The following is a 113,780-nucleotide window of genomic DNA, read 5'->3' as shown; positions in this document are numbered from 1 at the left end:
TGGCGCCAGAAGCCAGGTACGCGGCCGGATCGGGCAGGGCGTCCCCCAGCGGCGCGGACACGGGGACCACGGCGTACTCACGCCAGCCCTGGAAGTGCGCGACCAGGTCGCCCGGCCGCAGACCGCCGTCATCCGTGCCCTCGACGAAGGGGGCCGTGACGACCTCGCCGACGGCCGGGCCGAACAGCGCGTCCCCGGGACGAAGCGGGGGGAAGGGCGTGCCCGGCACGCCTCCGGCGATCAGCGTGCGCAGCGAAGGGAAGACCTGGAACCAGCGGTTGCGCACCAGGACCTCACCGGCCCCCGGCACGGGCAGCGGGACCTCGGCCACGGTCAGGTGCTCGGGGCCGGGAAGGCCGGACGACGGAACCTCGGCGAGCCGGATCTCCCGTGCGGCGCGGGGCAGGGTTCGGGGCATGGGGAACTCCTACGGTGTCGGAGGGGAACCGCTCGTGCGGCACAGCCGCACGGCCCCGCGACGCTAACCCCTGACCCGCGCGTCAAAGGCAAGACCTGTGAGCCGTTCGCGACGGCGCGGACGGCTCACCTGCGGTCGTGCGGTCAGGCGGGCGCCGGGACGCCCGCGGGCCAGGCCACGCCCATCTTCCGCTCGAACGCCCGCATCAGCTGCTCGGAGCAGTCCTGCTGGGCCGCCACCGTGCCCGCGCCCTTGCGGCACTCGTTGTACGCGGTGAGTTCGTCGGAGAAGTAGAGCTGGAATCCCGTGGTCACGATGCCCAGGACGAACGCGAGCGACGAGAGCACGACGGCTCCGGTCGCCATCCCGATCCCGCGTCGTTCGCGGTTGAGCAGGCGCAGGTCACGGATCGCGATAACGATCGCGAACAGTGACAGCGCCAGCCCGGCCGCCGGCAGCATCAGTGTGAAGACGAGCGCCATGATGGCGAGCACGAGGGCCCTGCGCCCTCCGGTTGCAGGGGTCGGCCCCTGTAGGGGTGTTGTCACGGTCTCCTCGCCTCGCGTTCCGCATAACCCGTCGTAAGTCGTGATGGCCGGCGCCCGATACGCTTTAGCTGCGTCGAGGGACGGCCCTCCACGCTCGACCACTCTCTAAGGAACCATCTCCCGGCAATCACCTGCAAAACGAAGGCAGCTCACGAAGGAGTTCCGCTCTGTCCGTCCGGCTCGTCGTCCTCGTCTCGGGTTCGGGGACCAACCTGCAAGCGCTGCTGGACGCGGCGGCAGACGACGCGTTCGGCGCGGCCGTCGTGGCCGTCGGGGCCGACCGCACCGGCATCGAGGGCCTGGCCCGGGCCGAGCGCGCCGGCGTCCCCACGTTCGTCGAGCGGGTGGGCGACCACCCCACCCGGGAGGAGTGGGACGAGAGGCTGGCCGGGCGCATCGCCGAGCACAAGCCCGACCTGGTGGTCTCCGCCGGGTTCATGAAGATCCTCGGCTCTCGCGTGCTGGGCGCGTTCCCCGTCGTCAACACCCATCCGGCGCTGCTGCCCGCCTTCCCAGGCGCGCACGCCGTGCGCGACGCCCTCGCGTACGGCGTCCGCGTCACCGGTTGCACGGTCCACCTCGTCGACGCCGGCGTGGACACGGGCCCGGTGATCGCCCAGGAGGCGGTGCCCGTACGGGAGGGGGACGACGAGGAGTCGCTGCACGAGCGCATCAAGACGGTCGAGCGACGCCTCCTCGTCGAGACGGTGGGCCGCATGGCCCGCGAGGGCTGGACCCTGACCGGGCGGACCGTGCGCCTGGGAACGGGACGAGTCGCAGGACAGGCCGCAGAAGGCCCGACACCAGGAAGGATCACGAAGTGACCCGCATCGCCATCCGCCGTGCGCTGATCACCGTTTACGACAAGACGGGTCTCGAAGACCTGGCGCGGGGGCTCGAGGCCGCGGGCGTGGAGATCGTGTCGACCGGCGGCACCGCCGCCGCGATCGCCTCCTACGGCGTGCCGGTCACGAAGGTGGAGTCGCTCACCGGATTCCCCGAGTGCCTGGACGGACGGGTCAAGACCCTCCACCCGCGGGTCCACGCCGGGCTGCTCGCCGACGGCGCCAACCCCTCCCACGTCAAGCAGCTGGAGGAGCTGGAGATCGAGCCGTTCCAGCTCGCGGTGGTGAACCTGTATCCGTTCGCCGCCACGGTCGCCTCCGGCGCCTCCGACGCCGAGTGCGTCGAGCAGATCGACATCGGCGGGCCCGCGATGATCCGCGCCGCGGCCAAGAACCACGGCACCGTGGCCGTGGTCGTCGACCCTGCGGCGTACGGCGAGGTGCTCGCCGCGGTCGCCGAGGGCGGCTTCACGCTCACCGAGCGCAGGAGGCTGGCCGCCACGGCGTACGCGCACACCGCCGCCTACGACGTCGCGGTCGCGTCCTGGTTCGCCAACGTGTACGCGCCCGAGGGCGAATGGCCGTCCTTCATGGGCGCGGCGTGGAAGCGCAAGACCGCCCTGCGGTACGGCGAGAACCCGCACCAGGGAGCGGCCCTCTACACCGGCGGCAAGGACGGCCTGGCCAACGCCGAGCAGTTCCACGGCAAGGAGATGTCCTACAACAACTACGTGGACGCCGACGCCGCCTGGCGGGCCGCCTGGGACTTCGCCGAGCCGTGCGTGGCCGTCATCAAGCACGCCAACCCCTGCGGGATCGCGGTGGGCGCCGACGTGGTCGAGGCGCACCGCAAGGCGCACGACTGCGACCCGGTCTCCGCCTACGGCGGAGTGATCGCGGTCAACCGCGAGGTGACCCGAGAGCTGGCCGAGCAGATCGCGCCGATCTTCACGGAGGTGGTGGTCGCGCCGTCGTTCGCGGCGGACGCGCTCGAGGTGCTCAGGGAGAAGAAGAACATCCGCCTGCTCGCCTGCCCGCAGGGGCCGTCGAACGCCGCGGAGTTCCGCCGCATCGACGGCGGCCTGCTCGTGCAGACGGTGGACCGGGTGGACGCGCCGGGCGACGACCCGTCCACGTGGGAGCTCAAGGCCGGAGAGGCGGCCTCGCCCGAGGTGCTGGCCGATCTGGCCTTCGCCTGGCGGGCCTGCCGCTCGGTGAAGTCCAACGCGATCCTGCTCGCCTCCGGCGGCGCGACCGTCGGCGTCGGCATGGGCCAGGTCAACCGGGTGGACTCGGCCCGGCTGGCGGTCTCCCGGGCCGGCGAGCGCGCGGCCGGGTCGGTCGGCGCCTCCGACGCGTACTTCCCGTTCCCTGACGGCCTCCAGGTGCTGGCGGAGGCCGGGGTGAAGGCGATCGTCGAGCCGGGCGGCTCGATCCGCGACGAGCTGGTCATCGAGGCGGCGAAGGAAGCGGGCATCACGCTCTACTTCACCGGCACCCGGCACTTCTTCCACTGATCGCGAAGGCCGACGTACCGCCACGGAGAGGCGGCCGTTGGGATGGATGGGGTGAAAAAGGCACGATCACCCCGATGGGGCGGTTAGCCTGAAGCGCCCACCCCATCCTCCCCACGGAGTCCCTCCATGCCCCTTGATACGATCATGAGCTCCTTCGCGACGATGAACGGCGTGTGGAACAGCCCCATCGCGCTGCTGCCCGTCGCCGCGCTGGCCGCCTACTTCGGTTGGCGGATCGTGGAGTTCATCCCCTTCACCCGCCGGATCATCGAGCGGCGCGAGGGGGGACAGTAAAGCATCCGGAAGGATCACCCGGAAGGACAGGGAGAGCCATGACCGCGCGGCTTCTGGACGGCAAGGCGACCGCCGCCAAGATCAAGAGTGAGCTGGCGGAGCGGGTGAAGGCCCTGGCCGCCCGGGGGGTCACCCCCGGCCTGGGCACGATCCTCGTCGGCGACGATCCGGGCAGCCAGATCTACGTCGCGGGCAAGCACCGCGACTGCGCGGAGGTCGGCATCACCTCCATCCGCAAGGACCTTCCGGAGAGCGCCAGCCAGGCGGACGTGGAGGCCGCGGTCGACGAGCTGAACGCCGACCCGGCCTGCACGGGCTACATCGTCCAGCTGCCGCTGCCGCGCCACCTGGACACCCAGGCGCTCATCGAGCGCATGGACCCGGCCAAGGACGCCGACGGCCTCCACCCGGTCAACCTGGGCAGGCTCGTCCACATGGTCGACGCCCCGCTGCCGTGCACCCCGCGCGGCATCGTGGTCCTCCTCCAGGAGTACGGCGTGCCGCTCAAGGGCGCCGAGGTCGTCGTGGTCGGCCGGGGCATCACCGTGGGCCGGCCGCTGGGCCTGCTGCTCACCCGCCGCGCGGAGAACGCCACCGTCACGCTCTGCCACACCGGCACCCAGGACCTGGCGTCCCACGTGCGCCGGGCGGACATCGTGGTCGCCGCCGCCGGGGTGCCCCACCTCGTGACCGCCGACATGGTCAAGCCCGGCGCGGCCGTGCTCGACGTGGGCGTCTCCAGGGTCGACGGGAAGCTCACCGGTGACGTGGCCCCCGACGTACGCGAGGTCGCGGGCTTCGTCGCCCCCAACCCCGGCGGAGTGGGGCCGATGACCCGGGCCATGCTGCTGGCCAACGTCGTCGAGGCCGCCGAGCGGGGCTGATCCACCGCCCGGCAGGATCCTCCCGGCGCCCCTCCGCGCGCCGGGACGCCTCACCCGCGTGTCCCCGGTCGATCACGGGACGTACAGATACCAGCGCGCGACGCTCTCACGTCCGACCCGCCGGGCTACGGCGCCTGCCTCTTCGCGGCCTTGTGGGCGAGCGAGTGACGGCCGGGGCGAGGCCGCCGGGGCGATCCATGGGCGAGGCGCTTGGTCTCCTGCTCGCTCGTGGACCGGGACGGCGTCTGCGCGGGCGCGTGCAGTTGCTGGGCGAGCCAGGGCAGGGCCTGGGGAAGCTCCCTGTTCCAGGTGGCGAAGTTGTGGCCCCCGCTCGGCAGGATCAGCGAGGACGCCCGCATGGGCGCCTTCACGGCCGCGATGAAGTCCGTCGTCGCCCGGTAGTCGGACTCGCCCTGACGGCTGCTCGCCACCAGGACGGACACCGGCGGGGCCGGCAGGTTGGACAGCCGCCACATCAGGTCGTTCTCGTCCCGGAGCCGCCGGTTCCCGCCGAACAGGTCGCCCGTGGTCACGTCCACCGGGGCGTGGAAATACCCGGACAGGGACACCGCGGCCGAGAACGCCTCGGGGTGCCGCATGGTCAGCTTGAGCGCGCAGTAGCCTCCGGTCGATTCGCCGAGAACGCCCCAGCCGGCGGCTCCGGTGCCGACCCGGAACGCCGCGGCCACCGCCCGCGGCACGTCCGAGGTGAAGTACGTCTCGACCTGCGGTCCACCCGGCACGTCCACGCACTCGGTGTCCCGGGGCGGCGCGACCGTCGGGCGCATCAGCACCAGGACGGTCGGGCCGATCTCGTGGGTGAGGATCGAGGTCGCCGTGAGCGTGGGCATGTCGAGCCGGGTGACCAGGTTCTCCGCGTCGCCCGGATAGCCGGTCAGCCCGAGGATCACAGGGAAGCGCCGGCCGGCGTACTTCGTGTCGAAATACTGCGGCGGCAGGTACACGTACGCCGACGAGCTCAGTCCGGTCCTCGCCCCGGCGATCGTCACCTCCTCCAGACGCCCCGCGGGCAGGCCGGCCTTCGGCCTGGTGACCTCCACCGGCCTGCTGCCGAGCACCCGGACGAGGCCCGCCCCGCCGGCCGCCGCACCCGCCGAGCCTGCCGTGATCGCCGGCGCGTCGGCCGCGTTCGTCCCCAGCAGGTCGCCCCACGAGCCGAAGAACCCGAAGTACGCGTTGACCACGACGGCGATCGCGAGCAGCAGCAGGGTCTGGTCCGCGACGAGCACGCCCACCCGCGCGGCGACGGAGCGCCAGGACGGCCCGCTCAGCCGGGGCCACATCCAGACCGTCGCGACCAGCCCGCCGACGGCGAGCGCGACGAACAGGACCTGCACGTGCGCCGTTGTGAGCTCCAAATCCGGCCTCTCCTAAAGTCCCCCGTGGTGCCGGTTCATGTAAAGGTACTCGCGAGGCGTAAGGGAGCGGTTAAGGATCGCGATCCTTGCTCCCGGAGCGGATATCACCACTTAAGGTCTCGTCCCGTGAGCCGTCGGACACACATTTCCCGGAACGGGATAGCGCGTCCATGGGTGCCCGCAGCGGCAGCGTACGCCGCGCTGTTCATCGGCATCCTGGACATCGTCAAAGGCGTGTTCCCGCGCCTGCGCGGAAGCAGGATCAGCGAGATCGCGAGCGTCCTGCCGGGCAGTGTCACCACGCTCGCCGAGACGGCGTCGTTGCTGGTCGGCATTTTGCTGATCATGCTTGCCCACGCTCTCAGGCGGCGTAAGGCACGGGCCTGGCGCGCGGTCGTGGTGCTGCTGCCGGTGGGCACCGTGCTCGAGGGGCTGCACCGGCACCCGGTCGCCGCGTCGGTGTCGCTGCTCCTGTGCGTGGTGCTGCTGGTCAACAGACGGGAGTTCTACGCCCTGTCCGACCCGCGCTCGCGCTGGCGGGCGCTGTGGAACCTGCTGGTGCTCGGCGCGTTCGACGTCGTGATCGGGTGGATCCTCGTCGCCACGCGCCACCGGACGGTCGCCGGCCACCCCGGAGTCGGCGACCAGCTGCGGCACGTCGTGCTCGGCCTGGTCGGCCTGGAGGGGCCGGTCGTGTTCACGTCCGAGCGCACCGGCGACCTGGTCTACTTCTCGCTCGCCGGGCTCGGCGCGCTCACCGCCGTCACCACGATCTACCTGGCCCTCCGGCCGGAACGGCCGGTCGCGGCGCTCACCGGGGACGACGAGCGGCGTCTGCGGGCCCTGCTCGACCGGTACGGCCGGCAGGACTCGCTCGGATACTTCGCGCTCCGCCGGGACAAGAGCGTGATCTTCTCGCCCAGCGGCAAGGCCGCCGTGGCCTACCGCGTCGTCGCCGGGGTGATGCTGGCCAGCGGCGACCCGATCGGCGACCCGGAGGCGTGGCCCGGCGCGATCAGGCGGTTCCTGGAGGAGGCCAGGCGGCACGCATGGGTCCCTGCCGTGATCGGATGCGGCGAGACCGGCGGCGGGGTGTGGACCAGAGAGGGCGGCCTCGACGCGCTGGAGATCGGGGACGAGGCCGTCGTGGAGGTGTCCGGTTTCACGCTGGAAGGCCGGGCCATGCGCAACGTGCGCCAGATGGTCAAGCGGGTGGAGCGGCTCGGCTACACCTGCCGGGTGCGGCGGGCGGGCGATCTGAGCGAGGCGGAGCGCGAGCGCATCCGCAACGCGGCCGACTTCTGGAGAGGCACCGAGACCGAGCGGGGCTTCTCGATGGCGCTCGGCCGGTTCGGCGACCCCGCCGACGCCGGCTGCCTGGTGGTCACCGCCCACCGGGCCACGCCCGAGGGCGAGGAGTCGCCGGGCGGGGACATCCGGGCCGTCCTGCATTTCGTGCCCTGGGGAGCCGACGGCATCTCCCTCGACCTCATGCGGCGCGACCGCGAGGCCGACCCTGGGCTCAACGAACTGCTGATCGTACGGGCCCTGCAGGCCGCGCCGGACTTCGGCGTGACCAGAGTGTCGCTGAACTTCGCGATGTTCCGCTCCGCGCTGGCGCGGGGGGAGCGGCTGGGGGCGGGGCCGGTGCTGCGCGCGTGGTGCGGCATCCTCGTCTTCCTGTCCCGCTGGTTCCAGATCGAGTCGTTGTACCGCTTCAACGCCAAGTTCAGGCCGCTGTGGGAGCCGAGGTTCCTGGTCTACCCGACCGCCCGCGATCTGCCGCGCATCGGCGTCTCCGCGCTCCAGGCGGAGGCGTTCCTCACGCTGCCGGGCCCGTCGGACTGGGGCAGGCTACTGCGCCGGCGTCTCAGGAAGCCGGTAGAGGTGTTCGGGCCGGCCGGTGGTTCCGTACCTGAGCCCGACGGTCAGCCGTCCGTCGGCGGCGAGGTCGGACAGGTAACGCTGCGCGGTGGCCCGGGACAGCCCGAGCCGGGCGGCGAGGTCCGCTGAGGTCACCGGCCCCCCGGCGGCGCGCAGGGCGTCGATGACGAGCTGCGCGGTGTGGCTCGACCGGCCCTTCCTGACCGCGGCGTCGACCCGGTCGCCCTCGTGCAGCATGCGGACCGCGCGGTCGATCTCGGCCTGGCTCAGCGACGCGGCGCCGCCCAGCCGCCGGTGGAACCGCTCGTACGCGCGGAGCCGCTCGGCGAGGTCACCCTCGGTGAAGGGCTTCACCAGGTAGTTGACCACCCCACGGCCGAGCGCCTCGCGGACGACCCCCGCCTCGGCGGCGGCGGTCAGCATGATCACATGCCCGCCGAGGTCCGGGACGATCGAGGTTCCGGGCGCGTCCGGAAGATACTGGTCGAGCAGCACGAGGTGGGGTCGCAACCGCCCGGCGAGCGCGACGGCCTCGGCGGCGGTGTGGGCGATGCCCGCCACCTCGAACCCCGGCACCCGGCCGACATAGCGCGCGTGGAGGTTGGCGACGCGGAAGTCGTCGTCGACGACGAGAACCCGGATCACGGCACCCCCACGGACCCGGCGGACCGGGCTCCGGACAGGTGAGGCGCGGGCTCGACAGCGCCGGGGATCCGCGCGACGAAGACCGCCCCGCAGTCGGCGCCGGAGGGCCGGGTCAGGGCGAGGTCGCCGCCGTGCCTGCGGGCGACGCGCCGTGCGAGCGCGAGTCCGACACCGTGCGGGCGGGCGTCGTCGGCGCTGGTGGTGAAGTCCTGGTCGAACAGCCAGTCGCAGGCCTGTGGCGGGACGCCGTCACCGCTGTCGACGACGACGAGGTGCAGGATGCCGGCTTCGGCCAGCAGTGACACCTCGACCCAGGCGGGCCTGCGGGCGCCGGAGCGCGCCGCGCTGATCGCGTTGTCCACCAGGTTGCCCAGGACCGTGACCATGTCGAGCGGGCAGGTGAGCGGACCGGGCAGGAACGAGTCCTGGCTGAGCCGCAGGTCGACCGCGCACTCGGAGGCCACCGCCGTCTTCGCGGCCAGCAGCCCGCGGACGTACGGGTCGCGCAGCCGCCCGCCGTCGCCGTACTCCGTCGCGAGGGGATCGTCGGCGAGTTCGCGGAGGTAGGCCGCGGCCTCGTCACGATGTCCCAGGCTGAGCAGGCCGGACAGCGTGTGCAGCCGGTTGGTGTACTCGTGGGCCTGCGCGCGCAGCGCGTCCGACAGCGCGCGCACCACGTCGAGTTCGCGGGTCATCTCGTCCAGGTCGGTGCGGTCCCGCAGCGTGACCACGTGGCCGAGGTCATGCTGCCCGCGCCGCACCAGCCCGGCCGTGGCGACCAGCATCCTGTCCTCGGTGGCGAGGAGCACCCCGCGGACCGTGCGGCGCTCGGCCAGGAGCGTGCGTACGCCGGCCGGCAGGCCCGCGTCGCCGACCGCGGTGCCCGAATCCGGCATGCCGCCGAGGAGCCGCGCGGCGGCGTCGTTGCAGATCGTGATCCGCCCGGCCGCGTCCACCGCCAGCACGCCCTCGTCGATGCCGTGCAGTACGGCTTCGCGCTCCCGGAGCAGGTCGGCGAGATCGGAGGGCTCCAGCCCCAGCGTCTGCCGCTTGAGGCGGCGCGCGAGGCCGGCTGAGGCGGCCAGGCCGAGCAGCAGCGCGAGACCGGTGAACCCGGCCGCGCCCCGCAGCAGGTCGCCGACCCTCCTGGACACCTCGCCGGCCGCGATCCCCACGCTGACCTGGCCGGCCACCCGCCCGGCGCCGTCCAGCACGGGCACCTTGCCGCGCGCCGACAGGCCGAGCGTGCCGCGCTCGAAGGTGACGACGTCCCGGCCGGCGAGCGCCTCCGGCTCGGTGCTCACCCGGTGCCCGATCCTCGCGGGGTCCGGGTGGGAGTACCTGATGCCCTGGTCGTCGGCCACCACCACGAACAGCACTCCGGTACGGCGGCGTACCTCTTCGGCCCGCCGCTGCACCTGCGGGCCGGGGGAGTGGGCGGCCACCGCGCGTATCACGATGTCGTCGGCGGCGACGGCGCGCGCCACGGCGAGCGCGCGCTGCTCGTACTGGCGCTCGAGTTCCGCGTGCAGCAGGTACGCCACCAGCGCGAAGCCGAGACCGATGATCAGCAGGAGGACCGCGACCTGCACGAGCAGCGCTTGGGTCGCGAAACGGGGGTGCGGACGCGGCCTAGGAGGGTCGGCCCAGGGCATGCCCAGCACGATACCCGCCAGGTCTCGTGACACAAGGGTGAGCAGAAAGCGCAGAACGCGAAGTATGCGCATTACCCGAACAAGTGGCACAAGCCTGGTCGGCCTCTTCACCCCGGCCTACGGTCCCGGAGAGCCTTCGCACAACGGTTTTCCTGAAGGAGTGAACTCGTGGCCGAATCACCACCCGCGATCGAGTTGCGGGGTGTGACGAAACGTTTCCGTTCCCGCGACGGCGCGGCCCACACCGCGACCCGCGACATGTCCTTCACCGTACGCCAAGGGGAGTTCGTCAGCGTGGTCGGGCCGACGGGATGCGGCAAGTCCACCAGCCTGTCGGTGATCTCGGGGCTGGCCCCGGCTGGCGAGGGCGAGGTCCTGGTCCACGGCCGCCCGGTGACCGGCATACCCGACCGGCTCGGGTACATGTTCCAGCAGGACGCCGTGCTCCCGTGGCGTACGGTCCTCGACAACGTCGCCGCGGGCCCGCGGTACCGGGGCGCGCCCAAGCGGGCCGCGCGTGAGCAGGCCGCGGACTGGGTCGCGCGGGTCGGGCTCGCGGGCTTCGAGCGGTACTACCCGCACCAGCTCTCCGGGGGCATGCGCAAGCGGGTCGCGCTCGCCCAGACGCTGATCAACGAGCCGTCGATCCTGCTGATGGACGAGCCGTTCGGCGCGCTCGACGTGCAGACCCGGGAGCACATGCAGGACCTGCTGCTCGAACTGTGGTCCGGCACCCGCGCGGCGGTCGTCTTCGTCACCCACGACCTGACCGAGGCCATCGCCCTCGCCGACACCGTGGTGGTCATGACGGCGGCGCCCGCGACGGTCAAGGACGTCGTCCGCGTCGACCTCGCCCGGCCGCGCCGGGTGGAGGAGATCCGGCTGGAGGATGCCTTCCTCGACGTCTACCGGCGGGTCTGGGACTCGCTGCGCGAAGAGGTCGAGATCACCCGGGCGAGAGGAGCCCGCCGTGCAGCCTGAGGCCGTGGCCGCCGCCCCGCCCCCGGTAGAGGACGCGCAGGCGTCGGCCCCCGCCCGCCGCCGCCGGTTCCCGGCACCGAAGATCACGGTCACCCGGGTCCTGCTCGTGGTGCTGTGGCTGGGCAGCTGGGAGGTCGCCACCGCCGGCTGGCTCGACCCGTTCTACTACTCCCGGCCCAGCGCGATCTGGGGCCGGCTCGTCGACTGGTTCACCAAGGGAACGGCGTTCGGTTCGATCTGGGAGCAGATCGGGGTCACGCTGGAGGAGGCCGTCCTCGGATTCGCGGCCGGATCGCTCGCCGGGATCGTGCTGGGCGTGCTCCTCGGCCGGGGCCGGTTCATCGCCGAGGTGTGCGCCCCGTTCATCAAGGCCGCGAACGCGATCCCGCGCATCGTCCTCGCCTCGCTGTTCGTGATCTGGTTCGGCCTGGGCATGTCGTCCAAGGTCGCCACGGCCGTCGTGCTGGTGTTCTTCGCGGTGTTCTTCAACGCCTTCCAGGGCGCCCGCGAGGTGGACAGGACGCTGGTCGACAACGCCCGCATCCTCGGCGCGAACCCCCGGCAGATCCTCACCTCGATCGTGCTCCCGAGCGCCACGTCGTGGATCCTCGCAAGCCTGCACGTCGCCTTCGGCTTCGCGCTGATCGGGGCGATCGTCGGCGAGTACACCGGCGCGGACAAGGGCCTCGGCCTGCTGATCAACCACGCCCAGGGCACGTTCGACGCCGCGGGCATCTACGCCGGGATGATCATCATCACGGTCGTCGCCCTGCTCGCCGAGTGGCTGCTCACCCTCCTCGAACGCCGGCTGCTCGCCTGGCGCCCCCCGTCGTCCTCCGCCGCCGCCGACGCGCAGATCTGATCGGAGCCCCCCCATGAACGCGTTGCCCCGCCTCGTCACCGTCACCGCCACCGGCCTCGCCCTGGCGCTCTGTCTCACCGGCTGCCGCGACTCGCGCGCCGGCGCGCAGCCGGGCGGAACGCCGACCGTGAAGATCATGGTCGGCGGCATCGACAAGGTCATCTATCTGCCCGCCAAGCTCACCGAGCAGCTCGGATACTTCAAGGCCGAGGGACTCGACGTCCAACTGCTGTCCGAACCGTCCGGCGCCCAGGCCGAGAACGTGCTCGTGGCGGGCGATGTGCAGGGCGTCGTCGGGTTCTACGACCACACCATCGACCTGCAGACCAAGGGCAAGTGCATCCAGAGCGTGGTCCAGTTCGCCGATGTGCCCGGCGAGGTCGAACTGGTGGCCGCGGGCAAGGCCGGTGAGATCACCTCGCCCGCCGACTTCAAGGGCAGGCGCCTGGGCATCACCAGCCCGGGCTCCTCGACGGACTTCCTGACCCAGGCCCTGGCCGTACGGAACGGGGTGCGGGTCGAGGACTTCACCCGGGTGAAGGCCGGGGCCGGCCCCACCTTCATCTCCGCCCTGGACAACGGCGGCATAGACGGCGGCATGACCACCGACCCCACGGCGGCCCGGCTGACCACCACGGGCAAGGCCAAGGTGATCGTCGACATGCGGACGGAGGAGGGGACGAAAGCCGCGTTGGGCGGCCTCTACCCGGCCAGCTCGCTCTACATGGACTGTGCCTGGGCCAAGGCGAACAAGCCCGTCGTACGGAAGCTGGCCGGCGCCTTCGTCAAGACGCTGCGGTTCATCAACGACCACTCGGCCGAGGAGATCGCGGCGAAGATGCCCGCCGAGTACGCCGGGGACGACGCGAAGCTGTACGTCAAGGCCATCGGCGACACCAAGACCATCTTCACGAAGGACGGGGTCATGCCCGCCGACGGCGCCAGGAACGTGCTGGAGGTGCTCGGCTCCTTCTCGCCCAACGTCAAGGGCAGGAAGGACACGATCGACCTCGGCGCCACCTACACCACGGAGTTCGTCAGCGGCGGGTGAACCCGGGCCTCCGCGGCCTACGCGCAGACGCCGGGGAGGTCGCAGAGCTTGGCGGCCATCGTCCGGGCGTCCTTGATCAGCGGGCGGAACTGGGAGAGCGGAAGGCTCTTGGTCACCAGGCCGGTCCTGACGTAGACCGCCACCGCGCTCCCCTTGCGGACGATGACGGTGCGGGAGCGGTTCTCGAAGAAGAAGCCGCCGACCCGGAGGGCCTCGTCGCCGACGTCGGTGCTCTTCCACGTGTACGAGTGACGGTTCGGGCCGCGACCTCCCGTGCCGCACTCGGCCAGGTCGGCGCGCACGGACTTCATCGCCGCCTTCGCGGCCTGCTCCGACGGGTAGAGCACGACCTGCTCGCTCCGGTAGACGGTCTCCGCCACATAGGTGAACGTGCGGCTCGCGCTGCGGCCGTCGCGTGCGGTTTTGTGGCCGCACGGGTTCACCTCAAGGGGCTTCTTCAGGCTGTCGGTGAGCTTCAGGTGCTCCCACGGCCTGCGCGGGCCGTCCACCTTGGCCTCGTCCAGCAGGAAGCCCTTGGGCAGCGTGGCCGGGGCCGGCGCCTGGCCCGCGCCCGTCACCGTAGCCGTCACGCGCGCCACCGGTGCCGCGACCGCGTGACTCGCGCCCATGCCCGTAGCCGTCACCGTCGCCGCGGCGGCCGCCGCCACGGACGTCAGAACCCTGCGCATCGCACGCTCCCTTGCCGATCGGTTGTCATCCCGTTCGACGGGGCCTTCGCGGATTTTGTTCGGCACGTTGCGCGGCTCGCTCCGGCCATGGGCCGTTCGGAACGCTCCACTGGCCGCCGGGGGCGGGACGGCTTCCGCCCCCCGGCGGCCGGTGTGCCGCTGGTTCAGGACGCTCGGCGGCCCGCGCCGGCGCGAGGCTGCGGTTCCGGCTCGGCCGGTCCGGTCGCCCGCTGCGGCGGCACGACCGGCGTGGGCCGCACCAGGCCGAGGGCGACGACCTCGTTGGCGAGCCGGGTGCGCCGGTTGGTGCCCTCCGGGATGCGGAACTTTTGGTAAAGCCGCAGCAGATGTTGCTTGACCGCCGCCTCGGTCACCACGAGGTCGTCGGCGATCTCCCGGGCCGTCGCGGGCGCCACGAACGCCTCGTCGGACAGCGCGGGACGGCACAGCGAGGTGAGGACGTCGACCTCCCGGCGGGTGAGCTCCGGCGCCGCGGCGCGGCGCAGCTCGACCTCGGGGGCGAGGTCCTCCCTCGGGATCCCGCCGACCCGGGCCCGGGCGGCTCCGAAGGAGACGACGTCGCCGTCGTCCAGCACCCTTCTGGCGATCGGCCTGCCGTTCACCCGTGTGCCGTTGCGGGACAGGCCCAGGTCCACGACGTACAGGTAGGGCCCGCGACGGACGAATTCGGCGTGCAGCCGTGACACGCTCGGATCCGTCAGCCGGATGTCCACGCCTCGGCCGCGGCCGATCGTGGTGACGTCGGGGCGCAGCGGCACCACCTCGCCGCTGTCCTCGATCCGTATGAACGGCCCCTCCACGGCAGTTCCTCCCCAGGTAGCCCGCCGTTACTTTCCCTATAGCTGCGGCTTACCCACCCGTGGCGAGGGGGAATCGCCTTTGCCATGAGCAGAATCAATCCTGAAACTGGTCTGGACCTTTGAGGGGCGCTTTACCTGCTCACGGGTAGACTTCGGGCGGAGATAAGCGGAGGAAACACTTATGGCGGACAAGCCCACCAAAGGCCTCGCCGATGTCGTCGCCGCGTCCACAGCGCTCAGCGACATCGACGGCAAGGCCGGCCGTCTCTTCTACCGGGGATACGACATCCACGACCTGGCCGGCCACGCCACCTTCGAAGAGGTGGCCCACCTGCTCCAGCGCGGCACGCTGCCGACCCGCCGGCAGCTCGCGGACTACGGCGCGGAGCTGGCCGAAGGCCGCACCCTGGGCGCGCTCGTCGAGAGCAACATCTCCGAGGTCGCGGGGAAGCAGGGGCCCATGGAGGCGCTGCGCACCCTGGTCTCGCTGGCCGGGGCCGACGACCCGGACAAGGACTCCAACGCCGCCGACGCCAACCGCCGCAAGGCCGCCAGGCTCACGGCGCAGCAGCCGGTCCTCGTCGCCCGCTACCACGCGGCCAGGACGGGGGCGGACATCCCGGCGCCCGATCCCGAGCTGAGCACCGCCGCGAACTTCCTGCTGCAGATCACCGGCCGCCGTCCCGAGCGGCGCGAGGTCGAGATCTTCGACACCTGCCTGGTGCTGCACGCCGACCACACGATGAACGCGTCCACGTTCGCCGCCCGCGTGTGCGCCGCGACGCTGTCCGACATGCATTCGGCGATCGTCGCCGCCGTCGGCACGCTCAAGGGCCCCCTCCACGGCGGGGCGAACGAGCAGGTCATGCGTACGCTGGAAGCGCTGGACCCACGCGGCGTCGCGCAGGCCGTACGGGACAAGCTGGCGGCGGGCGAGAAGATCATGGGATTCGGGCACCGCGTCTACAAGACCGAGGACCCCCGTGCGACGCACCTGCGGCGGATGTCGCAGGAGCTGGCCGAGGCCTCGGGCGACGACACCTACTACCGGATGTCGCGGGAGATGGAGGAGGTCGTCTTCGCGGACAAGCACCTGTACCCGAACGTCGACTTCTACGCGGCGACCGTCTACCACTACCTCGGCATCCCGACGGACCTGTTCACGCCCGTGTTCTCGGTCAGCCGGATGTCCGGATGGACCGCCCACGTGATCGAGCAGCACGCCGACAACCGGCTGATCCGGCCGGACAGCGAGTACATCGGCGAGCGCGACCAGAAGTGGGTGCCCATCGACGAGCGGTGAGAGTGAGGAACGCGCCGAGGACCGCAGTGGCAGGCATGGGAGAGACGTGAGAACGAGCGAGAGCACGGCCTGGGGGCCGTACCTGCTGGTGGTGGCGGGTGCGGCCGCCGGGCTGTGCGTGATCGGCCTGGGTGTGCCGGTGCCCGCGGGCGGTGCGATCATGGGATGTGGCTTTCTCGCCGGATCCCTGGTCCGGGTGACGGTCTCCGAACGGCGGGCGGGCGCGCTCGCGGTGCGCAGCAAACGGATGGACGCGCTCACGCTGGCGGCGTTCGGCGCGGCGCTCGTCATCGGCTCGCTGCTCATGCTGCTCCAGCTGCACGACTCGTAGGGACACGACCTCGTCGCGGACTTACCACAGCCGTCCGATAGCCTCAACGGCCAGTGAGCCTCAAAAAGGACGTGCTGGCCAGTTAATTCAGAAGGGGAACCCCACGCATGCCCAAGATCAAGGTAGCGGGCCCGGTCGTCGAGCTCGACGGCGACGAGATGACCCGGATCATCTGGCAGTTCATCAAGGACCAGCTGATCCTTCCCTACCTCGACGTCGACCTGAAGTACTACGACCTCGGCATTGAGCACCGCGACGCCACCGACGACCAGGTCACGATCGACGCCGCCAACGCCATCAAGCAGTACGGCGTGGGCGTGAAGTGCGCGACGATCACGCCGGACGAGGCCCGCGTCGAGGAGTTCGGCCTGAAGAAGATGTGGAAGTCCCCGAACGGGACGATCCGCAACATCCTCGGCGGTGTCATCTTCCGCGAGCCGATCATCATGTCGAACGTCCCGCGGCTCGTGCCCGGCTGGACCAAGCCGATCGTCGTCGGCCGTCACGCCTTCGGCGACCAGTACCGCGCCACCGACCTGAAGATTCCCGGCGAGGGCACGCTGACGCTGACGTTCACGCCGAAGGACGGCAGCGAGCCGATCGAGCTCAACGTCTTCGACTTCCCCGGCTCCGGCGTCGCCCTGGCGATGTACAACCTGGACGAGTCGATCCGCGACTTCGCCCGTGCCTCCATGCGGTACGGCCTCAACCGCGGCTACCCGGTCTACCTGTCCACGAAGAACACGATCCTCAAGGCGTACGACGGGCGGTTCAAGGACATCTTCGCCGAGGTCTACGAGACCGAGTTCAAGGCCGACTTCGAGGCCGCCGGGATCACCTACGAGCACCGCCTGATCGACGACATGGTGGCCGCCTCCCTGAAGTGGGAGGGCGGGTACGTCTGGGCCTGCAAGAACTACGACGGCGACGTCCAGTCGGACACGGTGGCGCAGGGCTTCGGCTCGCTCGGCCTCATGACCAGCGTGCTCATGACCCCCGACGGCCGCACCGTCGAGGCCGAGGCGGCGCACGGCACGGTCACCCGCCACTACCGTCAGCACCAGCAGGGCAAGCCGACCTCCACCAACCCGATCGCCTCGATCTTCGCGTGGACCCGCGGCCTGCAGCACCGCGGCAAGCTCGACAACCAGCCCGAGGTCATCGACTTCGCCGAGAAGCTGGAGCAGGTCTGCGTCGAGACCGTCGAGGGCGGCCAGATGACCAAGGACCTCGCGCTCCTGGTCGGCGGCGACGCCGAGTGGCTGACCACGCAGGACTTCCTCGCGGCGCTCGACGAGAACCTGAAGAAGAAGATGGCGCTGTAACGAAAGCTGTCACGAGAACGGGCCTCTGCCTGCGGTTCCACCGTCAGGCAGAGGCCCGTTCGCCACTCTGGGCCGTCTGCGGGCCGTCAGGCATCCCGGGCGGCCCCGAACACGGCCGCGACGGCTCTCCGGCTCGAATTCTCATCCGCCCTGTCTCGACCGCGCCGACGACGTCGAGTGGCGGCTGACCACGTCCGTCACCGGGCGAGAACGTCACGGATCGCCTGTACCACTGCCTCGGGGCGGCGGAACGGCAGCGTGACGTGCCCCGCGTCCTCCACGATGCGGTTCTCACCGCACGGCACGGAGGCGGCGAACTCGTTGTAGAGGCGCGTTTTGCCGCCGTTTTCCGCCTGGAGCAGTTCCTCGGAAGTGCCCGCCGACACCGCCCGCTTGAACGGGTCGACGGCCACCGCGGTCAGGATGATCATCGGTACGTCGGGCAGCGGGCCCGCGGCGCGGATTTCGTCGTGAACGGCTTGGATGTTCGCGGCCTCCCGGATGCCGGTGAGCAGCCATTCACGGCTCACGTGGCTGTAGACGAGCGGGTCGCGCAGGCCGGCAGGCCATTCGGCCATCTCCTTTTCGAACAGGACACGGTAGAACTCCAGGATCTCTCTGGGCAACTCGTCGGGAAGGGCGTCGGCGGGGTCCCATGCGTCCCATCGTTCGACCAGTTCGCGCGGCATATAGGCGCGGTAGTCCTCGTGGGCCGGTTCCATCAGGACAAGCCCGGCGACCTCGTCGGGGAAGCGGATCGCGTAGTGGCGGGCGTACAGGCCGCCCAGCGAGTGCCCGGCCAGCACGTAGGGGCCGGGAATCCCGGCGATGTGCAGGAGGGCGCGGAGTTCGTCGGTGGCCTCGGTGGACGAGCGGGGCAGGTCGATGCCGCCGCTCCACCCGGTCCCGGCCCGGTCGTATAAGACGCTCGTGGTGAAGGCGGCGGCGCGTCGCTGGGCGTCCCAGTAGTCCATGCCGACCGCACCGGCTCCGGGGAGGAACACGACGGCGGGGCCGCCACGCCCTTCTCGATGCAGCAGCAGCTTGCGGCCGTTCACGTCGTAGTACTCGCCCAGGGGTGGCTTCATGGCCGGTGTCCCTCCTGCGATTCCAATTTTGGGAATGGTACCAAGGGTGGGATCGTAGCGATATGGACACGCTGACCCTCCTTCTGCACCCGGTGCGCCTGCGGATCATGCACGCCATGTCGGGCGGTCGCGCTCGTACGGTCGGTGACCTGTGCGCAGATCTGGCCGATGTGCCGAGGACCACCGTGTACCGGCATGTCGGGCTGCTGGCCGAGGCGGGCGTGCTCGAAGTGGTCGGCGAGCAACGGGTGCACGGCGCGGTCGAGCGCACCTACCGGCTACAGCGAGCCCGGACGTTGATCGACCGTGACATGGCCGCGTCGATGTCACTGGAGGACCATCGCGCGGCGTTCACGACGGGCCTGGGGGTGTTGCTCAGCGAGTTCAACGCCTACCTCGACCGGGAGGGAGCGGACCCGTTCGCCGATTCGGTGGGGTACACCCAGTCCACGTACTGGCTGACGCCCGACGAGCTCGCGGACCTGATCAAGCAGGTGAAGGCCGTGATGACGGCCCGCCGGGGCAACGGGCCGGCGGTAGGCCGGCGGCCATACTTGCTGAGCCCGATCCTGTTCCCCACCGGCGGCACCATCGCGGAAGGCGACGCATGAGGCCCTGACGCCCATGTGCCCGTGAACCGCGGGACGCCGACGCCGGCCAGCCGGAGCGCCGGCGGGTGACGAGCAGAGCCGATGTCCTGAGGGCGAGGTGGCTCGGACTGCCGGGCGATCATGCCCAGTGCCGTCCCGACGTTTCCGGGCGGCCCCTTCAGTGACTTCGAGGTAGGGACCGCTCGCTGCTTTGTCACGGTTTCCTGACGTCACGGCGCGGTATCGAGCCGCGGAACCGTCGCACCGGGGCCGTAAAGTTCTGCTGGCCGGTACTTTGCCGAATCGTGGGGAACGGAATGCCGCAGATCGCGCCGTTGCAACCGGGGGATCCGACCAGGCTCGGTCCCTTCGTGCTGTCCGGCCGTCTCGGTGAGGGCGGGCAGGGCGTGGTCTACTTCGGCCAGGACCAGGCCGGCGAGCGGGCCGCGGTTAAGCTGCTGCACGTCAAGTTCTCCGGCGACGCGACCGCCAGGTCCCGCTTCGCGCGGGAGCTGCGCGCCGCCCAGCGCGTGGCGAGCTTCTGCACCGCCCGCGTCCTGGCGGCCGACCTGGAGGGCGACACACCGTACATCGCGAGCGAGTTCATCGACGGGCGGTCGCTGCGCGATGCCGTCGAGGAGAACGGGCCGCTGACCGGCTCGGGCCTGGAGCGGCTGGCGGTCGGCACGGCCACCGCGCTCACCGCGATCCACCAGGCGGGCATCGTCCACCGCGACTTCAAGCCCGACAACGTGCTGCTGGCCGTGGACGGCCCCCGGGTGGTGGACTTCGGCATCGCCCGCATCCTCGACTCGACCGCCACGATCACCAGCCGGGCGATCGGCACGCCCGCCTACATGGCGCCCGAGCAGATCTCCGGCGGCAGCGTCGGGCCCCCGGCCGACGTGTTCTCCTGGGCCTCCACGATCGCGTACGCCGCGACCGGCGACGTCGTGTTCGGCGGCAAATCGATCGCGGTCGTGCTCAATCGCATCCTCAACCACGACATCGACACCGGGATGCTGCCCGAGCCGCTCGGCGGAGTGGTCCGGGCGTGCCTGCGCAAGTCGCCGGACGAGCGGCCGACGGCCGACCAGATCCTGCTGCGCCTGCTGGGCCGCGCGGTGTCGGGCGACGCGTCGGCGGTCGTGCTGTCCGAGGGGGCCGCGCACGCGGCCGACCCGGACGCCACGCGCCTCGCGCGCACGGGTCCGGGCCGCGCCCTGGCCACGGGCGCGGGCCCCCGACCGGCGGGCGGCGTGCGGACCGGGGACGGCGCGGGGCCCGGAACCGGCGCGCTGAGCGGCACCGGCGGCCGCGCCGGGAACGACGTGCCGACCGGGGCGTCCCGATCGGCCCTGTCGTCCTCCGGCCCCACCGACCCCAGGTTCGGTGGCACCCCCCGCGAGGGTGCGGGCCCCGGCGCTCACGGGGCCGTACGGTCCGATGCGGGGGAATCCGACGCGACGGGGCCCGTGCCCCGGATCGGGTCGGCCGGGATCCAGCCGGACGCGACCGGCCGGGCGCGGCGCCGCCGGAGGGGCCTCGTCGGCGTGCTCGCGGCCGTGCTCGCCGTCGTGGCCGCCGGGGGCGCCGTCATCGCGGCCAAGACCGGCTTCGCGTTCGGCGGCGCGCCCGAGGACGGCGGCACCGGAGACGCCGTGGTCACGCCGCGGCCGAGCCCGACGTACGCCTCCGTCTACGAGAAGGCGCGGCGGACCGGGCGGCTGACGATCGGCGTGCGGTGGGACGTGCCCGGGGTCGGCCTGGAGCAGGCCAGCGGGTTCAGCGGGTTCGACGTGGACGTCGCGACGGCCATCGCCAGGAGCCTCAAGGTTCCCGCGAACGGGATCACCTTCCGCAGGGTCGGCGTCAACGACCGGGTGCGCGCGCTGACCGACCACGCTGTGGACATGGTCGTCGCGACCTACTCCTACGACGACAACCGCGGCGACGCCGTCACCTTCGCCGGGCCGTACTACACGGCCCACGCCGACCTGCTGGTGCTCGCCGGTTCGCGGATCAAGAAGCTGGAGGACCTGGCCGGGCGCCGGATGTGCGCGCCCGCCGGCAGCACCACCGCCCGGCTCGTCGCCGACAAGGTGAACGTCGAGCAGGTCCGGGCGGGCAACTACGCCGAGTGCATGGATCTGCTGACCTACGGCAAAGTCGACGCCGTCCCGGGGGACGACCTCATCATCGCCGGCTTCGCCGACCGCGTGGCGAGCCTGAAGCTGTCGGTGCTCGGCCTGCGGCTGACCGACCAGCGCTACGCCGTCGGCCTGCCCAGGAAGGACGTGCGCACCTGCCGGGTCGTGGAGGACGCGATCAGCCGCATGTACGGCGACGGCACGATGCGTGACCTGCTGCGCAAGCACTTCGGCAACGTCGCCTTCGATCCCGAACGGGACGCGCCGCCCAAGCTCGCCTGCCGGTAGGCCCGGCTGCTCGTCCCCGGGCCGGCGGTCAGGCCTGGCGTTCGAGCTGGGCCATGGCGTCGTTCGCCCACTCCAGCGTGGTGCGGGTCTGCCGGATGCCGAGGTCCAGGGCGAGGTCGCCGAACTTGACCCCGGACGCCCCCTCCGGGACGGGGAGGGCGTGTTTGGCCGCCCACATCGCCTCCAGCTCGGCCAGCTTCTGTTCCACGTACGCCTTCAGCCGCTCCAGCACGTCCAGCGCTTCGCCGGGGTCGAGCAGCGGGAGCAGGAACGCCTGCAGCGCGACCTCGCTGCGCGCGGGACCCGTGGGGTCGTGTCCGATCAGCCAGGCGCGCAGCTCCGCGCGGCCCTCCGACGTGATCGAGTAGATCTTGCGCCCCCGTGCGCCCTCCGCCTCCACCGTGACCAGCCCGTCGGCGGTCATCTTCGCCAGCTCGGGATAGATCTGGCTGTGCCCCGCCTGCCACACGTGGGCCACCGACCTCTCGAACCCTTTCGCCAGGTCGTAGCCGCTCGCCGAGCCGTAGGCCGTCAGCAGACCGAGAAGAGCGATGCGCAGGGACATGCCCCTCACTATACCTCCGGATTGACATGTCAAAGCTTACATGTCACCTTCGACATATGCGATCCAGAAACGGACTCCTCCTGTTCGCCGTGCTCGGCGGCATGTTCCTGGCGATGCTCGACCAGACGATCGTCGGCACCGCGCTGCCGAGGATCACCACCGAGCTGGGCGGCACCGGCCTCTACACCTGGGTGGTGACCGCCTACCTCCTCACCTCGACCGTCACGGTCCCGCTCTACGGCCGGCTCTCCGACGCGTACGGGCGAAAGCCGCTCCTGCTGGTCGGGGTGGTCCTGTTCCTGCTCGGCTCGATCCTTTCCGGGGCGGCGCAGAGCATGGGGCAGCTCATCGCCTTCCGCGGCGTGCAGGGGCTCGGCGCGGGCGCGCTGCTGCCGCTGTCGCTGGCGCTGGTGATCGACCTGTTCCCGCCGGAGCGCAGCGGGCGGGTGCAGGGCGCCCTCGGCGGCGTCATGGCGCTGAGCTACATCGCCGGGCCGTTCCTCGGCGGCCTGTTCACCGACCACGCGAGCTGGCGCTGGGCCTTCTACGTGAACGTCCCGATCGGCGCCGTCCTCGTGGCCATCATCGTGTGGCGGCTGCCGCACCGGCCGGGGCACGGCGGGGCGCGGCCCGACTATCTCGGCATCGCCGTGTTCAGCGCCGCGATCAGCGCCCTGCTCGTCGGACTGACCGAGAAGGGGATCGACGGCCACACCTGGACGAGCGGGCCGGTGATCGGGCCGATCGGCGCGGCGCTCGCGCTGCTCGTGGTGTTCGTCCTCGTCGAGCGGCGGGCCGCGGAGCCGATCGTGCCGCTCCACCTGTTCGCGAACGGCACGTACTCGCTGGTCAACGTCGCGTCGTTCTTCACGGCGTTCTGCATGTACGCCGGGGTGGTCTTCCTGCCGCGCTACTTCCAGGAGGCGCACGGCCTGAGCGCCACCTCCTCGGGGCTGCACATCTACCCGCTGATGCTGGCGATGGTCGTGGGCAGCGCGGTCACCGGCGCCCTCATCTCGCGCACGCGCCGCTACAAGCCGTGGCTGGTGATCGCGCCGGTCTTCCTCGTCGCGGGCACGGCGCTGTGCGCGAACCTCGAGGTCGGCACCTCGACCCCGCTGCTCGTCACCTGGATGGCGCTGATCGGGCTCGGCATGGGGCCCATGCTGTCCGGCCTCACCGTGGCGATCCAGACGTCCGTCCCGCCCCGCTACATCGGCACGGCCAGCGCGAACCTGACGTTCTTCCGGCAGATCGGCGGCTCGGTCGCGCTGGCTGTCGCGGGCACGGCGTACGCGTCGGTGGTGACGCGGGAGGCGCCCGTGCACGGTTTGCCCGCGGCCCATGCCGCCGCGACCGCGACCGTCATCCCCTGGCTGGGGGTCGTGGGCGCGGTCGTCGCCCTCCTCGCGCTCGCCCTGCTGCCCCGGGGAGGTGTGCGGCTCGACAGGCCCGCACCGCATCAGGACCTCGTCGCCGCGTGAGACGGGTGTGAGACGGCACTTCAGCGGCGCTCCGAGCGGCGTGTCGGACGGTGCGCGGGGCCCGTCCGACACGGTTGAATTGATCTCAAGCGTTCGGGGGAGCGGCAGTGGGTCGTAGGGTCGTCACGGGTTTGGTCTGTGTGTTCGTCGCCGGAGCGCCGCAACCGGCGCTCGCCTTCTCCGGGGAGGCGCCACCCCGGCCGGCGCCGGTGAAGGAGCCGTTGCGAAATCCGTGGGGCACGGCCGATCTCGCGGTCGGCATCACCGCCTCGCCGAAGGTGGCGCAGCCGGGGCAGCCGCTGACCTACCACGTCACCGTGCACAACAAGGGCCCGGGCGACGCCGTGCTGCCGACGCTGCGGGTCGCGCTGCCGAAGGACTTCCAGATCGTCAACGTGGGCGTGGCGGAGTGCGAGCCCGGCCGGGCGCGCAACCGGGTCGTCTGCCACTCGTCCGACGACGTCCTGCCCGGCGGCTCGGGCGACATGACGATCACGGGGGTGATCGCGCCGGGAGCGCACGGCCCGCTGCGGGCGCGGGCCGACCTGTCCTCCGAGGTGCTCGACCAGGACGAGGCCGACAACACGGCCGAGGCGGTGACCAGGGTCGACGAAGGGGCCGACCTGGCGATGCGGTTCCGCTCCTCGACCAGGTTCATCCGCCCGGGCCACTGGTTCTCCGTCCGGGCGGAGGTGCGCAACCGGGGGCCGCGCGTCGTGCGGGACGCCTACGTGTTCTTCCAGCCGCGCGAGGCCCGGCTGCTGTCCGCCAGGGGCGGGCGCTGCCGGGGGAACCGCCAGTTCGTGGGGTGCTCGCTGCCGCCGATCAGGTCGGGGTCGCGCGGGCTGCTCGAACTCGTGTTCCGGGTGCCGTCCCGGGCCTCGCACGCCGTGGCCACGATGGCCACCGTCTACTCGCGCCGCTACGGCGACCGCCGCCCGGCCAACAACAAGGCGAGCGTACGGGTGGCCCTGCGCCGCGCCTGACCCGGCGGCGCGCCGTCAGCCGGGCCGGGCCGCCGGTTCGCAATCGCGGATGGGTTCAGGCGGGCTTCGTGGAGGCGGTCCAGGCGTCGGCGACCATGTCCCGCAGCGTCTCGTGAGCCGGCTTCCAGCCCAGCTCGCGCCGGATCTTCTCCGACGACGCCACCAGCACGGCCGGATCGCCGGGACGGCGCGGCGCCACAGTGGTCGGAATGGGGTGCCCGGTCACCTCGCGGCAGACGTCCACGACCTCCTTGACCGAGAAGCCCGTGCCGCTGCCGAGGTTGTAGATCCGGTGCTCGCCGGGCGTGCAGGCGTCCAGGGCGAGCAGGTGCGCGCGGGCGAGGTCGGCGACGTGGACGTAGTCGCGGACGCAGGTTCCGTCCGGAGTGGGGTAGTCGGTGCCGAAGACGCTGACCGACTCGCGCTCGCCCAGAGCCACCTTCAGGACGTTGGGGATCAGATGGGTCTCGACCGTGTGCCGCTCGCGGAACTCGCCGTACGCCCCGGCCACGTTGAAGTAGCGCAGGCTGACCGCGCCGAGGCCGTACAGCCCGGCGAAGGCGGTGAGCGCGGTGTCCACGGCGAGCTTGGACGCGCCGTAGGGGTTGCCCGGGCGGGTCGGGTCGGTCTCCAGGATGGGAGTGCGTTCCGGCTCACCGTAGGTGGCGGCGGTGGAGGAGAACACGATCCGGTTCACCCCGGCCTGCCGCATGGCGTCGAGCAGCGCGAGCGTGCCGCCGAGATTGTGCGACCAGTACAGCCCCGGCTTCTCGACCGACTCGCCCACCAGAGACTTGGCCGCGAAGTGGAGCACGGCGTCGCACCCTTCGGACAGCACGCCGCCCGCCTCGGTGATCGACGCCTGCACGAACGCGGCTCCGGGCGGCACGGCGTCGGCGTGCCCGGTCGACAGGTCGTCGAGCACCGTGACCTCGTGCCCCTCCTCCAGGAGTTGCGCCGCCACGACGCTGCCGATGTACCCGGCTCCACCAGTAACCAGCAGCTTCACTGTTTGCTCCTGTTCAAAAGTGTTGGATTATGTACGTCCAGGGGCTAGCTTACGCGCTTCCCATGAGGAGCGGGTTAAATGCCACCAGTACCGCAATCTCAGCAAGTGACAGGAGATTGCGACGACCGGCCTGGCCTGCCTGACACCCGAACGGACTGATGACGTGAGCAACGTCGCGGTGACCATCGCCTTGGTCCTGATATTCATCCTGATCGGCGGATTCTTCGCCGCGGCCGAGATGGCGATGGTCTCGCTGCGGGAGAGCCAGATCCGCCGCCTGAGCCGCGACGAGGGACGCCGCGGCGCGCGGGTGCAGAAGCTCGCCCGCGACCCCAACCGCTTCCTGTCGGCCATCCAGGTCGGGGTGACCGTGGCGACCGTGCTGTCGGCCGCGCTCGGCGCCGACGCGCTGGGCCCGCGGTTCGCCCCGGTCCTGGAGCAGTGGGGCCTGCGGCCGAGCGTGGCCGCGACCGTCGCGTTCGTGGCCGTCACGCTGGCCATCTCGTACGTGACCCTGGTGCTCGGCGAACTGGCACCCAAGCGGCTCGGCCGGCAGCGGGCGGAGAACCTGTCGCTCGTGACCGCCCCGCTGCTCGACCGGATCGCGACGCTGTCGAGGCCGGTGATCTGGCTGCTGTCCAAGTCGACCAACGGCGTCGTACGGCTGCTCGGCGGCAACCCGTCCGCCGACAGGGCGGCCATGACCACCGAGGAACTGCGCGACATGGTGGTGGGCCACACGGACCTCACCCAGGACGAGCGCGATGTGATCGCCGAGGTGTTCGCGGCGGGCAAGCGGCAGCTCAGGGAGGTCATGCTGCCCCGCACGGAGGTCGAGTTCATGGCGGCGGACACCCCGCTCGCCGAGGCCGCCGTGCTCGCCGCGGCCATGCCGCACTCCCGGTTCCCCGTCTACCGCGACACCTACGACGACGTCATCGGGTTCGTCCACGTGCGGGACCTGCTCGACCCGGTACGCACCGGGCGGCTGGAGCCGATCAGCGAGGTCGTGCCGATCCGCCCGGTCAAGCTCGTGCCGGCGAGCAAGCGGGTCCTGGCCACGCTCGCGGAGATGCGCGACGAGGGCCACCACCTCGCCATCGTGGTGGACGAGTACGGCGGCACCGACGGCATCGTGACACTGGAGGACCTGGTCGAGGAGCTCGTGGGCGACATCCGCGACGAGTACGACGAGAGCGGCGACGCCGTACGCGTGATCGCCGGAGACGTGGAGGTCGAGGGACTGGTCAACCTGGACGAGTTCCACACCCAGACGGGCGTGCGGCTGCCCAGCGGGCCTTACGAGACCCTGGGCGGATACGTCATGGCATCCCTCGGCCACCTGCCCCAGCGTGGCGAGGTCGCCGAGGCGCCGGGCGTGAAGCTGACGGTGACGGAGATGGACGGCCGCCGCGTCTCCCGCGTCCGCGTCACCCGCACTCCCCCCGAAGACGCGGCGCCCGCGGCGGCCGGCTGAGCGGCGGGCGTGTGCGGCGGCCGGCTGAGCGGCGGGCGTGTGCGGGGCCGGTCGAGTGCCTTCCCAGCCGGCGCCCAGGAGAGGCGTCCCCGGTGAGGACGGGGCCCGCGCCCTGGCCGCGTCTGTCGCGGGCAGCCCGCGACTGCTGACAGAATTGCCGTATGGCTCTTGCTCGCGTCCTGTCCGGTATCCAGCCCACCGCCGACTCGTTCCACCTGGGCAACTATCTCGGCGCGATCCGTCAGTACGTGGCACTGCAGGACACTCATGAGGCCTTCTTCTTCATCGCCGACCTGCACGCGCTGACCGTCGCGCCCAAGCCCGAGGAGCTGCGCCGGCGCACCAGGATCGCCGCCGCCCAGCTGTTCGGCGCGGGGCTCGATCCGGAGCGCGCCGCGGTCTTCGCGCAGAGCCATGTGCGCGAGCACAGCGAGCTCGCCTGGTATCTGATCTGCCAGACCGGTATGGGCGAGGCCGGGCGGATGACCCAGTTCAAGGACAAGTCCGCGCGGTACGGCGAGAGCTCGGCCAGCGTGGGCCTGTTCACCTACCCGATCCTCCAGGCGGCCGACATCCTGATCTACCAGGCCGACCAGGTGCCGGTGGGAGTGGACCAGAAGCAGCACCTGGAGCTCAGCCGCGACCTCGCGCAGCGCTTCAACAGCCGCTACGGCCAGACGTTCAAGGTGCCGAGCCCGTACATCCTCAAGGAGGTCGAGAAGATCACCGACCTCCAGGACCCGACCGCCAAGATGTCCAAGTCGTCGTCGAGCCCGCAGGGCATCCTCGACGTGCTGGAAGAGCCGAACGTCCTGCGCAAGAAGATCATGCGCGCGGTGACCGACACCGGCAGCGACGTCGTCGCCGACGAGGAGAACAAGCCGGGCGTCACCAACCTGCTGCGGATCCTGTCGGCGCTGACCGGCACGCCGATCCCCGAACTGGAGACGCGGTTCGCCGGGCAGGGGTACGGCACCTTCAAGAAGGAGGTCGCCGAGGCCGTCATCGAGACGTTCTCCCCGATCCGGGAGCGTACGGAGAAGCTGCTGGCCGACGAGGCCGAGCTCGACCGGATGCTGGTCGCGGGCGCCGCACGGGCCCGCAAGGTGGCCCGCGAGACGATGGAGCAGGTCCGCGAGCGCCTCGGCCTGCTGCCCGCGCCGCACTCCGAGTGAACCGCGTCTGAGACCGCGGCCCCCGCCCCGGGCCGCGGTCGCCGCACGCATCGAGACGCCTTCTCCGGGTACACAATGCCGATGGGGATGGCGATGGTCGACCAGGTCACGCGGCGCGTCGACGAAGTCAGGGCGTGGGGCCGGATGTGGGTCGAGCGTGACCGGATCCGCTTTCCCTGGTTCGACCACCTCATCAGGACCGTCCAGCGCTACCAGGTGCAGTCGGGGGACCGGCTGGCGGGCGCCTTCACCTACTTCGCGTTCCTGTCGTTCTTTCCGCTGATCGCGCTGGCGTTCGCGCTGTTCGGGTACGTCGTCACGATCCGTCCGGACGCGCTCGCCACGCTCACCGAGGCGATCAACAGCCAGCTTCCCGGGCTCGCCGGGCAGCTCCACATCGACCAGCTCGCCGGGGCCCGGGCCCGGGCAGGGCTGATCGGCCTGCTCGGCCTGCTGTACGCCGGGCTGGGCGCGATGGACGCCCTGCGTGGGGCCCTGCGCACCGTCTGGATGACCTGCGAGCCGCCGCTCAACTACTTCGTCGGCAAGCTCCGCGACCTCGTCGCGCTCGTGCTGATGGGCCTCGCCATGCTGGTCTCGGTGATCGCGAGCGGGTTCGCCACCGGGGCCACGAGCACGGTCGCCGGATGGCTCGGCCTGGGCTCCTCGCCGCTGGCCGGCGTCGGGGTCTGGCTCGCCGGGATCTCCGCGAGCCTCGTCGCCGACCTGCTGCTCTTCCTGGTCATCCTCGGCTGGCTGGCCAAGCCGTCGCAGCCGTTCCTCGTCGTGCTCAAGGGCGCGCTGCTGGGCGCGGTCGGCTTCGGCGTGCTGAAGCAGCTCGCGGCGCTGATCCTGTCCTTCACCCTGCGCAACCCGGTGTACGGCACGTTCGCTGTGGTCGTGGGGCTGCTGCTGTGGATCAACCTGTCGGCCCGGGTGATCCTCTACGCCGCCGCGTGGACGGCGACGGCCACGCTGGGCCCGCCGCCCGAGCCCACCCCGCTTCCGTCGCCCGCGATCACGCCCACGACCGGCCCCGCCTGACCGCGCGCCTTCAACGCGGGCGCAACCCGTTGAGCGCGGTCTCCACGACGGTGTCGGCATACTCGGGGGTGAGCGGGCCGCTGCGCTGGAGCCACCGGTTGAGCAGCGGTCCCCACAGCATCTCGATCGCGACATTCAGGTCCAGGTCGCCGGACAGCTGCCCGGCCCGCTGCGCGCTGCGCAGCCGCTGCTTCTTCAGCTCCTTCATCGGTCCGTCGAGCCGTTCCGCGTAGGCCGCGGCGAGCGCGGGGTCGTGCAGGATCTCCGTGTTGAGCGCGCGCATCGGCTCGTCGTACCGCGGGTCGTTCAGCTCGGCGACCGTGGCGCGCAGGACCGCCTTGAGGTCGGCGTCCAGGTCGCCGGTGTCGGGCAGAGCGGGCGAGTCGCCCGTTCCCTCGGAGAGCATGAGGAACGCGTCGAAGAGCACCGCCCCCTTGGAGGGCCACCAGCGGTAGATGGTCTGCTTGCCGACCCCGGCCCGGGCGGCGATCCCTTCGATGCTCAGCTTCGCGTAGCCGACCTCGCCGACGAGTTCGAACGCCGCGATGAGGATGGCCCGGCGTGAGGCCTCGCTGCGGCGCCTGGTGCCGGGAGCCGTCCCGTGCTGTGCCGTCATGCCGCAGAACCTACCAAAGACGAGACGAGACGATCCGTCTTGACAGGGTTCGGCTCTGGACGCCACGATTGCCTTCACGAGACGAGACGTCTCGTTTAGTAAGTCGAGCTGATTGGAGCCGCAGTGCGTACGACGACCGCCGATTCGGGACGGGTCTGGTTCATCACCGGTGCGGGGCGGGGTCTCGGCCGGGCGTTCACCCAGGCGGCGCTCGACAACGGCGACCGGGTGGTCGCCGCGACCAGGACCGTCGCGCCACTGGAGGGCCTGGCCGCCGAACACGAGGACAGGCTGCTCGTGCTCTCCCTGGACGTCACCGACCGTGCGGCGGTCTTCGCCGCGGTCGCCCGGGCGACCGAGCGCTTCGGCCGGCTCGACGTCGTGGTGAACAACGCGGGGATCATGTCCATGGGGATGATCGAGGAGTTCACCGAGGCCGAGGCCCGCGCCCAGATGGAGACCAACTTCTTCGGCGCGCTGTGGGTCAGCCAGGCCGTCCTGCCCTGCCTGCGCGCTCAGGGATCCGGGCACATCGTGCAGATCTCCAGCGTCGGAGCGCTCGGCGGCTTCCCCACCACGGGGCTGTACAGCGCGAGCAAGTTCGCCCTGGAGGGCATGAGCGAGGCCCTGGCGATGGAGGCGGCGCGGTTCGGGGTCACACTCACCATCGTCGAGCCCGGCGGCTACTGGACCGATCTGTACAGCAGCATGACCGCGACCACGCCGATGCCCGACTACGCACCCCTGCGGGCGGAACTGGAGAAGCAGTGGGCGGAGGGGTCGGTGGACAGCGACCCCCGGCTCGCCGCCGAGGCCGTGCTGAAGGTCGTCGGCGGCGACGAGCCGCCGCTGCGGCTGCTGCTGGGCGGTACGGCCTACGACCTGGCCTTCGACGTCTCACGCCGGCGGATGGAGACCTGGGCCCGCTGGGAGGATGTCAGCCGCGCCGCCGAGCACGCCATCCCCGCCCCGCCTGCTCGCTAGCCGTCGGCGTCGCCGGGTCTCTTCCGGCGTCGGCGCAGGCCGTACGCGCCGAGGGCGAGGACCACGAGGGCGCCGCCGCCGATCAGCAGGGGGGTGGTCGCGCCCGCACCCTTCGAGGCGGAGTCCTCTCCCCGCGCCTTGGCCGCACCCGCGTCGGCCGCGCCCGGCGTCGTGGAGGGCCGTACGGCCAGAGGGGAGGAGGAGGGCTTGGGGTCGGGCGCCGGCGTGACCAACTGGCCCACAGGGGCCGCCTTGCCCCTCGCGGCGAAGCCCCAGTCGAGCAGCTTGGAGACCTCCTCCCAGAAACCTCCGGGGTGATGCATGATCACGACGAGGATCGTGTGGCCGTCACGCCGGGCCGCGCCCACGAAGCTGCCCAGGGCCTTGGACGTCCAGCCGTTCTTGACGCCGAGCATGCCCTTGTAGCTTCCCAGGAGCCGGTTGTGGTTGGCCATCTCGTAGTAGGCGGGCGCGGGGGACTCACTGGCCTCGGAGCCGTCGCGGTGCTTCTTCTTCTTTTTCTTCTTCAGGTAGTCCTTGGGCGCGGGGAACTTGGCGACCTTCGTGCTGATGTATTCGCGGAAGTCCGGGATCGCCAGCCCGGCCCGCGCGATCAGGGCGAGATCGTAGGCCGAGCTGCGCTGGCCCGGGGCGTCCAGGCCGTTCGGCGTCTTGGCCACCGTGTCGTACGCCTGGAGCTTGCGCGCCTCCGCGTTCATGTCGGCGAGCGTCTTCTTCAGGCCGCCGTTCGCCTCGGCGAGCGCGACCGCGGCGTCGTTGGCGGACACCATGAGGAGCGCCCGCATGAGGTCGTCGATCGTGTAGATCGGCTCGGGGACGATGCCGACGGCGCTGCCCTCCACGTTGCACGCCTCGTCGCTCGGCTTGACCTTGCGGTTCTTGTCGAGCTTGGGGATCAGCGTCACGGCCGTCAGCGTCTTGAGCGTGCTCGCGGGCAGGTAGTGCCCATGCGGGTCCTTGGCCGCGAGCACCGCGCCGGTGTCGGCGTCGGCCACGACGTACGCGCTGGCCTCGGTCTTGGGCGGGGGTTCGATGCCGGCGGGCCGGATGATCCCGTGGCCGGCCAGCCGGTCTCCGCCCACTGTCCCGTTCCCCGTGCCGGTCTCCCGCGGCGTCAGGGCCGGCACGGCCCGCGCGCCCGCGGCGGGAGGGGCGCCCAGCAGCGCCGTCGTCAGCACTCCCGCCGTCGTCACGGTCGCGGCGAGAGCCCGCAGGTTCGTCCCCATAGATCGCTCAGCCTAGCCTTGACTGCCTTCGCATGAAGCGACATATGCCCCATATGCCACAAGGCCACGCAGGTGGCCGCCCGATACTGTCAGCATGACGAGACGCGTATCGATCTTTCTTGTGGCACTCGCCGCTTTCATGATCTTCGAATGGATCAACCTCGGCTTCAACCTCGCCGACGGGCACGAGACGTCCTTCTACGTCGTCCACGGCGTACTCATCGCGGTGAACATCCTCCTGGCACTGGCGCTCGGGGCGGTCGGCGTGCGGGGATGGATGAAGGGTAGGGCGTGAGCCTGGAACGACCTTGTCCGCTGTGACCTGAGGGTCCACAGGGACCGAACGTGATGGAGGCAAGCTTTGGCGATCGACTTCAATCCCTCGCGTGGCGCGACCCTCGGCGTGGAGTGGGAGCTTCAGCTCGTCGACCGGCATACGCGTCATCTCCGCCAGGACGCCAAGGAGGTGCTCGCCGCGGTTCCCGACCTCAGTGAGGGGCAGCGGCCCAAGGCCATGCACGAGCTCATGCAGTCGCAGGTCGAGATCGTCACCGACGTCTGCCACACGGTGGCCGAGGCGGTGCAGGACCTGAAGAAGAGCATCGGCCGGCTGACCGAGGCCGTCGAACCGCGCGGCATCGGGCTCGCCTGCACGGGGACCCACGCGATCAGCGACTGGCGCGACGCGGTGTACGCGCCGAGCCAGCGCTACGTGGAGCTGGTCGAGGACCTGCAGTGGCTCGCCTGGCGGATCCAGACGTTCGGCGTGCACGTCCACGTGGGCGTCAAGGAGCGGGACAAGGTCATTCCGATCGTCAACGCCCTCGCGGCGTACCTGCCGCACTTCCTCGCGCTCACCTCCTCCAGCCCCTATTGGGGCGGGCAGGACACCGGGCTGGCGTCGAGCCGGGCCATCGTCTTCGGCTCGCTGCCCACGGCCGGACCGCCGCACCTGCTGGCCGACTGGGCCGAGTTCGAGGAGTACATGGACACGCTGCTGCGGGCGGGCACGATCCGCAGCATCAAGGAGGTGTGGTGGGACATCCGGCCGCATCCCGACTTCGGCACGATCGAGGTCCGGATGTTCGACGGCATCCCGACGCCGCGCGAGGTGGGCATGGTGGCCGCGCTGTCCCAGTGCCTCGTGCAGCAGTTCGACCAGCAGATCGACCGGGGGTACAAGCTGCCCCATCCGGCGGCCTGGGTGGTGCGCGACAACAAGTGGCGCGCCACGCGCTATGGCCTCGACGCGGACGTCATCACCGACGACCATGGCTCCACGGCGCCGATGCGCGACGTATTGTATGAACTTCAGCGTGAACTCGAACCCGTCGCCGAGCGGCTCGGCTGTGCCGACGAACTGGCGGTCGTGACCGAGGTGCTGGAGCAGGGGAGCTCATCCGAGCGCCAGCGGGCGATCCTCGCCGACGGAGGGACCCTCCAGGACGTGGTCGACGCCACGGTCATCGAGCTCGCCGAGGACAGGTTCGTCACCTCGAACCCCAACCGTGAGATCGGACAATCGGGCGCCTGACGGGGTAGGCCTGATATGTCCGGCAACAGTGCCTAAGTTCTGACAACGTGCGGAGGCCGGTGTAAATACTGGGCAATCCGCCGTATCGGAGGGTCGCGGCATGGAAGGATTGTGAATGAAGGGTCGGTGGAGGCGAGACGCGCCCGCTCGACCCTTTTGGACTTTTTCGTGACTTTTCATGATCATATGGACGATCCGGCGATCCGTGGCGGGACGGCTCACCGGAGAAGGGAAGACCCGTGGCCACCTCATCGAAGCTCGCAACGCCGGACGCGGCCGTGCCGGGAAGCAACGACCTGGCCGGACAGCTGGCGGAATTCCTTCGCGGGCACAACGATGAGCTGATCGAGTTCCGGCGCGACGTACACGCACACCCGGAGATCGCCTTCAGCGAGCATCGCACGACCGAGAAGATCGCTGAGCGGCTGACGGACGCCGGGCTGACCCCGCACCCGCTGTCGCGCGGCACCGGCCTGTGGGTGGACCTCGGCCGGGACGAGGGCCCCACGGTCGCCCTGCGTGCCGACATCGACGCGCTGCCGATGGAGGACGAGAAGGACGTCCCCTACCGCTCCACGAACCCGAACGCGTGCCACGCCTGCGGCCACGACGTGCACACGGCGATCGTCATCGGCGCGGGGCTGTTCCTGGCGTCGCAGGCCGACGCGGGAGCGCTCCCCGGCCGGGTGCGGCTGATCTTCCAGCCCGCCGAGGAGGTCGCGGGCGGCGCGCTCGAGGTCATGCGCGACGGCGGCCTCAACGAGGTCGACCGCATCTTCGCGGTGCACTGCGATCCGCGCCTTGACGTCGGTCACGTCGGCCTGCGGACCGGCCCGATCACCGGGTCCTGCGACAGCCTGCGCATCCGCGTCGCGGGCCCGGGCGGGCACACCGCCCGGCCGCACCTGACCGTCGACCTCGTCTACGCGCTCAGCAAGATCGTCACCGAGCTGCCGGCCGCGCTGTCGCGCCGCGTGGACCCGCGCTCCAGCCTCAGCCTCGTGTGGGGCCAGATCGCCGCGGGCTCCGTGGCCAACGCGATCCCGGACGTCGGGGTCGCCCAGGGCACGGTCAGGTCGCTCGACGAGGATGCCTGGCACCAGGCTCCCGACCTGGTCAAGGCACTGCTCGACTCGGTGGCCGGCGCGTACGGCGTGGACGCCGAGATCGACTACCGGCGCGGCACGCCGCCCACGGTGAACGAGGCCACCAGCATCCAGATGCTGCACGACGCGGTCACCCAGATCATCGGCGAGGGGGCGGCCGTGCCCACGCCGCAGAGCCTCGGCGGCGAGGACTTCTCCTGGTACCTCGAGTCGGTGCCCGGCGCACTCGCCCGGCTGGGCACCCGGCCGGCGGGGGCCGTCGACGAGGTCGACATCCACCGGCCGCAGTTCGACGTGGACGAGCGGGCGATCGGGATCGGCGTCAAGGTCCTCGCCGCCACCGCGCTGACCGCGCTGTGGGGCGGCGCCCGCTGAACCGCGTTCACCGAACCGGCCGAGCCAGCTGAGCCGTACGCCGCCGTGCCCGACGTCTCCCCCCTGCGTCCCGAGGATCCCCACCGTCTCGGGAACTACCGCCTCGACGGCCGCCTTGGCGTGGGCGGCCAGGGGGTCGTGTTCCGCGGCGCCGGCGCTTCGGGCGGGCCGGTGGCCGTGAAGCTCCTGCACGCGCGGGTCGACGACGCCTCCGCCCGGCGCGCCTTCGCCCGTGAGATCGAGGCGGTGCGCCGGGTCGCACCCTTCTGCACCGCCCAGGTCCTCGACGCCGACCTCGACGGCGACCGGCCGTACATCGTGAGCGAGTACGTCGACGGCCCGTCGTTGCGCGAGCACGTGACGGCGGCGGGTCCGCGGACGGGCGGCGACCTCGACCGGGTCGCCGTGGGGACGGCCACCGCGCTCGCCGCGATCCATCGGGCAGGGGTCGTCCACCGCGACTTCAAGCCGGGCAACGTGCTCCTCGGCTCGGACGGGCTGCGGGTCGTCGACTTCGGCATCTCCCGGCTCGCCGACGCCACCGCGACGACCGGGAACCCGGTCGGCACCCCGGCGTACATCGCGCCGGAGCAGCTCGAAGGACGACCGGCCGGGCCGGCGGCGGACGTGTTCTGCTGGGCGCTCACGCTCGTCTACGCGGCGAGCGGGCGGCACGCCTACACCGGAGACACGTACGCGGCCGTCATGGCCCGCATCCTGTACGGCACGCCGGACCTCGGGCCGCTCACCGGTCTGCTGAAAGACCTCGTCGTGGCGTGCCTGGCCGCGGAGCCGGCCGATCGGCCGGACGCTGGCCAGGTGCTGAGCGCCCTGCTCGACCGATCCCCGGGACGGCCGGGTCCGGCGGCGCAGGGTCTGCCCGCGCGGGACCTGACCGCACAGGGTCCGACCACACTGGATCCCAGCGCTTCCGGATCCGCAGCGGGGCCACGGCGTGAGCCGGAGGACACGCTGCCCGGGGCGTGGACCGACGCCGACCGGGCCGACGCCGAGCCGACCGAACCAGAGCGCCGTCGCGGGCGAGCGCGCGTGGTCGCGCTGGTCGCCTCGCTCGCCGTCCTCGTCGCGGTGGGCGTCGCGTGGGTGCTGACGGCCCGCGAGCCCGGGCGCCTGGACGGGACGTGGACGGGTGTCGCCCGCTATCCCTCGGCCGGCCGTGTCTTCCCGGTCGAAATCCGCCTGGCGGCCCCGGCGCGGATGAGGTGGGGTGCCGACCTGCACTGCTCCGGCCGTCTCACCCCCGCGAGCGGGCCGGGTGATGTGCTCGTGCTGGCCCTCGACCAGGTGAAGGGCGACGCCTGTTATCCCGGCAGCGTCTCGATCACATGGCGGGGCGAGAGCGCGGCCGACTTCGAGGTGACACGCGCGGGGGAACAGGACGCCCGATACTCGGGATCCCTCACCCGCACGAATTAACTCAAATGGGATAAATCTGTCAGAGCCCTTTGTGTGGTGCGTTCTCCCGCGCGCACAGCGGGTATCGCGGACGGTGGGACCACCATTCCGGGTTGGAGGTCCGATTGCGGCCGTTCCAAGCGGCGATGGCGGGCGCCGTCGCCGTCGCCGTGACCGCCGCCGCGGGATGCGGCGGCGGGGTGGAGACGGCGTCCTCGCAAACCGGCTCGCTGCGGGTCGGGCTCGTGTACGACATCGGCGGACGGGGCGACAAGTCGTACAACGACGCCGCGGCCGCCGGAGTCGACGAGGCCAAGCGCAACCTGACCGGCCTGCGGGTGCGGGAGGTCGAGGCCGCGCCGGGCGAGCCCGTCGTCCGGAAGGTGGAGCGGGTGTGGGCGCTCGCCGAGGCCGGCTACGACCCGATCATCGCCGTCGGCTACTCGTACGCGCCGGCGCTGGCGCGGATCGCCCCGAAGTTCCCCAGAACACGGTTCGCGATCGTGGACGAGCCGACGGTGTCCGGTCCCAACATCACGAACCTGTTGTTCGCCTCGGAGCAGGGCTCGTTCCTGATCGGCGCGGCGGCGGCGATGAAGTCCCGCACCGGCGACGTCGGCCTCGTCGGGGGCAATCGGTCGCCGCTGGTCAAGAAGTTCGAGGTCGGCTACGTCCAGGGCGTGAAGCACGTGAACCCGCGGGCACGGATCAGGATCGCCTACCTCGCGGGCCCGCACGACCTGAGCGGCTTCGAGCGGCCGGACAAGGCGCAGAAAGCCGCGCGGTGCATGTACCGGGCCGGTGCCGACGTGGTCTACCAGGTGGCCGGGGCCTCGGGGGCCGGGGTGTTCCGCGCGGCGAAGAAGGCCGGGGCGTGGGCCATCGGCGTCGACTACGACCAGGCCAAGAGTGCCGACCCGGCCGTGCGCCACGTGATCCTGACCTCGATGATCAAAAGGATCGACGTCGCGGTCTACGACTACCTCGCCAACGTCGCCGACCACACCGTCACCAGCGGCCGGGTCGTGTACGACCTGAAGCTCGGCGGCGTCGACTACAGCCTCACCGGCGGCCACATCACCGACATCCAGCCGCGCCTGGAGCAGCTCAAGCAGGAGATCATCCACGGCAGGGTCAAGGTTTCCCCAGGCTGACACCCTGGTCACGGTGTGGACTGGGCTCAATAACGGACATGTTGCGGACTGGTGTGCGGGTTTGGTCTATGCAGGTCAAACAACTATCTTCCGTGCAGGGTTGCCGTGCGTTCCTGCGTGCGTGCGACGAGAGTCAGACGGGCGGGGAACGGAAGGGGAGTCACGACCTTGCTCCACAATCGAGTTAGCAGACTGGCCGCCGCCACCGCGGGCGGCGCCTTGCTCATGGCCGCCGCAGCGTGTGGGGGTAGCGACGACACCGCCACGACCGGAGCTTCGGCCGGCGCGTCCTCCGCGCCCGCCGCCGCGCAGGTCAAGGTCGGCCTGGCGTACGACATCGGTGGCCGCGGCGACGGTTCCTTCAACGACGCGGCCGCGGCCGGCCTGGACAAGGCCGAGTCGGAGCTCAAGGTCCAGAAGAAGGAGCTGGAGGCCACCCAGGGCGAGACCGACGCCCAGAAGGAGGAGCGGCTGCGCCTGCTCGCCTCCGGGGGTTACAACCCGGTCATCGCGGTGGGCTTCGCCTACTCCGGCTCCGTGGCGAAGGTCGCCAAGGAGTTCCCCGACGTCAAGTTCGCCATCGTGGACGACGACGCGGCCAAGGGCGACAACATCACGAACCTGATGTTCGCCGAGGAGCAGGGGTCGTTCCTCGTCGGGGTCGCGGCGGCGCTGAAGTCCGAGAAGGGCGACGTCGGCTTCGTGGGCGGCGTCGACGTGCCGCTGATCCACAAGTTCGAGGCGGGCTTCAAGGCCGGCGCGAAGGCCGTCAAGCCGGACATCAAGATCCAGAGCAAGTACCTCACCCAGCCCCCGGACTTCGGCGGCTTCGGTGACCCGGCCAAGGGCAAGACGGCCGCGCAGGGCATGTACGACGCCGGCGCGGACGTGGTCTACCAGGCGGCCGGCGGTTCGGGCGCGGGCGTCTTCGAGGCGGCCAAGGCCGCGAACGCGATGGCCATCGGCGTCGACTCCGACCAGGCGGCGCTCCCGGCGTACGCCGACTTCAAGGACGTGATCATCTCCTCGATGATCAAGAAGGTCGACGTGGCGGTCTTCGACTTCCTGAAGAACTACACGACCGGCGCGGTCAAGTCGGGCCCGTCGGTCTACGACCTCAAGGCGGGCGGCGTGGACTACTCCACGACCGGCGGCAAGATCGACGACATCAAGTCGAAGATCGACGAGTACAAGCAGAAGATCATCAGCGGCGAGATCACGGTCCCGACGTCCTGACCTGCGTAATCGAGGGGCCCGGAGGCACCCGCCCCGGGCCCTTTGCTCTACTCTCACTATCACTTGACCGTCACCGGGCACTCCGCGAGGAGGAGGCCGACATTACCGCCGCGACCGTTACGGAACCCGCAGTAGAACTCACCGGGATCACCAAGAGGTTCCCGGGAGTCGTCGCCAACAGCGACATCCACCTCCGCGTCGCCAAGGGGCACATCCACGCCCTCGTCGGCGAGAACGGCGCGGGGAAGTCCACGCTGATGAAGATCCTGTACGGGATGCAGCGCCCCGACGAGGGCGAGATCCGCGTCAACGGGTCGCCCGTGGGCTTCCACACCCCCGCCGACGCCATCTCCGCGGGCATCGGCATGGTCCACCAGCACTTCATGCTGGCCGACAACCTGACCGTGCTGGAGAACGTGGTTCTGGGCAGCGAGCCGCGCCGCGGCGGCCTCGCCCTCGACTTCGCCGCCGCGCGTAAGAAGATCAAGGAGATCTCCGACGCGTACGGCCTGGGCGTACGGCCGGACGTGCCGGTCGAGGACCTGGGGGTCGGTGACCGGCAGCGGGTGGAGATCCTGAAGGTGCTCTATCGGGGCGCCCGCATCCTGATCCTGGACGAGCCGACCGCGGTGCTCGTGCCCCACGAGGTGGACGAGCTGTTCGACAACCTGCGCGGCCTGGTCCGCGAGGGGCTGACGATCCTGTTCATCTCCCACAAGCTGGACGAGGTCCTGCGAGTCGCCGACGAGATCACCGTCATCCGGCGCGGGACCACCGTGGCGACCGTGAACCCCAAGGACGTGACCTCCCGCAAGCTCGCCGAGCTCATGGTCGGCAGCGAGCTGCCCAGCCCCGAGACCCGCGAGTCGACCGTCACCGACGTCGTCGCCCTGTCCGTACGCGACCTGACCGTGCGCACCGGTGACGGGCGTCCGGTGGTCGAGAACGTGAGCTTCGACATCCACAAGGGCGAGGTGCTCGGCATCGCGGGCGTCGAGGGCAACGGCCAGGCGGAACTCGTCGAGGCGATCATGGGCATGCGCCCCTGCGAGGCGGGGGCGCTCACGCTCGGCGGCGCCGACATCTCCCACTGGTCGACGCTCAGGCGGCGCGCGGGCGGCATCGGCTACATCCCCGAGGACCGCCACCGGCACGGGCTGCTGCTGGAGTCGCCGCTCTGGGAGAACCGCATCCTCGGCCACCAGACCCGCCGGCCCAACGTCAAGGGCCCGTGGATCGACCGCGCCGGCGCGCGGGCCGACACGCGGCGCATCGTCGAGGAGTACGACGTGCGCACCCCCGGCATCGACGTGGACGCGGCCACGCTGTCCGGCGGCAACCAGCAGAAGCTGATCGTCGGGCGGGAGATGAGCGGCGACCCCGTGCTGCTCATCGCCAGCCACCCCACCCGCGGCGTGGACATCGGCGCGCAGGCGGCCATCTGGGACCACCTGCGCACCGCGCGCGCCGCCGGGCTGGCCGTGCTGCTGATCTCCGCGGACCTCGACGAGCTGATCGGGCTGTCCGACACGCTCAAGGTGATCCTGCGCGGCAGGATCGTCGCCGACGTCGATCCCGCGAACGTGACCCCCGAGCAACTGGGCTCGGCGATGACCGGCGCCGGGGAGGAGACGGTATGAACGGGTTCCTCGACCGGGTGCTCGGCCGGGTGCGGCTGGGCGGCTGGCTCGCCGTCGCCGCGCCGGTCATCGCGGTCGTCTTCGCGGTCCTGATCACCTCGGTGGTCCTGCTCGTGGCGGGCAAGGCGCCCGTGGAGGCGTTCACCACCCTCGCGGACTACGGCACTCAGCCGCGGTCGATGGCCATGATCCTCAACACGGGGGTCATGTACTACATCTCCGCGCTCGCGGTGGCCGTCGGCTTCCGGATGAACCTCTTCAACATCGGCGTGGACGGTCAGTACCGGCTCGCAGCCGTGGTCGCCGCCGGGCTCGGCGGCGCCGCCGTGGTGCCCGGCGTGCTCAACATCGTCCTCGTGATCGTCGCCGCGGTGGTCGTCGGCGCCCTGTGGGCCGCGATCGCCGGCCTGCTCCGGGTGTACCGGGGCGTGAGCGAGGTCATCTCGACCATCATGCTGAACGCGATCGCCACCGGCCTCGGGTCATGGCTGGTCAGCGAGCACTTCGGCGTGCTGACCGGCAACGACCTCGGCACCAGGCCCATCCCCGACGACGCGCACATGCCGGGCATCCCGCTCATCGCCGGCACGCCGGTGCTGGTCAACGGGTTCATCGTGGTGGCGGTCCTGCTCGGCGTCGCGTACTGGGTCGTGCTCAACCGCACCCGGTTCGGCTTCGAGCTGCGGGCGACCGGCAAGTCCGAGTCCGCGGCGGTGGCCAGCGGCGTCAGCGTGAAGAAGATGATCGTCGTCACGATGGTCATGTCGGGGGCGGTCGCCGGTCTGATCGGCATGCCGGAGCTGCTCGGCGCCTCCTACAAGTACAGCAACAACTTCCCGGCCGGCCTCGGCTTCACGGGCATCGCGATCGCCCTGCTCGGCCGCAACAACCCGGTCGGCATGGCGGTCGGCGCGCTGCTGTGGAGCTTCCTGGACAACTCGTCCAACCAGCTCCAGCTGCTCGACATCTCCAAGGAGATCGTCCAGATCATGCAGGGCGTCGTCGTGCTCTCCGTGATCATCGCGTACGAGCTGGTCCACCGCTACCGGATCGTCGCGGAGCAGCGCAGGGTCAGCCGCGAGCTCGCCGCGCCACAGGAGGCGCCGAAGGCGGAGGCGGCGGCATGAGCGAGCGCAGCGAGCGAATCGGTAGGCACAGCGCGTTTTCGCTCATGCGACCCCGAGCCGCCAGGCGAGGAGGGCGTATGAGCGGGCCGGACGGAATCGAGGAGACGGCATGACGGCGACGGACCTCCCGGTCGACCGCCCGGTCGAGACGCCGCAGGCGCGGCGCCTCCGGCTGTCGGCGCCGGTGCTCCTGCTCGGCCTGGCCGGGCTCGTGGTGCTGCTGTCGATCGCGCGGCTGGTGACCGGGGCGAACGACATCACCTCGGCGGGCACGGTCAGCGCCGCCCTCGGCCTCGCCGTGCCGATCGGGCTCGCCGGTCTCGGCGGCCTCTGGTCGGAACGGGCCGGCGTGGTCAACATCGGCCTCGAAGGCATGATGGTGCTCGGCACCTGGTTCGGGGCCTGGGGCGCCCTCCAGTTCCACAGCCCCTGGGCGGGCGTGGTCGCCGGCGCCGTCGGCGGGGCGCTGGGCGCGGCGATCCACGCCGTCGCGACCGTGACCTTCGGCGTCGACCACATCATCTCCGGCGTGGCGATCAACATCGTCGGCGTCGGCTTCACCCAGTACCTGTCCCAGCTCGTCTTCGACGGCATGCCGGGCGGCGGGACGAAGAACTCGCCGCCGCTGCCCAAGATGGGCACGGTGAGCCTGGGCTTCCTCGACGACCCGCTGCGGACCGTCGAGGCCAAGCACTGGTTCGTGCTGTCGGACTTCGCGGGCGTGCTGCGGGGCATCACCCAGGGCGTGTCCTGGTTCACGATCCTGGCGATCCTGCTGGTCCCGCTGTCGTTCTACGTCCTGTGGCGGACGCCGTTCGGCCTGCGCCTGCGGGCGTGCGGTGAGCGTCCGGTCGCGGCGGAGTCGCTGGGTGTCAACGTCTACCTGTACAAGTGGGCCGCCGTGATCGTCTCCGGCGTGCTCGCCGGGCTCGGCGGCGCGTTCCTGTCGCTGGTGGCCGCGGGAATCTACCGCGACGGGCAGACGGGCGGACGCGGCTACATCGGCCTCGCCGCCATGATTTTCGGCAACTGGCGTCCCGGCGGGCTCGCCGGTGGCGCGGCGCTGTTCGGCTACACCGACGCGCTCCAGCTCCGGCAGGGCGGCATCTCGGTGCACGCGCTGCTGCTCGTCGTCGTTTTGCTGCTCGTCGCCGTGGCGGTCTACCAGCTCGTGCGGCAGCGGCGCGGGGGCGCGGCACTGATCACCGGGGTCGTGGCGATCGCGGTGTTCGTGGTGTTCGCCGTGACGGACACGGTGCCGGAGCAGTTCACCTCGTTCACCCCCCACCTGACCACGCTGCTGGTGCTGTCGCTGGCCTCACAACGCCTGCGCATGCCGGCGGCCGACGGCGTCCCGTATCGAAGGGGGCAGGCGAAATGAGCATCGACTGGGAGGCGCTGCGGGTCGCGGCCCGCGAGGCCATGACTCACGCGTACGCGCCGTACTCGAAGTTTCCCGTGGGAGCCGCGGCGCTCGTCGACGACGGCCGGGTCGTGACCGGCTGCAACGTGGAGAACGCGTCGTACGGCGTGGGGTTGTGCGCCGAGTGCGGGCTGGTCTCGGCGCTGCACGCGAGCGGCGGCGGCAGGCTGGTGGCCTTCACCTGCGTGGACGGCCACGGCGAGCTGCTGATGCCGTGCGGCCGCTGCCGTCAGCTGCTGTTCGAACACGGCGGCGCCGAGCTGCTGGTGGAGACGCCCGACGGGCCGATGCGGATGGCCGATTTCCTGCCGTTCGCCTTCGGGCCCGACGATCTGTCGCGATAGAGGGGGAAGTGTGGGGTTCGACGCGATCGAGGTCATCACCGTCAAGCGCGACCGGGGTGAGCTGTCGACCGCCCAGATCGACTGGGTGATCGGCGCGTACACGCGGGGCGAGGTGGCCGACGAGCAGATGTCGGCGCTGCTGATGGCGATCCTGCTCAACGGCATGAACCGCAGGGAGATCGCGGACTGGACCCAGGCCATGATCAGGTCGGGGGAGCGGATGGACTGGTCCTCCCTCGACCGGCCCACGGCCGACAAGCACTCCACCGGCGGGGTCGGCGACAAGATCACTTTGCCGCTGGCTCCGCTGGTCGCCGCCTGCGGCGCGTACGTGCCGCAGCTGTCCGGACGGGGTCTCGGGCACACCGGCGGCACGCTGGACAAGCTGGAGTCGATCCCCGGCTGGCGGGCGTCGCTGTCGAACGACGAGATGCTCGCCGTGATCCGCTCGGCCGGAGCGGTCGTCTGCGCGGCGGGCGCGGGCCTCGCGCCCGCCGACAAGAAGCTCTACGCGCTGCGCGACGTCACCGGCACGGTCGAGTCGATCCCGCTGATCGCCTCCTCGATCATGTCCAAGAAGATCGCCGAGGGCACGGGGTCGCTCGTGCTCGACGTGAAGGCCGGCTCCGGCGCGTTCATGAAGAACGTGGACGACGCCCGGGAGCTCGCGCGGACGATGGTCGAGCTCGGCACCGACGCCGGGGTGCGCACGGTCGCCCTGCTGACCGCGATGGACCGGCCGCTGGGCCTGAAGGTGGGCAACGCGCTGGAGGTCGAGGAGGCCGTCGAGGTGCTCGCCGGCGGCGGCCCCGCCGACGTGGTCGAACTCACCGTACGGCTGGCCAGGGAGATGCTGGAGGCCGCCGCCGTCCCGGGCGCCGGGGACCCCGAGGAGGCGCTGAAGGACGGCTCGGCGATGGACGCCTGGCGGCGAATGATCGTCGCCCAGGGCGGCGACCCGGACGCGCCGCTGCCGACGGCCGCCGAGTCGGCCGTGGTGGTCGCCCCCGCCTCGGGCACGCTGCGCACGCTCGACGCGCTCAAGGTCGGCGTGGCCGCCTGGCGGCTCGGGGCCGGACGGGCCCGCAAGGAGGACCCGGTGTCGGCCGGCGCGGGCATCGTCCTGCACGCCAAGCCCGGTGAGACGGTCCGCGCCGGAGCCCCGCTGATGACCCTGTACGCCGACGAGGCCGCCAGGTTCGACCGGGCCCTCCAGGCTCTGGAGGGCGCGTACGAGATCGGCGAGGACGGCCTCGACCTGCTCCCCCTGGTGATCGACCGCCTCACGGCCTGAACGCCCCGGTTCGGCCGCCCTGACAACCGAACCACAAGTGGATCACCAGAAGACGCTGTGATGCTCCGTGCCGCAAGCGAAACCGCGTCACAGGAGAGATCCACATGTGGAAGAAGACGTCATTCGCCGCGGTGGCCGCCGTGGCCGCTCTGTCCGTGGTCCCCGCCGCCCCGGCGAACGCGGCGGTCACCGTCAAGATTTACCAGGGGTACGGCGCCTACCTGACCGAGTCGGACCACGCGTTCCAGTGCCCCACCAACGAGGTGCTGATCGGCCGGGAGCACTACGGGGACGAGAACGGCATCACCGGTTACACGTGCGGCCGGGTCTACATCGACGGCGAACAGATCACGGTGATGAAGTTCCCCCTCGGCGACGCGATGAAGGAGAGCGACTCGTTCTTCTCCGCTCCGGAGAACAACGCCATCGTCGGTCGGCGGCACAAGGGGGACGAGAACGGGACGACCACGTACTACTACGGCACGCTGTTCTGGAAGGGACGGGTGGTGCGGCTCACGTCCCGGGGCTGGACCATCCCCCTGGTGGAATCCCACCACGCCTCGATGGCGGGCGCTGTCGAAGTCATGACGGGCCGCCGTCACTCGGGTGACGAGAACGGCGACACCGCCTACGAGTATGGCACGGTCACGCTCGACGGCTGAGGCTCGCCGTCTGGCGTACGAGCGGAGATCGAGAGGTCGGCGGGGTATGAGCGGCGTCAGCGGGTGATCAGCAGCGCGCCCATGCCGACGAACAGGCCGCCGGTGAGCATGTCGAGCCTCTTCCGCAGCCGCCGGTAGCCCCTGGTGATCCACGGGCTGCCGGCCAGGAAGGCGACGGCGGAGAACCAGGCGAACGCCACGGCCAGCATCGCGCCGAGCGTGACCGCCCGCATGGCGAGGTCCGTACGGTGCGGGAGCAGGCTGGCGAACAGGGCGCCGAAGAAGACGAGGGCCTTGGGGTTGGCGAGGTTGGTCAGCAGCCCGGCGCGCCACTCGCGCAGCCTGCCCGGACCGTGCGCGGCGACGGCCGGCGCCGCCTCGTCGCCGGCCGGGGACGACTGCTTGCGAGCGGCGCGGATGGTCGCCACGCCGAATGCGACGAGGAACAGGGCGCCGGCGACGCGGGCGGCGATGTAGAGCCACTCGAACCGCTGGACGAGCACGGTGACGCCGAACAGACCGGCGACCGCCCACACGCCGATGCCGGTGACGACGCCCGCGGCCGCGCGCACGCCGCTGCGCCGCGACCCGCCGGCCGAGTGTCTGAGCACGATGAGGAAGTCGGGACCCGGGCTCATCACCACCAGGATCCAGACGCCGAGCAGGGGAAACAACGGCAACCACGACATGGGCGGGTCCTTCCTGGCCGGGCTCGGCCGGCTCTGGACGGGTTCGGCGGGGGAGGCAAGGGAGGCAGGGGAGACAGGGGAGGCAGGGCTCAGCCGGCCACGGGCGAGGCGATGACGACCGTGACGTCCGCCGGGGCGTCGCCGGTGCGGTAGCGGTGCGGGCGGTCGCCCGCGAAGGCCAGCAGGTCGCCCGGCCCGAGGAGGCGCGGGTCGTCGTCCGGGCCGGCCGTGACCTCGCCGGCGGCGACGAGCAGGTGCTCGACGGTGCCGGGCGCGTGCGGGACGCCGTCGAGGTCGGTGTGCGGGGGCACGCGCAGCCGCCACAGCTCCAGGCTGTGCCCGCTGCCGATCCGGCGCAGCAGTTCGCGTGTCGGGCCGTCGGCGGCCGCGGGCGTCGAGGGCAGATGGACGGGACCGGCGTCGGTGTCCCTGGTCAGCAGGTCGGTCAGGGGGATGTGCAGCGCCAGGGCGACGGCCTCCAGCGTCTCGATCGTCGGATTGCCGGTGCCGGCCTCCAGGCCGGACAGCGTCGCCTTGCCGAGACCGGCACGGCGGGCGAGCTCGGCCGCGCTCATCCCGCGCTGCGCCCGGCGCAGCCGGATCTGCGCGCCGATCGCCGCGGCCGCCCCGCTCATGACGGCATTTTCAACGGAACCATACGTTCACTATAGCGAACGATAATCCGCGTCGCTCGCCGCGAGGGCGTCGCCGAGGGGCGTGCGGTAGTACAGGACCGACCGCCCGGCCCGGCGGCGCCGTACGAGACCGGCGTCGAGGAGCACCTTGAGGTGGCGGCCCACCGATCCCAGCCCCTGACCGGTCAGCGCCACGAGATGGGTCGTGCTCTTCGGCGCGGAGAGCAGCATGAGCACCCGCGCCCGCGCCGGGCCGAGCAGCCTGCCGAGCGTCTCGGGCGCCGGCGCCCGGTCCGGCTCGGCCAGCGTTCCCGAGCAGGGGTAGACCAGGGCGTAGTGCCGGCCCGCCGTCCAGGCGGTCCACGCCTGGCGGGGAGTGACCGGGACGAACATCAGCCTCGCCCCGCCGATCTGCCTCGGCGGGTAGTCGTAGGTGTTGATCTGCAACCGGTTGCCGCCGAGCCAGCGCATCCCCTTGCGCATGTCGTTCAGCGCGGCGGCCCAGCCGCCCTGGCTGACATGGCCCACGCGGGCGACGATGTCGGCCTCCATGATCCGCCGACGGCGTGGCCAGTCGGGCAGCACGGTTCGCGTCCACACCCACTCCAGCAGGCCGGCCGCGCGTTCGGGCAGGTCGGGACGGCGCAGCGGCTCCGGCAACGGGCCGCGCAGCGCCACCTCGATGTCGGCGTGCGCGGTCTCGGGCGGGGTCGCGCGGACGCGGGCCAGTTCCTCCTCGAAGGCGGGCTCGCCCTCGCCGGTCGGAGCGGGCGTGAGGAAGTCGGCGGTCCAGTTGCGTCCCCGCGCGGCCCGCAGCAGCAGCGCCGTGATCGGGTCGCCGGCCAGGCGGGACCGGTAGGCGGGCAGGTGGGCGTCGAGCCATGCCCGCTCGCCGGGATGCGCGGCCGACGCCCTCTCCAGGGTGAACAGGCAGGCGGTGGCCTCGGCCAGCGGGGAGATCACGAACCGGCTCTCCGCGAGAGTGTCGGCGTTGACCAACCACCAGCCCATGTTTCGCCTCCCCGCGAAACAATAACGGCGGAGCGCGGCGGTGATCGAGGCTCCCGTCATGCGCACATATCGGGAACTGTTTCGCACCCCCGAGTTCACGCCCCTGTTCACCGTCGCGTCCGCTCAGGTGGCGGCCTCGACGGTGAGCGGTCTGGCGCTCGGCACACTCGTGTACGGGGCGACGGGGTCGCCGCTGCTGTCGGCCCTGAGCATGTTCGGCTCGTCCTTCGCGCAGGTGCTCGGGGCGACGGTGCTGCTGTCGGCCGCCGACCGGCTGCCTCCGCGCGCCGCGATGGCGGCGCTGGCGCTGGTCCACTGCGCCGGCACGGCCGCGCTCGCCGTGCCCGGGCTGCCGCTGTGGGCGGTGTTCGCGGTCGTCCTCGGCATGGGGCTCGCCGCCTCCCTCGGCGGCGGAGTCCGGTTCGGGCTGCTCAACGAGATCCTGCCCAGGGACGGCTACCTGCTCGGCCGCTCGGTGCTCAGCATGTCGGTCGGCGTGCAGCAGATCATCGGCTTCGTCACCGGAGGCGTGCTCGTGACCGTGCTGTCCCCGCGCGGCACCCTGCTCGCGGGGGCGGGGTTGTATCTCGCCGCCGCGGCCGTCGCCCGGTGGGGGCTGACGGCCCGCCCGCCCCGCGCGCAGGGACGGCCCTCGCCCGCGGAGACGTGGCGGATCAACCGCACGCTCTGGTCGTCCGGGATGCGCCGCCGCCTCTACCTGGCTCTGTGGGTGCCGAACGGCCTGATCGTCGGCTGCGAATCGCTGTACGTCGCCTACGACTCCCGGCACGCCGGGCCGCTGTTCGCCTGCGCCGCCGCCGGGATGCTCGCCGGTGACACGCTGATGGGGCGGTTCGTCCCCAGGCGGTGGCGCGAGCGGCTGAGCGCTCCGCTGCGGCTGCTGCTCGCCGTGCCCTACCTCGTCTTCCTCTTCCACCCGTCCCTGCCGGTCGCGGTCGCCGCCGTCGTGCTCGCCTCGGCCGGATATTCGGCCAGCCTCCTGCTCCAGGAACGCCTCATGGCCGTCACCCCGGAGGAGATGAGCGGGCAGGCGCTCGGGCTGCAGTCGTCCGGCGTGCTCACCATGCAGGGGGTCGGCGCGGCGGTCGCGGGGGCGGTCGCCCAGTTCACCTCGGCTGCGGCCGCCATGGGCGTGATGGCGGTGGCCTCCGTCGCGGTCACCCTCGCGCTGGCGCCCGGTCTGCGGGCCGACGAGGCCGCGGAGGTCCGCTCCTCCGCGCCTGCCGGGAGGGCGGCGTGATCAGCCGTACGAGACGGTGTGCCAGGGTGGTCCTGCCGCGCCGGACCGGCCGGACGCGCAGAGGGGAGAGCCATGTCCGATCAGCGGGGCATCCGGCACGTCGAGATCGGCGTCGCCGACCTGGCCCGCTCGCTCGGCTTCTACCGCGATCTGCTCGATCTCGCCCCCGCCGAGGGGCCGGCGGGAAGTCCGGGTGTCGCCTGGCTGGCGGCGGGGTCCGTGCTGCTCAAGCTGGTCGAGACGGGCGACGGCGATCTCGGCGGCTGGGTGAACGACGACCTCCAGCGCGGCATCCGGCACATCGGCTTCAAGGTCGGCGACGTCGATCTGCGGGCCGAGCGCGTCCGCGACGCCGGGGTGCCCTTCACGCTGCCGCCGCTCGACGCGGTCGGCGGCGTGCGCATCGCGTTCTTCCAGGACCCGGACGGCACCCATCTGGAGATCACGGACAACTATCTGCGGTATCACCGGGTCGCCTCGCCGGAACTGGCCGAGCGGGAACGGCTGGCCGCCCTGAGCAGGCCGCGTACGGCCCCGCCGGTCTTCGACCACGTGGCGGTCACGTCCGCCGACCTCGACGTCGCGCTGGCCTTCTATCGGGACACGCTCGGCTACGAGGTCGTCGGACAGATAACGCAGGACCAGGACCCGCGAGGCTTCCTGATCACGTACCTGCTGGCCGGGGACGCGGTCCTGGAGGTGTTCACGTTCACCGCCCCCACGACCGCGAGCCCGTGGACCCCCGACCCGTGCCGGCGGGGGTTCCGGCATGTCGCCATCGCCGCCGAGGACCCGGAGGAGGCGGCCCTGCGGCTGACGGAGGCGGGCGCGAGGGTGGCTCGGAACGATGTGCTGGTGGACGCCGACGGCGTGCCCCTCGTGATCGCCTGACCCCGCCGCCTTCCCGTGGTCAGACGTGGTGCCGGGTGTCGACTGTCAGCGGGAGCAGGGCCTCGACCACGGTTCCGCCGCCGGGCCGGGAGGTGATCGCGCAGGTGCCGCCGAGTTCGGCCGAGCGCTCGCGCATGGAGACCGTCCCGACTCCGGCACGTGCCGTCGAGGGCAGTCCGGCGCCGTCGTCGCCGATCCGGACCCGCAACGTGCCGGTCCCTGTCACCTCCACCTCGACCTCCGCCGCGCCGGCGCGGGCGTGCCTGCGGACGTTGGTGAGCGCCTCCTGGACGATGCGGTAGACGGCCGTCTCCACGGCGGACGGCAGGCCGGCCAGGTCGCCCGACACCGTGACCCGGGTCGCGGGCGGCCCCTCCCCGGCGAGTGCCAGGATCGCCCCTTCCAGCCCGAGGTCGTCCAGCGCCGGAGGACGCAGGCCGTACACGAGCCTGCGGATGTCTCCCGCGACGGCGTCCATCCCCGTGCGCAGGTCGGCGAGCAGGTGGTCGGCGGCCTGCGCCGAGTCCCGCAGCGTGATCCTGGCCATGTTGATCGTCATGGCCATGGTGCCCAGCGTCTGTCCGAGGCCGTCGTGCAGGTCGCGGCGGATCCGGCGGCGTTCCTCCTCCCGCGCGGCCAGGACGCGCTCCCGCGAGCGCCGCAGATCGGCGGACACCCGCACCGCGTGCGCCGCGTCCGCGGCGTAGGGCGCGAGCGCGGCCAGCACCCGGTCGTGTGCGAGAGCGAACCGGCGCGGTCCCCGCGAGCCGACGAGGAGGCTGCCCACCAGCTCGCCGTGCCAGACGAGCGGGATCCGCCGGGGATCGGCGCCGACGTCGCCGCTCTCCAGACGGCCGGGCAGCCCGTCGGTGACCTCCACGGCCACGCCGGTGACGCCCAGATTGTCGCGGAGTGCGGTGACCACGGACGCCAGTGCCTCGGCCGGCACCGCCTGGCGCAGCCGCTCGACGAGCCCTTCGGCAAGGAGCCGGGGATCGCCCGCGCCGCCGTGCGCCGTGCGCTGCGCCCGCCGCCGCAGCGCACGCCACAGGCGGGGGAGGAGACTGCCGGACAGCCCGGCGGCCAGCACGCCCACGAGCCCGGCGGCGCCGACGCCGGCCAGGTCGAGACCGGTGACCGGCGAGGCGGCCGTAGCGGGGACGAACACGCCGGCAGGTGCGATCGCGGCGGCCGGCGCCACCAGGCCGATCACTGCTGAGGCCCACATGGCCTGTGCGGGGTGGGGGACGAGCTCACGACGGGTACTCCTCGGTGGCCGGCGGACCATCCGCCGCCTACCGAGAACGATGACCGAGCTCTGTCCCGGTCCGCATGAGTCCGCCGTCCCCTTTCGGCATGGCGGTTGTCCCGTCCGGATGGGACACAGCCCGCATGGGGCACCGCGGAGCGGGCGCGTCCTGCCTGCTCACGTGCCGTGGGCGGCGCCCCCGATCAGAGGGGGCGAGGCGCCTCGTCCGGGACGGGCGGCGCGTAACCGGCGTTCACGAGGTGGGGGAACAGGTGCGCGGACAGGACGGCCCGATGGGTGGGGGTCGCCTCCGCGTGCCGTCGCCGGCCCTCCTCGGTGACGTGCACGAACACCCCGCGCCGGTCCGCCTCGCACAGCGCGCGGGCGACCAGTCCCTCGCGTTCCAGGCGGGCGATGAGGCGCGACAGAGCGCTCTGGCTCAGGTGGACCTGGTGGGCGAGCTCCTGCACGCGGAACTTGACCGTCCCCGGCTCCGCGCAGGGGAACTGGCCCTCCACGAGGCGCTCCAGCACCTCGAACTCGCTCACGCCGAGCCCGTGCTTGTCGCTCAGCTCCCGCTCCAGCGCGCACGACACCTCCGCGTGCCGGGCGAGCAGTTCGCGCCAGGCCATGACCACAAAGCCGGTGTCGATGTCGTTCATCGAAATCCTCCGAGGAAATCCCCGCCTTCAGGCAGGGAGGAATCGGACTCTCTGCCGAGCAGGGCAGGGATAGGCGTTTCGCCGTCAGGTGAACCAACGTACGAACACACGTACGATCCATCGTTGATCGTGCGATGATGCGAGGCATGGCGCGGACCGTGAAGCGGGCGTACAAGTACCGCTTTCACCCCACCCCCGAGCAGGCCTGCGAGCTTGCCCGGACATTCGGGTGTGTGCGCCTGGTCTACAACAAGGCTCTGGAAGAACGGACCCGCGCCTACACCCTGGAAGGCCGTCGCGTCTGTTACGTGGAGTCCTCGGCCGCGCTCACCCAGTGGAAGAAGACGCCCGAGCTGGCGTTCCTGGGCGAGGTGTCCAGCGTGCCGTTGCAGCAGGCGCTGCGGCATCTGCAGGCCGCGTTCGCGAACTTCTTCGCGCGCCGGGCCAAGTACCCGGCGTTCAAGTCGCGCAAGAAGTCCCGCGCCAGCGCGGAGTACACCCGCTCGGCGTTCCGGTGGCGGGACGGCCGACTGTGGCTGGCGAAGATGGACGCCCCGCTGGACATCGTGTGGTCGCGCCCGCTCCCGCAGGGGGCGCGACCGTCCACCGTGACCGTGAGCAAGGACGCGGCCGGGCGGTGGTTCGTATCCCTCCTCGTGGAGGAGACGATCACGCCGTTGGCTCCCGTCGACGCCCAGGTCGGCGTGGACGCGGGGCTCACAAGCCTCCTCACGTTGTCCCGCCCGGTCGACGGGCTGACCGATGAGGACGGCAAGGTCGCCAACCCCCGGTATGAACGAGCAGACCGCAGGCGCCTGGCCAAGGCCCAACGGACGCTCGCCCGCAAAGCCAAGGGCAGCGCGAACCGGGCCAAGGCCCGGCGAAGGGTCGCCCGCGTCTACGCCCGGATCACCGACCGCCGCCGGGACTTCCTGCACAAGCTTTCGACTCGGCTCGTCCGTGAGAACCAAACGGTCGTGATCGAGGACCTGACCGTCCGCACCATGGTCCGCAACCACTCCCTCGCCCGCGCCATCTCCGACGCATCGTGGCGGGAACTGCGGTCGATGCTGGAGTACAAAACGCGGTGGTACGGGCGAGAGTTGCTGGTCGTGGACCGGTGGTTCCCCTCCTCCAAGCTGTGCTCCGCCTGCTGCACTCTGCAGGAGTCGATGCCGCTGAACGTCCGGACCTGGGAATGCGCCTGCGGCGCCGTCCATGACCGGGACGTGAACGCCGCCAAGAACATCCTCGCCGCCGGGCTGGCGGAGAGGTAAAACGCCTGTGGAGCTGGTGTAAGACCTCAAGGAGAGTCCTCTCCGACGGGGCGACCGGCAGTGAAGCAGGAAGCCCGACCGGCGACGGTTGGAATCCCCTTCCGCCAGAGAGGGGAGGAAGTCAAGCGAGGCCGCCTTTCTCGGCGCGACCATACCATGCGCGCGCATTAGATGCAAAGGCATTAATTGCTTGTGCATTGAATGCATGTGCATGTAAGTTTCCGTGCCATGACTTCCTCCACTCGGGACGAGCGCTGGGGGGCCCGCCTGTGGGGTGCCCTCACCGTCCTTTGCGCCGTCGTCTTCCTCGACGCCCTTGACGTGTCGATGGTCGGGGTGGCGCTCCCGTCCATCCAGGCCGATCTCGGCATGTCCACCTCATCGCTGCAGTGGGTGGTGAGCGGCTACGTGCTGGGATACGGCGGTCTGCTGCTGCTCGGGGGCCGGACCGCCGACCTGCTCGGCCGCCGCCGGGTGTTCCTGACCGCCCTGGCCGTCTTCGCGGTCGCCTCGCTGCTCGGCGGGCTGATGAGCGACGGGACGCTGCTGATCGCGGCCCGTTTCGTGAAGGGCGTCAGCGCCGCGTTCACCGCGCCCGCCGCGTTGTCCATCATCACCACGACCTTCGCCGAGGGCCCCGCCCGCAACCGGGCCCTGAGCATCTTCACCGCCTGCGGCGCCAGCGGGTTCTCGCTCGGACTGGTCCTGTCCGGCGTGCTCACCGAGATCGGATGGCGCTGGACGTTCCTCATGCCGGTGCCCGTCGCGATCATCGCTCTGGTGGCCGGGCTGCGGCTGCTCGAGCGGGGCGAGGGGCGCGGCGAGGGCGGCCACGACCTCCTCGGCGCCGCGACCATCACCGCGGCCATGCTGCTCCTGGTCTTCGCCGTGGTGGAGGCGCCCAAGGTGAGCGTGGCGCGCACCGTGCTGTCGCTCGCGGGGGCCGCCGCCCTGTTCGGCCTGTTCGTCTGGCTGGAGCGCCGGGTGCGGCACCCGCTGGTCCGGCTCGGCATCCTGCGCTCCGCGCCGCTCGCCCGGGCCAACATCGGCCTGGTCATCCTGTTCGGCTCGTACGTCGGCTTCCAGTTCGTGGCGATGCAGTACTTCCAGAACCTGCTGGGCTGGAGCGCCCTGCAGACCGCCCTCGCGTTCCTGCCGGCGGGGCTGCTGGTCGCGATCAGTTCGACCAAGATGGGCGGGTTCGCCGACCGCTTCGGCACCGCGCGCCTGATCGTGGTGGGCTCGGTGGCGCTGCTCGCGGGGTACGCGGTGTTCCTGCGGGTGGACCTCCACCCCAGCCTGCTCACGATGGTGCTGCCGGGCATGGTCCTGCTGGGCATCGCGTTCGCGCTGTCGTTCCCCTCGCTCAACATCCAGGCGACCGCCGGGGTCGGCGACGAGGAGCAGGGGCTCGCCTCGGGCCTGCTGAACACCTCCGGCCAGGTCGGCGGAGCCGTGGTGCTGGCGATCGTCACCGCCGTCCTGACCTCGGGGGCGGACGGCGGCGACCCGATCGCCCGCTTCCGCGCCGCGATCGTGGTCTCGGCCGGGTTCGCCCTCGTCGGCCTGGCCGTCGCCCTCACCGGGCTCCGGTTCCGGCGGCAGCCGGTCGAGGCACGGGAGGAGCCGGTGCTGGAGGCGGTCTGACCCGTCCGCCGGTTCCCCGCCGTCGTCGGAGGAGGGGCGTCCCGTTCGCCGGGGCGCCCCTTTCCGCCGTCCGCGTGGCCGCCGGAGCCGGCGCGCCGCGCCGGACCCCGAGGCCGCCGTCCGCCTCTGTCAGCTCAGCCGAGCGCCGACATGAACGAGGCGACGAGACGGGACCGGTCGCCGGGGAGCGCCCGCCCCCCGTGGACCATGAACGACGTCGTGGAGGACTGCGGCACGCCGCGCCCGGCGATCCACGAGATCAACTCCTGGCGGCGGTGGTCGAGGTCGATCCTGATCCGGATGTCCGCGTCCCGGGCCAGATCGGTGATGAGGGCGCGGGCGGTCTCGTCGTCCTCCGCGACGACCGGCCCGACGAACAGGCGGTCTCCGCTCCGCCATGCCGCCCCGTAGCCGGTGATCTCGCGGTCCCGCTCGGCGACCCTGACCTGCTCGGCGAAGGCGAACAGGCGGGCCAGCAGGCGCGACCGGTCGGCCCCGAAGACCTCGATGTCGAGGGCGCACAGCGCGGCCAGGTCCCGCCTGGGCTCGGCGAGCCGTGAGGCGCTCCGCCCGGGACCCGACCCGCCGTGCGGGTCGTCGCCGGCGTCGAAGCGGCCGACCCGGGCCTCGATCACGCCGACCGTCTCGAAGCCGAGCTTCTCGTACAGGGGCCGGCCGAACTCCGTCGCGCACAGGAACAGGGTCGCGTCGCCGGCCTCCGCGAGGACGTGGTCCAGGAGACGGCGTCCCAGCCCTCGCCCGCCGTAGCGGGAGGCCACAAGCATCATGCCGACCGCGGCCGCCGTCCTGCCGTAGCGGGTGAGGACGACCGTCCCCGCCAGTCCGCCGCCGTCCGGGGCGTCGACGCCGAAGCCCTCGCCGTTCTCCAGCAGGAGCCGCCACTTGCGCTCCTCCCTCGGCCAGGAGCGGTCCTGCGCCAGGTCGAGGCAGTGGGGCAGGTCTGCGAGGCCGAGGCGGCGGACAGGCAGGGCGGACGGGTCTGCGGGCTTCATGGGCACCTTTCCCTCGACGGCCCTCCGACGGTAGCGCCCCCGGCGCCCCGGCCGGTGGCGGAGCGCCGCTGAAGCGTAGTGCGCACATATGCGCATACGACGTTATTCCGGATCAACTGACACACTGGGCGGCATGGTCAGGAGGATCGAGGGCCCCACCCGCATCCCGGTGCCGGGCGGCAAGGTCATTGACGAGTACGTCGGCCGCGTCAACAGCGGTGACGAGCAGGTCTCCATCGCGCACATGGTGGCCCCGCCCGGCTGGGAGGAGCCCGCGCAGACCCCGGAGTTCGGCGAGTACACGCTCGTGCTCAAGGGGTCGGTCGTCGTGGAGCACGCGGGCGGCACGACCGTGGTCGAGGCGGGCCAGGCGTTCGTCAGCGAGCCCGGCGAGAAGATCCGCTACAGCTCCGGGCCGTCCGGCGCGGAGTACGTGGCCGTCTGTCTGCCCGCGTTCTCCCCGGACACCGCCAACCGCGAGGAGTGAGCGCGGCCAGGCTTAGGATTGCCGGAAGAACGACAGCGGCGAGGAGGGTGCATGACCAGGCTGCCCACGCTGGAGGAGATTCGCAGGGCGCCCAAGGTGCTCCTGCACGACCATCTCGACGGCGGGCTGCGGACCGGCACGATCGTCGACCTCGCCCGCGAATGCGGCCACACGCTGCCGACGTACGACCCGGGTGAGCTGGCGATCTGGTTCAGGGAGGCCGCGGACTCCGGTTCGCTGGAGCGCTACCTGGAGACGTTCTCGCACACCGTCGGGGTGATGCAGACCCGCGAGGCGCTGGTCAGGGTGGCCGCGGAGTGCGCCGAGGACCTGGCGGACGACGGCGTGATGTACGCCGAGGTCCGGTATGCCCCGGAGCAGCACACCTCCCGGGGCCTGTCGCTCGACCAGGTCGTGGAGGCCGTGCTCGAAGGCTTCCGGCTCGGCTCGGCCGGGCCCGACGGCAGGCCGCGGATCCGGGTGGGCACCCTGCTGACGGCCATGCGCCACCAGGCCCGCTCGATGGAGATCGCCGAGCTCGCCGTACGCTACCGCGACCTCGGTGTGGTCGGGTTCGACATCGCCGGAGCCGAGGCCGGCTACCCGCCCACCCGGCACCTGGACGCGTTCGAGTACCTCCAGCGGGAGAACGCCCACTTCACGATCCACGCGGGGGAGGGCTTCGGGCTGCCGTCGATCTGGCAGGCCATCCAGTGGTGCGGCGCCGACCGGCTCGGCCACGGCGTGCGGATCATCGACGACATCACGGTGTCGGACGACGGCGAGGCCAAGCTCGGCAGGCTGGCGGCGTACGTCCGCGACAAGCGGATCCCGCTGGAGATGTGCCCGACCTCGAACCTGCAGACCGGGGCCGCCCCGTCGATCGCCGAGCATCCGATCGGCCTGCTGCGCCGCCTGTACTTCCGGGTGACGGTCAACACCGACAACCGGCTGATGAGCGGGACGAGCGTGTCGCAGGAGTTCGCCAAGCTGGTCGATGCCTTCGGCTACGACTGGGACGACCTGCAGTGGTTCACGGTCAACGCGATGAAGTCGGCCTTCATCCCCTTCGACGAACGGCTGGCGCTGATCAACGGCGTGATCAAGCCTGGCTACGCGCAGATGAAGTGGCGCGCATGAAGCCGCAGGTCTTCCGCTCGAAGGCGGCCTGGCTCCTCGGCTGGGTCTGGATGCTGTTCGCCGCCTGGAACGTGTGGGACCTGACGGCCCACGGCCACCTGCCCAGCGCGCTGATCGCGGGCGCGGTGCTCGGCGTCATCACGGCGCTGGTCTTCGTGATGGCGCTGCGGCCCGCCGTCGTCGTCGAGGAGGGCGGCGTCCGCGTGCGCAACGTGCTGAGGAACGCCTACGTCCCCTGGAGCGGCGTGGACGACGTGTCCGTGACCAACGCCATCGTGATCGAGTCCGGGGACACCACCGTGCGCTGCTGGACGCCCACGGCGACGGCCCGCGAGCGGGTCAGGGCCGCAGGGCGGGCCGCCAAGGCGGCCAAGTCGGCGAACAAGGCCGAGCGGGCGGTGGCCGAGGCCGTCGGCGCCCGCACCCACGCCGACTGGGTGGCCGACCAGCTCACCGAGATGAGCCGGTCCCGCCGCGAGAGCTCCTCCGGTGAGACCGGCGTCACCTGGTCGCCGTCCGCCCTGGCGGCCGTCGCCGCCGCGGTCGCCCTGGTCGTGGCCGCCTTCGTCGTCTCCTGATCACGTAGAGGGACCGGGATCGGGGGCCGTGCGACGCCGGGGCGGTAATCGTTTGCCGAAGGGGTCTGAGTGCGTCTGGCGCGAGTGATCGTCGTCGTTGTGCTCGCCGCGCTCGCGAGCGTCTACGTGGTCGCGGGTGCGCCGATCGCGCTGGCGGTGTTCGGCGTGCAGGTCCTCTACCTGCTCACGCTCAGGAAGTGGTGGCTGCTCGCCGCGCAGGCCGTCCTCGTCTACACGGCGAGCGTCGCCGGCGGCGTCTCCACCGGGATCCTGGGGTTCCTGGCCGGTTCGCTGCTGCTGACCCGTGCCCATCGTGATACCGCGCGCGTGCTCGCGCCGCTCGTGGTGGCGAGCGCGGCGCTGATCGACGCCGCCCGCGGCGGGGCGACGGCCGACGCGACGATCACCGTGGTGCTGGTCTCGCTGGTCGTCTTCGGCCTCACCCGGCTCGTGGAGCGCGCGGGCGAGATGCACGCGGCCCGGCTCTCGCTGGCCGCCGCGGCCGTGGCCGCCGAACGGCTGCGCCTGGCGGCCGAGCTCAACGACGGCCTCGGGCGGAGCCTGGAGGTGATCGTCGAGGGCGGCCGCCGCGCGCTCGCGGAGCCGGACGGCGCGGCCGATGTGCTGGCCTCGGTCACCGCCACCGCGCGTGCGGCACTGACCGACGCCCGCGCCGCCTCCGCGAACTACCGCGCCACCTCCCTCGCTCCCGAGCTGGTCACGGCGCGGGCGATGCTCGACGCCGCGGGAATCGCCGTCGAGGTGCGCGGCGGCCACACCGAGCCGCTCGGTCCCGGCGGGGCGCTGCTGGCGAGCGTGCTGCGCGAGGCCGTCACCGACGTCGTACGGCGGGGCACCGCCCGGCTGTGCGTCATCGAGACGAGCGAGCAGGGAGACGAGCGGGGGGACAGGGTGCGGCTGCGGGTCGTCGACGACGGCCACCGCACCGCCGAAGGCCCCGGCTTCGACGGCCTCCGGCTGGAGGAGGCGGGCGGCACCCTCACCACCGGTCTGTCCTCCTCCGGACGCTTCGTGGTGGAGGCGACGCTTCCCCGCGACCCTTCCATCGAGGCGGCGCCCGGCGAGACGGGCGCCGGCGACGCCCGCGCTCCCGACTCCCCGGCGGACCGAAGGCGGCGACGGCCCCTGCCGAAGCTCGCCCACGACGCGTCGTACGCGGTGTCGGTCACGGTGCTCGCGGCCGTCCTCGTGGGCTTCAGCGTCAAGGCGCTGCTCCAGCTCTCCGGCGCTCTCGTGATCCCGGCCGCGGCGTGCCTCGCCGTGATCGTCGTCATGCAGCTCCGCTCCGTCAACGGGCGTCACATGGCGGCGCTCACCGTGATGGCGGTGCTCACGTACGCGCCCATCCCGGTCTTCGGACCCGTCTGGCTCGGGGCGGCGGGCTTCCTCGCCGGGCCGGTCCTGCTCGCGTTCCCGTGGCGGGTGGCGTGGCCGATGGCGGCGGCGATCGTGGCGAGCGTCGCCGGGGCCGGGATGCTGTTCGGCCTGCCCGCCCCCGTCCTCGCCAACAGCACGGTCAGCGCGCTCGTCACCGGGCTGGTGGTCTACGCTCTGCTCCGCCTGGCCCAGATCGTGAAGGAGCTCCAGGCCGCGAGGGAGAGCCTGGCCCGCTCCGCGATCGTCGAGGAGCGCCTGCGTGCCGCCCGCGACCTGCACGACCTGCTCGGGCACTCCCTGGCCGCGATCCTTCTCACCTGTGAGCTGGCCCGCCGCCTGAAGTGCCCGCAGGAGCGTGTCGAGGAGATCGTCGCCATGGCGGAGGGGGCGCGGGCGGACCTGCGCTCGGTGTCGGGTGAGCAGCGGAAGCTGTCCCTGGCGGCCGAGGTGGAGTCGGCGCGCACGGTGCTGTCGGCCGCCGGGATCCGGGTGACCGTGGAGCCGATCGAGCCGAACCTGCCCGCGGAGGTCGAGACCGTGCTGGGCACCGTGCTCAGGGAGGCCGTGACGAACGTGCTCAGGCACAGCGAGGCCCGCCACTGTGCGATCACGATGCGCGCCGACGAGAGCGGGCTGCGGCTGCGGGTGCGCAACGACGGGGTGAGCGCGGGAAAGACGCGGCGGGGGTCGTCCGGCATCGGCAACCTGACCACCCGCCTCGCCGCCCTGGACGGCCGGCTCACCTCGCACGTCGACGGCGACCGGTTCACGCTGGACGCCTGCGTGCCGCACCGCGCGCCGGTGCCCGCCTAGATCCACCCGGCCCCTGGATCCAGCCGGCCCTTAGATCCAGCCGGCCTCGGTGGCGATGCGCACGGCGTCGGTCCGGTTGCGGGCGTTGAGCTTGGTGACGATCACGGTGAGGTAGTTGCGCACGGTGCCCGCGGCCAGGTGGAGCCGCGCGGCGATGTCCGTGGCGTCGGCGCCGGAGGCGGCCAGGCGGAGCACGTCCGCCTCGCGCGGGGTGAGCGGGTTGTCCGCCAGGTCCCAGGCGGTGACCGCGAGCGAGGGGTCGAGCACCCGCTCGCCGGCCGCGATCTTGCGGATGGCGGCCACGAGTTCGTCCGGCGGCGCCGTCTTCAGCACGTATCCGGCGACACCGGCGCCGAGGGCGCGGCGCAGGTGCCCCGGCTTGCCGTACGCGGTCAGCATCAGAGCGCGGCAGGCGGGCAGGCGCGTGCGGAGCTCGGCGGCGGCCGCCAGGCCGTCCAGCCTCCCGGGCATGTCGATGTCGAGGACGGCGACGTCGGGGCGGTGGACCAGCGCGGCGGCCAGGGCGGCCTCTCCGGACTCCACGGTCGCGACGATTTCCAGGTCCTCCTCCAGCCCGAGCAGGGCGGCGAGGGCGCTCCTGATGACGTGCTGGTCCTCGGCAAGGAGTACGCGAATCACGCGCATATGTCTACCAGTGTCCGGATCATGAGGACGTCATGGGCAGGAGGTGAAGCCGTCTCTGGGCCGCATGTCCGCTGGTCGGCAGGCTTGAGCACATGACAGAGGTGCTTCGCCTTGACGCGGTGAGCAAGGTGTATGGAAAGGGACAGGGCGCGGTGGCCGCCCTGCGTGAGGTCTCGGTGAACATCCCGGGCGGGAGCTTCACCGCCGTGATGGGACCGTCGGGTTCGGGCAAGAGCACGTTCTTGCACTGCGCGGCGGGGCTGGACACGCCCTCCTCCGGCTCGGTGCGGCTGGGCGGCACGGAGCTGTCCGGCATGGACGAGACCCGGTTGACGGAGCTGCGCAGGCAGCGGATCGGCTTCGTGTTCCAGGCGTTCAACCTGGTCTCGTCCCTGACGGTGCTGGAGAACATCACCCTGCCGATGCGGCTGGCCGGGGCGCGGGTCGACCGGGCGTGGCTTGAGGAGATCGTCGGGCGGGTGGGGCTCACGGGCCGCATCGGGCACCGCCCCGCCCAGCTGTCCGGCGGGCAGCAGCAGCGGGTGGCCATCGCCAGGGCGCTGGTGACCCGGCCGCAGGTGGTCTTCGGCGACGAGCCGACCGGCGCGCTCGACACGATGACGGCCCGTGACGTGCTCCGGCTGCTGCGGGAGGTGGTGGAAAGCCTCGGCCAGACCGTGGTGATGGTCACCCACGACCCGGTGGCCGCCTCCTACGCCGACACCGTCCTGTTCCTCGCCGACGGCCGGCTCGTGGACGCGATGATCGCGCCGAGCTCCGAGAAGGTCGCCGAGCGCATGACGAGGCTGGGGGCGTACGCGGCATGATCACCGGACTCGCACTGAAGACCCTGCGGCACCGCAAGGCGGCGTTCACGGGTGCGTTCGTGGCGCTGGTGTGCGCCGCCGCGCTGGTCTGCGCGTGCCTGATGCTGCTGGAGACCGGCCTGCGGGGCGGGGTCGCGCCGGAGCGCTACGCGGCGGCGCCGCTGATCGTCGCCGGCGACCAGAACGTCCACGAGACCGTGACCAAGTCCTCCGGGAAGGTCAAGACGAAGGCCAAGCCGCTCTCGGAGCGGGTCTGGATCCCCGCGGCGGCGGCCGCGAGGCTGCGCGGCCTGCCGGGCGTCTCGAAGGTGCTGACCGAGGTGACGTTCCCCGTGAACGGACACGCACTCGGGCACGGGTGGGAGTCGGCGGGGCTCACGCCGTTCGCCATCGCGCAGGGACGCCCGCCGCGTGAGGACCACGAGGTGGTCGTGGACGCCCGCTCGGGCCTGTCCGTGGGCGCGGCCCTGCACGTGCGGGGCGAGGCGTACCGGGTCGTGGGGGTCACCGCGCAGGCCCTGCCGAGCCAGGACACCGTGTTCTTCTCGACGTCCGAGGCCCGCCGGCTGGCCGGACGCCCGGGCCTGGTGACCGCGATCGGCGTGTTCCCCAGGGCGGGGATGTCGGTGGATGTGTCGTCGGTGCTCTCCACAGGAGAGCGCCTGGTGGCCTACACCGGGGACGAACGCGGCACGGTGGAGTTCCTCGACGCGGAGCAGGCGCGGGTGCGGCTGATCAGCCTGGGCGGCGCGCTGGGCGGCACGTCCCTGCTGGTGGCGATCCTCGTCGTGACCGGCACCGCCGCCCTCGCGGTCCAGCAGCGACGGCGCGAGATCGCCCTCCTCCGTGCGGTCGCCGCCACGCCGGGGCAGGTGCGCAGACTGCTGGGCGGCGAGTCGCTGCTGGTCGGCCTCGCGGCCGGCGTCATCGGTTCGGCGGCCGGCATCGCCCTCGGGTTCTGGCTGCGCGGCCGGTTCGTCGAGCTGGGCGCCATGCCGGAGAACCTGCGCCTGGTGGTCAGCCCGTTCCCGGCGGCGGCCGCCCTGCTGGCCGCCGTGGCGGCGGCCTGGGCCGCGACCCGCCTCTCGGTCCGCCGGACCGCGCGGATCCGTCCCGTCGAGGCGTTGGGCGAGGCCGCCATGGGCGAGGGCCGCCTGCCCCTCGGCCGGTCGATCGCGGGCGTCCTCTGCGTCGCCGGCGGGATCGTGCTGACGCTGGTGCTGTCGGGACTCGAGACCGAGGCGGCGTCGAGCCCCGTGACGATGCTGACCGCGCTCGTCTGGACGGTTGCCGTCACCCTGCTCGGGCCGGTGCTCGCCCGCGCCGCGACCGCCCTGCTCGGCATCGCGCTGCGTGCCTCCCGCGCCGGATACCTGGCGGCGCGCAACCTGCGGACGGGCCCGGGACGGATGGCCTCCGTGATGGCGCCACTGACCCTTCTGGTGGCCATGACCTGCACCATCCTGTTCACCCAGACCACGATGGGGCACGCGTCGGCCGCGCAGGCCGCCGCCGGCACCCACGCCGACTACGTGGTGAGCGGCGCGACGGCGGACGCGGTGCGCCGCGTGCCGGGCGTGAAGGCGGTCACCTCGGTGGTGCGCACCTCCGTGCGCGTCGGGCTGGACAAGTACGGCGCGCAGGGCGTCGACGGCGGCGAGCGGCCGATCGGGCAGGCCGTGGACCTCGGCGTCGTGTCCGGCTCGCTCGACGGGTTCGGCGCCGGGTCGGCCGCGCTGAGCGAGTCGGCGGCATCCAGGCTCGGGCTGTCGGTCGGCAAGGCGCTCACGCTCACCTTGGGCGACGGGACCCCGGCGGAGCTGACGGTCGCGGCGATCTACTCTCGCGGCCTCGGCTTCGGCGACCTGACCCTGCCGTACGCGCTGGTGGCCGGTCATGTCGACGATCCCTCGGGCACCCTGCTCGTCGAGGCCCCCTCCGTCTCGCGTGCGGCCCTGGCCGCCGTGGCACCGCTGGTGTCGCCGACGGAGGGGACCGGGACGCAGACGCCGAACGCCGAGGTCAACTACGTGGCCATGGGCCTGATCATCGCATTCAGCGCGATCGCCGTGGTCAACACGCTGGCCATGTCCACCACGGACCGATCGCGGGAGCTGGCCCTGCTCCGCCTGGTCGGCGCGACCCGGCGGCAGGTGCTGCGCATGCTCCGCCTGGAGACCCTGACCGCGCTGATCGTCTCCGTGCTCGCCGGGACCGGCATCGCGCTGATCACGCTGTCGGCCTTCAGCAGGGGGATGACCGGGTCGGCCCTGCCGTACGTCCCCCCGGCCGGCTACGCGCTGGTGATCGCCGCCGTGGTCGCGCTCGCCCTGGTCGCCACCAGCCTCCCCGCGCGTCTCGCCCTGCGCGCCCGCCCGGCCGAGACCATCGGCGCCCGCCAGTAACCGGGCCGCCGCCACCCCCGCACGAATCGAAAGCCGAGAATCATGAACCGCATCGCCTCGATCGGCGCAGCCGCCCTGATCTCCCTCACCGCTACCCCGGTCGCGGCTCACGCCGCCACGACCTGGACCTCCTGCGGCACCGCCGCCGGGCTGGACCCCCGCCAGGAGTGCACGACGCTCCAGGTCCCTCTCACATACGGCAAGCCGGGCGGCACGGTCTCCCTGGCCGTCTCCCGGATCCGTACGGCGCGGCCGGGACTGCGCAGGGGCGTGCTGCTGCTCATCCCCGGGGGACCGGGCAGCCCGGGCCTGAGCAGGCCGAGCACGATGGCGAAGCGCCTGCCGAGCGCCGTGCTCGACCGTTACGACCTGGTCGGCTTCGACCCGCGGGGGGTCGGCCAGAGCTCGCCCGTCTCCTGCGGGCTCGCGCACGACGACCTGGCGCCCAGCCGGCTCAAGCCCTACCCCTCGGCGGGCGGTGACATCGGCGAGAACGTCGCGTACGCCCGCAGGTTCGCCGAGGCCTGCGCCCGCAACGGCGGCCCCGTGCTGCGCAGCATCAGCACGCGCAACGAGGCCAGGGACATCGACGCCATCCGCCGGGCCCTCGGGGAGGACCGCCTGTCCTACTGGGGCGTCTCCTACGGCACGTACGCCGGGGCCGTCTACGCCACGATGTTCCCCGGCCGGACCGACCGGGTGATCCTCGACAGCAACGACGATCCCGACCCGCACAAGGTCGCCCGCGGCTGGCTGGCCAACTACTCGGTGGGAGTCGAGGACCGCTTCCCCGACTTCGCCGCCTGGGCCGCCGCCCATGACGACGAGTACGGCCTGGGGACGGACGCCGCGGCGGTCCGCCGCACCTTCCTGGACCTCGCCGAGCGCCTGGACCGCACCCCGATCCCGTGGTCCGGCGCCAATCCGCCGCGGCTCGACGGCGCGGTCCTGCGGGAGACCATGCTGAACGCGCTGTATTCCGACACCGGGTTCCCCGGCTTGGCCGGGCTCATGCGGGCGGGCCTCGGCTCGGGTCCCCTCCCCGAGCCCTCCACCGCGCCGGACGCGGCGCTGCAGAACGCCGCGGCCTCGGTGGCCGCGACGATCTGCAACGACGTCGAGTGGCCGAGCTCGGTCGACCTGCACCGGCGGCTGGTGGCCCGCGACCGGGCGGCTCACCCGCTCACCGGCGGAATGCCGGTGAACATCGGTCCCTGCGCCTACTGGCCCTACCGGCCGGCGGAGGCGCCGGTGCGGGTCACGCCGCAGGGACCGTCCAACGTGCTGCTCGTGCAGAACCTGCGCGACCCGGCGACGCCGTACAGCGGCGCCCTGCGGATGCGCGAGGCCTTCGGGAGCCGGGCGCGCATGGTCGCCGTCGACTCGGGCGGGCACGGGTCCTACCTGGTCAACGGCAACGCATGCGGTGACGACACCGTCACCGCGTTCCTGGTCACCGGCGATCGGCCGGCCCGGGACACGATCTGCCGGTAGGCACGCTCAAAGGCCGAGGGCGACGGCGAGGTCCTTCTTCAGGTCCTCCAGGTCCTGCGCGGCCCGGGCCCGGGCGGGCGCGACGTCGTCGCCCTCGACCGGTACGACGACCTCCAGGTAGCACTTGAGCTTGGGCTCGGTGCCGCTGGGCCGGACGACGACCCGGGCTCCGCCGGACAGGCGGTAACGCAGGCCCTCGGTGGGCGGCAGCCCCGCCACCCCCTGGGACAGGTCCTCGGCCGACTCCACCGTCCGGCCCGCCAGCTCCATCGGCGGGTGCGTACGCAGGCGCTCGATGGCCTTCGCGATCAGCGACAGGTCATCGACCCGGACGGAGAGCTGGGCGGTCGCGTGCAGGCCGTAGCGGCGGGCCTGGTCGTCCAGCAGGTCGAGCAGCGACCTGCCGTCCCGCTTGGCCGCGGCGGCCATCCCGGCCACGGTGAGGGCCGCCCCCACGCCGTCCTTGTCGTGGACCGGCGGTCCTGCGTCCGATCCCACGCTGTAGCCCAGTGCCTCCTCGTAGCCGAAGACCAGCCCCGGGCCCGTCTTCATGATCCACTTGAAGCCGGTCAGCGTCTCGGCGTGCCGCACGCCGTGACCGGCGGCGATCTTGGCGAGCAGCGACGACGACACGATCGAGGTGGCGACCAGCCGGTCGCCGCCCGAGGTGTGCCGCAGCACGTGCTCGGCCAGCAGGCCGCCCACCTCGTCGCCGGTCAGCATGCGGTAGCCGCCGCCCGGCAGCGGGGTGCCCACCGCGCAGCGGTCCGCGTCCGGGTCGTTGGCGATCACCAGGTCGGCGCGGGTCGCGGCGGCGAGTTCGAGCGCGAGGTCCATGGCGCCCGGTTCCTCGGGGTTGGGGAACGCCACGGTGGGGAAGTCCGGGTCGGGCATCGCCTGCCGGCTCACCGTGACCGGCACCTCGAAGCCCGCCACGCGGAACGCCTCGGACACGGTCGCGCCGCCGACGCCGTGCAGCGGCGTGTACGCGACCGCGATCTCGCGGGCGTCGCCGATCGGGAGCGCGGCCAGGGCCCGCAGGTACGGCACGACGATGTCGTCGTGGTCGAGCGTCTGCCAGTCCTCGCCCAGCGGGAGGGCGTCCACCCGGCCGACGGCGTCGATGGCGGCGGAGATCTCCTGGTCGATCGGCGGCACGATCTGCGCGCCGTCGCCCCAGTAGACCTTGTAGCCGTTGTCCTGGGGAGGGTTGTGCGAGGCGGTGACCATGACGCCCGCGTCCGCGCCCAGGTGGCGCACGGCGAACGCCAGGACAGGGGTGGGCCACTTGCCGGCCATGACCGAGGCGCGCAGGCCCGCCCCGGTCAGCACGCGGGCCGTGTCGGCGGCGAACACGTCGGACTTGTGCCGCCCGTCGTAGCCGATCACCACATGGCGTCCCGGCCCGAGGACACGGGCCAGCCCGGCGGCCGCCCGCATCACCGTGACCCGGTTCATCCGGTTCGGCCCGGCTCCCAGCGCGCCGCGCAGGCCCGCCGTGCCGAACTCCAGCTTCGCGCCGAAGCGGTCCTCCAGGGCGGCCGTATCGCCGCGTTCCAGGAGCGCGTCGAGCTCCGCCCGCGTCTCGGGGTCGGGGTCCTGGTCACGCCACTCTTCGGCGAGCCGTACGAGATCGGTCATGGATGCCCCCTACAGCTTGTCGACGACCTGGGCGAGCAGGACGCCCATGCGGGCGGCCGTGGCCCGGCCGACCTCCAGGACCTCCTCGTGGTTGAGCGGCTCGCCCGCCAGGCCCGCGCCGGGGTTGGTGACCAGGGAGATCCCGAGCACCTCCGCCCCGGCCTCCCGGGCGGCGACCGCCTCCAGCACGGTCGACATGCCCACCAGGTCGCCGCCGAGCGTGCGCAGCATGCGGATCTCCGCGGGCGTCTCGTACGTCGGGCCGCGGAAGGCGACGTAGACGCCCTCGGCCAGCGTGGGGTCCACCGCGCGGGCGAGGTCGCGCAGGCGCCTGGAGTACACCTCGGTGAGGTCGATGAACGTCGCGCCCGTGATCGGGTTCTCGCCGGTGAGGTTGATGTGGTCGCTGATCAGGACGGGGTCGCCGACCTTCTGGGTCTCCGGCCGCAGCCCGCCCGCCGCGTTGGTCAGCACCACCGTGCGCACCCCGGCCGCGACGGCCGTGCGCACCCCGTGGACCACCGGCTCCACCCCGCGGCCCTCGTACAAGTGCGTACGTCCAAGGAAGATCAGGGCGTTGAGCCCGGCGGCCGTGCGCACCGCGCGCACCGTGCCCGCGTGACCGGCGACCGCCGGAGGGGAGAACCCGGGCAGTTTCGTCACCGCGAGCTCGGCGACCGTCTCGCCGATCGCGTCCGCGGCCGGGACCCAGCCCGAGCCCATGACGAGGGCGACGTCGAAGGAAGGGATGCCGGTGAGGTTCCTCAGCGTGGTCGCGGCCTCGGCCGCCAGGTCATATGGGGTCACTTTGCTGAGGGTACAGAAGAGCATGAACCCGGCCGATAAGAGCCGGGCCCGTGTCAGTCGCCGAGCTTCTTACAGGGACGGGTGCGCAGCGAGGTGACGTAGTCGTCGGGCGCGCCCGCCTTCTCGGCGGCTTCGGCCAGGATGCCGATGTAACGCGCCGACGGCAGCCCGCCCTCGTAGGAGTTCAGCACGTACGACCAGGCGAGCACGTCGCCCTCCAGCGTCGCGACGCGGAGCCGGAGCTTCCGGTAGAGGCCGAGGTCGGTGCCGATCCAGCGGTCGAGGGACGCCTCGTCCCACTCCGGCACGTCGTAGAGGACGACGAATACCTGCTCGTCGGCGTCCTCGACTATCGTGGCGAGAGCGCCCTCCCAGCTGACGTCCTCGCCGCCGAAGGTGAGCCGCCAGCCCGGGAGCCAGCCCGTTCCTCGCATGGGCGAGTGGGGAGCCCACTCCGCCATCTGCTTGGGGTCCATGTTGCTGCCGTAGGCCGCGTAAACAGGCACGGCACACAAGCCTAAACCAAGATCCCGAAAGTTGGACGGGTAGCGCGCACGGGGGTGTGGCGAGAAAAATCCGCGTAGTCAGCCCGTTACGCGCACCTCGCCGGGAATACGAAGCCAGGATGCGGGACAATGGACCATGTGACAAGGATCGTGATCATCGGTGGTGGCCCCGGCGGATACGAGGCGGCTCTGGTCGCCGCGCAGCTGGGCGCCCAAGTCACCGTCGTGGAGGAGGAAGGGCCCGGCGGGGCGTGCGTGCTCACCGACTGCGTGCCGTCCAAGACCCTGATCGCCTCCTCCGTCCGCAAGCAGGCGCTTCTCGACGCGTCGTCGCTGGGGGTCCGCTTCGACGGCGGCCCTGACCACGACGCCGGCGGCGTCGCCGTGGACATGATCGACGTGAACAAGCGCGTCAAGGAGCTCGCGCTGGCGCAGTCGAACGACATCGCCGCCCGTCTGGCCGCCGAGGGCGTCGAGGTCATCCGCGCCCGGGGCCGTCTGGTCGATCCCCAGGTGGTGCGCGCGGGCGACCGCACGATCCGGGCCGACGTGGTCATCGTGGCGACCGGCGCCCACCCCCGCGTGCTGCCCGGGGCGGAGCCCGACGGCGAGCGCATCCTCAGCTGGCGCCAACTGTACGACCTGGAGGAGCTGCCCGAGCACCTGATCGTGGTCGGCTCCGGCGTCACCGGCGCCGAGTTCGCCGGCGCCTACCGGTCGCTCGGGTCGGAGGTCACACTGGTCTCCTCGCGCGACCGGATGATGCCCAACGAGGACGCCGACGCGGCCGAGGTGCTGGAGGAGGTCTACCGGCGCCGCGGCATGAACGTCATGGGCCGCTCGCGCGCCGCCTCGGTCAAGCGCACCGAGCACGGCGTCGTCGTGACCCTGGAGGACGGCCGCACCGCCGAGGGCAGCCACTGCCTCATGACCGTCGGCATGGTCCCCAACACGTCCGGGCTCGGGCTGGAGGACAACGGCGTGCGGCTCGACCGCAACGGCTTCATCGAGGTCGACAAGGTGTCGCGGACCTCCGCGCCCGGCGTGTACGCCGCGGGGGACTGCACCGGCGTCCTGATGCTCGCCTCGGTCGCCGCCATGCAGGGCAGGATCGCGGTCTGGCACGCGCTCGGCGAGGCCGTGCAGCCGATCAGGCTGGCCACGGTCGCCGCCAACATCTTCACCGACCCGGAGATCGCCGCCGTGGGCGTGTCGCAGCGGCAGATCGAGGCGGGCGAGATCGAGGCGAACGTCGTCAAGCTGCCGCTGGCCACCAACGCCCGGGCCAAGATGCAGGGCTTCAACGACGGTTTCGTGAAGCTGTTCTGCCGTCCGAACACCGGCATCGTGCTCGGCGGCGTCGTGGTCGCCCCGCGCGCGTCGGAGCTGATCCTGGCCCTGTCGGTGGCCGTGCAGCACCGCCTGACCGTGGACCAGCTCGCGCACACCTTCGCCGTCTACCCGTCGCTGTCGGGCTCGATCACCGAGGCCGCCCGCCGCCTCATGTCCCCGCTGACCGCCGGGGGCATCTGACCCGCCCCCTCCACGCGGGGTCAGTCCGCGCACCCCGCGCCCACGGGGACGCGGGCTGCGGCCGCGCGTGGGCTCAGCGCCCGCGCCGGCCAGATCATCGCTCCGACCATGCAGGTCACCAGGGCGAACGCGAACGGGAAGGCGAACGCGCCGGCCAGCCAGCCGATGACGGAAGGCGCCACGAGCCCCGACATCCACGTGATCGTCGCGACCCCCGCGACGCCCTCGGCCGGCGTACGGGCGACCTGACCCGCCGCCGCGAACACCAGGGGCACGACGACGGCGACGCCGGCGCCGAACAACGCAAATCCGGCGATCACCGGTGCGGGAGTGCGGAACGCGACCACCGCCACGCCGCCGAGCACGGCCGTGACGGCCCCCGCGCGCACCGTCGCGACCGGCCCCAGCCTGCGCACCGCGAAGTCTCCGGCGAGCCGCACCGTGACCATGCACGCGGTGAACACGGTGAAGCCCGTCGCGGCGAGGCCCGCGCCCGCCCCGGTCACGTTCGTGAGGTAGATCGCCGCCCACTGGCCGCTGGCCCGCTCCGCGAAGGTGGCGAAGAAGCCGATCAGGCCGATCAGCAGGACGGACCTCGGCGGCACAGTGAAGCGGGACGGCGGCTTCTCGTCCGGCGCGGGCGTGTCGTCCAGGAGCACACGGCTTCCCACGGCGCCCACGGCGATCAGCGCCGCCGCCATGAGAGTGAGATGTGCACGCGCGTCCAGGCCCGCCTGCGCCGCAGCGGCCCCGATGCCCGCGCCGCACAGGTTGCCGACGCTCCACATGCCGTGCAGGCCGGACATGACCGAGCGGCCCAGTCGCCGTTCGACGAGCACGCCCTGGGCGTTCATGGCCAGGTCGCACATGCCGGCGGCGGCGCCGGACAGGAGGAACGCGGGCACCAGCCACAGGGGCCCCGGCGCCAGCACGGGCAGGGCCAGCGCCGCGCACCACAGCGCCAGCAGGATCCGGGTCGTCGCCTTGGCCCCGAAGCGGTAGGCCAGCCGCGCCGTCATCGGCATCGCGAGGAACGAGCCGATCGGCGGGCAGAGCAGGACGAGCCCGAGAGCGGCCGTGCCCAGGCCGAAGTGGTCCTGGAGCCACGGCATCCGGGTGGCGAGGGTGCCCGCCACCGCTCCGTGTACGGCGAAGACGAGGGCTGTGGCCCGTTGATGTCTGTCTCGCATGGAGATAAATTAACAGGCAGGGTTCCTGATAAAAAGAGGGTTTTTCATGAAGACCGCGACACCCCAGCTCGCCCGGGCCATCAACGACCGGCTCGCGCTCGACCTGCTCCTGGAGCGTGGCCCGCTGACCGCGCCGCAACTGCGCGCGCTCACCGGCCTGTCCCGCCCGACCGTGTCGGACCTGATCGAACGCCTCCAGGTCAACGGCCTGATCCGGGTCACGGGGGAGAGCGGCGGCGACCGGCGCGGCCCCAATGCGCGGCTCTACGGGATCGTCGCCGACCGGGCATTCGTGGGCGGGGTGGACGTGCGGCGCGACGTGGTCAACGTCACGGTCGCCGACATCGCCGGCGTCACCATGGGCGAGGCGGCGCGGCCGATCGGGGAGAACCTTCCCGCGCTGGTCGCGGAGGCGCTCACCGAGGCGGCCGGCTCACGTCCCCTGCATGCGGTCGTGATCGGTGCGCCCGGCATGGTCGACCCGCAGACCGGAGACCTCGCGGCCGGGAACGCGGAGCCCGCCTGGCGACCCGGGCTCCTCCCGGCCCTGCGCACCCTGGTCGACGCGCCGGTCATCGTGGAGAACGAGGTCAACCTGGCCGCCGTCGCCGAGCACGCCACCGGGGCGGCCGCCGGGCGGGACGACTTCGTCCTGCTGTGGCTGGGCGACGGCGTCGGCGCGGCCGTCGTGCTGGACGGCAGGCTCCGCCGGGGCGCCTCCGGCGGCGCCGGCGAGATCGGCTTCCTCGGCCGGCTCGACATCAAGGTGTGCGACCTGCTGGGCGCGCAGGCCGTACGCGGACTGGACCTCCCGGCCCTGGCGGAGAGGGTCGCGACGGCCGCCTTCACGCTCGTGGCCGTGCTCGACCCCGGCCTCGTCGTCCTCGGCGGCGCCACCAGCCTGGCGGGCGGCGACCCGCTGGCGGCCCTGGTCGCCGAGCGCCTGGCGGAGGTCTCGCCCGTCCCCGTGCACGTACGCGTGAGCGGCATTCCGGACAATCCCGTCCTGAGGGGCGCGGTCTCCACCGCCCTCTCGATCGCTCGCGACGCCGTCTTCGGGCAGGGCCGCCGGTGAACTCGCCGAGGTCAGCGGTGGCCGCCCGTGGCGGACAGCCGTGACCTGACCTCGTGCAGCGCCTGCCGTCCCCGCGCGACCGCCGTGGCCGCCGCCTGCAGGTCGTAGGGCGTCTGGGCGACGTTCAGCGCCTGCTTGGCCGCCTCGTAGGCGTCGAGTGCCGCGCGCCACTCATGCGTCGGGCCGCTGACCTGGTTGATCTTCATCTCGAAGTCGAGGGCGTCGATCTCCTCGCCGAAGCGGGTCACGTCCTCCTCGGCGGCGTGCCTGGCCACCGCCATCTCGGCCACGAAGCGCTCCTTGCGCCGGTGCGCGACGCCCCACAGGATCAGCGTCAGGCTCAGGCCGAGTCCGGACACGACGACGAGGATGAGCGCGGGCGACGGGCCCTTCGGGCGGACGGCGTTCGCGGGCACGTCCTGCTCCCAGGAGGTCGTGCGGTCCGCGGCCGGTTCGTCTCCGGCGGCGCCGGGCGTGACGGCGTCGTCGGGGAGGTTGACCGGCGTGCCCCGTGCCCCGGTGAGGTCCACGTCGTCGGCCTGGGTGAAAGAGGCCTTGTCGACGTTCGCCCCGTGGAAGTCCGCACCGTCGAGTTCGGCCTGGGTGAACTCCGCCTCGGACAGGTCGGCGTCCTTCAGCGCGGCGTGCTCCAGATGGGCCTGGCCGAGCTTGGCCTCGCCGAGTTTGGCCCGGGTGAAGTCGGCCTTGCGGCCCTTGATCTGCCCGAGAGTGGCGTCCTTCAGGTCGGCGTCCACGAGGCTCGCGTCGGTGAGGTCGGCCTGGGTGAGCACGGCCCGGGTGAGGACCGCGCCGGTCAGGTCGGAATGCGGGAACTCGGCCTGCACGGCGTCCGCGTCGGTGAGGACCGCCCCGCGCAGGTTCGCCCGCTTGGCCTGCATCTGGCCGAGGTCGGCATCGGTGAGGTCGGCGCCGCGCAGGTCGGCGTAGTCGAGATGCGCCTGGCCGAGGTCGGCCTCCTTCAGCGAGGCCTTGCGCAGGACGGCCCCGGCGAGGTCCTTGCCCGTGAGGTCCACCCCGTCCAGCTTCGCGCCGGTGAGGTCGGCGCACCGCAGGACGGGGGGCAGTGCGGCGCTGGTGAGGTTCCTGCCGTGCAGATCGACGCCGCTGCCCGGCTTGCAGGGCGCGGCGGCCGCGTGAGCGGCTGTCGCAGGAAGCGACAGGAACGCGAGCGACAGGAACAGGGCGGCGACGAAGAGGGGGGCGAAGCGACGCACGGGGGGCCTCCTGAGGGGAACATCCCGAGTCTCCCATGCGATCTTTAATCGCACTTGCAATCCGCTGACGGCTCCCGATGCCGGCATCTCCGGAGCGGCGAACGTGGCAGGAACCCGTGGTCGCGGCCCCCGACATGACGAAGGGGCGGACCCCCGGGTCCGCCCCTCGTCGATGCCGCGCGGAAAGCGCTCAGGAGTTACCAGTCGCCGCCGCCGAAGTCCCCTCCGCCGAAGTCGCCGCCACCCCAGTCGCCGCCTCCGCCGCCGAAGTCACCGCCACCGCCGAAGTCGCCTCCACCGCCCCAGTCGCCACCGCCGGACTCCACGCCCGCGGCGTAGCCGGAGTCGTAGCCGGCGCCGTATCCGCCGTGACCCCAGCCGCCGAACGCGTTGCCGAGCATGGTGCCGACGAGCATGCCGGTCAGCAGGTCGCCGCCGCCGAAGCCGCCGTAGTAGCCGTACGCGTAGGGCTGGTAGGCGGGACCGGCGTCCCAGTAGGGCCTGCGGTGGCCGTTCACCATGACCTCGCGCATCTGCGGGTCGAAGCCGCGCTCCACCGCCTCGGCGTCCGCCGCGCAGGCGGGGACGTCGCGCACCGCGCCGCCGGGGGGCGCCCAGCGGACGTTGCGGACCGACGGGCCGTGCTGCGGGTTGAAGAAGCACGGGGGGAGCCGCTCGGGCAGCGGCTGGTTGTTCACGCGCGCCTTCACGCAGGCCAGCGCGTAGCGGCCGTCCTCCAGCGTCGAGGTCACCGTGCGCAGGTCCTCGGGCCGCTTGATCCCGTCCAGCTCGGTCTTGGCCCGCTCGTAGGAGTCGAGCGCGCGCTGCCAGTCGCCCGTCGTCTCGGCCTGCGGGAGCATCTTGACGTCCACGTCGAGCGCGGTGATCTCCTCACCGAACTTCGTGACGTCCTCCTCGACCGTCTGCTTGACGGCGGCGAGCTCGGCGGCCTCGCGCTCCTCACGCTTGCGCTTGTTGCGACGTCCGATGATCCACAAACCGGCACCTCCCACAACCGCGATGCCCAGGATGCCGACAAGCACACCCGAACCACCGCCACCGCTCTTGCTGCCAGGAGTCAGGGGCTCCTTGCGGTTGCCACCCGCGAACTGGTCGATCCGGTGGACGAAGTCCTCCATCACTGCGACCGGGTCGCCCTTGTTGTTGGCGGCGGCCAGGTTGGCGATCTGGCCGGCGGCGCCCCGGGAGTTCCTGCCGAGCGCGCTGGACCCGGCGAACAGGTTCGTGCCGTCGATCACGGCCACGGTCGCCGAGGTCCGGCCCGCCTGGGCGAGCGCGTTGCCGAGCTGCGTGATGTACGCGCCCGCCTGCTGCGACGAGGTGATCGTGCCGTCGGGCAGGGCGACCGCGTAGATCTTCGTGTTCGCGTTCTCGAGCGCGTCACGCACGCCCGACTGCTGGTCGGACGTCAGCGGGGCGCCGCTCTGCACGAACAGCGGGTTGCCGCTCTTCCAGGACGACAGGACCGTGGTCGGGTCCGGGGGAGCCGCCGCCATTGCGGACGGTGCGAGCGCGAGCAGGGTGATGAGCCCGGCGAGCAGCGCCGCCAGGGCGGCCCCCACCCGGCCGAGCGGTGTCTTCATGGTCACGGCTTCAAGCCTCCTTCGCCCTACAGGACGAACGGCAGGGCGCGATGGTTCCTCCACAAAAACCTATCGTTCCGCACCCGGGAGGCGGCATGCGTCCTCCTGCCGACGAATGACGGTGGCGTCGGCCGCCGAACCGTCCGCCGCGATCTCGCATCGAACCCCTCATGGATCGAAGACGTGATCAAGGAGTTGCGTTGCGAGGCGTTGCGACAACGACGGCACGACCCGTCCCTTTCGGGTGAGGTGGCGGATGCGCGTCTACTTGGGCATCGCCGCCAAGCGGGCTGGTGCGCCGTTGCCTCCCGTGGGGTTCGCCGCGGCCCGGGCCGCGATCGGCCGTGCCTTTCCCGTGCCCGCCGAGACCGTCACCGCGGAGGAGTGGCGGTCCGTCGCGGGCGACGTGGCGCTGCTGTCGTGGTCGAACGAGCCCGGGGACGGCGTCCTGCCTCTCCTGATCAGGGGCGATGGGGTCAGGGGCGATCGGGTCGCCGGTGTCACCGGTCATCTCGCCGACCCCGCCGATGCCGCACGCCTGCCGGCGGCCGGTCGCCTGGGGGAGACCGCGTGCCGTACGGGCGGCTGCTTCTCGGTGTTCCGCGCGGGGGAGGGCGAGCTGACGGCCGCCACGGGGATGACGGCGGCCTGCCCGGTGTTCCACGCGGAGACTGCGGACGTCCACGTCGTCGGAAACCGGGCGCTGCTCGTTCACCTGGTCGCCCGCGCCGTGGTGACGGGCACGGCCCGTCCGGCCCTCGCCTGGAACCTCCCGGCGCTGCAGTCCATGGTCCGGATGGGCTACTTCCTGTCCGACGAGACCCCGTTCGACGGGGTGCGGGCGCTGCCGCCGGCGACCGAGATCGGCATCGTGCGGGGGCTGGGGGTGACCGGCGAGACCCCGCCGCCGGAGGCGCGGCCCCGGCCTGGCTCCGCGCGTGGCGTGCGCGCCCAGGCCGACGAGCTCGCCGCGGCGCTGCTGGCCGCCGTGCGACCGCTGGCGGCCGTCACGGAACCCGTACGGCTGTCGCTCACCGGCGGCAGGGACAGCAGGCTCCTGGCCGCGCTGCTCCATCACGCGGGCGTCCCGTTCACCACGGCCACCTCCGGGCGCGAGGGAACCGCCGACGTCGTGCTGGCACGGCGCGTCGCCGCGGCCCTCGGCGTGGAGCACCGGACGGTCGAGCCGAAGCGGTCGGCGGACGCCGCGCACCTGGTCGTCGCCCACCCCAGGGTCCGCGCGCACAACGTCGTGCACGTCTGCGAGGGCATGCTGTCGGCGTACGAGAACGTGCCGGAGGCGGCGGGTTTCGACCCGAGGCCGCGGATGTCCGGGCACGGCGGGGAGGTGCTGCGGGCGGGGTTCCTCCACAACCAGGAGGACCTCGCCGTCACCGCCATGCGGCGCAGGATCGAGGGGTTGTTCACCAGGAACGCCGACCTGCTGAGCCGGGAGGCCGCGGATCACGCCCGCGATCTGGCGGAGCCGTGGCGGCGGCGCGGGGAGGACGACCCTGCGGGGACGCTCGACCGGCTCTATCTCACCTACCGCGTCGGCCGCTGGCACGCCGCCTCCCGGGCCGCGCTGCTGCGCGGCGGGACGCCGGTTCCGCCGTTCCTCGACAACCTCGTCGTGCGGACCGCGCTGAGCATCGACCCGCTCTGGCGGCGTTCCGAGGAGGTGGTCCACCGGTGCATCGTGGCCTTCGCCCCCGCGCTGCGGGACGTCCCGATCGAGGGCAGGCCGTGGCGGTTCGCCGCCGAGCCCGCGGGCCGGACGTTGCTCGGCCGCGTCCGGCGTCGCCTGTGGGACGTCCCGTCGCCGGTCGCCGGTGGAGGCGGCCCCAAGCCCTGGAACTGGCGCGTCGACATTCCGGAGGCACTGGCCGCCGAGCTCCGCGCCGGCGTCCTCGCGGGGGACGGGACGGCCGTCACGGACGAGCTGGCGCGGATCGTGGACGAGGCGGCGGTGGCCGGTCTGTTCTCCGGTCTGTCCGCCACGTCCGGGGGGCGGCCGAAGGCGCGGCGGCCCCAGGTGGCGTGGCACCTGTTCACGGTGGCCGCCATGGTGGCCGACGGCTTCTCCGGCTCCGCGCCCCCCGCGGACGCGCCGATGCGGATCGCCGATCCGATGGACGATCACAGGGGCGACGGCCGCGTGCCTTCGAGGGCACGGGCGTGACGCGGGCCTCCACGGCCCGCGTGGAGGCTCAGGCGTCCTTGATCTCGCACAGGACGGCCCCGGCGGTGACCGTCTGGCCGACGGCGGCCGCGAGGCCGGTGATCGTGCCGCCCTTGTGGGCGGTCAGCGGCTGCTCCATCTTCATCGCCTCGAGGACGACGATCGTGTCGCCGGGCTCGACGGTGTCGCCGTCGGCGGCGACGACCTTCACGATCGTGCCCTGCATCGGGCTGACGAGGGAGTCGCCGCTCGCTGCGGCCTTCTTGGCGCCGCCCCCGCCGGACCGCCGGGGCGCCGCCTTCCTGGCCGGGGCGGGGCCGGCCGTTCCCAGGCCCGCGGGCAGGACGACCTCCAGGCGCTTGCCGCCGACCTCGACCGTGATGCGTTCGCGCTCGGCGGGCTCGGCCGCCTCCACGACCCCCTCGTACGGGGGGATCTCGTTGACGAACTCGGTCTCGATCCACCGGGTGTGCACGGAGAACGGCTCGCCGGTGAAGGCGGGGTCGTCCACCACGGCCCGGTGGAACGGCAGCACGGTCGGCATGCCGCCGATCTCGTACTCGGCCAGGGCGCGGCGCGACCGCTCCAGCGCCTGCTGCCGGGTCGCGCCGGTGACGATCAGCTTGGCCACGAGCGAGTCGAACGCCTGCGGCACGCTCATGCCGGTCTCGTAGCCGCCGTCCAGCCGCACGCCGGGGCCGGACGGGACGCGCATCGACGTGATCGTCCCCGGCGCGGGCAGGAAGTTGCGGCCCGCGTCCTCGGCGTTGATGCGGAACTCGATGGAGTGGCCGCGCAGCACGGGGTCGTCGTAGCCCAGCGGCTCGCCGTCGGCGATGCGGAACATCTCGCGGACCAGGTCGATGCCGGCGACCTCCTCGCTGACCGGGTGCTCGACCTGCAGCCGGGTGTTGACCTCGAGGAAGGAGATCGTGCCGTCCTGACCGACGAGGAACTCGCAGGTGCCGGCGCCGACGTAGCCCGCCTCGCGCAGGATCGCCTTGGAGGAGGAGTAGAGGAGCTCGAGCTGCTCGTCGGTCAGGAACGGGGCCGGGGCCTCCTCCACCAGCTTCTGGTGGCGGCGCTGGAGTGAGCAGTCGCGGGTGCTGACGACCACGACGTCGCCGTGGGCGTCGGCCAGGCACTGGGTCTCGACGTGACGCGGCCGGTCGAGGTAGCGCTCGACGAAGCACTCCCCGCGCCCGAAGGCGGTGACGGCCTCGCGCACCGCCGACTCGTACAGGTCGGGGATCTCCTCCATGGTGCGGGCCACCTTGAGCCCGCGCCCGCCGCCGCCGAACGCCGCCTTGATCGCGATCGGCAGGCCGTGCTCCGCGGCGAAGGCGACGACCTCGTCCACTCCGGAGACCGGGTCGGGGGTTCCGGCCACGAGCGGGGCGCCCACGCGCTGCGCGATGTGCCGGGCCTGGACCTTGTCGCCCAGCGCGGTGATCGCCGAGGGCGGCGGGCCGATCCAGATCAGGCCGGCGTCGAGCACGGCCTGGGCGAAGCCGGCGTTCTCGGCGAGGAAGCCGTACCCGGGGTGGACGGCGTCCGCGCCCGTCTTCTTCGCCACCGACAGGATCTTGTCGATGTCGAGGTAGGTCTCGGCCGGGCTCTGCCCGCCGAGCGCGTGCGCCTCGTCGGCCACCCGCGCGTGCAGCGCGTCCAGGTCCTGGTCCGCGTAGACCGCGACACTGGACATCCCGGCGTCTCTGCAGGCCCGGGCGATCCGTACGGCGATCTCACCGCGATTGGCGATCAGGACCTTGTGCACCGCGTCCATCCTTCCGTCGGACCCCTGGGTTACGAGCCTTGGTGGATTTTATGCACCTGGCGACGCTGGACGGCGTCCGCCCCCTTACTGAGTGGGACTGCCGTCGCGCCTCATCCTCACCCCTCCACGTCCCCATCACCGGTATGCCGGGTTTGAACCGGCATGTTTTGAAGCGGCACCGCCGGTCGGGTTCGTTAGGCTGATCACTTATGCGGGGACCCGGCCTTCTGGCGACCGTGCTGGCGCTGCTTCTCATGGCACCGCCCGCGCCGCCCGCCCAGGCGCGCGCCGCGCCGGTGCGGTGCGCGCCGCGCAAGGGCAGCATGGGCGTGGCCGAGCCGTGGGCGCAGCGCAGGCTCGACCCGAAGCGGTTGTGGCCGCTCACCACGGGTGAGGGGGTCACGGTCGCGGTCATCGACAGCGGGGTGGACCTGACCCACCCCCAGATCCGGGTGGCCAAGGAGGTGGACTACACCGGGACGGGACATCGCGACTGTGTCGGCCACGGCACCGCCGTCGCCGGGATCATCGCCGCCCAGTACGTGAAGGGCGTCCCCTTCATCGGCGTCGCGCCGGGCGTGCGGCTGATCTCGCTCAAGCAGACGAACGAGGAGAACGGCGACCCGGACACGCTGGCCAGGGCCATCGTGGACGCGGCCGACTTCGGCGCCGACGTGATCAACGTGTCGATCGACGCCCACGACGATCCGAAGCTGAGGCAGGCCGTGGCGTACGCGCTCGGCAAGGACGCGGTGATCGTGGCGGCGGCCGGCAACACGACCGCGGATGACGGCACGCCGGAGGCCTCCTACCCCGCCGCCTACCCGGGGGTGCTCGCCGTGGGGTCGGCCACCCCGGACGGCAGGCGTGCCGACTTCTCCAACACCATCACTCCCGTCTCCGTCCTGGGGCCGGGCCAGGGCATCACCTCCACCTGGCCCGGGCGGTCGTACATGAGCGGGCTCGAAGGCACCAGTTTCGCCGCGCCGTACGTCGCGGGGGTGGCGGCGCTGGTGCGGGCCCGCCATCCGGAGCTGAACCAGGAGCGGGTGCGGTGGCGCATCACCGCCACGGCGGACGGCGGCGTGGGAACGGGCACGGGCGCCGGGATGGTGAACCCGATGCTCGCCGTCACCGCAATCCTGCCGCTGGAGGCCGTGGACGCCCCCGTGATCGCGCCGCCGGCGCCGGCCCCGCTGCCGCAGAACGCGTTGAGCAGGGCGGCTCCGGTGGACCGGGAGGCGATCGACCTGGCGCTGACGATCGCGGCGGCGGCGCTGTGCGGTGTGGGACTGATCGTGGCCGTGCGGGTGTTCGTGCCGATGGGCAGGCGCAGAAGGTGGCGCCCCGGCCGCGAGGGTTGACTCGTCGGCTTTGAGTAATTGACGGTTAAATGTTTTGGCCTGCCGGAAACAGCTGCTTTGTGCGGTGTCCTCTTGGTTGAATGATCCTGATCAGGTCACTTCCAGAAAGGACTGAGATGCACCCTTTACGGCCGGGTGATCCCGAGCAGATAGGCGAGTACGCCATCCTGGGACGGCTGGACGAGGGGCCCCGCGGCGACGTCTATGTCGGCAAGGAGACCGGCGACGACGCCCCTGTGCGGGTGATCAAGCTCTTGGCCGCCGAGCCGGGTTCGGGGCAGGCCGTCCTCGACCGGCTCGCTGTGGCCACGCGTGTGTCCAGCTCATATGTGGCCCGCACGATCACGGCGGGCCTGTTCGGTGATCGACCGTATGTCGTCAGGGAACACGTCGAGGGGCGCAGCCTGGCCGCCGCCGTGGCGGCCGAGGGCCCGCTCTCGGGGGAGGCGCTCGAACGGGTCGCGGTGGGCGTGCTCACCGCGCTGACCGCCGTGCACCTCGCCGACCTCGCGCACGGCTCGCTCACCCCGCACAACGTCATCGTCGCGGACGACGGCGTCAAGCTGACCGACGTCGCCGTCGGGCCCCCGTCGGGCGAGCCGGCGTACCGGGCTCCGGAGCAGATCAGGGGCGAGCGGTACGACGCGTACGCGGACATGTTCGCCTGGGCCGCCACGGTGGTCTTCGCCGCGACCGGGCGTCCGCCGTTCCCGCAGGAGCCGCAGGCGGTGCTGAACGCGCAGCCCGACCTCGGCGGACTCGAGGAGCGGCTGCGCCAGGTCGTGCTGCCCGCGCTGGCCAAGGAGCCGGGGCAGCGGCCGACCGCCTACACCGCGATGCTGCAACTGCTCGGCGGCGGCGCCGCCGGGGCGCAACCGGCGGCGGGTCCCGGCGCGACGGTGGCGCTGCCCGCGCAGCCGTCGCAGCCGCCGGTCGGGGGAGTCCCCGTTCCGCCGGTTCCGCAGCAGACGTGGGGTCCCGCGCCCGTGCCCCAGCAGCCGTCCACCCCAACCTGGCAGCCGCCCGCCATGCCGCAGGAGCAGCCCCGGCAGCAGACGTGGGGGCCGCCGACCACCCAGGGCCAGGTCGAGACGGCCAAGCGCAGGCCGTTCCCCGTCGGCCTCGCGGCGGCGGTCGGCGCCGTGGTCCTGCTCTCCGGAGTGGGTCTGTGGGGCGCCGGCCACTACGCCGAGGTCCAGCTGTCGCCGGCCGCCGCGGAGCGCGCCGCGGGCCAGCACGGGACCGGTGGGCGTGTGATCGCGGGCGGCGGAGACGTGGGTGGCGGGACCACGGGAGGCGCGACCGGAGGCGGCGGGCAGGCCCCGACGCCGGCGCCGCAGGTGACGGTGCCGTGGGCGCTGACGTCCGACGATCCCGACTCGCCGGTGCAGCCGCTGGTGCTGCCGAGCGAGTGGCCGACGGACGCTCCGGTGACGCCGGAGCTCACCTCGGTCCCGACGCCCGGCCCGATCGTGCCGGTGCCGACCCAGCCGGTGGTCCCGCCGCCGGCGCAGCCCACCGGCCGGACGCAGCCGACGGCGCATGTGACGACCACCGCCACGGTCACCGCGACGCCCAGCCCCACGGCGAGCCCGGTGCCGACGGAGCCGTCTCCCGAGCCCCCGCCCACGCAGTCGCCGAGCCCGGTGGCCACGGAGACGCAGGAGACGGTGCCGACCCAGGAGCCCAGGGTGCCCGCCCGGCCGAGCCCCATGGTCTCGCCGGCGCCGACCACCCAGGCGCCGCCCACACCGGCGCCGTCACGGACCCCGACGGCTGCGCCGACCCATACCGCGACGCGGACGGCGGCGCCCCGCCCGACGGTCACCAGGACGGCGACGCCCCGCCCGACGGTCACCAGGACGACGACTCCGCCGAAGCCGACCGCCACGCCGAAGCCGACGGTCACGCTGAGGCCCACGGTCACGGCCAAGCCGACGACCGCGGCGCCGAAGCCGACCAGCACCGCCGCTCCGGCGAGGAACCCCTACAGCCCGGCACAGGTCTGCGGGTCGGGCTTCTACGTGCAGCACAGCAGCCCTCTGGCGGCAGGCACCGTCTACCAGCTGTACAACGCCGGCACGGGGGAGAACTGCGTCGTCACCATCAAGACGGCCGACGTCGGCAAGGCGACGCCCGTCTCCGCGACCCTGGAGGTCCAGGGCGGCGGCATGAAGACCGACAGCGGTAGCTACGAGTACTACGCCGGCCCGGTGAAGCTGCAGGCCAAGGGCAAGTGCGTCAGGTACTCCGGCCGCGTCGGCTCGGCCGGCGCCAGCTCTGACTGGGGCAACTGCGGCTGACCGATCCACAGGAAGGCCGGACCGCCAGGTCCGGATTCAGGAAGGCCGGGCGGGCACCCGCCCGGCCTTCCGTCTGCGCTCCGCCTGAGATCCAGCCGTCCAGGGCGTCGATGACGACGGTCACGAGATCCGACACCGCGAGTGGCAAATGCCAGTTCCGGAGGCGGTCATGCCGTCTCATCCGGCGCGGAGACAGAAGGGGTGCCCGGCGGGGCTGGCGTAGACCCGGGAGCCTGTGGCCGGTGAAACGGCATCATCGCTTTCGGGGCTGAGACGACGGGCCCCGGCAGAGACCGCCAGATGGTCCGCGGCCTCCAGATCGTCGACCGCCAGATCGACGTGCATCTGCTGTGAACGGCCGCCGGGCCACTGCGGTGGAAGATGCTCTGGAGCCAGCTGGATCACGAGCGTCGGAAACCCGTCGATCCGGAGAAAATGATGAGTCTGCGTCCGGGTGATGGCGCCGCCCAGCAACTGATGCCAGAAGGCACTCTCGGGCTCCAGCTCGGCAGCCTCCAAGAGCACCGCACTCAGGGTGAATTTCATGACTTCCTCACTTCGAGATTCGTGGTCGTACGAGGTGGGGGTGAGCCTCGAGGACTGCCAGCGGTGATCGGTCACACCGCCGGGATGATGCCTCCGTCGACCCGGAATTCGGCACCGGTGAGCCACTTCGCGCGCGGTGAGGCGAGGAAGGCGATCATCTCCGCGACGTCCTCGGGCTCGCCCGGCCGCCCCATCGGCACGTTCAGGTGGTCCACGATCTGCTGTTTGACCTCCTCCAGCCCGGTGCCCTGGCTGTCCGCGATTCTCTGTAGGTGCTCCGTCGACCCCTCCGTGACGACGAAACCCGGCAGGACGCACACCACGCGCACGCCGTGCTTGCCCACGTCGGTGGCCAACTCACGGCTGTAGACGTTGAGCGCCGCCTTTGCCGCCGCGTACGGCGCCTCGGACGGCTGCGGCACCCGGCTCGCAATCGACGAGACATGCACGACCACGCCGGAGCCCCGCTCCACCATCCCCGGCACCAGTACCCGGTCCAGGCGCACCGCGCTGAGCAGATTCATGTCGAGTTCGGAGCGCCAGGATTCGTCGGAACGCCGCAGCGTCGGCACCGCGCCGGTCGTCGCGCCCGCATTGTTGACCAGCACATCCACCCCGCCGACAGCGTCGATCACTCGTCGGCCGAGTACCGCCACGCCCTGCTCGGTCGCAAGATCCGCGGGGATGAACGTCGCCGGGAAGCCTTCCGGGGGCGCGCTGCGTGAGGCGGTCAGCACCTGCGCGCCGGCCTCGGCGAAACGGCGCGCGGTGGCCGCCCCCAGGCCGCGGCTTCCGCCGGTGACGAGCACGCGCAAGCCGCGGAGACCCTCTTCCGGTACTGCCATGACCACTGCTCCTTCAGTAAGGTGAACCGGACTCCGGAAACTATACTGAACCCGGTTCACCTTAAGGAGCACCTGTTGCCATCGCCACGACCGCTGCGCGCCGACGCCCGGCGTAACCGGGACGCCCTCCTCGCCGCGGCACGCGATGCATTCCTCGCCGGCGAGGCCGATGCGCACGTCGAGGACATCGCCCGGCGGGCCGGCGTCGCTGTGGGCACGCTGTACCGCCACTTCGAAACGCGTGAGGCCCTCGTCGAGGAGGTCTATCGGCAAGAGGTCGCCGAACTGTGCGCCGCGCCACCGGCACTCCTGGAACAGCACGCCCCGGACGAGGCCCTGCGGCAATTCCTGCTCCTGCTCGTGGAGCATGCTGCGATCGGCAAAGGAATGGCCGCCGCGCTTGCGAGCATCATGGCGACAGACTCGCCGGTCTTCGTCGACGCGCGCGCACAGATGGCCGCCTGTCTCGACCGCTTGCTCGCCGCAGGCTCCGGGGCAGGCACGATCCGTGCCGACGTCGACGGCAAGACTCTCCTGCGCGCTATGGGAGGCGTCTGCAACCTGCGCGCCACGGAAGGCTGGCGTGAGGACGCCGCACGGATAACCGCACTCCTCTTCGACGGCCTGCGATGCCGCGCCGACATCACGAGTGCCTGACATGCTCGGGGTTCCGTGAAGTCGGCGTGGTTCGGCACCAGCCCCGGAGCCTTCAACGATCACCCACTCTCACCCCAGGTTGTCGCCTTTCCGCGATTGCTACTGGGACCCCTGAGGCTCGTCGAACGGGGTGAGGCCGGGAACGGTCATACTCGCCGGTCATCTTCCCGCTGGTCGCCCGGGGAGACCGCATCGCCGCCCGGGTCGGAGAGGGTCCAGCTCGCGAGAAGGGCCAGGGCGCGTTTCGAGGATGAGCCGGCTTCGGCGGTGTAGACGAAGAGCGTCATATCGGGGTCTCCGGGCAGGGAGAGCGTCTCGTACTCGACGGTCAGTTCACCGACGAGAGGGTGACGCAGCCGCTTCGAGCCGTGAGTGCGCTGGTGGACGCGGTGCTGGTCCCACCAGTGGGCGAACTCGCAGCTGTGCTCGCGCAGGTCGGCGATGAGGGCGGCGGTGGCCTGGTCGTCCGGGTCGCGGCCGGCGTCGAGCCGCAGGCTCTCGACCGCGGCCCGCGCCTGGACCTCCCAGTCGACGAACAGCGATCGGGCGTCGTCGTCGAGGAACATCCACCGCGCGTAGTTGCGGTGCCGGGGCGGCAGCCGTTCGAAGTCGGTGAACAGCGCTTTGGCCATCCGGTTGGCGGCGAGCACGTCGGTGCGGCGGCCGAGGACGAGGGCGGGCTCGCCGTCGAGGGCGTCGACGAGCTGGTAGAGCCCGGGGCGCACGCGCTGGACACCGCGGGCCCGTCGCCGTACGGGCGCCGCGGTGATTCCGATGAGGTCGTGCAGATGCGCGCGTCCCGCGTCGTCCAGCCCGAGGGCACGGCCGACGGCCTCGACGACCGCCGGTGACGGGGTGATGCGCCGGCCCTGTTCGAGGCGGGCGTAGTAGTCGGTCGAGACTCCGGCCAGGAGCGCGACCTCCTCGCGGCGCAGGCCTGCGACCCGTCGTACGCGGCCGTCCGGGGGCAGGCCGGCTCGTGACGGATCGACCTGGCTCCGGGCCCGTCTCAGGAAATCAGCGAGTTCACGGTTGGTCTCGGCCACGAGACCCAGTCTCTCTCCTGCCGTCCGGTCCTGACTGGTCCTGTGCGTCCTAGGTCGCACAGTGCGCGGTCGCGCAGGGCGCGCTATGGGCCCCCACAGCGGCTCGTGCTGAACCAGGCTGGTGCCGTGCCGGTCGCGGGGCTCCCCGGCCGGCGCTACGGCCACATCCGACAAGCAGAACATTCGACAAGCAGGGGATGATCATGAGCTTCCCGACAGATCGACCGGCCGTCTGGTTCGTGACCGGCACCTCCCGCGGCCTGGGCCTCGAACTGGTCAAGCAGCTGCTGGCGCGCGGTGACCGCGTGGCCGCCACGACACGGTCGTCCGAGCGGCTGCTCGCCGCGCTCGGCGACGGGATCGACCCGTCGCGCCTTCTCCCGCTCACGGTCGACCTCCGCGACGAGGCGGCGGTCAGGCGGGCCGTGGGGGAGACCACCGAGCGCTGGGGAGGCCTGGACGTCGTCGTCAACAACGCGGGCTACGGCTTCCTGGCCGCGGTGGAGGAGACCGGCGACCGCGAGGTCCGCGACATGCTCGACGTCCAGGTCGTGGGCGTGTGGAACGTGCTGCGCGCCGCCCTGCCCATCCTCCGCGAGCGACGCGGCGGCCACATCGTCAACGTGTCCTCGATCCTGGGCCTGACCGCCGTCCCAGGCTGGGCTCTGTACTGCGCGGGCAAGTTCGCACTGGAAGGGCTGAGCGAGGCCCTCGCCGCCGAGGTGGCGGACTTCGGCGTCACGGTCACCATCGTCGAGCCCGGCTACTTCCGGACGGAGTTCCTCACCGAGGACTCGCTCGCCCTGCCCGCCGAGACGACCGCGCACTATCCGGCCATCCGCGAGATGACCCTCGACCACCTCGAACTCCAGGGCAGCCAGCTCGGCGACCCGGTCAAGGGCGCCGGCGCGATCATCGGCCGGGTCCTGGCCGGGGAGGGCCCGCTGCGGCAGCTCCTCGGCTCGGACGCCCACTCCTACGCCACGGCCAAGGTCGAGGCCCTGCGGGCGAACGTCGAGGCAACCGCGCTCAGCGCGCCCGCCACCGACTTCCCCGCCGCCTGAACGATCAGTATCCGCGGTATCCGCTGCCGGTCTTCATGCCCACCACACCGGGGACGGCCGAGACCGAGCCGTAGCGCGCGACGGCATAGCGGACGCCCGCGATGATGTTGTCCACCGGGTTCCAGATGTCCTTGTGCCCCGGCAGGGACCAGCGGTCGAACGTGGGGTCGATGGTCTGCATCAGTCCCTTCGAGGGGGTTCCCGCGGCCGCGTTCGAGTCCCAGTTGTTGATCGCATGGGGGTTCCCGCCCGACTCGTGCCGGATGATCATCCAGATGTCGTCCCGGTTCATCTTCCCGACGGGGTAGCCCTGGGCCGTGAGGATCTCGATGGCCTGCTCGATCCACTCCTTGACCTGTCCGGTGGGCGCGGGCCCGCCGCCGGCCGGCGGCGGGCCGCTCGGGCCGTAGCCGCCGAAGCCGCCGCTCCCACCCGAGCCGCTCACGCCGCTCAGGCCGGTCGGGCCGTACGAGGCGTACGTCGGGTGCGCCGTGTCACCGGGGGCTCCCGTGTAGCCGGGGGTGCGCTGCCAGTCGACGGTGTGCCCGTGCCGGGGCACGAACTCCTGCTTGCCCGGGTCCGGGATCTTGGCGAAGGTGAGCCCGCCGTCGCGGTAGTCGGCGCCCAGGTGGGAGCCCAGCGTCTTCGTGGCGTCGCCGACGGCCGTGGTCACCTGCTCCAGGTGCGGCCGGGCGTCCTCGACGCCCCGGGAGACGATGCCCCGCAGCCCGCTCTCGAGCTCCTTGTCCGTGGCATCCTGGTTCCGGCCCCGGTAGGCCGCCGCCTCGGCGACCACGTCGGCGCAGATGCCGTCGATCTTCGACTTGGCGCTCTCCAGCGCGGTGGCCACCTTCTCCAGCGCGCCCGCGCACGCGACCAGGGCGTCGTGGAGGCCGTCGGCCGCCTTGCCGTATTTGTTCATGTACCCGACGAAGGCATCGGCGGAGCGGCCCTGCCACGCGGCGTCCACGGTGCGCACGGCCCGGCCCACGCCGCCTACGTAGTCCTGCGCGTCGCGGGCCGCGCCGCGCCACTTCCCGGCGATGTCGCGGATGTCGCCGGGATCGCCGCTCACCTTCTGCGCCATGGCGGCCAGCTCGGCGCCACCCGGCAGGTCCGAAACCCCACTCATACCTGCATCGAGGTGGACGTGGCCTTGTGGGCCGTCCGGACGTTGTCCTGCACGCTCTCCAGCGCCCGCTCCACGCCCTTCAGCTTGGTCCTCGCGTCGGCCGCTTCCGCGGTCAGCGCGGCGTAGGCCGTGTCGACGGCCGCCGCCAGCGCCGCCGCGCCGTCCACGTGCCCGAAGGCGGCCGCCCGGGTGCCGGGCGTCTCGGGCAGGCCGCCGTGCAGGCTCTCGTACTGGCCCCAGGCCTTGCTCACCGCCGTACGGCAGCTTTCGAGCGCCTGGAAGTGGATGTCGAAACCGGCCACGTACCGCTCCTCTCCGCCTGTCACTCTTCCCCGGGAGGAGGCAGGAACGCGGTCTGGGCGAGCCGCGCGCCGAACCTCCTGTCGACGTGGTAGCCCCGGCCGGGTGGCAGCGGATGCGCCCGGACGTTGCCGAACAGGTAACCCTCGTCCTTGTTGCCGGACAGGATGACGGCGGGGCTGGCCATGTCCTTCAGCTTCTGGATGACCGGGTCGTACATGGCCCGGCCGGCGCCGCCCATCTGGCGCGACAGGACCAGGTGCAGCCCGATGTCCCGCGCCTGCGGCAACAGGTCCACCAGAGGCAGCAGCGGGTTGGACGAGGTGGCGACCAGGTCGTAGTCGTCCACGACGATGTAGACGTCCGAACCCTGCCACCAGCTCCTGTCCCGCAGCTGCTCGGGCGTGAGGTCCGCCGGAGGCAGCCGCTTGAGCAGGGCCCCGCGCACGTTGTTGATCAGCTCCTGGGCGGCGGTGCTCGACGCCGCGTAGCCGATGCGGTGGGCGGTCGCGGCCGAGTCGAGCAGCGACCTGCGGTAGTCGATGACGATCATCATCGCCTCGTGCGGCTGCCGCCTGGCCACCAGCCCCTCGGCGACGAGCCGCAGCAGGTTCGACTTGCCGCTCTCGGTGTCGCCCAGGACGACGAAGTGCGGGTCGGCGTCGAAGTCGAGCAGCACGTGCGAGAGCGTCGCCTCGTCGATGCCGATCGGGATCTTCGGTCCCGTCTCGTCGAGGCCGGGCAGTGAGGCCGCGGGCAGCACCGGCGGCAGCAGCCGGATCGCCGGCGCGGGCGGCCCCTGCCAGGCGTCCCTGACCGCGTGCACCAGCCCGCGGACGCCCGCGGCGAGGTCCTCGGAGCTCTGCACGCCGTCGATCCGCGGCAGCGCGGACAGGAAGTGCAACCCCTCCTTGGTGAGGCCGCGTCCCGGCATGCCCTCGGGGACCGCCAGCGACGCCTTCCTGTTCACCTCGGACTCGTAGGCGTCGCCGAGCTTGAGCTCGACCCTGGTGCCGAACAGGTCGCGGATGCTCGCCCGGAACTCCGACCACTTGTTGGTGGCCGCCACCACGTGGATGCCGTATCCGAGGCCACGGGCGGCGATGTCGGTGACGACGGGTTCGAGCGACTCGAACTCCTGCCTGAGCGTCAGCCAGCCGTCCACCACCAGGAACACGTCGCCCCAGCCGTCGCCGTCGCGGCCGGACTCGGCCCGCATCCGCCGGTAGGCCGCGACGGACTCGATGCCGTGCTCGGCGAAGTCCGCCTCACGCCGCTCGAGGATCGTGGAGATCTCGGCGACCGTACGGCGGACGCGGTCGGCGTCGAGGCGGCTCGCGACGCCGCCCACGTGCGGCAGCGCCTCCAGCGAGGCCAGGGAGCCGCCGCCGAAGTCCAGGCAGTAGAACTGCACCTCGCGCGGCGTGTGCATCAGGGCCATGCTCGTGATCAGCGTCCGCAGCACCGTGCTCTTGCCGCTCTGCGTGCCGCCCGCGACGCCGACGTGGCCCGCGCCTCCCGACAGGTCCAGCCAGAAGGGGTCGCGGCGCTGCTCGAACGGCCGGTCGACGATGCCGACGATCGCGTGGAGCATCCCCCGGCCGCCCCAGCTCGCGGTGGTGAGGCCGAGTTCGGGGGTGACGGACAGCGGCGGCAGCAGGTGGGCCAGCGTCGGCGGCTCGGCCAGCGGGGGCAGCCAGATCCGGTGCGCCGGCGGGCCGTGGCCGGTGAGCCGGCCGACCACGACGTCGAGCAGGCTGTGCCGCGAGCCGCCGGGCTCCTCCGCGGGCGCCAGCTCCCTGGGCGTCTCGGTCACCTCCACGGGCGCGAAGGCGGTGCCGTACTCCACCACGTCGCGCACCGGGCGCCCGGCCTCGCCGGGCGCGGACCGCGCGGGGTCGGCGTGGTGGGGGCCGGACACGTAGGCCGCCTTGAACCGGGTCATCCCCGTGGTGTCGTACTTCAGGTAGCCGTTGCCCGGCGCGGGCGGCAGCTCGTAGGCGTCGGCGACGCCGAGCACGACCCGGCTCTCCATGGCCGAGAACGTGCGCAGGCCGATCCGGTACGACAGGTGGGTGTCGAGACCCCGCAGCCGGCCCTCCTCCAGGCGCTGGGAGGCCAGCAGGAGGTGCACGCCGAGCGAGCGGCCGAGCCGTCCGATCATCACGAACAGGTCGATGAACTCGGGCTTGGCGGTGAGCAGCTCGCTGAACTCGTCGATCACGACGAACAGGGTCGGCATCGGCTTGAGATCCGCGCCCTGCTCCCTGGCCCGCTCGTAGTCGCGCAGCGAGGCGTAGTTGCCCGCGGCGCGCAGCAGCTCCTGGCGGCGCACCATCTCGCCGTGCAGCGCGTCGTGCATGCGGTCGACGAGCGGCAGCTCGTCCTCCAGGTTGGTGATGACCGCCGACACGTGGGAGAGGGACTCCAGGCCGAGGAACGTCGCGCCGCCCTTGAAGTCGACCAGCACGAAGTTCAGGATCTCGGAGGAGTGCGTGATGGCCAGACCGAGCACCAGCGTGCGCAGCAGCTCGCTCTTGCCGGAGCCGGTCGCCCCGATGACCAGGCCGTGCGGCCCCATGCCGCCCTGCGCCGACTCCTTGATGTCGAGCTCGACCACCCGTCCGTCCGCGCCCAGGCCGATCGGCACCCGCAGCCGGTTGCGTCCGGCGCGGGGCTGCCAGATCACCGCGGGATCGAGATGGACGGGGTCGCCCACGCCGAGCAGGTCGGTGAGCGAGGTGTTGACGCCGAGCACGTCCTGCGCCTCGCCCTGGGCGCCGGCGGAGGCGCGCAGCGGCGCGAGCTGCCGGGCCAGCCCCTCCGCCTGGGCATAGCCGAGGCTGTCGGGGTCGCCGAGCCGGTTGCTCGACCGCCGTCCCGCGTGGTCGATCTTGACCATGTGGAAGCCGTCGGGCTGGACGTCCAGCCGCAGCGTGATCGCCTCGGGGGCCGGCCCGGTCACGCCGGACAGGTCGATCACGGTCACGCCCTGGATGGCGTCGGAGCCGAGCTGGCTGTCGTGCGGCACGTGCCCGCCGTCCACGATCACCACGTGGTACGGCAGGGCCTCGGCGGAGGCGCCGGGCCGGAACCTGGCCCGCTCCCTGAGCTCCTCCCCGACCAGCGCGTCGAGGTGGGCGAGGTTCTCCGCCATGAGCCTGACCTGGCCCGCGGCGTCGGCCTGCTCGGGGTGCAGGGCGTGCGGCAGCCACTTCACCCACTCCCAGTGGGGCATCCACTCCTTGCTCGCGCAGATCATGATCCGCATGTCGTCGGGGGAGTGGAAGACGACGAGCTGCGCGATCACGGCCCGAACCAGCTCGCGCATCGCGGTGGGGTCGCCGGTGAGGTGGATGCGGGCGAAGGAGTGCAGGGCGACCGCGACGGGCAGCTCCGACACCGTGGCGTGCGCCCGGACGAACCGGCGCAGCGCCCCGGCCGACAGGGCGTCGAGGTCCTCCACCGGCTTGGTGTCCGGCGGGACGAGCTGGATGGCCAGCTTCTGCACGCCGGTGCCGAGCCGTACGGTCGCGAAGTCGTCGTCGCGCGGCCTGCGCTCCCACAGGCGCGGCCCCATCGCGATCCACCACAGCGAGTCGGGCGGCGGCCCGCTCCACTCCAGCGCCTCCCGCTGCTGCACGGCGGCCCTGCGGACCTTCCTGCGGATCTGGCCCAGGTAGCGGAAGTAGTCGCGGCGCAGCCCGTTGAGCCGGTTCCTGCGCTCGCCGGCGTTGCGTCCGAGCTGGCCGACGCTCATGCCGACCATGGAGACGGCGAACAGCCCGCTGGCCACGTACATGAGGGGGTTGCCGGTGCCGCCCGCCGTGAACATCAGCGCCATCGCGGCGCCGCCGGCCAGCATCGGCACGTACGTGAGCATGGACATCAGACCCTGCGGCTGGACCTCGGGAATCTCCGGTGGGGATTCCAGGAGGATCTCGCCACGGGGTGGTTTGGGGCCCGGGCGGCGTTCGGGACGCGAGACCACGACAATGCTCATCTGACTGACTTTTCTACCAGGTTTGCCGATATTTTCGGGCTGTCAGAGAGATCTTCGGGAGAGGATTCCCGCTGTGTCATCGCCGGCCCCCCTTCACATCCAGCAGGGTGTCGTCCAGCAGGGCATGGTTCAACATGGCCCGGTTCAGCAGGGCGCGTTGCCACAGGCGACCGTGCCGCTGCCGCCCCTGTGCCACGTCACCGTGGTCGCCCCGCGCAGGAAGGCGGACCTCGCGCTGCCGTCGGACATCCCGTTGCCGCACGTCATGCCCGGACTGCTCCGGGCGGTCGGCGAGGCGGGAGGCGACGCGGCCGCGGCCCCCGGCTGGGTGCTCCAGCGCCTCGGCGGCCCGCCGCTCGACCTCGGCCAGAGCCTGGGCGCGCTGGGCGTCCTGGACGGAGAGGTCCTCTACCTGCGCCCGCGCGACGCGGTGCTGCCGCCCGCGGTGTACGACGACGTGGCCGACGTCGTCGCCACCGGGACCAAGGAAGGCGGCGGCAGGTGGGAGCCGCGGCACACGAGGCTGCTCGGCATGGGCGTGGCCGCCGGGCTGCTCGCGCTCGGCGCCGTCGTCCTCGCGCTGGCGGCGGCCCCGCCGCGGCTCACCGCCGGAGTGGCCGGAGCCGTCGCGGTGCTGCTCCTCGCCGCGGGGGCCGTGGTGTCCAGGGCCGTCGGCCGGCCCACCGCCGGCGCCCTCGTCGGCTACGCGGCCCTGCCGCACGGCTTCCTCGCCGGGCTGTTCACGCCCGGCGCGTCGGGCGCCGTGCTGGTCCTCGGGGCGCCCAACCTGCTGGCCGGGCTCGCGTACACCGCGCTGGTGGCGACCGTGGGCGGCGTGCTGATCGCCGACGGCGTGGCGGGCTTCCTCGGCGTCGCGGTCGCGTCCGTCGCCGGGGCCGTCGGAGCCGGGTGCGTGATGGTGTTCGGGGGATCGGGCGCCGGGGCGGCGGCCGTGGTCGCGACGGCACTGCTGGCGCTGAGCCCGCTCATCCCCACGCTGTCGTTCCGGATGGCCAGGGTGCCGCTGCCGCCGCTGCCCACCAGCGCCGAGGAGCTGCGCGGCGACAACCAGCGGATCGACGGCCCGCTGGTGCTCCAGCGGACCGCGCAGGCCCACCGGTACGCCACCGGCATGGTCATCGCGATCGCGCTCGCCGGTGTCGCGGGGGAGCTGCTGCTCGTCCAGCACGGCGGCTGGGTCGCCCGCGTGACGGCGGCGACGCTGGCGCTGGCGCTGGCCATGCGGGCGAGGGTCTTCGCGGGGGTCGCCCAGCGGCTGTGGATGGTCCTCGCCGCCGTGGCCGGGGCCGCCGCCCTGGCGTTCGCGCTGGGCACGGGCGCCGACGCCGTCGTCGAGGTGGCCGTGACGATCGGGGTGCTGTGGACGGCCCTGCTCGTGCTCGGTCTCGGTCTCTGGCTGCCCACGGGCAGGCCCTCGCCGTTCTGGGGGCGGGCGGCCGACATCCTCGACGCGCTGCTGATCGTCGCGCTGATCCCGCTCACGCTGGGCGTGCTCGACCTGTACGCCTGGGTGCGCGGCCTGTCCGGCTGACCCCTCGGATCGCATGACGGCATCTCCCGAACGCGCTGGTCGCCGGTGGCCTCCCGCCGGAGGTCACGCGGCCGGCCGCACGGGCAGCAGCGCGGGGCGCTTGGCGGTACGACCGTCGCCGGACGACCTGCCGAGGAGGCGCCGCACCAGCCACGGGCCGAGGAACGTGCCCGCCCAGCGCAACTCGGCGCCCAGAATCCGCCACCCGGCCGGATCCACCGGGGGATGCAGGGGCAGCGTCCAGCCGTCGTCGCTGCCGGGCAGGCCGAGCGCGTGGGCCACGGCCGCGGCGATGCGCTCGTGGCCGAGCGGACTCGCATGCAGCCGGTCGGCGCTCCACAGCCGGGGGTCGGTGCAGACGGCGTGGGGCGCCGTCTCGGCGACCACGACCCCATGCCGTGCCGCCGCCGCCCGGATGCGGTCGTTGAGTTCGAACACCCGCGACCGGAGCGGCCGGGCGATCGGCGCGATCTTCCCGACGTCCGGGAACGTGAGGGTCGCGACGCGGGCCCCTGCGGCCGTGAGACCCGCGAACATCGCCTCCAGGTGCCCGGCCACCTCGGCGGCGTCGAAGCGGGGCCTGATCAGGTCGTTGACGCCGGCGACGACCGTGACCAGATGGGGGCGCAGGGCCAGGGCCGGCGCGAGCTGCTCGTCTCGCACCTCCCCGGCGAGCCGCCCGCGCACCGCCAGGTTGGCGTACGTGACCTCCGGGTCCACGGTCGTGAGCCGCTCGGCGAGCCGGTCGGCCCAGCCTCGCGGGTGGGCGGGGTCGCCGTCGCCGAGCCCTTCGGTCTGGCTGTCGCCGAGGGCGACGTAACGCAGGCGCTCACCGCTCGGCATGGGCCACCTCCGGGCTTCGGGGGGCCCGCGTGGTCCCCTCTCGTGTCACGGCCGCGGTTCCTGCGCCCGGCCCGGCCGCGCTCCTTTCCCGCAGGATCGCCGCGGTCCGCAGGCACCAGTCGCGGTTGCCCTCCTCGAAGGCCAGACCGCGCAGGCAGGTCAGGTATGGCCCCACGCGCCCGCCCGTGCGGAGGAACTCCTCCTCGCCCAGGTCGCCGCGCATCTTCCGCAGGATCCGCCGGAACAGATCGATCTTGGCCTCGGCCATGGCGGCCCTCTCCTCGACCTGCCGGATCAGCGGCCCGGCGTCGACGTGGTCGGCCGCCTGCACCTTGACGAGCAGGTCGTCGCGGATGAACGACGGCTTCGACGCGGCCGCCGCGAACCGCTCCAGCTCGGTGAGCCCGGCGTCCGTGACGTGGAAGAGGCGCTTGGTGGGCCGGGTCTCCTGGACCACCTGCCGCCCCGCGACCAGCCCCTCCCTCTCCAGCCTGGCCAGCTCGGCGTACAGCTGCTGGGGAAGGGCGTGCCAGAAGTTCGCCACACCGACGTCGAACGCCTTGGCCAGCTGGTAGCCGCTGAGCTCCCCGTCGAGCAGCGCCGCGAGGACGGCGTGCCGTAAGGCCATGGAACCGCTCCCTCCGCTCTTTCATAGTCAAGAATATGACTATTCAGAAAATTGAGCATCAGGAGGCCCTCGAAGTGGGTCCACGCGTGAGGGGTCGCCGAGGAGGGGCGGGGTTCCCGGTCAGAGCTGATCGGCGCCTTCGGGCGACGCCCGCTCGTCGAACGTGCGGCGGGCGTCGCCGAGGAGGGCGGCCACATGCGGCACCCCCGCGGCCTCCAGCCCGCCGCGCAGCATCTCCTCCTTCGCCGCCTCCGCGGCCGCCTCGGCCCGCCGTACGGCCTTCAGGACGGCCTCGGCGAGCGCGCGGCTGTCGAGCCTGCGCATGCTGAGCGGGTGGATGCCGACGGCGCGAAGCGTGCCGACGGCGTCGACGGTCGCCGTGATCCGGCCCTCGTCGGCCCCGCCGGTGTACTCCCGCGTGCTCCACTCGGTCGCGAGCTCGTCCATCCAGGCGGCCGCGGCCGTCAGCCGCTCCATGCGCGCCCGGAGCTCGCGCATCTCGTCCACGGTCACTCCTCCCGCAGCAGGGCCTGGACGTACGGGGCGAGCGGGTCGCCGGGCGCGGGCGATTCGGCGAACTCCTCCATGGCCCTCGCCAGCCGCTCGCCCGTCTCGCTCCGTGCGGCGCCGATCGCGCCCTGGATCGCGGCGGACATCGCGACGTGGTCGAGGTCGCGCATCGCCCGCGGGTCGATGGTCAGCCCGAGCAGGAGGCCCGCTCCGGACACCCGGGCCACCACGGCGCCCGTGGCGTCGGTCCCCTCGACCACCTCCTCGTTCAGCCCGTGGAGCAGGTCGGCGAGCGCGCCGACACGGCCCTGGACCTCCCGCACCAGGCCGGCGACGTCGCCTTCCCTGCCCTCGTGGAACGCGGCCGTGTTCTTCATTCGGGGTCCTTGCTCGCCGGCTGCCAGTAGTCGAGGACGTGTGCGCGGTCCGCCACGGCGGGGGTGAGCGTGAGGTCGCGGCGACCCCGCGCCGGGTCGCCCCCCTCGAAGAAGGCGGCCTGCAGGTCGTTGAGCTTCTGCTCCGCCTTGTTGAGGTCGCCCTCTGAGGCCATGTAGATGTCGGCGAACTGCTTGACGAGGTTGCCCAGCGCGCTGGCGAACACGCCCACCTGCGATATCAGCGCGACCCGCCCGGCCGGGTGCGCGCTCATCGCCGCCAGCGTACGGAGGATCGGCGCCGTGGCCGCGTAGAGGCCGAACACCGACAGGTCGTACTCCAGGACCTCCTTGAACTGGCTGTGCATCGCGCTGCTCATCTCGCCGGTGACCCCGTGGAGCTTCTCGTACAGGACCGTGGTGTTGAAGCGGACCCGCCGCCCGAGCAGGTCCGCCGCGTGCCCCTTCCAGTTGGGGCTGACGTCCTGGAAGTAGGAGAACCAGATGTCGGACCTGCCGCTCTCCAGCCGGCCTCCCATCTCCTTCCAGAGCTCCCGCCGGTCGTAGAAGAGGAAGGGGTTGCCGAGGTTGAGCGTGGCCGCCACGTCCAGGGCGAGGGCCGCGACTCCCAGCCCGGACATGGCCGCCGCGGTGCGCGTCTGCTGCCGCAGCGGGTTCAACCCCTTGACCAGGTTCTTGAAGAAGCCGGGATCGGTACGGGTCGCGGCCGAGGCGGCGGCCGTGTCGGCCGTCTCGGCCGGTGCCACGGAAACGGCTCGCTGGACGTTGCCGCTCGAGTCCGTGATGTAGAGCTCCTTGGGGCCCGAGGTGGGCCGGCCGGGAACGAACAGCTTGCCCGGCTCGCTGGGCGGGGTCGACATGCGGATCCTCTCAGACGCGCGTCTTCTGAATGGCCGCCTTGCCGGCCTTCTCCGCCGCGACGTAGTTGTCCGCGGCCCTGACCAGGGTCTCGCCGTCCCTGTGCAGGGCGTCGCCGAGGACGCCGGCGGCGTTCGACCAGGTTTCGGAGACGGAGTTGAACCGGTGGACGTAGGTGAGCCCGACGATGGGGACCCCGGCGAGCGGAGCGAGGTTCCAGCCCTGGAAGCGGGGCGTGGCGTCCCTCAGCCGCCGGACGCCGTCGGCGGAGCCGCCCACCGCGCCGGCGAACTTCCTGATGAAGCCCGTGGCCACCTCGTAGCCGGGCAGGCCGGACGAGCCGCCGTTCGGGCCACCGCTCTGGCCGGCGGGGGGCGTGGCCGTCGTCGGCTTCGGGGTCCGAGGCGCGCCCGTCTGCCGTACGCGCAGCGAGTCCGGCAGGCAGGGGCCGGGCGGCGGGCAGGGCGGGGTGTGCGGGCACGGGCTGACCATCGAGGGCACGGACGGAGCCGGGGAAGCGGGGGACGTCGGTGTCGGTGTCGCCGTCGCCGTGGGCACTCCGCTGGATGACCCCGCTGATGGTGCCGCGGAGGTGGGATCGGACGTCGGCGGGGCGGTCGAGGCCGACGGCACCGGGGAGGCCGACGGGCTCGGCGTCGCGCTCACCGAGCCGGTGGGCGACGCCGTCGCGGAGACCGCCGGTGACCGGCTTGGCGAGGGTTCACCGTATGACACGTGATCTTCCCTATCACCGGGCTCCGCGCCCCTGCCACGCGCCGGGGTGACGTTTCCGCAGGTAGAAAGCGGAAATTAGGCGGATGTTCACTGACATGTAACGGGTGAGCCTGTAGACCCCGTACGCCTGCCTTGAATGCGTTAACTTGCCGGTGTTCCGGAAATCGCGGGGAAAAGGGGCTCAAATGGCCGGCGGCGGATTCGACGACTTCGACATCGAGCGATTCAGGGAGCGGGCGGACGCCAGGATCGCGGCCGTCGAACAGCTCCAGAAAGCCCTCTCCTCGCTCGTGGGCCGGGCCAGGGACGAGGACGGCCTGGTCAGCGTGGAGTTCTCCAGCCGGGGGCTGAGCGAGTTGGAGCTTCATCCCAAGGCGATGCGGCTGAGCTCGGGCGAGCTGGCCGAACGGATCAAGGAGACGATGCGCGCCGCGTCCGACGACCTGTACCGGCAGATGAACCGGGCCATGGCCGAGGCACTCGGGGAGGAGGGCGACCAGACGAGGTTCCTGGACGACCCGGAGGCCGTGCTCGCCCAGGTCAGGGAGGCGGAGTCGGCCTTCGACCGGACGGCGGAGGACGTGCTCGGCGAGCTCGATCGCATCAGCGCCAGGCTCGGTCTCTGACCTCCCCGCCGGGCTTACCCAACGGGGAGGCCGCCGCGGGCGGGCCTCAGCCGATGCGGTCGGGGCTGATGGTGCTCGTCACCCGCCAGACGTCCGGCTCGGGGTCGTAGATCTCCCGCTCGCGCTCCTCCCGGCCCTCCGACCCGGCCGCGCCTCCCGGGGCGTAGGGCATGAAGGAGGAGCCCGCGCCGGCCTGGCCGGGCCGCAGGCCGCCGAGGACGGACTCGCCCGCCTGGGCGCCGCCGACGCCGAATCCGGTCCCGAAACCGCCGCGCTGCCCGCCGTACGTGCCGATCACCCCGCCGGGCGGCAGTGTGGTGCCGGGCCCGACCGTCCCGATGGGCGTACGCACGTCGGGGGGAGTGCCGGTGAGCACGGACGGGCTCGTGCCGCCGGGGGCGGTGGTCATGGGGTGTGTGTTGGCCAGGCTGGTCCGGTCGTCGGCGCCGATCACGGGCGGAGCCGTGCCCTGCCCGTCGCCGGAGCCGTTCCCGCTGCCCGAGGAGCCGCCGGGATCCGTGGACTGCGGCGCCGTGCCGGGGTCGCCGGTTCCGCCGGACCCGTTCGAGCCGCCTGAGCCGTCCGAACCGTGCGATCCATCCGAACCGGTGGAGCCGTTCGACCCGTCCGAACCGTTGGAGCCGGTCGACCCGCCGGACCCGTCCGAGCCGCCGGACCCCGAGTGGCCGCCGGTCGAACCCGAGCCGCCCGTGGTGGACCCCGAACCGGTGTCGCCGCCGTGCCACACTCCGCCGGGATGGTTCGTGGGCGCGTTCGTGCCGCCCGGGTGGATGCGCGGCGACTGGGTGAGGTCGATGGTCATCGGCTCGATGGCGGGCAGTTCGAAGGCCAGCCCGTCGGCGAAGGCGTTGTTCGCCTGCTGGATGTCCTCGTTGAGCTTGCGGAAGTGGTTACGCGCGGCCTCGTCCCCATCGACGGGCGGGCTCCCCGTGGTGCCGCCCCCGGCGCCCTCGCCGCTCTTGTCCGTGGCGGCGGGGAAGTTGGCCTGCGCCTCCTTCACCACGCTCGCGTACCAGGACATGGCGGCCCCGCTGGACGCCATGGCGTCACCCAGCGCGCCCGCCGTGGCGTACAGCGCGCGCAGCGCCGACTGCACCTCGACCGCGGCCGGGCCGCGCCACACCTGGGCGAGCTCCTTGGCCGTCCTGCTCAGCGCGGCCTGGATGCCGGCCTCGGACGGGCCGTTGCCGCCGATCGTCCCGCCCACCAGGTCGGCGGCGTCGAGGAACGCCTGGCCGGCCCTGCTCACGTCGTCCGGCTTTGCGGCGTCGAGCTTCTGCTTGATCTGCTCCCGGGTCAGGTTGCCCGGGTCGAGACCGTACAGGGTCTCGTAGATCTTGATCAGCTCCCAGCCGGAGTCGGATCCCATCGCGGTCTATCTCCCTGCCCTCTGGCTCACGCGCTGCTGCTCTTGTGGCCTTTTTCGTAGTTGGCGACCGCCCGCTCGACGGCGGTGACCAGCGCCTCGACCCGGTCGATCAGCAGCTGATACTTGCCGCTGAGCACTTCGTGGGCCTGTTCGGCGTTCAGCCCGAAGTATCTGGCCGTGTTCCACGGGCCGGCCTCGGCCGGGCCGACGTTGGTCAGGCCCTGGACCTCACCTGCGGTGCCCGGGCCGCTCCAGGTGGCGCTCATGCTCGCCGGAGCGCGACCGCGCAGACTCCCGAGCTCTTCCCGCAGCCCCTTGAGGACCTGCAGGACCCGGGTGTGCTCGATGTACGGCCCGCCCGCCGCGCCGTCAGGGCTCCCGTCGAGACCCGGCCAGCCCTCGGGCAGCCGCAGCTTCGGCGGCGGTGATCCGCCGCCCCCGTCATGGGTCACGTCACACCTTTCTCGATCATGTCCTGTCGATGCGGGGGGAGGTGGTCGGCTGGTCGCTCATGAAGAAGTCCTCGTCCTCCAGCAACCAGGTGGTCCGCTCGCGCTCCTCGCGTTCCTCGCCCTTGCCCGCGCCGTGCGGCGCGACCGGCAGCATCGAGCCTCCGGCGGAGGGCCGCAGACCCGCCGCGTTCACGCCGGTGACGCCGCCGGCCCCGGACCCGCTGCCGCCGCCCGCTCCGGCTCCGTACCCGCCGTACCCGTTGGCGCCGAAGCCGGTGCCGTGGTCCGTGCCCGGCCCACCGCCGCCGAAGCCGCCGGGTCCGTCGAGCCGCGGGGTGTGGGCGGCCAGGCTGGTGCCCTGACCCGCGCCGTTCGGCCCGCCGCCGTTGCCGCCGAGGCCCGTCCCGTTCAGGCCCGCCCCGTTGAGTCCCGAGCCGTCGAGCCCGTTCAGGCCCGTCCCGTCCGATCCGCCGCCGTCGAGTCCGTTCCCGTTCGGCCCGTCGCCGCCCAGCCCCGACCCGGGTCCGTCACCGAGCCCGTACGGCGGGTAGCCGCCGTACCCGCCGGCGTCGAAGCCGGGCACGTTGCCCGAAGGGCCGGTCCCGAGGTCGCCGAGCGACCCGAGATTCCCAAGGCCGCCCACATCGGTGGGGACGTTCCCGCCCGGGACGCTCCCCCCGGGGCCGGTGATCGGGTCGAACTTGGGTGGCGTCACGTCGAACTTCGGCACGTCGGTGTCGAGCGAGGCGGGGAACAGGTCGTTGGCGGCCTGCGTCGCCTGGGTGAGCTTCTTGAGATGCTCCTCGGCCGCCTTCATGTCCTTCTCCTCCTTCGACTCCCCGAAGAGATTGAGGAAGGGACCGTCGCCGAAGACCGAGCCGATCGCGCCGCCGATGCCGCCGACGATGAACCCGCCCACGCCGCCGATGACCGCGCCGGGGACCGCCCCGATGCCCGCGAAGGGAGACCCGGCGATCGCGCCGCCCGCGGCGCCGACCGCCCCGGCCTCCAGGGCGGCGTCGTACCAGTCGACGTCGCTCTTGGTGGGCTTCGGGACGTTCTCGCCCCGGAACTGGTTGAGTGAGCTGGCGTACACGTCCAGCGCGGGGACCACGCCGCCCGGTGTCGAGGGCGGTCCGGCACGGCCGCCGGGGAGGGAGGTCTCCACGATCGCGTTCATCGCCGCGACCGTGGAGGTCCTGAGCCGGCGGAGCTGCTCTTTCACCTGCTTGGCGTCGTCGCCCGTGGTCCAGTGCTTGTCGAGCGCGTCCAGATGCCTGTCGAGGGTGTCGACCACGGACTTCAGCTTCTCGTGCACACCCTTGAACTCACCCGACGCCGCTCTGATCAGCTCGGGGTCGGTCTTCCCGAGCGCGGTGCGCAGGGTGTCCAACATGACGACGCCCGGGTCGGACGCGTCGAACGCCGCCCTGATCGGCATCTTCCTCTCGGCCAAGACGCCTCCTTAACCGCTCCCCGTAAAACGGCTAGACCTCCGCCGTGCCGGCCTGCTGCACGCCCGCCTGCTCGCCGGCGTCGAGGTTCCTGATCGCCAGCTCCAGACGCTCGGCGGCGATGCCCAGGGTTGCGGCGATCTCCGCGTAGACGGCGGTGACCGCGCCCTCGGCACTGGTCAGACTCGTGTGGAAACCGATGGCCGCGGGCCAGAACCCGCCGACCGCGTCACGCTGCGAGATCAGCTTCTTCACCGCGCCGCCCTCGGCGAAGGCGACCGGCGTCACCTCGCGCTTGGACCCGCCTGGCGCCAGCAGCTCGAGCGCCTCCTCGAAGTCCTTGCGGGCGTTCCTGAGGGCCGTACGGCTGACCTCTACGCCTCCGGACATGCGTCACCCTCCCGTTCACGGCCGAGGACGGCGCCGGCGGAGAAATCGCCGGTGCCGCCGGCCGTACCGTCGGACGTCCGCTCTACTTGCCGTCGAACATGGCGGCGTTGATCCGCTCCACGTCCTGCATGTTCATGTTGGTGATGTTGATGTTCTTGGCCAGCAGGGACACGATGTCCGACAGGCCCTTGGCCTCCTGCTGCCAGATCCGCCTGGTCTGGTCGTAGGCGTCCTTGGCGCTGCCCTGCCAGATCGCGGTCTTGGTGTTGAGCTTGTTCTCGAGGTTCTCCAGCTCCGTGACCAGCCTGTTGAAGGCGTTCTGGAACTCGGTCTCGCCGGTGTCGAGACCGCTGAAGTTGACCTTTGTGATGTCGAAGTCCACCGTCGCGCTCTCCGTCCGTTCCTGGTGGTCGTCTCGGTCTCAGCGGCTGTACGAGGCGGGCGGGGCCTGGTTGATGAGCGCCTCGATCTTGTTGATCTCGGCGGTCGCCTGCGCGTTGAACTCGGCGTAGTTCTTGTTGTTCGCCCTGATGCTCTCCGCGAGGGTCTGCAGGCTGCCCAGGATGACGTCCATGCGCTCGTGCCACAGCAGGTGCACCTTGTTGAACGCGTGGTGCGACTCACCCTGCCAGTGGACCTTGAGGTTCTCGCCGGCGCCGTCCAGGTAGCGCTGGATGCCGCGGATGTTCTCGGCCGCGTCGCCGATCCAGGTGATCGCCTCGTCCAGGTCGTGCCGGCTCACTTGGGCCTGGCTTGCGCCAGAGTGCGACATGGTCACCTCCACTGATCCTGTCGAATTCCCCCGACCAGGAGGGTCGGGTGATGACCCAAAAGTCACAGTAATGGATCAGCGGGGGGCATGCCGGGGCTGTCCGAGATTAAGATTTTGTCACGTCTCTTGCGGTTTTGTCAGACGGCCGGTTAGGGGATTTGTACGATTTGCGAGCTTTGTGGTGACTCGGCCGTAAGTAGTTGAAAACGCAATCTGCCGGGAATCGGCTGGAGGGTGCTGTGACCGATACGAGTGGGGGCGCGACGAATCCTTTCGCCGGCCTCGCGACCTCGATGGGAGCGGGCGGCGGAGCCGTGGACCCGCGCCTGACCGACCCCGAGTTCAAGATGGACTACAACGAGGTCACGAAGTTCGGCAACGACGTGGCCGGCCGGGGGCAGGTCCTGGCGGACACGAGTGGCCGGATCAAGAACATCCACCTTCCGATGCTGACCTTCGGTGTGATCGGCGGCGGCCTGAACGGCGTGCACAGCCAGCTGCGGAACCAGACGGCCGACGCGGTGGCGAAGGGCAAAGAGGTCCTGGAGTCCTGGAAGTCAGCACTCGACCAGGCCGTCGAGAACGCCAAGGAAGCCGAGAAGCAGAGCTCCGGCGGCCACGGGAAGGTCGACGTGCCGGGCGGACCGAAGGGCCCCGGGTTCGACCCCAAGAAGCTGGGACTCGGCGGCGGGGTGCCGAAGGTCGGCGCCGGTTCCGACCTCGGGAACGACTGGAAGCTCCCGAAGGACAAGCTGGGCACCGACCTCGACGACAGCCTGAAGCACCCGGACCTGCCGGACACGGGCACGCTGCCCGGTCCTGGCGGGAGCGACGGCGGCCTGCCCGGCAACGGCCTCGACCCGAACGGCACCGGCGTGGGCGGCGGCGGTGGTCTCGACCCGAACGGCGCCGGGCTCGGCCGGACCGGCCTCGACGGGCTCGGCCAGAACGGACTCGGCACCCAGAACCCGACCGGTCCCGGCGGCACCGCTCTCTCGGCCTACAACCCGAACCCCGCGTCCGTCCCGACGGTCCCCAACCTCGGTACGACCGGATACGGCCCGGGCGACCACACCACGGGGAACTGGCCCGGCACCGGCGGCACCGGCACCGGCGGGTACGGCTCCGGCGCCTCCGGCACGGGCGGGGCCGCCGGCTACGGGACCGCCGGCCGCGGCGGCGTGGGGACCGGCGGGATGGCCGGCATGCCGTACGCCCCGATGGCGGGCGCGGGTGCGGGGAGCAACGACGACGGCAAGGAACGCGCGCGGGGCCCGGCGGTGCCGGAGGACGAGAGCACCTGGTTCGGCGACGAGGACGTGGCGCCCCCCGTCCTCGGGATGCACGAGGAGATCTAGGCCATGGTGGACATCTGGAGCGCCCGGAGCAATTTCATCACCGGCGCCGGCCTGGCGGCCTCGGCCGCGATGCTTGAGCCGAGCGCGCTGACGCTGGCGGGGCTGCTCGCCACGATGATCGCCGATCCCGACTCCATGTCGCGGGGCGCGCGCGAGTGGCGCAACGAGGGCGGCGAGGACGGCCAGCCGCCCGCCGACATCGGGCAGCTGCGCAAGGATCTGCACGGACAGCTCACCGCGCTCGAGTCGAACGACCATCTGAAGGGGCGGATGCTGACCGCGGTCAAGCAGAAGTTCACCGAGCTGGACAGCCAGCTCGACGGGCTGGACAGGGGCATGAAGGGCGTCGGCGACAGCCTCGACTCCGCGGCTCAGCTCTATACGGTCGCGAGTTACATCTCGCTGTCGATCGGCGGGGCGGCGATGACGCTGGCGAGCGCCAGCGCCGCTTCCAGGGCCAACCCGCTCGCGATGGCCGCGATCCAGCCCGTTGTGACAGGGGCGATGGCCTCCCTGTCGAGGGTCGCGCAGAGAGTGTTCGCGGCCCTGGGGAAGGTGAGCTGGAAGGTCGCCGCCATCTTCACGGGAGTCACCTACCTCTTCGCCGGCACGCAGCAGAAGCTCCCCGGCATGCAGGCCGTCACGATGCAGGCGCCCGACTTCACCAAGGCCAAGGTCGCCTTCGACGGGACCACCGGCGGTCTCACCGATCCCCTTCCCGATGTGAACGACATGCCGAAGACGCCGTCCTTCATGCCTCCGATGTCCCTCTGATGGAGTGGACCGCGAGCGTGTTCGAACGGCGGCTCGGGGCGGCGTACGAGGCGGGTGACCTCGGGGTCTGCCTGGGCATGCTCAGGGACACCGAGCTGGCGCTGCCCGCGCCGCCGGACGGCGACGCCGCCTGGCCGACGATCACCGCGCCCGACCGGGTGTGGCTGCCCGCCTACACGTCGGTCGAGGCGATGCGGGCGGCCACGGGACTGTCGCGGGTCAGGGTCACCTCGCTGGTCGAGCTGGCCGCCGGCTGGCCCGATCCCCGGTGGGGCCTCGCCGTCAACCCCGGCCTGCCGGTGCGGTTCCTGCTCGAACCGGGGACCGTCGCCAGGCTCGCGGTCCCCACCCTCGCCCAGGACCGCAGGGCGGAGCCCGAGCCCGCCCTGCCGGTCGTGCAGAAGCCGCTCACGCCGCACGACCTGCGGACCCATCTCGGCGAGGGGGAGTCGCGCGTCTCCGGCTACTGCCACCACGCCCTCGACGTCGCGCACGTGGCGACGCCGGCCGTGCTCGCCGACGCACTCGGCCGGGGCGCCGACGACGGTCTGATCAGTGGTGAGGGCTCGCTGTTCCTGCTCCGGTGGCGCACGGTCGGGCTGAACCTCTACCGCACGCCGTACGGCGGGACCGACGAGGCGGGCATGGCGGCGGTGGCGGGCTGGGTCATCGAGGAGCCGCCGTTCGTCGGCATGGGCCTCGCGCCGAACGTCGACTCCCTGGTCCGCGAGTACAAGGTGGACGCCGTACGGCTGCCGCACGGCTCCGAGATCGTCGAACTGACCGCGACCGGGACCGAGGTCGTACGCGCGGTCTACGACGGCGACCTCGGCCGCTGGCTGCCCGGCGAGCACCCGGCGCAGGCCCCGGCGAGCTCCTACCGGGTGCGCTGGCGAGGAGCCGAGTATCCGGCTAATCCGGATCCGGGACACGACGGGCTGCTGATCCGGCTGCTCGGCGACGGACCGGCCGACGGGTTCGAGGAGCGGGCTCCGGGCCGCTTCGCCCGGTCGGTGCCCGCCGAGGAGTGCGAGGCCGTCCTCCACGTCACGCGGATGTGCGAGTGGCACGGCGCCCCCTGTCTCGTACGGGACGAGCGCGAAGGCGAGCTGCTGCTCGAATACACCGGCGGGCGGCTGCCGGTCGCGCGGGCGCTCGGCATGGAGCGGATCGAGCGGGGCGTCCACCGGCGCTGGGTGGCCCGCGCCGAGGTGAGCGGGCCACATGAGCACGCCGAGCCTCTCGACCTGGGAATCGACGATCTAGTCTGATTCCGGGACGACTCGCATCGAAGGAGCGGACGCAGATGGGCGAGACCGATCCGCACATCCATGTCGAGCAGAAGGTGATGCGGGCCGGTGCCGCCTACCGCAATCTGATCGCGTCGTCGTCAGGGCGCGCGCCCGACGCGCCGGATGTCGTCACCACCGGTTGCGGGCTCCGGGTGCCCTACGCGATGACCGCGACCCGCCCGGAAAGCGTCACCTGCCTCGCCTGCCGGGAACACGCTCACCGGGAGTACCTGCGCTACGCCGAGCAGGTGGAGCGTCTGAGCCGGATGCCCGGGTCGCCCGTCACCGGCGACCAGGGGGCGGAGGCCGCGCGATGGGCCCGGGACTTCGCGAAGAGGTTCTCCAGCGCCTGATTCGCCGCCGTTCGACATCCGTAGGGCACGCCGCGGCCGGCTCGTCATGCCCCCGCATGGGGACCAGTGGAGCTCTCACTACTCGAGGAGTTCGGCGGCTTTGGTCATCGGGCCTCCCGTGTCACCCGTGTTGAGCGTGCCGACCGGCTCCACCAGCATGATGGCCGTTTCCTCCTCGGCCACCGGGCAGTGCTCGACACCACGGGGCACCACGTAGAGTTCGCCGGGTTCGAGGACGACGTCCCCTTCCCGGAGCTGGATGGTGAGCCGGCCGCTGATGACCACGAACAGCTCGTCGGTCTCCGGGTGGGTGTGCCAGACGAACTCTCCCTTCAGCTTGGCGAGCTTGATCTCGTAGTCGTTGAGCCCGGCGATCTTCTTCTGCGTCCACAACTCGTCGATCTGGGAGAGCTTGTCGGCGATGTTGACGGGATTGAGGGAAACGGACATCGTGTGGCACCTCTCGCTCGGATGCGCACCGCCCGGATAGGGCGATGGCGGATGTGATGAGCGTGGCCTGCTCCCCGGCTGCCCGTCTTGTACGTTTCTAGCGTGATCGCTCACCGCCCGCCGACGATCAGTGCCTGGCGGCCACCGGTGCCGGGCATCGCCGAGGTCTTCCACGCGCACTTCACCGATCACGCCTACCCGGCCCACACCCACGACACGTGGGACCTGATGATCCTCGATGACGGCGCGGTCGACTTCGGACTGGACCGTCGCCGGCACGCCGCCGCCGACCTCTCCGCCGTTCTGCTCCTGCCGCCCGGTGTCCGGCATGACGGCAGGACCGTCACCGCCGCCGGCTTCCGCAAGCGCGTGCTCTACCTGGACACCACCGTGCTGCCGGAACGCCTCACCGGTAAGGCGGTGGACGCTCCTATCCTCGCCGACCCACTGCTGCGTCACCGGATCCACCGACTGCATGCCGCTGTCGGTCATCCGGGAGAAGTGCTCGAGGCCGAATCACGCCTGTTCTTCGTCGCGGAGAGACTGCGCTTCCACCTTGAGGCGTTCCAGCACCGGGCACCCGGTCGCGAGGCGCACCGGCTGGCCGTCGAACTACGCGAACTGCTGGACGCCCGTGTCCGGGCGGGTCTGTCGCTGCGGGAGGCCGCCGCCGTCCTCCACTCCCACCCCACGCACTTGATCCGCTGCTTCACACAGACGTACGGCCTGCCGCCGCACACCTATCTCACGGGCAAGCGCATAGAACTGGCGCGCAGGCTCCTGCTGAACGGTCAACGGCCGGCCGACGTGGCGACGAGCGTGGGCTTCCACGACCAGGCACACCTGAACCGGCACTTCACCCGGCACGTCGGCATCACACCTGCGCGTTATGCCACACCGGTGCGACCGCCCCGGCTGAACCATCACTAGCCGAATGTCAAAGCGAGGTGTGATAATCCCGCATATTGGACATAGATCATCATCGAGGTGAACGCGGTCGATCGGGGTGATGAACACGACCGGGGCACAGACGCCGGACGCCGCCGGAATGCGGGCGTACGTCGAGGAACTGCGGGCCACGTTCATGCGCCTGCAGGAGGAGGCGCCCGCGCTGCACGAGAAGGCGCGCGCCGTGCAGGTGACGGAGAAGTCGCGTGACGGGCTCGTGGCGGCCACCGTCGGCGCGAACGGCGACCTGATCAGGCTCGACCTCGACCCGCGCATCTACCGGCGGCAGGACGCGCGCGGCCTGGCCGACGCCATCACGCGGACCATCCACGCCGCCGTGGCCAAGGCCCAGGACCGGGTTGTCGAGATCTTCGCGCCGCTCATCCCCGCCGAGCAGATGAGGGCGCACATCGACGGCGACCTCGACGCCGTGCTCGAACAGATGTCGATGCAGATGCCGAAGCGGACACCGGAGGGCCCATGAGTGAGCTGTTCGAGGTGAACTACGTCGACATCCGTCCGCAGCAGCTCGCGAAGGGCCTGTCGCAGTGGCATGCCGCGTCGTCCGACGCGGAGAGCGGCTACGCCGCCAGCCTGCGGGAGATCCGGCGGCTCAACGCCGCCGAGCCGTGGGGGCACGACACGGCCGGGACCGCCTTCCGCTCCGCCTACATGCAGGGCGACGGACCCGAGACGGTGATGAAGCAGGGTGAGGAACTCGCCGCGAAGGTGGTCGAGCTCGGCCCCACCGTACGGCGCAGCGCCGAGAACGCCCGGGGAATGGACGCCGAACGGGCCAGAGAGGTGCGCGAGATCCTGAAGCGGATCTGACCATGACGCACTCCTCCACGACCGGTACGGGCTCCGGCGCCAAGCCGGCCACGACGAACGGCGACGTCACCTCGAACGGCGACGGGCTGCCCGAGTTCGCCGACGGCGGCGGCTCGGTCACCGACGTCACCCCCGCCTGGGGCGAGTCGTTGCCCGCCTGGGCCGACGACCTCATCGCCCTGCTCACGGCGGGCCAGACATGGCCGGATGCGAGCGAGAGCCTGCTGTGGCAGCTCGCCCGCGCCCACCGCTCCGCGACCGTGAGCGTCGTCCAGTCCATCGATCCGGTGGGAGCCGCCGCCGTCGCCGTGCTCAGCGGGATGCAGGGCCCGTCGATGCAGGCGTTCCTGGCGCGGCTCGGCGAGCACTACTCGGAGCAGTCGGGCCTGCTCGGGGTGGCGAACAACCACTTCGCCTACGCCGCGCAGGCCGACAACTACGCCCGCTCGACCCAATATTCCAAGTTGTCGGACAACGCGGTGTTCTGGATCGCGCTGATCGCGACGTTCATCGCGCTTCTCGCGGCCTTCTACTCCGCCGGGGCCTCCACCCGGTTCGTCGGGCCGATCGCCGCCCGCGCCCGCGCCGAGATGGAGAAGATCTTCGAACAGCTCGCCCTCGCCGCAGGCCGTCCCGCCGCGGCCCAGGCGCTGGCCAGAGGGACCGCGTTGGCCTCGCTCCGGGCCGGCCTGCTCGGTCGCATCCTCGCCAACCCCCTGGGGAGGGAGCTCTTCGAGGAGATCGGCGAGGAGGTCGCCGGCGACGCCTTCGCCCAGTCGGAACAGCGGAAGGCAGGCACCCGCGACGGCTGGGACTTGAAGATGACGGGCGCCACCGCCCTGGGCGCGGCGGGCGGCGCGGCCGTCGGCATGCGGGCCGCGCGTCCCGTCAGCAACCTGGTCAACAGGACGCCCCTGCTCAGAAGGCTGAACACCGACGCCCCCGGCTTCGGCAACGCGTTCAAGCGTTTTCCCGGCCGGGCGCTGACGACCGGCCTGACCAACGTGATCGCCTCCCCGGCCGGGAGCGTCCTCGCCAACGGGCTCGTGTACGGCCAGTGGGAAATGCCCGACGGTGAGTCGCTGCTCGGGGCCGCCGCGTCGGGCGCCGCCCGTACGAACACGATCAGCCCGTTCAACCCGGACGTGATCGAGGCGGGCATCAGCCCGCGTACGGCCCTGGCCTCGGCGTACGACACCAGCCTGCGTACCGACCTGATCCGCGCCCTTTCCGGTACGTCTCCGGATCCCGCCGCCGGACAGCCTTCTGGCGGCGATCCGGGTTCCGCGAACACGAATACGGCCGGCGGCGGTCAGACCGCAGGCAACGGCGGGTCCACGGGCTCGGGCGGCACGAGCACCGCGTCCGTCGTGGGGCAGCCCTCCGGCGGCCCGCCCGCCGCACCCGGCGGCTCCGGCCAGCCCGCCACCACCGGGCCGTCCCCCGCACAGTCCGGTGCGAGCACGACGAACCCCGGCACAGCCAGTACCGCCAACGCGGGCGGTGCCAACCCCGGCGCGGCCGGTTCCGGCAGTGCGTCCGGCAGTGCGTCGAACGCGGGCAACACGGGCAACGCGAGCGCGGCGGGCCCGTCCGCCGCGAATCCCGGTCAGGCGCCGGCGGCAGCGCAGAGCGCGTCGGGCCAGCCGGCCACCGCCAATCCCGCCCCGGCGACGGGCACGGGCGGTGCCAACCCCGGCGCGGCCGGCTCAAGCAACACGGCCGGCGCGGCGAACACGGCCGGCGCGAGCAGCGCGGCGGCGGCCAATCCCACTGCTGCCGGCTCCGCGAACACGCCCGTCACCTCCGCTGCGACGTCCACGCCGGCCGCGTCCACGGGGACGCCGTCGTCCGTCGCGCCGTCGTCCGCTTCTCCCTCCGGCGGCACCACGTCATCCGCCGCGGCGTCACCGGCCGCCCCGGCACCGGTGGCGTCCTCGGGGACGACCGGCGGCACCACCTCCGGCAGCGCCGCCGCGGCGCACGCTTCGGCTCGCACGGCGGTCTCCGATGTGCTGTTCACGATCGCGCCCGACGTGCTCTTCCTGCGTGACGGCCGGGGCGCCAGGCTGACCGGTCCTGACGGAAGGCCGGTGCAGCTGTCGGGCGAGGACATGAAGGGCCTCGCGGATCGGCTGACGACGCGTGCCGCCGAGGGCGTGGACACACCTCGGCTCCGCGCGGAGGCGGCCGCGCTGCTGGGGGCGAGGATCGCCGAGGAGAGCCAGGGGCTCCCGGTCGAGGGGGCCCTCGACGCGCTCGCCCGGCTCGCCGACGCGACGCCGGACAGCCGCGCCGCCGCCGTCGAGGTGGCGGGCGAGGTGCTGGAGGACAACCCGCGCGGCTGGCGGCCCGACCGGCTGAGCGACGCGGGGGCCGGACTGGTGGAGGAGGCGGCGGTCCCGCCGCACGGACCCGACCACGCCCTTCGCGTCGGCCGCTCCTCCGACACCGCCGCGGACATCGTCAGGCGCGCCGAGAGTCTCGCCGGGATCCCGTCCACCTCCGGCGCGAACGGGACAGCCAACACGGCGAGCGGAGGCCAGTCCGCCGCGGTCTCCTCGAACAGCGCGGCCTCCTCCAACCCAGGGCCTGCTCCGGCGACGAACTCCGCTCGAACAGCCAACCCGCCGGGGCCGGGGAAGGGGCCGTCCGGCACGCGGCCGGGACCGCGTACGACCCGGGGGCGCGGCCGGGTGACCGCCCGGCCCATCGCGCGGAGCCTGTTCGTCGCCGACGGCAGGCCGCCGCACCTGGCCGACCTGTCGTCGCAGGAGGCGGAGCAGGGCTTCCTGTCGCTCCACGCGTCCGACGTGGGCCCGGACACGACAGGACTGAGCACAGCCGGCGAGCGGACGGTCGTCGTGGACACGGGCCGGCTCGGCGCGCAGCACTTCCGGTTCGAGATCGGTCGGGTGCCCGGCGGCCGTCTCGCCAGGACCAGGGTCCGGTCGGGCACGGCCGCAGACCCCCACGTCGTACGGCTGTCGCCGCGCCTGGCGAACGACATCCTGCCCCGAGTGTGGCTGCACGAGATCAGCGACGTCTTCCAGCGGATGTCCGGCCCCCGGCAGGGCGTGATCCGCTCCTTCCTGAGCCGTACGGCCGAGCCGGACGCCACGGCCTGTGTGACGGCCCGCTATCGCGAGCACGCGCTCCTGGACCGGCAGTGGCGGGCGGCCCCGGCGCAGGAGCGCCCCGCCATCGCGCACGAGATCGAGCGACTGGGGCGTGAGATCGAGAGGCTCGGGCACGTCGCCCCGGCGCCCCCCTGGTCGGCGCCCCGGCCACCCACCGCATCCCAGCCGGCGCCCGACCCGACGACACAGACCTCCACCGCGCAGACCTCCACCACGCAGAGCCCCACCGCGCAGAGCCCCACCGCGCCCGATCCGGTGGCGGACCTGCTCGGGCTGGCCCGCACCCAGCGGGAGACGCTGGCGAACGCCGCCGACGAACTGCTCAGAGCGGTCAAGGAGAAGATCGACAGCACCAGGGCGGCCAAGGCCGACGCGAAGAAGGCCGAGGAGGCCGCCGAGAAGGCGTCGCAGGAAGAGGACCGCGGCGCCGAGGAACGCCGCCGCAAGGCGCTGGCGGACCGCGACGTCCACCGGGCGAGCGCCGAGCGCGCCCGCCGGAGCAAGGAGGCGTACGCGCGGGCGGTGCGGCGGGCGGTCGAGGCGCGCACGGCGTACGAGACGCTGGAGAACGCCCTGAACGCCCTCCCCACGGGCCGGAAAGGCACGCTGCCCGCGGAGATCGCCGGGTTGGCCCGGGAGGCGGAGGCCGCCCACACCGCGTACAAGGAGGCGTTCGCGGACGCCCTGCCGTCGTCCGAGGCCATGACGGAGGCGACGCCGGCGGGCCGGCTGCCCCACCTGGAACGGCTCACGCAGGTCGTCAACGAGATGCTCGAACGCGCCGGCGTCGACCAGCGCTACGCGCCCGACGAGCTGTCGCACGTGTTGCGGTCGAACTTCAGGTGGCTGGTCTCGCAGGACGGCGTGGTGCTGCGCGTGGGCCGCGGCACGCGGGCCGAGCTGCGGCTGCGGCTGAAGGTCACGGACCTGGTCGAGGTCTTCGGCCATCCGGTGCGGCATTCCCAGTCGATGCTCGGCCAGTTGCCGCAGGGCGGCCGCTCGGCCTCCGCCACCGCCAACCGCGCGGTGCGCCTGGCGCCGAATCTCGACCTGAACGCCCTGACCAAGCCGTGGCAGGACACCCACTGGCTCGGGATGCTGATGAAGTTCGGCCTGTTCAAGGGGGGCACCGCTTTCGGCAGGAGCGAGTCGTTCAGCGGCAACGCGTCGGATTTCGCGCTGGCCGGCGCGGTGCAGGACAACGCGGGCGAGGCGCTGGTGCTCGACGGGCTCGCCTCGGCGGAGGTGGAGCTGCGCACCGCGACCGGCACCGAGCGGGCGCGCGTGGACAGCGGCACGGCCGGCGACGCCCGGAGCCTGCAGGTGTATCTGCCGCACACGCACGCGCAGCGGGGGCCGGCCGAGGTCACCCGGCTCTCGCGGAAGGAGCGGCAGCGCACGCCGTTCCCCGAGCACGCGGTCACCGGGCTGACCGGGCTGCAGGACCTCGCCGAGCGCACCGCGGAGCGGACCGGCCACTCCGAGATCGGCAGTATGACCCGCGACCAGATCCTCACGATCATGACGGAGGAGCTGCCGGCCCGGCTCGGCGAGGCGATCAACGATCCCGAGGGGCTGCGCCGCCCGATCACCGTCAACGGGCGGGTGGTCGGCTATGTGCGGATCAAGACCCGGGTCGTGATGGACACGG

The 113,780-nt window shown here is 72.1% G+C and carries 103 protein-coding genes and 2 pseudogenes (2 of these 105 only partly in view); 60 read left to right on the top strand and 45 right to left on the bottom strand.

The window, feature by feature from the left end; all coding sequences use genetic code 11:
* Both FH610_RS07535 and FH610_RS07530 read right to left on the bottom strand, forming a co-directional pair.
* On the bottom strand, nt 1–418 hold the 5' portion of the coding sequence (locus FH610_RS07535; protein ID WP_139573549.1) for an MDR family NADP-dependent oxidoreductase. 617 nt of this gene lie to the left of the window's left edge; 418 of the gene's 1,035 nt are visible here — the first part of the coding sequence; its start codon is at nt 416–418; its stop codon lies beyond the left edge, outside the window.
* 143 nt (nt 419–561) lie between these two features.
* Entirely contained in the window at nt 562–966 is a 405-nt protein-coding gene (locus tag FH610_RS07530) for a hypothetical protein (RefSeq protein WP_139573548.1), read from the bottom strand.
* 167 nt (nt 967–1,133) lie between these two features.
* Between FH610_RS07530 and purN the strand changes: the two genes are divergently transcribed.
* The 4 genes from purN to FH610_RS07515 all read left to right on the top strand — a co-directional run bounded on the left by purN (nt 1,134) and on the right by FH610_RS07515 (nt 4,506).
* Nucleotides 1,134–1,790, top strand: coding sequence for a phosphoribosylglycinamide formyltransferase (purN, locus tag FH610_RS07525; RefSeq protein WP_139573547.1), 657 nt, complete (start codon nt 1,134–1,136; stop codon nt 1,788–1,790).
* The gene (purH, locus tag FH610_RS07520; protein ID WP_139573546.1) at nt 1,787–3,328 is read left to right on the top strand and encodes a bifunctional phosphoribosylaminoimidazolecarboxamide formyltransferase/IMP cyclohydrolase; all 1,542 of its coding nucleotides are present in this window, start codon (nt 1,787–1,789) and stop codon (nt 3,326–3,328) included. The genes purN and purH overlap by 4 nt, the downstream gene beginning before the upstream one ends.
* A gap of 126 nt (nt 3,329–3,454) precedes the next feature.
* Entirely contained in the window at nt 3,455–3,622 is a 168-nt protein-coding gene (locus FH610_RS43235; RefSeq protein WP_167538689.1) for a hypothetical protein, read from the top strand.
* A 38-nt stretch (nt 3,623–3,660) separates the two neighbouring features.
* Entirely contained in the window at nt 3,661–4,506 is an 846-nt protein-coding gene (locus tag FH610_RS07515; protein ID WP_139573545.1) for a bifunctional methylenetetrahydrofolate dehydrogenase/methenyltetrahydrofolate cyclohydrolase, read from the top strand.
* Between the two features lie 125 nt (nt 4,507–4,631).
* Here the strand turns inward: FH610_RS07515 and FH610_RS07510 are convergent, their stop codons facing one another.
* Nucleotides 4,632–5,885, bottom strand: coding sequence for an alpha/beta hydrolase (locus tag FH610_RS07510; RefSeq protein ID WP_139573544.1), 1,254 nt, complete (start codon nt 5,883–5,885; stop codon nt 4,632–4,634).
* On the opposite strand from FH610_RS07510, the pseudogene FH610_RS07505 reads away from it, so the two are divergent.
* Nucleotides 5,865–7,637: pseudogene (locus tag FH610_RS07505) on the top strand (phosphatidylglycerol lysyltransferase domain-containing protein); the annotation flags it as partial. The gene FH610_RS07510 and the pseudogene FH610_RS07505 overlap by 21 nt on opposite strands.
* A gap of 102 nt (nt 7,638–7,739) precedes the next feature.
* On the opposite strand, the gene FH610_RS44250 reads toward FH610_RS07505, so the two are convergent.
* Together FH610_RS44250 and FH610_RS07495 are read right to left on the bottom strand one after the other, a co-directional pair.
* Nucleotides 7,740–8,414: a response regulator gene (locus tag FH610_RS44250; RefSeq protein ID WP_139573543.1), complete on the bottom strand. Its 675-nt coding sequence runs from the start codon at nt 8,412–8,414 to the stop codon at nt 7,740–7,742.
* Nucleotides 8,411–10,069, bottom strand: coding sequence for a sensor histidine kinase (locus FH610_RS07495; RefSeq protein ID WP_139573542.1), 1,659 nt, complete (start codon nt 10,067–10,069; stop codon nt 8,411–8,413). Before FH610_RS07495 ends, FH610_RS44250 begins: the two co-directional genes overlap by 4 nt.
* A 168-nt stretch (nt 10,070–10,237) precedes the next feature.
* Between FH610_RS07495 and FH610_RS07490 the strand changes: the two genes are divergently transcribed.
* Genes FH610_RS07490 through FH610_RS07480 form a run of 3 tightly spaced genes read left to right on the top strand, consistent with a single transcriptional unit; the run spans nt 10,238 to nt 12,963 of the window.
* On the top strand, nt 10,238–11,050 hold the full coding sequence (locus tag FH610_RS07490) for an ABC transporter ATP-binding protein (protein WP_139573541.1): 813 nt from the start codon (nt 10,238–10,240) through the stop codon (nt 11,048–11,050).
* Nucleotides 11,040–11,912, top strand: coding sequence for an ABC transporter permease (locus FH610_RS07485; protein ID WP_240808821.1), 873 nt, complete (start codon nt 11,040–11,042; stop codon nt 11,910–11,912). The genes FH610_RS07490 and FH610_RS07485 overlap by 11 nt, the downstream gene beginning before the upstream one ends.
* Before the next feature lie 13 nt (nt 11,913–11,925).
* Entirely contained in the window at nt 11,926–12,963 is a 1,038-nt protein-coding gene (locus FH610_RS07480; protein ID WP_139573539.1) for an ABC transporter substrate-binding protein, read from the top strand.
* A gap of 17 nt (nt 12,964–12,980) precedes the next feature.
* Here the strand turns inward: FH610_RS07480 and FH610_RS42760 are convergent, their stop codons facing one another.
* Both FH610_RS42760 and FH610_RS07470 read right to left on the bottom strand, forming a co-directional pair.
* Nucleotides 12,981–13,652: a hypothetical protein gene (locus FH610_RS42760; RefSeq protein ID WP_161627936.1), complete on the bottom strand. Its 672-nt coding sequence runs from the start codon at nt 13,650–13,652 to the stop codon at nt 12,981–12,983.
* Nucleotides 13,653–13,816: 164 nt separating this feature from the next.
* A complete protein-coding gene (locus FH610_RS07470) occupies nt 13,817–14,473 on the bottom strand; it encodes an FHA domain-containing protein (protein ID WP_139573538.1) in 657 nt (218 codons plus the stop codon).
* 181 nt (nt 14,474–14,654) lie between these two features.
* Between FH610_RS07470 and FH610_RS07465 the strand changes: the two genes are divergently transcribed.
* From FH610_RS07465 to FH610_RS07455, 3 genes are all read left to right on the top strand, one after another.
* Nucleotides 14,655–15,776 carry a citrate/2-methylcitrate synthase gene (locus FH610_RS07465; RefSeq protein WP_139573537.1) on the top strand — a complete coding sequence of 374 codons (1,122 nt, stop codon included), beginning with the start codon at nt 14,655–14,657 and terminating at the stop codon, nt 15,774–15,776.
* A 46-nt stretch (nt 15,777–15,822) separates the two neighbouring features.
* Nucleotides 15,823–16,107 (top strand): DUF3017 domain-containing protein, encoded by a 285-nt coding sequence (locus FH610_RS07460; protein WP_139573536.1) that lies wholly within the window; start codon nt 15,823–15,825, stop codon nt 16,105–16,107.
* Between the two features lie 107 nt (nt 16,108–16,214).
* Nucleotides 16,215–17,432, top strand: a complete 1,218-nt coding sequence (locus tag FH610_RS07455) for an NADP-dependent isocitrate dehydrogenase (protein WP_139573535.1) — start codon at nt 16,215–16,217, stop codon at nt 17,430–17,432.
* Between the two features lie 197 nt (nt 17,433–17,629).
* Here the strand turns inward: FH610_RS07455 and FH610_RS07450 are convergent, their stop codons facing one another.
* Nucleotides 17,630–18,520: an alpha/beta fold hydrolase gene (locus FH610_RS07450; RefSeq protein ID WP_139573534.1), complete on the bottom strand. Its 891-nt coding sequence runs from the start codon at nt 18,518–18,520 to the stop codon at nt 17,630–17,632.
* A 62-nt stretch (nt 18,521–18,582) separates the two neighbouring features.
* On the opposite strand from FH610_RS07450, the gene FH610_RS07445 reads away from it, so the two are divergent.
* Complete coding sequence (locus FH610_RS07445) at nt 18,583–19,131, top strand: helix-turn-helix domain-containing protein (RefSeq protein ID WP_139573533.1); 549 nt, start codon at nt 18,583–18,585, stop codon at nt 19,129–19,131.
* A 284-nt stretch (nt 19,132–19,415) separates the two neighbouring features.
* The gene (locus tag FH610_RS07440; RefSeq protein ID WP_139573532.1) at nt 19,416–21,548 is read left to right on the top strand and encodes a serine/threonine-protein kinase; all 2,133 of its coding nucleotides are present in this window, start codon (nt 19,416–19,418) and stop codon (nt 21,546–21,548) included.
* Between the two features lie 28 nt (nt 21,549–21,576).
* On the opposite strand, the gene FH610_RS07435 is transcribed toward FH610_RS07440, so the two are convergent.
* Nucleotides 21,577–22,113, bottom strand: coding sequence for a PadR family transcriptional regulator (locus FH610_RS07435; RefSeq protein ID WP_139573531.1), 537 nt, complete (start codon nt 22,111–22,113; stop codon nt 21,577–21,579).
* A gap of 56 nt (nt 22,114–22,169) precedes the next feature.
* Between FH610_RS07435 and FH610_RS07430 the strand changes: the two genes are divergently transcribed.
* On the top strand, nt 22,170–23,597 hold the full coding sequence (locus FH610_RS07430; protein WP_240808820.1) for an MDR family MFS transporter: 1,428 nt from the start codon (nt 22,170–22,172) through the stop codon (nt 23,595–23,597).
* Between the two features lie 221 nt (nt 23,598–23,818).
* Nucleotides 23,819–24,583 carry a CARDB domain-containing protein gene (locus FH610_RS07425; RefSeq protein ID WP_161627935.1) on the top strand — a complete coding sequence of 255 codons (765 nt, stop codon included), beginning with the start codon at nt 23,819–23,821 and terminating at the stop codon, nt 24,581–24,583.
* Nucleotides 24,584–24,638: 55 nt separating this feature from the next.
* Here the strand turns inward: FH610_RS07425 and galE are convergent, their stop codons facing one another.
* Nucleotides 24,639–25,592, bottom strand: a complete 954-nt coding sequence (galE, locus tag FH610_RS07420; protein WP_139573528.1) for a UDP-glucose 4-epimerase GalE — start codon at nt 25,590–25,592, stop codon at nt 24,639–24,641.
* A gap of 163 nt (nt 25,593–25,755) precedes the next feature.
* Here galE and FH610_RS07415 point away from each other — a divergent pair, with 163 nt between their 5' ends.
* The 3 genes from FH610_RS07415 (at nt 25,756) to FH610_RS07405 (ending at nt 29,288) form a co-directional block, all read left to right on the top strand.
* Nucleotides 25,756–27,069 carry a hemolysin family protein gene (locus FH610_RS07415; protein WP_139573527.1) on the top strand — a complete coding sequence of 438 codons (1,314 nt, stop codon included), beginning with the start codon at nt 25,756–25,758 and terminating at the stop codon, nt 27,067–27,069.
* 161 nt (nt 27,070–27,230) lie between these two features.
* The gene (gene trpS, locus FH610_RS07410; RefSeq protein WP_139573526.1) at nt 27,231–28,244 is read left to right on the top strand and encodes a tryptophan--tRNA ligase; all 1,014 of its coding nucleotides are present in this window, start codon (nt 27,231–27,233) and stop codon (nt 28,242–28,244) included.
* An 81-nt stretch (nt 28,245–28,325) separates the two neighbouring features.
* A complete protein-coding gene (locus FH610_RS07405) occupies nt 28,326–29,288 on the top strand; it encodes a YihY/virulence factor BrkB family protein (protein ID WP_240808819.1) in 963 nt (320 codons plus the stop codon).
* Nucleotides 29,289–29,298: 10 nt separating this feature from the next.
* On the opposite strand, the gene FH610_RS07400 is transcribed toward FH610_RS07405, so the two are convergent.
* Complete coding sequence (locus tag FH610_RS07400; protein WP_139573525.1) at nt 29,299–29,904, bottom strand: TetR/AcrR family transcriptional regulator; 606 nt, start codon at nt 29,902–29,904, stop codon at nt 29,299–29,301.
* Nucleotides 29,905–30,027: 123 nt separating this feature from the next.
* Here FH610_RS07400 and FH610_RS07395 point away from each other — a divergent pair, with 123 nt between their 5' ends.
* Nucleotides 30,028–30,888, top strand: coding sequence for an SDR family oxidoreductase (locus FH610_RS07395; RefSeq protein ID WP_139573524.1), 861 nt, complete (start codon nt 30,028–30,030; stop codon nt 30,886–30,888).
* Here FH610_RS07395 and FH610_RS07390 read toward each other — a convergent pair.
* Nucleotides 30,885–32,135 (bottom strand): D-alanyl-D-alanine carboxypeptidase family protein, encoded by a 1,251-nt coding sequence (locus FH610_RS07390; RefSeq protein WP_139573523.1) that lies wholly within the window; start codon nt 32,133–32,135, stop codon nt 30,885–30,887. The genes FH610_RS07395 and FH610_RS07390 overlap by 4 nt on opposite strands.
* A gap of 94 nt (nt 32,136–32,229) precedes the next feature.
* On the opposite strand from FH610_RS07390, the gene FH610_RS07385 reads away from it, so the two are divergent.
* The 12 genes from FH610_RS07385 to FH610_RS07330 all read left to right on the top strand — a co-directional run bounded on the left by FH610_RS07385 (nt 32,230) and on the right by FH610_RS07330 (nt 45,446).
* Nucleotides 32,230–32,430, top strand: a complete 201-nt coding sequence (locus tag FH610_RS07385; RefSeq protein WP_079316017.1) for an SCO4848 family membrane protein — start codon at nt 32,230–32,232, stop codon at nt 32,428–32,430.
* Nucleotides 32,431–32,496: 66 nt separating this feature from the next.
* On the top strand, nt 32,497–33,669 hold the full coding sequence (locus FH610_RS07380; protein WP_139573522.1) for a glutamate--cysteine ligase: 1,173 nt from the start codon (nt 32,497–32,499) through the stop codon (nt 33,667–33,669).
* 239 nt (nt 33,670–33,908) lie between these two features.
* Nucleotides 33,909–35,150 carry an amidohydrolase gene (locus tag FH610_RS07375; RefSeq protein ID WP_420813659.1) on the top strand — a complete coding sequence of 414 codons (1,242 nt, stop codon included), beginning with the start codon at nt 33,909–33,911 and terminating at the stop codon, nt 35,148–35,150.
* A gap of 45 nt (nt 35,151–35,195) precedes the next feature.
* Entirely contained in the window at nt 35,196–36,587 is a 1,392-nt protein-coding gene (locus FH610_RS07370; protein WP_139573521.1) for a serine/threonine-protein kinase, read from the top strand.
* A gap of 104 nt (nt 36,588–36,691) precedes the next feature.
* Nucleotides 36,692–37,720, top strand: a complete 1,029-nt coding sequence (locus FH610_RS07365; protein ID WP_205825613.1) for a BMP family lipoprotein — start codon at nt 36,692–36,694, stop codon at nt 37,718–37,720.
* A gap of 225 nt (nt 37,721–37,945) precedes the next feature.
* Nucleotides 37,946–38,956 carry a BMP family lipoprotein gene (locus FH610_RS07360; RefSeq protein ID WP_139573520.1) on the top strand — a complete coding sequence of 337 codons (1,011 nt, stop codon included), beginning with the start codon at nt 37,946–37,948 and terminating at the stop codon, nt 38,954–38,956.
* 101 nt (nt 38,957–39,057) lie between these two features.
* On the top strand, nt 39,058–40,596 hold the full coding sequence (locus FH610_RS07355; protein WP_139573519.1) for an ABC transporter ATP-binding protein: 1,539 nt from the start codon (nt 39,058–39,060) through the stop codon (nt 40,594–40,596).
* A complete protein-coding gene (locus FH610_RS07350) occupies nt 40,593–41,723 on the top strand; it encodes an ABC transporter permease (protein WP_139573518.1) in 1,131 nt (376 codons plus the stop codon). The genes FH610_RS07355 and FH610_RS07350 overlap by 4 nt, the downstream gene beginning before the upstream one ends.
* A gap of 109 nt (nt 41,724–41,832) precedes the next feature.
* Entirely contained in the window at nt 41,833–43,104 is a 1,272-nt protein-coding gene (locus tag FH610_RS07345; protein WP_139573517.1) for an ABC transporter permease, read from the top strand.
* Nucleotides 43,101–43,490 (top strand): cytidine deaminase, encoded by a 390-nt coding sequence (locus FH610_RS07340; RefSeq protein WP_139573516.1) that lies wholly within the window; start codon nt 43,101–43,103, stop codon nt 43,488–43,490. Before FH610_RS07345 ends, FH610_RS07340 begins: the two co-directional genes overlap by 4 nt.
* A gap of 10 nt (nt 43,491–43,500) precedes the next feature.
* A complete protein-coding gene (locus FH610_RS07335; RefSeq protein WP_139573515.1) occupies nt 43,501–44,784 on the top strand; it encodes a thymidine phosphorylase in 1,284 nt (427 codons plus the stop codon).
* Between the two features lie 104 nt (nt 44,785–44,888).
* Nucleotides 44,889–45,446, top strand: coding sequence for a hypothetical protein (locus FH610_RS07330; RefSeq protein ID WP_139573514.1), 558 nt, complete (start codon nt 44,889–44,891; stop codon nt 45,444–45,446).
* Nucleotides 45,447–45,502: 56 nt separating this feature from the next.
* Here FH610_RS07330 and FH610_RS07325 read toward each other — a convergent pair whose 3' ends face one another.
* The 3 genes from FH610_RS07325 to FH610_RS07315 form a co-directional block, all read right to left on the bottom strand.
* Complete coding sequence (locus FH610_RS07325; RefSeq protein ID WP_139573513.1) at nt 45,503–46,135, bottom strand: LysE family transporter; 633 nt, start codon at nt 46,133–46,135, stop codon at nt 45,503–45,505.
* An 89-nt stretch (nt 46,136–46,224) separates the two neighbouring features.
* Complete coding sequence (locus tag FH610_RS07320) at nt 46,225–46,770, bottom strand: helix-turn-helix domain-containing protein (protein ID WP_139573512.1); 546 nt, start codon at nt 46,768–46,770, stop codon at nt 46,225–46,227.
* A 30-nt stretch (nt 46,771–46,800) separates the two neighbouring features.
* Nucleotides 46,801–47,781, bottom strand: a complete 981-nt coding sequence (locus FH610_RS07315) for an ArsR/SmtB family transcription factor (protein WP_139573511.1) — start codon at nt 47,779–47,781, stop codon at nt 46,801–46,803.
* A 40-nt stretch (nt 47,782–47,821) separates the two neighbouring features.
* On the opposite strand from FH610_RS07315, the gene FH610_RS07310 reads away from it, so the two are divergent.
* Both FH610_RS07310 and FH610_RS07305 read left to right on the top strand, forming a co-directional pair.
* Nucleotides 47,822–49,042: an MFS transporter gene (locus FH610_RS07310; RefSeq protein ID WP_205825611.1), complete on the top strand. Its 1,221-nt coding sequence runs from the start codon at nt 47,822–47,824 to the stop codon at nt 49,040–49,042.
* A 72-nt stretch (nt 49,043–49,114) separates the two neighbouring features.
* The gene (locus FH610_RS07305; protein WP_139573510.1) at nt 49,115–49,933 is read left to right on the top strand and encodes a VOC family protein; all 819 of its coding nucleotides are present in this window, start codon (nt 49,115–49,117) and stop codon (nt 49,931–49,933) included.
* Nucleotides 49,934–49,952: 19 nt separating this feature from the next.
* Here FH610_RS07305 and FH610_RS07300 read toward each other — a convergent pair whose 3' ends face one another.
* Nucleotides 49,953–51,161, bottom strand: a complete 1,209-nt coding sequence (locus FH610_RS07300; protein WP_240808818.1) for a sensor histidine kinase — start codon at nt 51,159–51,161, stop codon at nt 49,953–49,955.
* Nucleotides 51,162–51,385: 224 nt separating this feature from the next.
* Nucleotides 51,386–51,844, bottom strand: coding sequence for a MarR family winged helix-turn-helix transcriptional regulator (locus tag FH610_RS07295; protein ID WP_139573508.1), 459 nt, complete (start codon nt 51,842–51,844; stop codon nt 51,386–51,388).
* 146 nt (nt 51,845–51,990) lie between these two features.
* Here FH610_RS07295 and FH610_RS07290 point away from each other — a divergent pair.
* Nucleotides 51,991–53,292: pseudogene (locus FH610_RS07290) on the top strand (RNA-guided endonuclease InsQ/TnpB family protein).
* A gap of 57 nt (nt 53,293–53,349) precedes the next feature.
* The gene (locus FH610_RS07285; RefSeq protein WP_240808817.1) at nt 53,350–54,768 is read left to right on the top strand and encodes an MFS transporter; all 1,419 of its coding nucleotides are present in this window, start codon (nt 53,350–53,352) and stop codon (nt 54,766–54,768) included.
* A gap of 134 nt (nt 54,769–54,902) precedes the next feature.
* On the opposite strand, the gene FH610_RS07280 is transcribed toward FH610_RS07285, so the two are convergent.
* On the bottom strand, nt 54,903–55,781 hold the full coding sequence (locus tag FH610_RS07280) for a GNAT family N-acetyltransferase (protein ID WP_139573505.1): 879 nt from the start codon (nt 55,779–55,781) through the stop codon (nt 54,903–54,905).
* A gap of 133 nt (nt 55,782–55,914) precedes the next feature.
* Between FH610_RS07280 and FH610_RS07275 the strand changes: the two genes are divergently transcribed.
* The 4 genes from FH610_RS07275 (at nt 55,915) to FH610_RS07260 (ending at nt 60,197) form a co-directional block, all read left to right on the top strand.
* Nucleotides 55,915–56,268 carry a cupin domain-containing protein gene (locus FH610_RS07275; RefSeq protein ID WP_139573504.1) on the top strand — a complete coding sequence of 118 codons (354 nt, stop codon included), beginning with the start codon at nt 55,915–55,917 and terminating at the stop codon, nt 56,266–56,268.
* Between the two features lie 51 nt (nt 56,269–56,319).
* Nucleotides 56,320–57,408, top strand: a complete 1,089-nt coding sequence (locus FH610_RS07270; protein WP_139573503.1) for an adenosine deaminase — start codon at nt 56,320–56,322, stop codon at nt 57,406–57,408.
* Nucleotides 57,405–57,986: a PH domain-containing protein gene (locus tag FH610_RS07265; RefSeq protein ID WP_139573502.1), complete on the top strand. Its 582-nt coding sequence runs from the start codon at nt 57,405–57,407 to the stop codon at nt 57,984–57,986. The genes FH610_RS07270 and FH610_RS07265 overlap by 4 nt, the downstream gene beginning before the upstream one ends.
* 69 nt (nt 57,987–58,055) lie before the next feature.
* Nucleotides 58,056–60,197: a sensor histidine kinase gene (locus tag FH610_RS07260; RefSeq protein ID WP_205825610.1), complete on the top strand. Its 2,142-nt coding sequence runs from the start codon at nt 58,056–58,058 to the stop codon at nt 60,195–60,197.
* Nucleotides 60,198–60,227: 30 nt separating this feature from the next.
* Here the strand turns inward: FH610_RS07260 and FH610_RS07255 are convergent, their stop codons facing one another.
* Nucleotides 60,228–60,836 (bottom strand): response regulator transcription factor, encoded by a 609-nt coding sequence (locus tag FH610_RS07255; RefSeq protein WP_205825609.1) that lies wholly within the window; start codon nt 60,834–60,836, stop codon nt 60,228–60,230.
* A 98-nt stretch (nt 60,837–60,934) separates the two neighbouring features.
* Here FH610_RS07255 and FH610_RS07250 point away from each other — a divergent pair, with 98 nt between their 5' ends.
* Genes FH610_RS07250 through FH610_RS07240 form a run of 3 tightly spaced genes read left to right on the top strand, consistent with a single transcriptional unit; the run spans nt 60,935 to nt 65,568 of the window.
* Nucleotides 60,935–61,669: an ABC transporter ATP-binding protein gene (locus tag FH610_RS07250; RefSeq protein ID WP_139573500.1), complete on the top strand. Its 735-nt coding sequence runs from the start codon at nt 60,935–60,937 to the stop codon at nt 61,667–61,669.
* Nucleotides 61,666–64,074, top strand: a complete 2,409-nt coding sequence (locus FH610_RS07245; protein WP_139573499.1) for an FtsX-like permease family protein — start codon at nt 61,666–61,668, stop codon at nt 64,072–64,074. Before FH610_RS07250 ends, FH610_RS07245 begins: the two co-directional genes overlap by 4 nt.
* Nucleotides 64,075–64,116: 42 nt before the next feature.
* The gene (locus tag FH610_RS07240; RefSeq protein ID WP_139573498.1) at nt 64,117–65,568 is read left to right on the top strand and encodes an alpha/beta hydrolase; all 1,452 of its coding nucleotides are present in this window, start codon (nt 64,117–64,119) and stop codon (nt 65,566–65,568) included.
* A 6-nt stretch (nt 65,569–65,574) separates the two neighbouring features.
* Here FH610_RS07240 and FH610_RS07235 read toward each other — a convergent pair whose 3' ends face one another.
* Genes FH610_RS07235 through FH610_RS07225 form a run of 3 tightly spaced genes read right to left on the bottom strand, consistent with a single transcriptional unit; the run spans nt 65,575 to nt 68,522 of the window.
* Nucleotides 65,575–67,209 (bottom strand): phospho-sugar mutase, encoded by a 1,635-nt coding sequence (locus FH610_RS07235; RefSeq protein WP_139573497.1) that lies wholly within the window; start codon nt 67,207–67,209, stop codon nt 65,575–65,577.
* Between the two features lie 9 nt (nt 67,210–67,218).
* A complete protein-coding gene (locus tag FH610_RS07230; RefSeq protein ID WP_420813657.1) occupies nt 67,219–68,016 on the bottom strand; it encodes a purine-nucleoside phosphorylase in 798 nt (265 codons plus the stop codon).
* Between the two features lie 53 nt (nt 68,017–68,069).
* Complete coding sequence (locus FH610_RS07225; protein WP_139573495.1) at nt 68,070–68,522, bottom strand: gamma-glutamylcyclotransferase family protein; 453 nt, start codon at nt 68,520–68,522, stop codon at nt 68,070–68,072.
* A 138-nt stretch (nt 68,523–68,660) separates the two neighbouring features.
* Between FH610_RS07225 and FH610_RS07220 the strand changes: the two genes are divergently transcribed.
* Nucleotides 68,661–70,055, top strand: a complete 1,395-nt coding sequence (locus tag FH610_RS07220) for an NAD(P)H-quinone dehydrogenase (protein ID WP_139573494.1) — start codon at nt 68,661–68,663, stop codon at nt 70,053–70,055.
* Between the two features lie 20 nt (nt 70,056–70,075).
* Here FH610_RS07220 and FH610_RS07215 read toward each other — a convergent pair whose 3' ends face one another.
* A complete protein-coding gene (locus tag FH610_RS07215; RefSeq protein WP_139573493.1) occupies nt 70,076–71,245 on the bottom strand; it encodes an MFS transporter in 1,170 nt (389 codons plus the stop codon).
* 46 nt (nt 71,246–71,291) lie between these two features.
* On the opposite strand from FH610_RS07215, the gene FH610_RS07210 reads away from it, so the two are divergent.
* Nucleotides 71,292–72,320, top strand: a complete 1,029-nt coding sequence (locus FH610_RS07210) for an ROK family transcriptional regulator (protein WP_139573492.1) — start codon at nt 71,292–71,294, stop codon at nt 72,318–72,320.
* An 11-nt stretch (nt 72,321–72,331) separates the two neighbouring features.
* On the opposite strand, the gene FH610_RS07205 is transcribed toward FH610_RS07210, so the two are convergent.
* Nucleotides 72,332–73,555 (bottom strand): pentapeptide repeat-containing protein, encoded by a 1,224-nt coding sequence (locus FH610_RS07205; protein ID WP_161627934.1) that lies wholly within the window; start codon nt 73,553–73,555, stop codon nt 72,332–72,334.
* Between the two features lie 197 nt (nt 73,556–73,752).
* Nucleotides 73,753–75,159 (bottom strand): hypothetical protein, encoded by a 1,407-nt coding sequence (locus FH610_RS43230; RefSeq protein ID WP_240808830.1) that lies wholly within the window; start codon nt 75,157–75,159, stop codon nt 73,753–73,755.
* Nucleotides 75,160–75,415: 256 nt separating this feature from the next.
* Between FH610_RS43230 and FH610_RS07190 the strand changes: the two genes are divergently transcribed.
* Nucleotides 75,416–77,341: an asparagine synthase-related protein gene (locus FH610_RS07190; RefSeq protein ID WP_139573489.1), complete on the top strand. Its 1,926-nt coding sequence runs from the start codon at nt 75,416–75,418 to the stop codon at nt 77,339–77,341.
* A 28-nt stretch (nt 77,342–77,369) separates the two neighbouring features.
* Here FH610_RS07190 and FH610_RS07185 read toward each other — a convergent pair whose 3' ends face one another.
* On the bottom strand, nt 77,370–79,118 hold the full coding sequence (locus FH610_RS07185) for an acetyl/propionyl/methylcrotonyl-CoA carboxylase subunit alpha (protein WP_139573488.1): 1,749 nt from the start codon (nt 79,116–79,118) through the stop codon (nt 77,370–77,372).
* A 209-nt stretch (nt 79,119–79,327) separates the two neighbouring features.
* Between FH610_RS07185 and mycP the strand changes: the two genes are divergently transcribed.
* Together mycP and FH610_RS45100 are read left to right on the top strand one after the other, a co-directional pair.
* The gene (gene mycP / locus FH610_RS07180; RefSeq protein WP_139573487.1) at nt 79,328–80,482 is read left to right on the top strand and encodes a type VII secretion-associated serine protease mycosin; all 1,155 of its coding nucleotides are present in this window, start codon (nt 79,328–79,330) and stop codon (nt 80,480–80,482) included.
* 116 nt (nt 80,483–80,598) lie between these two features.
* The gene (locus FH610_RS45100; RefSeq protein WP_161627933.1) at nt 80,599–82,785 is read left to right on the top strand and encodes a serine/threonine protein kinase; all 2,187 of its coding nucleotides are present in this window, start codon (nt 80,599–80,601) and stop codon (nt 82,783–82,785) included.
* A gap of 177 nt (nt 82,786–82,962) precedes the next feature.
* On the opposite strand, the gene FH610_RS07170 is transcribed toward FH610_RS45100, so the two are convergent.
* Both FH610_RS07170 and FH610_RS07165 read right to left on the bottom strand, forming a co-directional pair.
* Entirely contained in the window at nt 82,963–83,331 is a 369-nt protein-coding gene (locus FH610_RS07170) for a VOC family protein (protein WP_139573485.1), read from the bottom strand.
* Between the two features lie 71 nt (nt 83,332–83,402).
* Nucleotides 83,403–84,176 (bottom strand): oxidoreductase, encoded by a 774-nt coding sequence (locus FH610_RS07165; protein WP_139573484.1) that lies wholly within the window; start codon nt 84,174–84,176, stop codon nt 83,403–83,405.
* A gap of 75 nt (nt 84,177–84,251) precedes the next feature.
* Here FH610_RS07165 and FH610_RS07160 point away from each other — a divergent pair, with 75 nt between their 5' ends.
* A complete protein-coding gene (locus FH610_RS07160) occupies nt 84,252–84,833 on the top strand; it encodes a TetR/AcrR family transcriptional regulator (protein ID WP_139573483.1) in 582 nt (193 codons plus the stop codon).
* Between the two features lie 146 nt (nt 84,834–84,979).
* Here FH610_RS07160 and FH610_RS07155 read toward each other — a convergent pair whose 3' ends face one another.
* A complete protein-coding gene (locus FH610_RS07155; protein WP_139573482.1) occupies nt 84,980–85,879 on the bottom strand; it encodes a helix-turn-helix transcriptional regulator in 900 nt (299 codons plus the stop codon).
* A gap of 203 nt (nt 85,880–86,082) precedes the next feature.
* Here FH610_RS07155 and FH610_RS07150 point away from each other — a divergent pair, with 203 nt between their 5' ends.
* A complete protein-coding gene (locus FH610_RS07150) occupies nt 86,083–86,943 on the top strand; it encodes an SDR family NAD(P)-dependent oxidoreductase (protein ID WP_139573481.1) in 861 nt (286 codons plus the stop codon).
* 4 nt (nt 86,944–86,947) lie between these two features.
* On the opposite strand, the gene FH610_RS07145 is transcribed toward FH610_RS07150, so the two are convergent.
* Genes FH610_RS07145 through eccCa form a run of 3 tightly spaced genes read right to left on the bottom strand, consistent with a single transcriptional unit; the run spans nt 86,948 to nt 92,378 of the window.
* Nucleotides 86,948–88,075: a WXG100 family type VII secretion target gene (locus FH610_RS07145; RefSeq protein WP_139573480.1), complete on the bottom strand. Its 1,128-nt coding sequence runs from the start codon at nt 88,073–88,075 to the stop codon at nt 86,948–86,950.
* The gene (locus FH610_RS07140; RefSeq protein WP_139573479.1) at nt 88,072–88,377 is read right to left on the bottom strand and encodes a hypothetical protein; all 306 of its coding nucleotides are present in this window, start codon (nt 88,375–88,377) and stop codon (nt 88,072–88,074) included. Before FH610_RS07140 ends, FH610_RS07145 begins: the two co-directional genes overlap by 4 nt.
* Before the next feature lie 20 nt (nt 88,378–88,397).
* Entirely contained in the window at nt 88,398–92,378 is a 3,981-nt protein-coding gene (gene eccCa / locus FH610_RS07135; RefSeq protein WP_139573478.1) for a type VII secretion protein EccCa, read from the bottom strand.
* Nucleotides 92,379–92,451: 73 nt separating this feature from the next.
* Here eccCa and eccD point away from each other — a divergent pair, with 73 nt between their 5' ends.
* On the top strand, nt 92,452–93,930 hold the full coding sequence (gene eccD / locus FH610_RS07130) for a type VII secretion integral membrane protein EccD (RefSeq protein WP_240808816.1): 1,479 nt from the start codon (nt 92,452–92,454) through the stop codon (nt 93,928–93,930).
* A gap of 63 nt (nt 93,931–93,993) precedes the next feature.
* Here eccD and FH610_RS07125 read toward each other — a convergent pair whose 3' ends face one another.
* From FH610_RS07125 to FH610_RS07100, 6 genes are all read right to left on the bottom strand, one after another.
* The gene (locus FH610_RS07125; RefSeq protein WP_139573477.1) at nt 93,994–94,773 is read right to left on the bottom strand and encodes an SGNH/GDSL hydrolase family protein; all 780 of its coding nucleotides are present in this window, start codon (nt 94,771–94,773) and stop codon (nt 93,994–93,996) included.
* A complete protein-coding gene (locus FH610_RS07120; RefSeq protein ID WP_139573476.1) occupies nt 94,760–95,401 on the bottom strand; it encodes a PadR family transcriptional regulator in 642 nt (213 codons plus the stop codon). Before FH610_RS07120 ends, FH610_RS07125 begins: the two co-directional genes overlap by 14 nt.
* A gap of 120 nt (nt 95,402–95,521) precedes the next feature.
* Nucleotides 95,522–95,899 carry a YbaB/EbfC family nucleoid-associated protein gene (locus FH610_RS07115; protein ID WP_240808829.1) on the bottom strand — a complete coding sequence of 126 codons (378 nt, stop codon included), beginning with the start codon at nt 95,897–95,899 and terminating at the stop codon, nt 95,522–95,524.
* 11 nt (nt 95,900–95,910) lie between these two features.
* Complete coding sequence (locus tag FH610_RS07110; RefSeq protein ID WP_139573474.1) at nt 95,911–96,288, bottom strand: YbaB/EbfC family nucleoid-associated protein; 378 nt, start codon at nt 96,286–96,288, stop codon at nt 95,911–95,913.
* Complete coding sequence (locus FH610_RS07105; protein WP_139573473.1) at nt 96,285–97,166, bottom strand: hypothetical protein; 882 nt, start codon at nt 97,164–97,166, stop codon at nt 96,285–96,287. Before FH610_RS07105 ends, FH610_RS07110 begins: the two co-directional genes overlap by 4 nt.
* 10 nt (nt 97,167–97,176) lie before the next feature.
* Entirely contained in the window at nt 97,177–97,665 is a 489-nt protein-coding gene (locus FH610_RS07100; protein WP_139573472.1) for a hypothetical protein, read from the bottom strand.
* A 91-nt stretch (nt 97,666–97,756) separates the two neighbouring features.
* Here FH610_RS07100 and FH610_RS42755 point away from each other — a divergent pair, with 91 nt between their 5' ends.
* Both FH610_RS42755 and FH610_RS07095 read left to right on the top strand, forming a co-directional pair.
* Nucleotides 97,757–97,903, top strand: coding sequence for a hypothetical protein (locus tag FH610_RS42755; RefSeq protein ID WP_161627932.1), 147 nt, complete (start codon nt 97,757–97,759; stop codon nt 97,901–97,903).
* 181 nt (nt 97,904–98,084) lie between these two features.
* The gene (locus tag FH610_RS07095) at nt 98,085–98,525 is read left to right on the top strand and encodes a YbaB/EbfC family nucleoid-associated protein (protein WP_139573471.1); all 441 of its coding nucleotides are present in this window, start codon (nt 98,085–98,087) and stop codon (nt 98,523–98,525) included.
* A gap of 46 nt (nt 98,526–98,571) precedes the next feature.
* On the opposite strand, the gene FH610_RS07090 is transcribed toward FH610_RS07095, so the two are convergent.
* The 6 genes from FH610_RS07090 to FH610_RS07065 all read right to left on the bottom strand — a co-directional run bounded on the left by FH610_RS07090 (nt 98,572) and on the right by FH610_RS07065 (nt 102,983).
* Nucleotides 98,572–99,915 (bottom strand): hypothetical protein, encoded by a 1,344-nt coding sequence (locus FH610_RS07090; protein ID WP_139573470.1) that lies wholly within the window; start codon nt 99,913–99,915, stop codon nt 98,572–98,574.
* Between the two features lie 26 nt (nt 99,916–99,941).
* On the bottom strand, nt 99,942–100,367 hold the full coding sequence (locus FH610_RS07085; protein WP_139573469.1) for a hypothetical protein: 426 nt from the start codon (nt 100,365–100,367) through the stop codon (nt 99,942–99,944).
* A gap of 16 nt (nt 100,368–100,383) precedes the next feature.
* Nucleotides 100,384–101,823 (bottom strand): WXG100 family type VII secretion target, encoded by a 1,440-nt coding sequence (locus FH610_RS07080; protein ID WP_139573468.1) that lies wholly within the window; start codon nt 101,821–101,823, stop codon nt 100,384–100,386.
* Nucleotides 101,824–101,854: 31 nt separating this feature from the next.
* Nucleotides 101,855–102,211: a hypothetical protein gene (locus tag FH610_RS07075; RefSeq protein ID WP_139573467.1), complete on the bottom strand. Its 357-nt coding sequence runs from the start codon at nt 102,209–102,211 to the stop codon at nt 101,855–101,857.
* Between the two features lie 82 nt (nt 102,212–102,293).
* The gene (locus tag FH610_RS07070; RefSeq protein WP_139573466.1) at nt 102,294–102,593 is read right to left on the bottom strand and encodes a WXG100 family type VII secretion target; all 300 of its coding nucleotides are present in this window, start codon (nt 102,591–102,593) and stop codon (nt 102,294–102,296) included.
* A gap of 39 nt (nt 102,594–102,632) precedes the next feature.
* Nucleotides 102,633–102,983 carry a WXG100 family type VII secretion target gene (locus tag FH610_RS07065; protein WP_139573465.1) on the bottom strand — a complete coding sequence of 117 codons (351 nt, stop codon included), beginning with the start codon at nt 102,981–102,983 and terminating at the stop codon, nt 102,633–102,635.
* Nucleotides 102,984–103,222: 239 nt separating this feature from the next.
* Between FH610_RS07065 and FH610_RS07060 the strand changes: the two genes are divergently transcribed.
* The 4 genes from FH610_RS07060 to FH610_RS07040 are packed head-to-tail and all read left to right on the top strand — an operon-like array spanning nt 103,223 to nt 106,760.
* Nucleotides 103,223–104,341 carry a hypothetical protein gene (locus FH610_RS07060; protein ID WP_139573464.1) on the top strand — a complete coding sequence of 373 codons (1,119 nt, stop codon included), beginning with the start codon at nt 103,223–103,225 and terminating at the stop codon, nt 104,339–104,341.
* A gap of 3 nt (nt 104,342–104,344) precedes the next feature.
* Entirely contained in the window at nt 104,345–105,115 is a 771-nt protein-coding gene (locus FH610_RS07055) for a hypothetical protein (protein ID WP_139573463.1), read from the top strand.
* Complete coding sequence (locus tag FH610_RS07050) at nt 105,115–106,386, top strand: SseB family protein (RefSeq protein WP_240808815.1); 1,272 nt, start codon at nt 105,115–105,117, stop codon at nt 106,384–106,386. Before FH610_RS07055 ends, FH610_RS07050 begins: the two co-directional genes overlap by 1 nt.
* A 35-nt stretch (nt 106,387–106,421) precedes the next feature.
* On the top strand, nt 106,422–106,760 hold the full coding sequence (locus tag FH610_RS07040) for a hypothetical protein (RefSeq protein ID WP_139573462.1): 339 nt from the start codon (nt 106,422–106,424) through the stop codon (nt 106,758–106,760).
* A 78-nt stretch (nt 106,761–106,838) separates the two neighbouring features.
* Here the strand turns inward: FH610_RS07040 and FH610_RS07035 are convergent, their stop codons facing one another.
* Entirely contained in the window at nt 106,839–107,210 is a 372-nt protein-coding gene (locus FH610_RS07035) for a cupin domain-containing protein (RefSeq protein WP_139573461.1), read from the bottom strand.
* Nucleotides 107,211–107,312: 102 nt separating this feature from the next.
* Here FH610_RS07035 and FH610_RS07030 point away from each other — a divergent pair, with 102 nt between their 5' ends.
* The 4 genes from FH610_RS07030 to FH610_RS07015 all read left to right on the top strand — a co-directional run.
* Nucleotides 107,313–108,140, top strand: a complete 828-nt coding sequence (locus tag FH610_RS07030; protein ID WP_240808814.1) for a helix-turn-helix transcriptional regulator — start codon at nt 107,313–107,315, stop codon at nt 108,138–108,140.
* Between the two features lie 79 nt (nt 108,141–108,219).
* Complete coding sequence (locus tag FH610_RS07025) at nt 108,220–108,642, top strand: YbaB/EbfC family nucleoid-associated protein (RefSeq protein ID WP_139573460.1); 423 nt, start codon at nt 108,220–108,222, stop codon at nt 108,640–108,642.
* The gene (locus tag FH610_RS07020; protein WP_139573459.1) at nt 108,639–108,989 is read left to right on the top strand and encodes a hypothetical protein; all 351 of its coding nucleotides are present in this window, start codon (nt 108,639–108,641) and stop codon (nt 108,987–108,989) included. Before FH610_RS07025 ends, FH610_RS07020 begins: the two co-directional genes overlap by 4 nt.
* A 2-nt stretch (nt 108,990–108,991) precedes the next feature.
* Nucleotides 108,992–113,780, top strand: the 5' portion of a protein-coding gene (locus tag FH610_RS07015) for a WXG100-like domain-containing protein (RefSeq protein WP_139573458.1). 4,988 nt of this gene lie beyond the right edge of the window; 4,789 of the gene's 9,777 nt are visible here — the first part of the coding sequence; its start codon is at nt 108,992–108,994; the stop codon falls past the right edge of the window.

This window comes from Microbispora catharanthi, assembly GCF_006334915.2.
GTDB lineage: Bacteria > Actinomycetota > Actinomycetes > Streptosporangiales > Streptosporangiaceae > Microbispora > Microbispora catharanthi.
The sequence above is the reverse complement of the archived record's forward strand: the minus strand, read 5'-3'. Positions and strand labels throughout refer to the sequence as shown.

What these genes read in the sequence shown, in the direction of transcription:
- FH610_RS07105 (WP_139573473.1), bottom strand. Translation starts at nt 97,166, where the DNA reads ATGTCGACCCCGCCCAGCGAGCCGGGCAAGCTGTTCGTTCCCGGCCGG.
- FH610_RS07025 (WP_139573460.1), top strand. Translation starts at nt 108,220, where the DNA reads ATGAACACGACCGGGGCACAGACGCCGGACGCCGCCGGAATGCGGGCG.
- FH610_RS42760 (WP_161627936.1), bottom strand. Translation starts at nt 13,652, where the DNA reads ATGCGCAGGGTTCTGACGTCCGTGGCGGCGGCCGCCGCGGCGACGGTG.
- FH610_RS07125 (WP_139573477.1), bottom strand. Translation starts at nt 94,773, where the DNA reads ATGCCGAGCGGTGAGCGCCTGCGTTACGTCGCCCTCGGCGACAGCCAG.
- FH610_RS07385 (WP_079316017.1), top strand. Translation starts at nt 32,230, where the DNA reads ATGACGAGACGCGTATCGATCTTTCTTGTGGCACTCGCCGCTTTCATG.
- FH610_RS07435 (WP_139573531.1), bottom strand. Translation starts at nt 22,113, where the DNA reads ATGTCCCTGCGCATCGCTCTTCTCGGTCTGCTGACGGCCTACGGCTCG.
- FH610_RS07315 (WP_139573511.1), bottom strand. Translation starts at nt 47,781, where the DNA reads ATGGGCTGGTGGTTGGTCAACGCCGACACTCTCGCGGAGAGCCGGTTC.
- FH610_RS07110 (WP_139573474.1), bottom strand. Translation starts at nt 96,288, where the DNA reads ATGAAGAACACGGCCGCGTTCCACGAGGGCAGGGAAGGCGACGTCGCC.
- FH610_RS07340 (WP_139573516.1), top strand. Translation starts at nt 43,101, where the DNA reads ATGAGCATCGACTGGGAGGCGCTGCGGGTCGCGGCCCGCGAGGCCATG.
- FH610_RS07350 (WP_139573518.1), top strand. Translation starts at nt 40,593, where the DNA reads ATGAACGGGTTCCTCGACCGGGTGCTCGGCCGGGTGCGGCTGGGCGGC.
- FH610_RS07450 (WP_139573534.1), bottom strand. Translation starts at nt 18,520, where the DNA reads ATGAAGCCACCCCTGGGCGAGTACTACGACGTGAACGGCCGCAAGCTG.
- FH610_RS07145 (WP_139573480.1), bottom strand. Translation starts at nt 88,075, where the DNA reads ATGAGTGGGGTTTCGGACCTGCCGGGTGGCGCCGAGCTGGCCGCCATG.
- FH610_RS07330 (WP_139573514.1), top strand. Translation starts at nt 44,889, where the DNA reads ATGTGGAAGAAGACGTCATTCGCCGCGGTGGCCGCCGTGGCCGCTCTG.
- FH610_RS07235 (WP_139573497.1), bottom strand. Translation starts at nt 67,209, where the DNA reads ATGACCGATCTCGTACGGCTCGCCGAAGAGTGGCGTGACCAGGACCCC.
- FH610_RS07245 (WP_139573499.1), top strand. Translation starts at nt 61,666, where the DNA reads ATGATCACCGGACTCGCACTGAAGACCCTGCGGCACCGCAAGGCGGCG.
- mycP (WP_139573487.1), top strand. Translation starts at nt 79,328, where the DNA reads ATGCGGGGACCCGGCCTTCTGGCGACCGTGCTGGCGCTGCTTCTCATG.
- FH610_RS07390 (WP_139573523.1), bottom strand. Translation starts at nt 32,135, where the DNA reads ATGGGGACGAACCTGCGGGCTCTCGCCGCGACCGTGACGACGGCGGGA.
- FH610_RS07020 (WP_139573459.1), top strand. Translation starts at nt 108,639, where the DNA reads ATGAGTGAGCTGTTCGAGGTGAACTACGTCGACATCCGTCCGCAGCAG.
- FH610_RS07050 (WP_240808815.1), top strand. Translation starts at nt 105,115, where the DNA reads ATGGAGTGGACCGCGAGCGTGTTCGAACGGCGGCTCGGGGCGGCGTAC.
- FH610_RS07360 (WP_139573520.1), top strand. Translation starts at nt 37,946, where the DNA reads ATGGCCGCCGCAGCGTGTGGGGGTAGCGACGACACCGCCACGACCGGA.
- FH610_RS07265 (WP_139573502.1), top strand. Translation starts at nt 57,405, where the DNA reads ATGAAGCCGCAGGTCTTCCGCTCGAAGGCGGCCTGGCTCCTCGGCTGG.
- FH610_RS07320 (WP_139573512.1), bottom strand. Translation starts at nt 46,770, where the DNA reads ATGAGCGGGGCGGCCGCGGCGATCGGCGCGCAGATCCGGCTGCGCCGG.
- FH610_RS07270 (WP_139573503.1), top strand. Translation starts at nt 56,320, where the DNA reads ATGACCAGGCTGCCCACGCTGGAGGAGATTCGCAGGGCGCCCAAGGTG.
- FH610_RS07455 (WP_139573535.1), top strand. Translation starts at nt 16,215, where the DNA reads ATGCCCAAGATCAAGGTAGCGGGCCCGGTCGTCGAGCTCGACGGCGAC.
- FH610_RS07120 (WP_139573476.1), bottom strand. Translation starts at nt 95,401, where the DNA reads ATGGCCTTACGGCACGCCGTCCTCGCGGCGCTGCTCGACGGGGAGCTC.
- FH610_RS07300 (WP_240808818.1), bottom strand. Translation starts at nt 51,161, where the DNA reads ATGTGGGCCTCAGCAGTGATCGGCCTGGTGGCGCCGGCCGCCGCGATC.
- FH610_RS07055 (WP_139573463.1), top strand. Translation starts at nt 104,345, where the DNA reads ATGGTGGACATCTGGAGCGCCCGGAGCAATTTCATCACCGGCGCCGGC.
- FH610_RS07065 (WP_139573465.1), bottom strand. Translation starts at nt 102,983, where the DNA reads ATGTCGCACTCTGGCGCAAGCCAGGCCCAAGTGAGCCGGCACGACCTG.
- FH610_RS07445 (WP_139573533.1), top strand. Translation starts at nt 18,583, where the DNA reads ATGGACACGCTGACCCTCCTTCTGCACCCGGTGCGCCTGCGGATCATG.
- FH610_RS45100 (WP_161627933.1), top strand. Translation starts at nt 80,599, where the DNA reads ATGCACCCTTTACGGCCGGGTGATCCCGAGCAGATAGGCGAGTACGCC.
- FH610_RS07405 (WP_240808819.1), top strand. Translation starts at nt 28,326, where the DNA reads ATGGGGATGGCGATGGTCGACCAGGTCACGCGGCGCGTCGACGAAGTC.
- FH610_RS43230 (WP_240808830.1), bottom strand. Translation starts at nt 75,159, where the DNA reads ATGAAGACACCGCTCGGCCGGGTGGGGGCCGCCCTGGCGGCGCTGCTC.
- FH610_RS07400 (WP_139573525.1), bottom strand. Translation starts at nt 29,904, where the DNA reads ATGACGGCACAGCACGGGACGGCTCCCGGCACCAGGCGCCGCAGCGAG.
- FH610_RS07250 (WP_139573500.1), top strand. Translation starts at nt 60,935, where the DNA reads ATGACAGAGGTGCTTCGCCTTGACGCGGTGAGCAAGGTGTATGGAAAG.
- FH610_RS07345 (WP_139573517.1), top strand. Translation starts at nt 41,833, where the DNA reads ATGACGGCGACGGACCTCCCGGTCGACCGCCCGGTCGAGACGCCGCAG.
- trpS (WP_139573526.1), top strand. Translation starts at nt 27,231, where the DNA reads ATGGCTCTTGCTCGCGTCCTGTCCGGTATCCAGCCCACCGCCGACTCG.
- FH610_RS07040 (WP_139573462.1), top strand. Translation starts at nt 106,422, where the DNA reads ATGGGCGAGACCGATCCGCACATCCATGTCGAGCAGAAGGTGATGCGG.
- FH610_RS07515 (WP_139573545.1), top strand. Translation starts at nt 3,661, where the DNA reads ATGACCGCGCGGCTTCTGGACGGCAAGGCGACCGCCGCCAAGATCAAG.
- FH610_RS07035 (WP_139573461.1), bottom strand. Translation starts at nt 107,210, where the DNA reads ATGTCCGTTTCCCTCAATCCCGTCAACATCGCCGACAAGCTCTCCCAG.
- FH610_RS07495 (WP_139573542.1), bottom strand. Translation starts at nt 10,069, where the DNA reads ATGCCCTGGGCCGACCCTCCTAGGCCGCGTCCGCACCCCCGTTTCGCG.
- FH610_RS07075 (WP_139573467.1), bottom strand. Translation starts at nt 102,211, where the DNA reads ATGTCCGGAGGCGTAGAGGTCAGCCGTACGGCCCTCAGGAACGCCCGC.
- FH610_RS07480 (WP_139573539.1), top strand. Translation starts at nt 11,926, where the DNA reads ATGAACGCGTTGCCCCGCCTCGTCACCGTCACCGCCACCGGCCTCGCC.
- FH610_RS07170 (WP_139573485.1), bottom strand. Translation starts at nt 83,331, where the DNA reads ATGAAATTCACCCTGAGTGCGGTGCTCTTGGAGGCTGCCGAGCTGGAG.
- FH610_RS07325 (WP_139573513.1), bottom strand. Translation starts at nt 46,135, where the DNA reads ATGTCGTGGTTGCCGTTGTTTCCCCTGCTCGGCGTCTGGATCCTGGTG.
- FH610_RS07215 (WP_139573493.1), bottom strand. Translation starts at nt 71,245, where the DNA reads ATGCGAGACAGACATCAACGGGCCACAGCCCTCGTCTTCGCCGTACAC.
- FH610_RS07240 (WP_139573498.1), top strand. Translation starts at nt 64,117, where the DNA reads ATGAACCGCATCGCCTCGATCGGCGCAGCCGCCCTGATCTCCCTCACC.
- FH610_RS07305 (WP_139573510.1), top strand. Translation starts at nt 49,115, where the DNA reads ATGTCCGATCAGCGGGGCATCCGGCACGTCGAGATCGGCGTCGCCGAC.
- FH610_RS07190 (WP_139573489.1), top strand. Translation starts at nt 75,416, where the DNA reads ATGCGCGTCTACTTGGGCATCGCCGCCAAGCGGGCTGGTGCGCCGTTG.
- FH610_RS07465 (WP_139573537.1), top strand. Translation starts at nt 14,655, where the DNA reads ATGGCGGACAAGCCCACCAAAGGCCTCGCCGATGTCGTCGCCGCGTCC.
- eccCa (WP_139573478.1), bottom strand. Translation starts at nt 92,378, where the DNA reads ATGAGCATTGTCGTGGTCTCGCGTCCCGAACGCCGCCCGGGCCCCAAA.
- FH610_RS07150 (WP_139573481.1), top strand. Translation starts at nt 86,083, where the DNA reads ATGAGCTTCCCGACAGATCGACCGGCCGTCTGGTTCGTGACCGGCACC.
- FH610_RS07295 (WP_139573508.1), bottom strand. Translation starts at nt 51,844, where the DNA reads ATGAACGACATCGACACCGGCTTTGTGGTCATGGCCTGGCGCGAACTG.
- FH610_RS07210 (WP_139573492.1), top strand. Translation starts at nt 71,292, where the DNA reads ATGAAGACCGCGACACCCCAGCTCGCCCGGGCCATCAACGACCGGCTC.
- FH610_RS07165 (WP_139573484.1), bottom strand. Translation starts at nt 84,176, where the DNA reads ATGGCAGTACCGGAAGAGGGTCTCCGCGGCTTGCGCGTGCTCGTCACC.
- FH610_RS07285 (WP_240808817.1), top strand. Translation starts at nt 53,350, where the DNA reads ATGACTTCCTCCACTCGGGACGAGCGCTGGGGGGCCCGCCTGTGGGGT.
- FH610_RS43235 (WP_167538689.1), top strand. Translation starts at nt 3,455, where the DNA reads ATGCCCCTTGATACGATCATGAGCTCCTTCGCGACGATGAACGGCGTG.
- FH610_RS07090 (WP_139573470.1), bottom strand. Translation starts at nt 99,915, where the DNA reads ATGGGATCCGACTCCGGCTGGGAGCTGATCAAGATCTACGAGACCCTG.
- FH610_RS07275 (WP_139573504.1), top strand. Translation starts at nt 55,915, where the DNA reads ATGGTCAGGAGGATCGAGGGCCCCACCCGCATCCCGGTGCCGGGCGGC.
- FH610_RS07280 (WP_139573505.1), bottom strand. Translation starts at nt 55,781, where the DNA reads ATGAAGCCCGCAGACCCGTCCGCCCTGCCTGTCCGCCGCCTCGGCCTC.
- FH610_RS07095 (WP_139573471.1), top strand. Translation starts at nt 98,085, where the DNA reads ATGGCCGGCGGCGGATTCGACGACTTCGACATCGAGCGATTCAGGGAG.
- FH610_RS07115 (WP_240808829.1), bottom strand. Translation starts at nt 95,899, where the DNA reads ATGCGCGAGCTCCGGGCGCGCATGGAGCGGCTGACGGCCGCGGCCGCC.
- FH610_RS07430 (WP_240808820.1), top strand. Translation starts at nt 22,170, where the DNA reads ATGCGATCCAGAAACGGACTCCTCCTGTTCGCCGTGCTCGGCGGCATG.